We start from the raw sequence: 111,424 nt of genomic DNA on the forward strand, positions 1-111,424 counted from the left end.
CAGCGCGCAACATTCCGCGCCGTTTTCCAGGCCGTTTATCAGGGGGTCGGTCGCTATCTTTCCGCTTCAGCGGCGGCGACTCGAACTACTTTACACACCAACCCGACCCCATACAAATCGGCCCCCGCAAGCACCTCCCCGCGCCACAAACCCCGGAAATCCGCGCCAAAACGGCCCGCGGGGCGCGGGAAGTCGAGGTCCGGCATCCAAAGTCGTCGGTGTGGGCTCCGTCACCGGGCCACGCGTGGTGCCGACACCGTGGGCGGCGGTGGGCGGAGGCCGAGGGACGAGGAGCCGGCGTGCGCAACACCGGCTTAAACGCAAGAAGGGCCGGCAACCATTTGGTTGCCGGCCCTTCTTCAAGCCACTGGCTTCAGGAGTGCTGAATTACCAGGAAGACTTCGTGATGCCCGGGAGCTCACCGCGGTGAGCCATGTCGCGGAAGCGAACACGGGAGATACCGAACTTCTGGAACGTGCCGCGGGGGCGGCCGTCGATGATGTCGCGGTTACGCAGGCGGACCGGCGAGGCGTTGCGGGGCAGCTTCTGCAGGCCGAGGCGTGCAGCTTCGCGTGCTTCGTCGGTTGAGTTGGGGTCAACCAGAGCCTTCTTCAGTTCGAGGCGCTTTGCAGCGTAACGCTCGACGATGACTTTACGCTGTTCGTTCTTAGCGATCATTGACTTCTTAGCCATGTGTTTAGCGCTCCTCTCGGAATTCGACGTGCTGGCGGATTTTGGGATCGTACTTCCGCAGGACCATGCGGTCCGGGTCGTTACGACGGTTCTTGCGCGTCACGTAGGTGTAACCCGTGCCCGCGGTCGACTTGAGCTTGATGATCGGACGTACGTCCTTGTCCTTTGCCACTAGAGCTTCACTCCTCGTGCCAGGATGGCGGCGACGACTACGTCAATGCCGCGTACGTCGATGGTCTTGATGCCACGTGCAGAGACCTGCAGGGTGACATTACGGCGCAGGGACGGAACCCAGTAGCGCTTCTTCTGGATGTTCGGGTCGAACCGGCGCTTGTTGCGGCGGTGCGAGTGCGAAATGCTGTGTCCAAAGCCCGGCTCGGCTCCGGTCACCTGGCAGTGTGCTGCCATGACGACTCTCCTAATGAAAATAATATGAAACGGCTGGCGGAGTTCCGCATAGCCGTGCGATCGGCGGCGTCCGCAGCCAGCCCCACCCGCGTTCCGCAGCAGTCCGACAGCCGGCTGAACCGGCTGCAGTCCTCACTGAGGCGAAGATTGTGGGTCACAGGCACCGGGCGGCGATAACCAAAAGGAATCACTGCGAAGTGCCGGGATACTGGGCGAATACAGGAGTGCACGCAACTTGAGCCCCTAACTACCGGCCACCGGGAGTGCCTGATTCCTCAGCCATTTCCGCCAACCGGAGCAATTGCACACGCTCCGCGCCACCTAGCGCCTACCAAGTCTACGAGCTTGGCGAATTAAAGACCAATCCGGGCCCGCAGGGTGTATAAGCGGCGGCCGTCCCCGCGCAGGCAAGTCACATCAGCGGCGCAGTCCTTTCACAGCAAAATGAAAGGCAACGGGCAGATTCTGGATTCATGAACACACCAACCCAGACTGCCTTGCAGCCCGCGGCCCGACGGGCGCCTGCCGCCGGCAACCCCTTCAAGGGGCAGTACCGCAAACGGCTGTTCAAGGCAGACCTGCTCACCGTGATCGCATGGGCGTCGGTGGCCGGTGCCGTGGCGTTGTGGCTGGCCGACGGCGGCGTCGCCGGATTCTCAAGCGTCGCCGGAGCGTTCACGGCGATGGGGATCGTCGCGGGGCTCGCCGGGATGGACCTGGTGCTGCTCATGCTGCTCCTCGCCGCACGCCTCCCCGTCATCGACGGGGCTGTTGGCCATGACCGCGCCCTTGAATTCCACCGAAAACTCGGCAAGCCGTCCCTGTACCTACTGCTGGCGCACGGCGTTCTGATCGCGCTCGGCTACGGGCTGGCAGAGGGGCTTGACCCGATCAGCGAGTCAGTGGCCCTGTGGGTCAAGGTCCCCGACATGTGGCTGGCGTTCGTGTCCATGGCACTTTTTATCGCCGTCGTCGTCACCTCCCTGGTCGCCGTCCGCCGTCGGTTTCCCTATGAGTTCTGGTATGTCGTCCATCTGCTGACCTACGCCGCCGTGCTGACCTCACTGCCGCACCAGTTCAGCGTCGGTGGACTCTTCGCCGAAGGCACCTGGCAGCGCTGGTATTGGCTTGCGATCTGCATCGCGACGGGCGCCGCGCTGCTGCATTACCGGGTTCTCGAGCCCATTGTCGCCACGGTCCGGCATCAGCTGCGGGTAAGCCGGGTGGTGGCCGCCGGTCACGGCGTGGTCAGCATCGAAATGACGGGCCGGCATCTCGACGAGCTGGCCGGCAGCGGTGGACGGTTCTTCATCTGGCGCTTTCTCGCCCCGGGGCAGTGGTGGCACCCGCACCCGTTCAGCCTTTCCGCTGAGCCCTTGCAGTTCGACGCCGACGGCGGTGGCCGGCTGCGGATTACGGTCCGGAACCTTGGCAGGGGCTCCGCGAGCCTGGCCCGGCTGAAGCCCGGTACCCGGGTGGCGATCGAAGGCCCGTACGGGCTCTTCAGCACCGCCGCCCGCAGCCGGCAGCACGTTGTGATGATTGGTGCCGGCATCGGCATCACCCCCATCCGCGCCCTGCTGGAGAGCACTCCGTTCGCGCCGGGCGATGCGACCGTGATCCTCCGCGGCCACAGCCGGTCCGGTCTGTACCTCGGCGATGAAATCCTCGAGCTCTGCCAACGCCGTGGCGCGACCTTATTCCATCTGACCGGGCGCCGGCCGCGGGGCGTCCAAACCTGGCAACCGGAAACCGAAGCTCGCTCCGGTTACCGGCTGGCGAGCTACGCACCAAACCTCGCCGACGCAGACGTCTACGTCTGCGGCCCCGCGGACTGGGCAAGAAACGTCCTGGATGACGCGCGCCGGGCGGGCGTGCGGGAAGAGCAACTCCACTACGAAAGGTTCGACTGGTGAGAATTCGCGCAGTAGTTTCAGCGACCCTGGCCTCGGTCGGGATCCTTGTGGCCGGCTGGCAGTCGGGAGCGCATGTAGCGAACACGGCCAGCGCCGTCGGCACCACGGCGGGCACCACCGGGTCGGGCTCGAGCGGTTCGACCGGGAGTTCCGCGCCGTCCTCCGGAGCCACGGGAACCACGGGTTCCTCCAGCTCGACCGGCGCGGCAGCGAAGGCCGGAGGAACCTTTACCGGCGACGTCGTGCAGACCCGCTTCGGTCCGGTCCAGGTGCAAATCACCGTCAGCGGCGGCACCATCTCGGATGTCACCGCACTCCAACTCACCGACGACGGCGGCCGGTCGGTACAGATCAGCAACTACGCCGCACCCCTGCTGCGCGCTGAGGTGCTCCAGGCCCAGTCGGCCAACGTGCAGACCATCAGCGGAGCCACCGTCACCAGTGATGCTTACCTGACCTCGCTCCAAGCGGCCCTCGATGCAGCCCACGTCTGAGCTGGGCCGGCCGGAGCTGAAGGCCAAGACCTTCCGGTGCATGGGGACGGTCGTCAGCCTTACCGTTCCCCTCGGACCAGAGGACTGGACGGCGGACGCCGAAGCGGCGCTGGCGGAGGCCGCCGGCGTCGTCGAACGGCGTTTCGGGGAACTCGACGCCCGCTTCAGCCTTTACCGGCCCGGTTCCGAGGCCAGCAGGCTGGCGGCCGGGGAGCTCTCGCTGCGGGAGGCCTCGCAAGAACTCCGGGACTGCTACGCCGACGCGGCCGAATGGCGCCTCCAGACGGAGGGCGCGTTCACGCCGGAACGTCCGGACGGAGTGCCGGACCTTTCCGGGCTGGTGAAAGGGCTCGCGATCAAGGAAGCGGGGGCCCTCTTGCAGTCACGGGGGCTGGCCGACTGGTGCCTGAACGCCGGCGGTGACGTGTTGGTGGCCGGTTCACCCATCGTGGGCAGCCGGGCGGCGTGGCAGGCCGGCGTCGTGGATCCGCAGGACCGCACGACCCTGATCGCCGCTTACCCGTTGGGCGGCAGCACCGGCATCGGGGCCCTGGCCACCTCCGGCTCCGCCGAACGAGGTGACCACATCTGGACCCGCGGCTCCGGCGTCAGCGAGTTCAGCCAAGTCTCGGTCGCCGCGGCGGACATTCTCACCGCCGATGTGCTCGCGACCGCCATCGTGGCGGGCGGGGTCCGCATGCTCAACCGGGCGACGAGCGGCTGGGACGTTGAGGTGCTCGCCATTCGGACCGACGGGGGCATCCTCGCGACGCCGGGGTTCCGCGCCTGACTTGGGTTCGGCGCGGGCGCTCCCCCCACCCGTCGCTGTTGACCGGGCCGGCTACCCGCCCGCGGCTGGCAGCGCGTTCGACGCCGCAACACGCGAGTACCAAAGACCGCTCGCCTTGGGGATGCGGCGCTGCGTCTCGTAGTCCACCCGGACCAACCCGAAGCGCTGGTGATAGCCGAAGGCCCATTCGAAGTTGTCCAGCAGGGACCATGCGAAATATCCGCGGACGTCCACGCCGTCCGCCAGTGACTCGTGGACTGCCCGCAGATGTTGATCGAAGAACGCCAGCCGTGCCTGGTCATCCACGAAGCCATCTGCGTCCGGAACGTCTTCGAAGGCGGCGCCGTTTTCCGTGATGTAGATCGGGACCCCGGCCGGCCCGGTGTATTCACGCTGCAGCCGGTTCAGCAGCCGGCGGAGGCCCTCGGGCTGTATTTCCCAGCCCATTCCGGTGACGGGCAGTCCGCGGGGCACCTGCCGGACGCCGTCGGCCGCGACCAAGGGCGACGCGGGAGCTCCTCCGGCCGGTCCGGGGTGCGGCGCCGGATCCTTGGTGAATGCGTCCCCGTGGTAGTAGTTGACGCCCAGCAGATCGAGGGGCTGCGAAATGATGTCGAGATCCCCGGGCCGGACGACCTCGGCCATGCCGAGGTGGGCCACGTCGGCAAGCACATCGGCCGGGTATTCACCCCGGAACAGCGGGTCCAGGAACATCCGGTTCGACTGTCCGTCAACTCTCCGGGCGGCGTCGAGGTCCCCATCCCGGCCCGGGTCGGCCGGATCGGCCACCGTCAGGTTCAACGTGATTCCCAGGGTCGCCTCAGGATCCTGCCGGCGGAGCGCGCGGACGGCCAAGCCATGGCCCAGCAGCAGGTGGTGGACCGCCGCGAGCGCCGCGGCGGGGTCCTGCCGTCCGGGGGCGTGGATGCCCGCAGCATAGCCGAGGAAGGCCGAGACCCAGGGCTCGTTGAGCGTGGTCCAGATCCGGACCCGGTCACCGAGGGCCTCGTGCATCACCGCGGCATAGTCGGCAAAGCGCTCAGCCGTTTCCCGCGCGGCCCAGCCGCCCTTGTCCTCCAGCGCCTGCGGCAGGTCCCAGTGATACAGCGTGATCCAGGGTGTGATGCCCGCAGCGAGCAGTTGATCGACCAGCCGCGAGTAAAACGCGATGCCCTCGGGGTTCGGCGTCACACCGTCGGGCATGCAGCGGGCCCAGGAGATGGAGAAGCGGTAGGCGGCCAGGTTCAGGTCCCGCATGAGCCCGACGTCCTGGGCCGAACGGTGGTAGTGGTCGCAGGCGACATCGCCGTTGTGCGCATCCGCGACCGCCCCGGGCACGCGGCAGAAGACGTCCCAGATGGATTCCCCGCGGCCTCCCTCGTGGGCGGCTCCTTCGATTTGGTAGGCCGCGGTGGCAGCACCCCACAGGAAGCCGGCAGGAAAGGTGAGGGGGCTGCTGTTCATCCTGTTACTGCTCCTTGGGGCGGGAGTGCGTCGGGCCAGAGGGCGTCGTACTAGAGACGGGTGAGCTGAGGATACCGCGGCGAGAGGCCGTCGCCGGAGGACTTGCCGGTGACCCGGCGCACCACCCAGGGCCCGGCGAACTCGCGCACCCAGCGGGCATTCGCACGGAGCGCCTCGGAGCGGCTGAGCTCCGGGACCGGCGTCATCGGCGGCACATCGATCGAGTGGTCGTGCTCCAGCACGGTGAGGACGCGCCTGGCCATGTTGGCATGGCCGGCAGCGGACATGTGCATCCGGTCGGTCGCCCACATGCCCCAGTCGTAGTACTCGTTGAAGCGCCAGTAGTCCACCAGCAGGGCATCGTGGTCTCCGGCGATGCCGCGGACAAGTTCGTTGTAGATGGCGGTCCGCCCCCGCATGGTCCCGAAGACTTTGGAGCCGCGCGCGTCGAAACCGGTAAACATCACCACGGTGGCACCGGTGGCCTTCAGTTTCCGGATGCCGGCGTCGTATTCCACCAGCAGGTCATCGATGTCGATCTTGGGACGGAGGATGTCATTCGCGCCGGCGTAGATGCTCACCAAGGTGGGTTTGAGTGCGACTGCGGCGTCCACCTGTTCGGCCATGATCTGGCGGAGCTTCCTCCCGCGGATGGCGAGGTTGGCGTAGCCGAAGCCCGGGTCGGCCGCGCCCAGCTGCTCTGCCACCCTGTCGGCCCAGCCCCGCACGCCGTTGGGGCGGGCCGGGTGGTCGTCGCCGACGCCTTCGGTAAAGGAGTCTCCGAGTGCAACGTAGCGGGCTGTGAAATCCATGGATTCAGTCTGCCAGAGCCCCCTGGGTGGGTCACACCGGGGAATCGCCGCAGCTGCTACTCGCGGATCCGGACCGCCGTTTCTCGCAGGTACTGCTCCACCCGGGTGTAAGCATCCCGGGTCAGGGCTTTCCACAAGGCAATGGCCAGGTGAGGGTCGGCGGCTTCCAGCTCGGCGATCGCCTCCACACTGAGCACCATGACCTCTACCGGCCCCACTGCCCGGACGGTGGTTTCCTGCCGGTTGCCGCTGCCCAGCGCCAGTTCGCCAAAGGTCATCCCGGCGCTGAGGGTGTTCAGCTTGACCCGGTCCGCGGTGGGCCCGGGCGACGTGCTGCTGACTTTTCCGGAGGTGATGAAGTAGACCCCGCCGAACCGCAAACCTACACGCCGGATTACGTCGCCGTCGCCATAGGATTTCGGCGTCATCAGCGCTTCCAGCGCCGCCGCCTCCGCTTCCTCCAGGGGCGCCAGCGCGGGCGAGGCGGTGACGGGAACGTGGTCCGGGATCAGCAGATGGTCCCCGTGGCGCTCCAGCAGGCGGTTTTCGCAGTATTCGACGGCGGCGCTCCGTGTTGTGAAGGACGGAACCGGGCGCTCGCTTGACGTTGCCAGGGCTTCGGTGACCGACCCGTCCGCCTCAACCAGCACCAGGTCGCGCCCGGCGTCGGCCATCCCCTGCCTCATTCTGGCCAGCGTACGCACTGCAACCTCGCTGACTTGGTCCGTGCGCCGCATGTCCAGGATCACCAGCTCGACGTCGTCGGCCAGGCCGCTGACCTCACGCACCATGGATTCAGTCCCGGCGAAGAGAAGGTCGCCGTTGAGTTCGATCACCCGGGCCCGGTGGCCGTGGGCACGCAGGACATCGGCGGCCTCGTCGTTGCGGCGGATGCCCGAGGGTGTTTCGGTAACGTCGTAGGCGGCGAGGATGGCGGACCGGCCCGCCCGGGCCGCCCGGACGAAGTGGAGTTCCATGTCGCGGGAGAGTCGCTGCGCGGTGGCCAGCCCGCGGACGCTGCTGCCGTGCTCATCCAGCGGCGGTGAGTAGACCGCCAGGCCCACCTGGCCGGGCAGCACGGCGATGATGCCGCCCGCTACCCCGCTCTTGCCCGGCATCCCCACGCTGCTGATCCAGGCGCCGGCGTCGTCGTACATGCCAGAGGTCATCATGACGGACAGCACTCGCTCCACCGGCCCGATCTCAAGCACCTGTTTGCCGCTGAGCGGGTTCCGGCCGCCGTTGGCCAGCGTGGCCGCCATGATCGAGAGGTCGAAGCAGTTGACCAGGACCGAGCACTGCCGGAAGTAATCCTGCAGAACCGGTGTCGGGTCGTCTTCGATGATGTTGAAGGAGCGAAGCAGGTAGGCGAGGGCTGTATTGCGGTGGCCGTGTTTGAGCTCGGATTCGTAGACCTGCTCGTTGACCGAGAGCTGACGGCCTGCGAACCCGGAGTACGTGCTGAGTATCCGTTTGAACCCGGACTGCCCGCCTGATCCCCTAATCAGGGAGGTGGCAGTGAGGGCCCCGGCGTTGATCATCGCGTTGGCAGGCCGCCCCGTCCCTTCGGCGAGGGAGATCTCGTTGAAGGAATCACCTGACGGTTCCACGTCGACCTTGGCATCCACGGCCTCGGCGCCAAGGTCCTCGAGTGCCAGTCCGTAGGTGAAGGGCTTGGAGATGGACTGGATAGTGAATTCCTCGCGGGTGTCACCGATTTCGTACACCTTGCCGTCAACGGTAGCGAGGGCGATGCCGAAGTTGTCCGGATCCACGTTGGCCATGGCCGGAATGCTGCTGTAAGGCTTGCCGTCCTTGAGCAGCGAGATCTCGGCGTGGATCTGGCGGAGATAGCTGTCGATCGGCGATTCCATAATGCCAAGACTAGGGGACATCGGGCCGCTGGCCGCGCCGGGGTCTCAGGCCCGTTTGTTCTCCCGCAGGATCCAGTGGCCCGCGTCGAGCCGGGACACGATCTTTTCGCCGATACGGGCCAAGGCCGCGATGTCGTCCGGATCGAGTGCGTCCAGGAACAGCGCGCGGACCGCTTCGACATGACCCGGGGCGAGCCCCTCGATGGTGGCCATGCCGGCCTCGGTGAGGTGTGCCGTGGTCACGCGGGCGTCGCCGGGGTGCGGCCGCCGTTCCAGCCATCCGCGGTTCTGGAGTTTGGTGACCACGTGCGAGAGCCGGGACAGCGAGGCGCTGGTGCGCGCCGCGAGTTCGCTCATCGGCAGGTACCGGCCCTCGGCTTCGGAGAGCATGGCCAGGACGTTGTAGTCGAACAGGGAGAGTTTCCCGGCCGCATGCAGCTGCGTGTCCAGCGCGGCGGGCAACAGCGTGTTGATGCTCAGCTGGGCCAGCCAGGCGCGGCGTTCGTCGGCATTGAGCCAGCGCGGTTCGGTCATGGCTCCATTCTAGGAGCCTCGATGCTTGACGGTTCAACATCGGGCCGGTTTTGGTTCCTGCCTTCTTGCCGCCCGGCGGTAGGCTGGCGCTATGTACGTAGTCTCCCTGACCTACAAGGTGCCCGAAGAGATCGTCGACTTCCACCTGCCGGCGCACGTCGCCTGGCTGCAGGATGCGTTCGACCGCGGTGTCTTTATGGTGGCAGGCCGCAAGATCCCCCGCACCGGCGGCCTCCTGCTGTCCAACGCGGACCGCGCCGACTTGGACGCGGCACTGTCCAAGGACCCCTTCTACGTCAACGGCGTGGCCGACTTCGACGTCGAAGAGTTCCACGCCAGCCGTGTCGCCCCCGGGTACGAAAACCTGCTGGACAGCTAGCTCAGCCGGCCAGCAGCTTTTTCAGCCCGCCTTTGCGCGGGACTCTCACCGGGTCCGGCCAGCGCGGCTTGAGCTCATCCCCCAGCGTGACGCCGCGCAGCTTGCGGCCAAAGAGGGGAAGCACCCAGTCGTGCACCCAGCGGCGCTGCCGGCGTTCCCAGTCCCGGAGCCCGAGCCGGTCCGGCGGCCCCCATTCCTTGGGGCTGATGTTGTGCGGCACGCCGAGCTGGTCCAGGACCTGCGCGGCAAGGTATTTGTGGCCGGCCTTGGACATGTGGAGCCGGTCCGCATCCCACATCCGCGGGTCGTGGAAGGCATCAAAGCACCAGTAGTCCACCAACACCGCACCGTACCAGGCAGCCAGCTCCCGGACGCGCCGGTTGTATAGGGCGTTGCGCCGCTTCAGCGGCTCCAGCAGCACCGAGACCTTCACGTCAAAGCCCGTGAACAGCACCACCGTGGCTCCGCTGGCGGCCAGCTTCGCCACCAGGAATTCGTAATCATCCATCAGGTCTTCGATGTCCGTTCCGAAGTCCAGGATGTCGTTGCCGCCGGCGTACAGGGTCACCAGGGTCGGTTCCATGGCAAGCGCCGGTTCCAGCTGCTCGCCGATGATGTGGCGAAGCCGTTTGCTCCGGATGGCGAGATTGGCGTACTCCCAGCCCGGCTCCGCCTTCGCCAGCTTCTCCGCAACCCGGTCCGCCCAGCCGCGGACCCCGTTGGGCAGGCGCTTGCTGTGGTCCCCCACGCCCTCGGTGAACGAGTCCCCCAGGGCGACGAAGAGCCGCCGTCCATGAGTGCCCGGGGCTGGAAGGTTCTCGGCCATGGCGCCACGGTAGTCCCGCCGGACGACGTCGGGGTTAACGTGGGGGGCACAACGGGTGCGGCGGTCCGGGGAATCGGCCTAGAGTTCCGCTTTCCCCAGCCGCCAGTACCCCATAAACGCGACCTGCTTCCGGTCGATCCCCACGTCCCGCACCAGGTAGCGCCGCAACTCCCTGACGGTGCCCGCCTCACCGGCGATCCACGCGTAGAACGGCAGGGCACCGGCCGGCTTGTCCGGGTTCCGGCCGGTCCTGATGGCCGTCGCGTCCAGCCGTGCCGGGGTTTCCCAGAGGATGTCCCGGTCCACGTTGACGTCCTCGGGGTCCGGTCCGACAGAGCGGGGCTGCGCGGTGGCAGCCACCCAGCCCGGCGGCGGCACGGCCGCACGAACAGCCGCCTGGAGGCGCGCCCCGTGCGGCATGCGCCCGTGCGCACTCCCGCGGGCCAGCCAGGTGATGGCGACGTCGGCGGGCGAGACGAGGTCCTGGAAGTCGGCGGCGGAGGGCACCTCCAGCAGGGCCTGGCCGCTTAGGTACGGCGGGAGGCTTTCCAGGATGGCCCCGATCGCCGGAACCGCGGTTTCATCCCCCGCCAACAGCACCCGCTGGGCCAGTCCCGGACGCCATTCAATGCCGGCGTAACTTTCCGCCGTGACACAGTGCGCAGCCCGGTTGTTGGGTCCGATCAGGACCAAGCCGTCACCCGGCCTTGCCCGGGCTGCCCACTCGGCGGCGGGGCCGCCGTGGCCGGCCGCGTCGAGGTGCAGCACGAAGTCGACGTCGATCTCGGGGAAGACGGCATCCAGGCGTGCCTGCCGCACGGTGTAGGTGCGCATGGCGCCGCGGACAGCCGGGTCGAGGGCCAGCCATTCGCTGTACCAGGCGGGCTTCTCGGTCCGGAATTCGGGCAGCGGGATGTCGCGGCCATCGGCGGCCCGGGAGGGAATCATGAGCTTGATCCGCAGGTCCAGGGTGTTTCCGTGCACGCCGAAGTGCCGCAGCGAGTAGCCGCCGAAGGTGATCCGGCGGAAGTTCGGGCTGAGCTGTTCCACGGCGGTGACGCGGACGTCGAACGCCCTGGTCATGGGCTCGGCGGCGGGCAGAACTGTCACCGTCGCGGAGGCAGGGGACGGGGAAGGCGTTTCAGTCATGGGATCAGCTCCAGTTGCGGGTTCGGTGCTGCGGCGGAGGGGGCATGGGCGGACGTGGCGGGTGCGGTGTGGTGGCGGCCGAGGGGGACGACCAGCGGTGTGCCGGAGGCGGGGTCGGGCACCACCCGGGACTCCAGTCCAAAGACGTCGCGGACCAAGGCCTCCGTGATAACCGCCCCGGAGTCCCCTTCGGCCGCGATCCGGCCGCCCTTCATGGCGATGACGTGGTCCGCGTAGCGGGCTGCGAGGTTGAGGTCATGCAGCACGATCGCCACGGTGGTGCCGCGCCGGCGGTTCAGGTCCGTCAGCAGATCCAGGACTTCCACCTGGTGCGCGAGGTCAAGGTAGGTGGTGGGTTCATCGAGCAACAGAACCTCGGTCTCCTGGGCCAGCGCCATCGCGATCCAAGCACGCTGACGCTGGCCGCCGGAGAGCTGGTCCACGGAGCGGTCCGCCAGGTCCAGGGTGTCAGTGGCGGACATGGCGTTGAGCACCGCGCGCTGATCGTCCGGGGATGCCCCGCCGGACCAGCCGCGGAAGAAGCCCTGATGCGGGAAGCGGCCGCGGCCCACCAGGTCCCGGACCGTGATGCCGTCGGGCGCAGTCGGGTGCTGCGGGAGCAGGCCGAGTACGAGGGCAACCTCGCGGGCCGGCCTCGTGTGGATGTCCTTGCCGCCAAGAGTCACTGTGCCGGACGCGGGTTTGAGCAGCCGGGACAGTGCCCGGAGCAGCGTCGATTTTCCGCAGGCGTTGGCTCCGACGATCATGGTGACTTTGCCCTCGGGAATCTCGGTGCTCAGGTCCTCGATGACGGTCCGCTGATCGTATTTCAGCGTCAGGCCGGAGGCGTTCAGGGTTGCCATCTCAGGCGTCCTTTCGGTTGGCGGTGACCAGGAGCCACAGCAGGAACGGTGCACCCAGGGCGCCGGTAACGACGCCGACGGGCAGAACGGTCCCGCCGAGCACGAGCGGTGCGAGGTTCGCCGCAAGGAAGTCTGCGGCCAGGACGATCAGCGCCCCGGCCAGGGCCGAGGCCGGCAGGCTCGCCTTGCGCACAAAGCGGCGGGAAATGGGACCGGCGAGGAACGCCACGAAGGCGACGGGTCCGGCTGCTGCGGTCGCCACGGCGGACAGGCCAACGGCGGCGACGACGACGGCGAGCCGGGTGCGGCCGACGCGGACGCCCAGGCCCGCAGCGGTGTCCTCGCCGAGTTCCAGGATGCGCAGCGGCCGCGCGAGGACCGCAGCTGCGGGGACCAGCACGAGCAGGGCAAGGCCGAGGACCCCGGCCCGCCCCCAGCTGGCGGAGTTGAGCGATCCGTTGAGCCAGACGAGCGCGTCGGCCGCCGTCCGGATGTCCGCCCGGGTCATGAGGAAACTGACCACGGCCTGCAGTGCGGCGGCAATGCCCACTCCGGCCAGGATCAGCCGGTTGCCTGCCGCGTCCCCGCGGTCTGCCGCGGCGCCGAGTGCCCCGCGCCGGGCGATTGCGTAAATGATGCCGGCAACGGCGAGCGCCCCGGCGAGTGCCGCTCCCGAAACCATGGCCCCGGACGCACTGAAGAGAACGATCGCGGTAACCGCCGCGGCGCTGGCGCCGTAACTGATTCCGATCACGTCCGGACTGGCCAAGGGGTTGCGCAGCATCGTCTGGAAGAGTGCGCCGGATAGGCCAAACGCCGCACCGACCAGGCCGCCCACGACGGCGCGCGGCAGCTTGTGCTCCATCACGATGAAGCTCGCGCCCGGGATCTTGGCTCCGCCGGTGAGGTGGGCGGCCAGAATCCGGAAGAAGTCCGGGACGGTGACGGTGTAGCTGCCCAGCAGGACGGCTGCGGCGAAAATTCCTGCCACGGCGAGGGCCAGGAGGGCCGTGCGTGGTGCGGTCTTCACAGCCCGGCCCCCTTGCTTCGGCGGACCAGCCAGATGAAAACAGGCGCACCAACCAGGGCTGTCATGATCCCGGCTGGAACCTCGCCGGGTAGCAGGACCACCCGGCCGGCGATGTCGGCGGCGAGCAGCAGCACCGGGGCCACAACCAGGGAGAATGGCAGGATCCAGCGGTAGTCGGGTCCGGTCAGGAAGCGGACGGCATGCGGAACCACGAGCCCCACGAAGCCGATGGGCCCCGCCAGGGCCGTTGCCGAACCGCAGAGCAGCACAACACCCAGGGCCGTGATGCCCCGGGTCAGGCCCACCCGCTGGCCGAGGCCGCTCGCGAGGTCCTCGCCCAGGGCCAGCCCGTTGAGGTGCCGGCCAGTCCCCAGCACAATGGCCGTACCGAGCAGCAGGAAGGGCAATCCGGCGTGGATCGCGGACCAGTCACGCCCGGCGATGCTGCCCACCTGCCAGAACCGGAAACGGTCCAGCGTGTCCTGGCTGGAGACCAGGATGACGTTCATGAGCGAATACAGCCCCGCGCTCAGGGCGGCGCCCGCCAGGGCAAGCTTGACCGGCGTCGCACCGTCCCTGCCCAGCGAGGCGATCGCGTACACGAGGGCGGCGGCCGCGGCGGTGCCAAGAAACGCGAACCAGATGTATCCGGACAGCGCCGAAATCCCAAAGACGTAAATCCCGGTGACGACCGCCAGGGCCGCGCCGGCATTGACGCCGATGATCCCCGGGTCCGCGAGCGGGTTGCGGGCCACCCCCTGCATCGCCGCCCCGGAAAGCCCCAGAGCCCCGCCCGCGAGGAGGCCAAGGACGGTGCGCGGGATGCGGGCATGAACGACCGCGTGGTCGCCGTCCGCTGGATCAAACGCCGTCAGCGCCTCCCACACGGTCCCCAGGCTGAGGCCCCGGGCGCCAATGGCAAGCGATGCGGCGGCCACCAGCGCCAGCACGACGACGGCGGCCAGCAGCCCCGCGCCCCGGCGGGCACCGGAGCCACCGGACGATGCCGGTGTTTCCGCCCCGGCCGTCGCGGCAGGCGCGTCGGGACGCGCCGTCGTCGTGGGCATGGTCATCGAAGGGACCTATTTCCCCGCGCCGGCGGCTTTGTCCGCTGCGCCGGCCAGCTGCGGCAGGAAGGTGTCCAGCGCCCAGGGCAGGCTCAGTGGAGAGGACGCCGAGATGGACAGTGTGAGCGTGTTGTCCGAGTCGGCGACGAGCGCGCCGTTCTTGATGGCCGGGATCTGGCCCAGCAGGGCGTCGTTCTTGATGGAATCTGCGGTCTTCGCATCCGGGACCCAGCTCACGAAGACGTCCGAGCTGAGCTCGTTGGCCTTCTCGGCCGACCACGGGATGAAGAATTCCTTGGAGTTCCTGGACTTGTCCGCCACGATGGGCGCCAGCTTCATGCCGATCTCACTGAGGAAGCGCGGGCGGTTGTCATTGGCGGTGTAGACATTGATCCCGTCGCTCTTGGCCGGCTCGAGGTTGCCGTAGATAAAGGTCTTGCCGGCGAGCTGGGGGTACTGCGAGACCTTGTCCTTGATGGTTCCTTCGGTGTCGGCAATGAGCTTGGAGGCCTCCGTCTCCTTGCCGAGCGCCTTGCCGATGATGGCCGTGGAATCCTGCCACGACGTGCCGTAGGCGACCTCGGGCTGGGCCACGACGGGCGCGATCTCGCTGAGCTTCTTGTAGTCCTCCTCCGTCAGGCCCGAATAGGCGCCAAGGATGACGTCCGGGTTGAGCTTGGCGATCTCGGTGAAGTTGATGCCGTCCGCCTCGGAGTACTGGGCCGGGGCTTTCGCCGAGCCGAACCCGGCGCCCAGCCTTTCCAGCGCCGCGTCCTTCCACGGCGTGGACCCCTGGGCGTTGCCGCCCCATTCGTTCTTGGGCACCCCTGCCGGGACCACGCCAAGGGCCAGGGCGACGTCGTCATTGACCCAGGAAACCGTGACGACGCGCTGGGGCTGGTCCTTGATGGTTGTCTCGCCGAAGACGTGCTTGATGGTCACCGGGAACCCCGAGCCGGCGGCCGGAACGGGGGCGGTCGCCGTCGTCGACGCCGGTCCGGTGGAACAGGCCGCCAGGCCCAGCCCCACGGCGGCCAGGAGCGCCACGGCCCTGAGTGCTTGGCGGCTTAGGCGACGGAGGGTGGGGCGGCCCGAGGGGCGGGGGAAGTCGGCGGAAGCCACGGAACTCCTTAGGTAAGTGACGCGAACCTAAGTAAGGCTAGCCTATCCTTTGCATAATTACGCAAGACTTCAGTAACGTAATCACCCTGAGGGCTCGCTGCGTGGGTGTGGCTTGAAACTGGACAGGCGTCAGGGAGGTTTGCAAGGATTGGGCCGACCGGTGAATCCGAACCGGCCGTGGAATTGTGAACTTTGATGGATAGGGGAAGTGAGCATGCGCATCGCAATGATGACTGCTGCCACGGTCAGCGGGGTGGCCTCTTTGGCCTGCTACGCGGCCGCACAGTTGCCAGCCCTTCCCCGGCAATCCGGTCCCGGCGCGGACTGATTCCGCGGTAACGCCCGGTCCCAACCGGAGTCGAAGGCTGGCAGTCCCCTGCCCACTTACCGGCCCTGGCGCACTTCTTCCCCGCCTGGCTGGAACCATCCGATTCCGAAAGATTTCGTCATGCAAAAACTCACTGCCCAGCAGATCCGCACGTCATTCATCAATGCGAGCCGGTCAGAAGCCGCCAAACTCAACCTGCCCAAGAACTTCGACATCCTGGACTGGGAAAGCCTGGACTTCCTCGGCTGGCGAGACGGGAAGATGCCGCTGCGCGGCTACCTGGTGCTGCCCGGCGCGAACGGTCCCACCGGAATCATGCTCCGGGCCCCTGAAGGCGGCGCCAAGAAAAACCGCTCGGTCCTGTGCGAGCTGTGCCGCGACATCTTCTCCAAGGACGACGTCCTGCTCTGGGTGGCCAAGCGTGCCGGGCAGTCCGGCCGCAACGGCAACACGGTGGGCACCCTGATCTGCGCCGAATTCGGCTGCTGCCGCAATGTGCGGGTAGAACCTCCGGTGAACGAGATCAACCCGGATCCGGCCGCCGTCGTCCGCCGACAGATCGACGGCCTGGCGGGACGGACCGCGCAGTTCCTGGACCGCGTCCGGGGAACGTAGCGCCGGCAACCGCAGCGCCGGCTGCCCTAACAGGTCAGCGCAGGACGATGTCCACCGGGTTCGCCTCGGAGCGCCATGTGCCCTCCGAGGCGGACCCCGGGGCGATCACCGGGGCCGTCAGGACGCCGGAGCGGTTGGTGCGCTTGTCCCGGAGGATCTCGGTGACCGAGCCGAGGTGCCGGGACAGGTCGATCACGTTTTCCGGCGCGGCCAGGAGCAGCTGGAACCCGAACTCGTGCAGCGCCTTGATGCCGGCGCCGGCGAATTCCTCCGAGGCCAGCACGAAGGCCTCGTCCATCATCACCGTGCCGTACGTGGTGAAGCCCTGCTCCGCGATCCCCAGCTGGTAGCTCAGTGCCGCGGCCATGATGAAAGCCGTGAAGCGCTGCCGCTCGCCGCCGGACATCGAGCCGGTGTCCGCGTGCATGAAGACCTCGGTCTTCTTCTTCCCGCCCTTCGCCGCCGCCTTGGAACCGGACCCCTGCACCTCGCGATGCTCCTTGCACTGGATAAAGAGATGGCCGCGGACGTCCAGCACCTCGGCGCGCCAGCGCCGGTCCTCGGGAGTCTGCGAACCGAGCCGCTTCACGAGCGTTTCGAGTGACTTGTAGCGGCTGGTGAGCTCGGCGTCCTCGTCCGTCTCCGTCCCGGGCGCCCCGGCGGCAGGCACGGCAGCTTTCCCCGTCCGGGTGTGGCGGACCTTCAGCGCGTTTTGGATTGCGTCCTTGAACTGCTTCGCCGTGGCGGGGAGGGTCTGCTTGATGTCGAGTTCCAGGAAGCTGCCCTCGTGGAAGTTCACCTCGGAGAGGATGCCGTTCAGCGGCAGGATCCGGCTGGTGATGGAGCGGCGTTCCTCGTCCAGCAGGTGCAGCAGCGTGCTGAAGGATTCGTGCGTGCGCTGGTTGAAGAACTGCCGGAACTCGGCCTCCTGCGCGGGCAGTCCGTCGCTGACAATCGCGTGGTAGCGGGCCTCGAACTCCCCCGCGGCGCCGATCGAAGTGCCGTGGTCCGCGGAGATCGCCGTGCCCCATTCGCGGACGAAGCCCTCGAAGATGCGCGTGAGCCGTTCCGAGGTGGCCTGCCCGCGGGAGTCGGCCGCGTGCAGCTCGGCCAGCAGCCGGGTCCGGACCTGGTTGGCCAAGTTGTCCAGTTCGTGCATCTCCAGCACCTCGCCGAAGTCCGTGAAGTACGGCGCCAGCGCCTCGACCGTGGCGTCCGACGGCGGTTGCTGGGCCAGGCGCTGCCTTGCGGCGTCCAGCAGGGAGTCAGCCGAGGTGAGCTGCGCATCGAGGGCCTTGTATTCGCTTTGCAGCACGGCGGCGGCCTCGGTGCTGGACTGGTGCTTCTGCCGGGCGGCCTCGATGTTGGCACGCAGCGGTTCGAGATCGGCCTGCGCGGCCAGGGCGTCCTTGAGCCGCTGCTCGATCCGGGCGAGCTCGTCGGCCGCGACCGCTGCCGAAACCTGCTCCCAGGTCCGGTGGTCGTCCGCCACGCGGCGCAGCGCGTCGAGCTGTCGGGTCATGCCCTGGTGGGATTCTTCCCGGCTTTGGGCCAGTTCGGCCGCCTTGGCGAGTTCCTGCTGCAGGTCCTCGACCTGCGCCGCGACAAGTTCGAGCTTGGAGGCGTTGTCGAAGCCGAGGACGTAGTCCTGCCGGGAGGTGAAGCGGTCATCCTTTTCCACCGTGTGGCGGTTGCGCTTGACCACTCCGCCCAGGCTCAGTCCCTTGTCCAGCCGGGCCAGCTCGTCCGGGTCCTCGACGCAGGGGTAGGCGAAATCGAGGGCGATCCGCTCCCGGATCCATTCGCCCGGCTCGGCGGCCGGCCCGGCGGTAAGGATGTCCAGTTTGGTCAGCAGCTCGCCGTCGGCGGCGTCCTGCACGGCCAGCGCACCGCCGGCGAGCGGCTTCGAGACGTCCACGGCGCGCAGCGCGCCGCGGACCGGGTGGTCGTTGAGGTAGCGGGTGACGGCGGCGAAGTGCTCGCCCGGAACCAGCAGCGTGGTGGCCAGGCTGCGCAACGCGCGCTCGGCCGCCGGACGCCACTGCTCTTGGCCCTCGGCGAGGTCGATCAACTCGCCGCCGAAGGGCATCTGCTCCTCGGGAACACCGGTGGCGGCCGCGATGGCGCTGCGGTTTTCGATGCTCGACGGCGGCAGCAGGGACTTGCGCGTCTTGAGCGAGACCAGTTCCTGCTGGGCCGCGGCGAGTTCCCGCTTCCTGGTCGCGTGGCCGTCGAAGGCCTCGAAGCGCAGCTCCTTGAGCGCTTCCGAGTCGTCCTTGAGCTCGGCCGAGCGGGCGGCGGCGTGCTCGTGCGCCTGCTCCCAGCCGGCGGCGGTCCATTCGAGCTCCAGACCGGCGTCCGTCAGGGCCTTGCGGGCGGATTCCTCCACCTGCTGGCGGAGTTTGAGGCCCACCCGGGCGTTCTCCAGCGACTGCTCGATCGCGGAGATCGCGTTGCCGCCCTGGTTGTTGTAGTCCGCCTCGAGCTGGCGCAGTTCCTTGGCCAGGCCGTCGCGGACGCCGCGTTCAGCCCCGAGTTCCTTTGCTTTCGCCTGGGCCAGGTCCTTGAACCGGGCGAGCGTCTTCTCGTGCACGGTGACGGCGAGTTGCTGCTTATAGGCCTCGAATTCCTCGCCTGCGAGCTCCCGGAGCCGGTTCGCGTCGAGCAGCGACTGCGCATACTCCTTGTTCAGTCCGGGGACCGGAGCGAGCTGGTCGCGCTGCTGCCGGACGTCCTCGAGCCGCTGCCGGATGGACATCAGGTTGCTGAATTCCTCGACGACGTCGTCCGCGGCGGCCAGCGTGGCGGGCGCATCCAGGACCTGGTCGCGGAAGAAGGTGTTGACGCTGCCGCCAAGGCCCTTACCGGCCTGGATGACGCGCAGCAGCGGGAGCGCCTGGTCCGAGTTGATCCCCAGCAGGCGGCGGAAGCGCTCCGCGAAGGCCTTGTGGACGTCGAAGATCTGCGCCTCCGGGAAGAGCGCGTCCAGCGCCGACTTGGTGAACCGCTTCTCCGCGATGCCCTCAAGCGCGGCCAGGTCCAGCGGCCTGTTATCGATCAGGTAGTACCGGCCCACACTGGACTCGGTGCCGTTCTTCGGCAGGTCGAACAGCGCGGAAATGGTCACGCGGGTGCCCGCGGCATTGTCGAAGGTCAGTGCGACGGCGGACCAGGTGGCCCCGGGGCGCTGGAAGGCACTCGCCGAGCCCTCGCCGACGGCCTTGTCCCCCACCTTGCCGCGCATGTACGTGAACGTGGTCCGCTTGTCCTCGACCGCGCCGCCGGCACGCTGGGCGGCGGCCTCGTTGGAGCGCGGCCGGGCGTCGAAGACCCGCAGCATGGCGTCGAACAGCGTGGACTTGCCGACGCCGGAGTTGCCGGTCAGCAGGGTGCCGTTGCGGTCCACGTGCATCGTGTGGGCGCCATGGAACGTGCCCCAGTTGACGACCTGGACGAGGGCGAGGCGCATCTGGCCGGGGTTGGTGAGCTCACCCATTGGCAGCATGGTCGCGATGCTCACTTGGCTTCCTCCGCTTCTTCAGTGTGGTCGCCTTGCGCGGCCCCACCGGCGACATGCTCTGCATGCTCGCTCGTTCCTCGCTTAGACGCATGCTGCCGCATGTCCCCGGCGTCGCCGCTGCTGTCCGTCACGGAATCGTCGTCGTCCGAGCCGTCCTCGCCGTTCAGGTCACCCGGGGCGGCATCGCCGTCGTCGTCCACATCGTCCGCCGGGTTGTCGCCGTCGAGCTCGATCAGGGGTTCGGTGCCGGAGGGGTCGGTGGAGGCGGCGATCAGGGCCTCGATCTGGGCCGGGATGTCGCCGATGTTTTCGAAGGGGAGGGCGAGCGGGAGGGCGTTGGAGATGGTGTAGACCTCGTCCAGGCCGGTGGTGAGGAGGAGCTGGCGGGCCAGGAGCTTGGTGATGGCGCGATTGACGACGTCGGAATCGCGCAGGGCGTCCTGCTGGCCGGAGGGCTGGTAGTGGGCCACGAGGTCGGCGATTTCCTCCCGCGTGATCGTGGGGTCGGTCTGGGCCGTGACATGGCGGTCCAGCAGCAAGCGCAGGCGGAGCAGCACGATGGTTTCGACCCGGCTCAGGGCCCGCTGTTGGCGCAGGATGCTGGAACGGGTGCTGCCGCCGATCGCCTCGGGGTCCACCGGGCGCAGCACCGCGACCTTGCGTTCGTGGTCCAGCTGAAGCGTCAGGAAGAGCTCGGAGAGCCGGCTGCGCAGGATCAGCTGGTTGTCCAGCAAGGTGGTCCACAGCTTCTCGTCCCGGCCGCCGTCGATGTACGGGCCTTTGAGGAGCTTCACGAGGGCCTGGCGGACCTTCATCGGGAGCACGCCGGTGTCCCCCGGGAAGAGGGCGGCGCCGTCGACGAAGGTGTCCCGCGGGGTGACGGTGAAGGGGTCGGCGGGCGCGTGCTGCGGCTCCTGCTCCGGCTCCTGGTCCGGCTTCGTCTCGTGCACTTCCTGGGAAAGTTCGGTCATCTTCAATCCTTCTTGAGCGTGACGACGGGCAGGTAGGCGGTGCGGGTGGAGCCGTCGATTTGTTCGAAGTCCAGCGGCTCCCAGGCCTCGCGGTCGAAGCCCGCGCCCTGGTGCAGGGCGTGCGAGAGCAGGGCCCGGATGGAGTTGATGTGGCGTTCCCCCTCCGGCAGCTGCGCCCAGGCCTCGGCCAGCGTGGAGGCGCCGGCGGACGCGGCGCGGATCGCCTCGGGGCTGGCCTTGCCGGTCCGCGGGGAGCGCACCCGGTCCGAGTCGCTGAACGCGATCGGGTCGGCCAGCTTCGGCGGCGCGGCAAACTCGTCCGGGTCGAAGAGCTTGACCATGGCCAGGGATTCGAAGCCGGCGTTGAAGAGCACCGGGCCGCGGACCAGGCCGGGTCGTTCGCGCTCGTAGGGCAGCGATCGGATTGCCTGCTCGGCCTCCCGCAGAACTTTTCGGAGCCGGACGGACTGGCGGTAGTCGTCGCTCTGGACATAGGTGTTGAGGCTTTCGCTGAGCTTGCCGTAAATCCGCTGGATCTGGCTGTGCTGGCTGCGCAGTTCGGCCACCAGGTTCTTCAGCGTCTCGCGCTCGTCCTGGCTGAGTTCGTCCGCGAACTGCCGGCTCAGCACCTCCCCGATCGCGGAACGGAAGCGAAGCTGCTGCTGCGGGTCCTCGAGGAAGGCGGTGAAGGACCGGAACGTCCTGCCCTCCGGGCTCTGCCGGAGCCGCTTGTCAGCCTCCAGCACCTGCGCCATGGTGGCGCCCTTGCTGTGGGATTCTTCGATGATCTGGTTCCGGAGCTCGCCCACCAGCTCCTCGATCCGGTCACGCATCTTCTTGTAGTCCGCCGGCAGGCTCGCGGCGAGGTCCAGTATGTTGCCGGCCGCTTCGACGGCCTCCTCGTCGTCGAGCAGTCCGTCGAACTCGCCGGAACTGATCTCCTCGATCAGTTGGCGGCGTTCGCCGATCTCCTCCTCCAACGATTCCAGCCGGGCGCTCTGGTCCGGGTTGGTCTCGTTGGCGAGCTTCTCGACGTCGCCCAGCAGCGTGCCGAGCCGGGAGCCGTTGAGCGTGGAGCGTTCACTGGACAGGCTGTCCAGGAAGGCAAGGACGCGGGCGGCGGGCTCGGTGACTTCGTACACGATCTGGCCCGACTGGTTCCGCCGGGTCAGGAAGTTCTTGCGGGTCCACTCGTCGCCAAAGCCTTTGCCGTTGGCGGATCCGCCCAGACCCGGCTCCTGGCGCCGGAGCTGCTCAAGGAAAGCGTCGACGTCGGCGTGGAACTGTTCCAGCGGCAGCTGCGGCCGGGTGCGGGTGAAGGATGCCTGCAACACGGCGATCACCCACGGCGCCGACCGGGTCAGCGCCCAGGCCGGCCCCTTCGTAAGGAGTTCGAGGTCCCGGAGCCGGGCGCTGATGGCGTCGGCGGAGGACACAGCGGAACGGGACACGCAATTCTCCAATCGCTGCCGAGGGTGGGGTCGGGCAGCGGATCTAAGAAAACTGCCAACTACAAGGTTAACGCAGGGCCTCCCAATCCCTGATCCCTGCTGAACCGCTCGCGTAGCGGGTCAGCAGGCGCGAGGACCGGGCTGCGGGTGAGGTTTCCGCGACCACTCCGTGACCTACGCCCGGGTAGCATTTCGATCCCGTATCAAGGCCTCACGACGCGCCTCAAGACTCTGGCTGGGTTCCCCTCCGGCACCCTACGCTCGGGCTACTGGTTCAGCCGGAGCGTCGGTGCAGGAGGAAGAATGCAGTTCGATTTAAGCGCAGTGGAAACGGCCACCATGGTGTTCGTCGGGACGCTGGTTTTCGCCCTCGTGATAGCCCTCTTCATCATGGCCGCGGCCTTCGCGGCCCTGATGCTGGTGGGTGCAGCCCGGCTGTCCTGGTTCGTGGCTGCCAGTGTCCTGCTCGGCCTGGTCCATGGCATCAACGCCGGCTGGGACCGGCTGCTGCACCACGCCGCCACGGTGGAGCTCCCGGGAGAATTCCCCGGCGAACTGATAGGGCAGTCCTCCCCTAGTACGGGCACCTACCCGCGGGTAGTATTGCGGGACAGCTGAAGGGTCCTCCACCCGCGGCGGATCCAGGGCTCGAGCCGGACAACCCGGTTAGAGGAGATGCCCAATGAGCTCCGCCGTCGACAACCCAGCCACCGAAGATCCGGCCACCGACAGCCCCGCCGCCGAAGTTCCGGTGGCCGCGCAAAAGATCGGTCCCGAGGCCACCGCGGCGGATGCCCGGGCCATCGCCGAAGCCGCCCGCGAAACCAGTTGGGACCGCCCCAGCTTCGCCAAGGGTCTCTACCTCGGCAGCTTCGACCTCAGTCTCATCCACCCCTGGCCGCAGGCGCCGGCGGACGACGTCGAACGCGGCGAAGCGTTCATGGAGCGGCTCACCACATTCTGCCGGACCATGTCCGGCCGAACTATCGAGCGCGACGCCAAGATCCCCGACGAATACCTCTCCGGGCTGGCGGCCCTGGGCGTCTTTGGCATGAAGATCCCCCGCGAATACGGCGGCCTGGGCCTTTCCCTCGTGTACTACGGCCGGGCGCTGGCCCTGCTGGGTTCGGTCCACCCCAGCCTCGGTGCCCTCCTGTCCGCGCACCAGTCGATCGGTGTCCCGGAACCGGTCAAGGTGTTCGGCACGCCGGAGCAAAAGCGCGAGTACCTGCCGCGTTGCGCTTCCGGCGCTGTGACGGCGTTCCTGCTCACCGAGCCCGACGTCGGCAGCGATCCGGCCCGGATGGGCAGCACCGCCGTCCCCTCCGAGGACGGCCGGTCGTACACGCTGGACGGCGTGAAGCTCTGGACCACCAACGGCGTGATCGCCGAACTCGTGGTGGTGATGGCGCTCGTCCCCGCGCACACCGACGCGGACGGAACCGCGCACAAGGGCGGCATCAGCGCCTTCGTGGTGGAAATGGACTCCCCCGGCATCACGGTGGAGAACCGCAACGCGTTTATGGGCCTGCGCGGCATCGAAAACGGCGTTACCCGCTTCCACCAGGTCCAGGTGCCGGCCGCCAACCGGCTGGGGCGTGTTGGACAGGGCTTGAAAATCGCCCTCACCACGCTCAACACCGGACGCCTCTCCATTCCCGCACTCTGTGTTGCCTCCGGCCGCTGGAGCCTGAAAATCGCCAGGGAATGGTCCAACGCCCGCACCCAGTGGGGCCGCCCGGTGGGCGAGCACGAGGCGGTGGGCAAGAAGATCGCCTTCATCGCCGCCAGCGCCTTCGCGCTGGACGCCGTGTTCGAGCTGTCCGCGGAGCTGGCCGACGCCGGGCAGAAGGACGTCCGGATCGAAGCCGCCCTCGCCAAGCTGTGGTCCACCGAAATCAGCTGCCGGATCGCCGACGAACTGGTGCAGATACGCGGCGGTCGAGGCTTCGAAACCGCCGATTCGCTGGAGGCGCGCGGCGAGCGCGCCGTACCGGCCGAACAGCAGCTGCGGGACCTGCGGATCAACCGGATCTTCGAGGGCTCCTCGGAAATCATGCGGCTCCTGATCGCACGTGAGGCCGTGGACGCCCATCTGGCCGCCGCGGGTGCGCTCGCCTCCGAGGACGCCAGTCTGTCCGAAAAGGCGAAGGCCGCGGTGGGCGCCTCCGGCTTCTACGCCCGCTGGCTGCCGAAGCTGGTGGCCGGTACCGGGATGGATCCGCGCTCCTACGGCGACTTCGGCCGGCTCGCCAGGCAGCTGCGCTTCGTGGAACGCGCGTCGCGGCGGCTGGCGCGGCAGACCTTCTACGGAATGGGCCGCTGGCAGGCAAAGCTGGAACACAAGCAGGCGTTCCTGGGCCGGATCGTGGACATCGGAGCGGAGCTGTTCGCGATGGCCGCCTGCTGCTCGCGGGCGGAGATGCTGCTCCGGACCTCCCCGGAACGAGGCGCCTCGGCCTACGAGCTCGCCGACGCCTATTGCGAGCAGGCGCGGGTCCGCGTCGAGGAGTATTTCGACCAACTCTGGCGCAACACCGACGACGGCGACCGCGCCCTCACGCGCCAGGTCCTCGCCGGGGACTTCGAATGGCTTGAGGCGGGCGTGCTGGACCAGTCGGAGGGGACCGGCCCTTGGATTGCGGATGCCAGCCCGCGCGCCTCGGTGAAGGAGAACCTGCACCGAAAGTACCGCTGACGTGGGGCGATGCCGGTGCGGCCACGCTCTGGCATGAATAGTAAGCATCCTTGCTATTGGCGCGGCTGCCGTGGTTAGGTGGAATCAAGACCTGATGACGGTCGAAGCATTGCAGTGCCCGGTTCAAATTATGGGTTCGGGTCAACCAATGAAAGCGAGCAGCCATCATGAGCAGCACAGCAGGCCCCGAAGACCGCCTTCCCCGCCGCGCACGCGAGGAAGACGCAATCGTTGACCGGGATCCCCGGATCCACGACGCCCGCCAGGACGGCGTGACTGCGGAACAGCCCGTCACGGCCGACCAGCAGGCGGGACGCCGCGCCGAGGACCGGGCGGAGGCACGGGCCGAGCGCGCGAACGACACCCGCGCCTTCCCCGCCGCTCCGCTCGCGGGCACCGCTACTACCGGCGCCGCCGCAGCGGGCACAGCCAGCCGCGACGACCGGGTGGTCCACGGGACCCGCGATGACCGCCTCGCAGACGACACCGTCGTTGAAGAGGTGCCCACCCGCGAAACCGTGGTGGCCCGCGAGAAGGAGCAGTTCGGCGGCGTCAAGATCGGCTCCGCGTTCTTCGGCTGGCTTGCCGCCACCGGCATGGCCGTGCTGCTCACCGCCCTGGTCGCCGCCGCCGGCACCGCCGTCGGCCTGGCCACCAACACCAACGTCAACGAGGCGGTCAACCAGGCCTCGCAGAACCAGAGTGTGGGAATCGCAGGCATCATCGCCCTGCTCGTGATCCTCTTTGTGTCCTACTACTGCGGCGGCTACGTGGCCGGCCGGATGGCCCGCTTCAACGGCGCCCGCCAGGGCCTGATGGTGTGGATCTGGGCACTGATCGCGGCCATCGTCGTCGCCATCCTTGCTATGACCGCCGGACAGCAGTTCAACGTCCTCGCAAACCTGAACAGCTTCCCGCGCATCCCGGTCAACGAGGGCGACCTCACCGCCACGAGCATGATCGCCGCGGTCGTCATTGCCGTGGTGGCCCTCATCGGCGCGATGCTCGGCGGCCTTGCCGGCATGCGCTTCCACCGGAAGGTGGACCGCGCAGGCTTCGCCCCGATAGAAACCGTCGAGGAGCGCTAGGCGAGAGTGACCGCGCCGACGTAGTACCAGCGTCGGTCCTCGCGCAGGAAACGGCTCGTTTCGTGCTGGACCCCGCGTTCGCCGTCGTGCCGGTAATACGCTTTGAACTCGACGGTCCCCTCGGTGTCCAGCGGGCCGCCGCGGCCCGTCGACACGATGTCCAGGCGTCGCCACCCCACGGCCGGATCCAGCTCAAGCTGGGCCGGCCGTGTGTCCGGATGCCAGGTCCGCAGCAGGTAGGCCGCATCAAGCACCACGAACGCGCTGTAGCGGGAACGCATCAGCTGCTCCGCGGTGGGGGCCTCCGCGTCGCCGCGGTGGAACCGGCCGCAGCAGTCGCCATACTGCTCGCCGGATAGGCACGGGCAGTTGCCCTGGTACGGGGCGTCGTGGGGCTCCAAACTGGCGGCCTGGGCGTGCGTCAAAGGGATCCTTCCGGCGGGCCGGGCGGGTCCGGCGTGGTCTGTTTCCGACTATAGACGCCCGGCCGGATTTGAGATTCCGGCGGCGGCATTCGCAGCGGCGGGGACGCGGGAGTCCCCGTGCGGGTTGCCGAAGGTATCAGCTTGGACACATAGTGCCCGGTAAGGCCATTACCTGCGTGTCAGTTCGAAATTGTCCGTATGGTTAAGAAGGGCTGTTGCCCGGCGGAACGATTGCGGCACGGACCTCACTGCAGGCTGGATTGGAGAGGCGAAGTGGAAGACCCGACAACGATCGCCATGAACCTGACCTTCTTCGGCACCCTTGGTGTTGCCCTCGTCATGTTCTTCGGCCTCTTCCTTGCCCTCGTCATCACCTTGCTGCTTGCCGGAATCGGCCGGTTGCTGGCCATCGCCGTCGCGGCCCTCGCCAGCGGCCTGAAGTCAGCACGCGAACCGGCCGGCCAGACGATCGCCGTCGAACCCAGTGCCGGCGCCGGCAAGGCCGCGAGGCCGGCTAAGCCAGCCAAACCGGCCCGCAAGGAGCCCCAGCTGTCCCCGGAGTGGGCCGCCGCCGTCGAGCGTGCCGATGCCCGTGCCAGGGCGCGGGCCAAGGCCGAAGCCGCTCCGGAAATCAAGGTCTCAGTCCGCGAGCTCCCGAGCCCCAAGGCCCCGGCGCGCGACATCAAGGAAGTGGGGCCCCTGGTCGAGTCCGCGATGGACCGGAACGGCGTCCCGGCTGCCGCGCCACTGGCCCTTAAGAAGCCCCCGATTCCGGCCACGAGCCCAATCCTGGACACCGGCTCGCTCGCCATGCTCAAACACCAGCCGGCCGAGCCGGGCCAGCGGCAAAGCCCGCGGCCGGCCCAGGGGCAGAACACAGAACGCAAGGCCAGCTGAACCCTTACCCCTGGCAGGCATCTGGGCTACGTTGGAACCCATGGAATTCAGATACCTCGGGCACAGCGGCTTCAAGATTTCGGAAATCACCTTCGGCAACTGGCTCACCCACGGCTCGCAAGTGGAGAACGACGTCGCGACCCAGTGCGTGCGGGCAGCGCTCGACGCCGGGATCAGCACCTTTGACACGGCGGATGTCTACGCCAACACCGCAGCCGAGACGGTTCTGGGTGCGGCGCTCAAGGACGAGCGCCGGGAGTCGCTGGAAATCTTCACGAAGGTATTCGGTCCCACCGGGCCCAAGGGCCATAACGATCTTGGACTTTCCCGCAAGCACATCATGGAATCCATCAACGGCTCGCTGTCCCGGCTGCAGACGGACTACGTGGACCTCTACCAGGCCCACCGCTATGACTACGAGACGCCGCTGGAAGAAACCATGCAGGCCTTCGCCGACATCGTGCGGCAGGGCAAGGCGCTGTACATCGGCGTCAGTGAGTGGACGGCCAACCAGATCCGCGACGGCCATGCCCTCGCCAAGGACCTTGGCTTCCAGCTGATCTCCAACCAGCCGCAGTACTCCATGCTGTGGCGGGTCATCGAGGCCGAGGTGGTCCCGACGTCGGAGGAGCTGGGCCTGTCCCAGATCGTCTGGTCCCCCATGGCCCAGGGCGTGCTCAGTGGCAAGTACCACCCCGGCAAACCCGCGCCCGAGGGCAGCCGCGCCACGGACGCCAAGGGCGGCGCCCGGATGATCGAGCGCTGGATGTCCGACGAGGTGCTGACCGGAGTGCAGCAGCTCAAGCCGATCGCGGAGGAGGCCGGGCTGACCATGGCACAGCTGAGCATCGCGTGGGTGCTGCAGAACAAGAATGTGGCATCCGCCATCATGGGCGCGTCCCGCCCGGAGCAGATCGCCGGAAACGTGGCCGCCGCCGGCGTGAAACTGGACCCGGCCATCATGGACAAGATCGACGCCGCCATCGGTTCCCTCGCCGAACGGGACCCGGCGCAGACCAAGTCGCCGGCCTCCCGCGAGGCCTAGCCCGTGCAGACTCTGCCGGATCTCGCTGTCACCGGTGCCACCGGCCACCTCGGCGGCCAGGTGGCCCGGCTGCTGGCCGCCGCGGGAAGCGCCCAGCGGCTGCTCGTGCGCGACCTCGGCCGGGCACCGGAACTGGACGGCGCCGTTCCCGTCCTCGCCAGCTACGCGGACGCCGCACAGGCACGAACCGCCCTGGCCGGGGTGAAGACCCTCTTCATGGTCTCCGCGGCGGAGGCCGAGGACAGGCTCCAGCAGCACTACACCTTCGTCGACGCGGCGGCTGAGGCCGGCGTGCAGCACATCGTGTACACCTCGTTCTTCGGCGCCGCCCCGGACTGCACCTTCACGCTGGGACGGGACCACTATGCCACCGAGGAGCGGATCAAGGCCTCCGGAATGGACTACACGATCCTGCGGGACAACTTCTACCTGGACTTCCTGCCGCTGCTGGCCGGCGCGGACGGTGTGATCCGCGGCCCCGCCGGGGACGGCGTGATGGCAGCCGTGACTCGGGCGGACGTTGCCCGTTCCGCGCTGGCTGTGCTGCGGGACCCAGCGCTGCACGTGGGCCGGAGCTATGACCTGACCGGCCCGAAGGACCTTTCGCTGACCGCGGCAGCCGTCCTGCTGACCGCCGGCACCGGCCGCACCATCAGGTACCACAACGAGACCCTCGAAGAGGCGTACGCCTCCCGGGAACCCTATGGAGCGCCGCCCTGGCAAGTGGACGCCTGGGTCAGCACCTACACCGCCATCGCCGCCGGCGAGCTCGCGGGGCCGACGTCGGCCGTGCACGAACTGACCGGGCGGGAGCCGCTGGGACTGGCGGACTTCCTCGCCGAAGCGCACTCACTCTAGGCGGCAGGCCCTAGGCGGGCCGGCGCGCGGCCCGGTATTGACGCCTACCGGGCGGCGGCGTAGACCTGAAGGAACGCGAAGAGCACACAGAATCGCAGTCCCATGCCCAAACAACTGTCCAAGCACACTTCACCGGTCATGGCACGGCGCCGGCAAACGCAAAAGCTGGCGGCGCACTCCGGTGAGCCCAGCCATGGGCCGCTCACGGCCGAAGAGCTGCAGCTTGCAGTGCGGAACCACTCGATGCCGTTGGAGGCCCTCCGGAACGACGTGACACCGCCCGGGCTGCACTACCTGCTGGACCACTTCGACATCCCGGCCATCGACGCGGACAGCTGGCACCTGCGGATTGGCGGCGCGGTGCAGCGGTCGCTGGAACTGAACCTCCGGGCCCTGCGCCGCGCACCGAGCATCAGCGTCCCGGTCACGCTGGAGTGCGCCGGCAACGGCCGGGCCTTGCTCAAACCGCGGCCGCTGAGCCAGCCCTGGATGATGGAGGGCGTCGGCACCGCCGTCTGGACCGGGGTGCCGCTGGCCTACCTGCTGACCCAGGCCGGCGTGGACGAGGACGCCGTCGAGGTCGCGTTCACCGGGGCCGACGCCGGCATCCAGGGCGGCGTGCGCCAGCAGTACGCGCGCAGCCTGCCGGTCAGCGAAGCGCTGCGGCCCGACGTCGTGCTGGCGTACCGGATGAACGGCGCCGAGCTGCCGCCGCAGCACGGCTACCCGCTGCGGCTCGTCGTCCCCGGCTGGTACGGCATGGCCAGCGTCAAGTGGCTGTCTGCTATCAAGGTGCTGACCAAGCCCTTCGACGGGTTCCAGCAGTCCGTCGCGTACCGCTACCAGCAGGACGCGGACGACGCCGGCACTCCGGTCAGGTGGATCAAGGTGCGTTCGCTCATGGTTCCGCCGGGCATCCCGGACTTCTTCACCCGGCAGCGGTTCCTGCCCGCGGGCCCGGTGATGCTGACCGGACGGGCCTGGTCCGGCCACGGCGCCGTCCAGCGGGTGGAGGTGGGAATCGACGGCAAATGGGCCCCCGCGCAGCTGGAACATCCCGCGGCGCCATTCGCCTGGTCCGCATGGTCGATGCCGTGGGTGGCGGACCCCGGACAGCACGAACTTTCCTGCCGCGCGACGGACTCCAGCGGCGCCACCCAGCCGCTCGAGCCGGTCTGGAACTACCAGGGCATGGGCAACAATGTGGTCCAGCGGGTCAAAGTCACGGTGGAATAGCCGCCGGACGAATCCGCACCGATCCTGACGAGCGGGACGGGAACCGCTAGTAGTCCACGATCGCGCCGCTGGAGATGTTGATGGTGGCATCGGTGATGGCGCCGGCCTTGTCCGAGGCGATGAAGCTCGCCACGTTGCCGACGTCCACCAGGGTGGCGGTTCGGTTCAGGTGCGCGGCCTTGGCGATCTCCACCACGATCTCCTCGCGCTCCTCCACCTGCCAGGGAATGGTCTCGATGATTCCGCCGGTGACCATGGTGACGACGCGCACCCCTGACTTCCCCAGTTCCAAGGCCCACTGCCGCCGCTGGCCCTCCATCGCATCCAGGGCCACCTTGAAGCCGCCGAGGCCGGCAAGGGTCTGCGGGCCCGAGCCGCCGAACATCAGCACGACGCCAGACTTTTGCTTGATCATGTAGCTCGCTGCGGCCCTGGTGGTGAGGAAGTGGGTGCGGGTGGCCAGTGTGACGGGCTGGGCAAAGTCATTGACGTCGATTTCCATCAGGGGCTGCTGGATATCGCCGAAGGAAATGACGTTGAACGAGATGTCGATCCGTTTGGACTTTTTCGCCACGAAGTCCACAAAGGCGTCCACCTGCTCCTCGTCCAGGGCATCGACGACGGCGGTTTCCGCCGTTCCACCTTGCTCCCTGATGTCCCGCGCGACTTTCTCCAGCCTGGATTCCGTGCGGCCTGCGAGATACACCGTCGCGCCCTCGCCCGCAAAGGCCCGTGCCACCGCTCCGCCGATCGCACCGCCGGCGCCGTAAATCAGCGCGGTCTTGCCCTGCAGTAGGCCGCCAGCCGGCACTTGGTTAGTGAGCATCGTTCCCTGCCTCCCGCCGCGGAGTGGTGAATTCCCTCAACTATGTTCTCGCTGGGGTCAGGTGACAAGGGGTCAGGTGGCAACGGGACGAACGGCTCAGGACACGAGGGTTCCGCGCACGATGCTCACGCTGGAGTGCGCGGGATTGCCGTCGACCGGTTCGTCGGACACGTCCACGATCGGGTACTCGCTCAGGTTCAGGCCCGCCGGCACCGGGAAGGTGCCCGAATCCGAGGTCATGACCCCAAGGCTCACCAGCCGGGACAGGTCCGGCGCTATCAGCCAGACCTCCTGGTACCCGCGGGCCTCATTCTTGTTGACCTGAACTTCCAGGGTGCGCTGACCGTCCTTGGCCTCGACGACGCGGGCCGATCCGGTGGCAGAGTGCTGATCGACCGGGGCGAGCTCGGCGCGGGCCAACGGGGTCACCTGCGCCTGGTTCTGCTGTACGGACCAGAAGGCTCCCGCCGCCAGCAGGACTGTGGCGGCGGCGGCGGCCAGCCACACCCCGGGGCGGCGCATCCAGCCCGCGCCCCCGCCGGGCTTCCGTTTCCGGGCGGCGCGCTCTTCCCTGGAGGGCAGCGGCGCCGGTGACGGTGACACCGGCGACTCCGACGACGCCGACGGCGACGGCGCCGGCGAATCGGAGGCCGCGAGCGGGTTTGCGGCGACGGCGGGGGAAAGCCCCAGCGCGCTGTGAATTCCTGCCCACACCTGCGGTCCCGGCGCTTCGAGCGCGACAGCGTCCGGTCCCGGCTTGGCCGCGACCACGGCACGGCGGAGCCCCGCAAAGTCCGCTGCGCAGCCGGCGCAGGAGCGGAGGTGGTCCGCGGCGTCGTCCCCGAGCTCCTCGCCAAGTGCCAGCAGGCTCAGGGACTCCGGATCAAGATGTTGCACGGTCTACCTCCAATCGGCTTCTGAGCACGGACAGGCTGCGGCGGATGTGGCTCTTGACGGTACCAAGCGGCAGGTCCAGTTTCTGTGAGATCTGCGAGTGCGTCAGGTCGTCGTAAAAAGCGAGCTTGAGGATGGATCCTTGCGGTTCGCCCAGCCGCTCGAGTTCCCCATCCAGCAGCAGCCGGTCGGCGAGCAGCTCGGCCGCCGCGTGCCCGGCGGCCTGGCCCGGGTCCGGTGAGTGTTCGACGGCGGCCAGGACCTTCCGGGTTTCCCGCGTTGTAGCCGCCTGGGCGTCCGCAATGACATTCCGCGTGATGCCGACGATCCACGCCGGCAGCCGCGCCTTCGAGGGATCGAACGCGGACCGCGAGCGCCAGACCCGGATAAAGACTTCCTGGGTGGCATCGTCGGCCGCGGCGCTGTCGCGCAGCGAGCGCAAGGCCAGGGTGTGCACCAGGGGTGAGAATTGCCGGTACGCCTCTGCCAGCGCGGTTTCGTCCCCGGCAGCGAACGCCTCGTTCAGTCGCGCGTCCCAGGCGGAGGGGGACTCGAAAGGTGCCAAGCCCGGCTCCTTCCCCCTGCTGGCGGCGACAATGAGCGCTGCGTCCTGGATCACGCCGGCACCGCCGTGACAATCACATTGTCGCCGTAGTCCTGTTGTTCGTCCAGCCATCTGCCCCCGCAGGTCACGAGCTTCAGCTGCGGCGGCCCGTCGCGCCGAAACACGGAGGCGCCGTCGAACGCGTCCTTGGCCATCAGCTCCACCCGGATCACCCGATAGGCCAGGGGCGCGGCACCGTGCCGCTGGACTGTGACGATGGAGCCGGCAGGCAACGACTTGAGCTGGGAGAACGGCGCCGACTCGGAGGTGGTGTCGACGTGCGCCGCCACCACAGCAGTGCCGGCGGCGGCCCCGGGAGCAGGCCCGAAGCGGTACCAGCCGGCCTGGTTGAAGGGCTCCGGGATCTCCATGGCCCCGTCGGGGCTGACCCCCACCTCCACAATGGGCATGTTGATGGTGGTTCCAGCGACAGTCAGGAAGCGCGGGGCGGGGTCCTTGGCCGGGCTGGCCACCGGGGCCGCCGGCCGGACCGGGATGGGTGACTTCGGGACCGCTGACTTTGGGGCGGGAGCCGGCGCGACCTGCACAGGCCGCGTGGGCTGGGTTTGCGGCGGTATTTCGACGCCGGGTTGGCCGGCGCCGGGGGCTGCAGTCCCCAGGCCGGCTGCCTCCGTAGGCAGCGGAGCGGAGCTCAACCGCGGGGCGGCGCAACCGGCGATCAGCAGCGCCACCGTGGCGGCGGATGCCGCGATCCGCGCGGCGGAGCGCTGGGCGGACCTTTGCCGAACATCGGCGTGGAGACGCCAGGTGGCCTTCGCCGTCTTGCGCAGCATGTTCTTCCTCCTCCCGTAGTGAGCCCAAGGGCCGGCCGCCCGGGGTGTCCGGGCGGCCGGCGTGGGCGTTCGCGTCCTAGCGGGTGCGGCGGAACGCCGGCTGCCTGCGGGCCACAGCAACACCGCCGACAAGTAGCAGCATCACTGCGGCACCGATGCCTACAGTCGCGGCTGTCTGACCGAAGGGTGCGGTGCCGGCGTCGGCGGCGCCGGAGCGTCCGCCCGGAACGCCGCCGGGAGCGGAGTGCAGCCCCTCGATCTTCTGTACGGCCAGTTTCAGGTTCTTGTCCGCGAGGCTGCCCCATGCGTAGACCACGGTGTGGGTGCCTTCGGCGACAGTCACGTTGGCCGGGCCGATCACCGGAGCCGTGGTGCCGGCGGCGGCGACGGCAACGGACAGGGTCCCGGGGTCAAGGGTGAGCGTCTTCGCCTTGGGATTGGCCAGGTTTGAGATGACGGGGGCGCCGCCTGCAAGGATGTCCACGGCCGGCGCCGCTGCCGTATGGCGGACAGTGAGCTTGCCCTTGCCGGGACCGATTTGCGACACGTCGTTGGTGAAGAAGTTGGCCGTCGGTTTGCCCGCAGCGTCGAGGTTGGCAACGGCCGTGTAGTTGCCGCTGGCGGCGAGGTTGACCTTCACGGGACCGATTACGGGGGCAGAGGCGTCCTTGGCATTTGCGGCGGTGATGGCAAGTTCATAGGCCCCGGCAGGAAGGGCCAGCGGACCGGCCAGGGTCCCCGGGGCGAAGTCATCCAAGGTGCGTTCGCCGTTGACCCATACGTCAACGGTCAACCCCGGCACTCCGTGGAGGACGGAAAGCTGGGCGTCGGGCTCGGCTGCCTGGGCGGGGCCGGCAAGGGTGAGTGCTGCCGCGATTGCCACGGCGCCTGCACTGAAAAGGCTGGTACGCATTTACATCTCCTTCAACGGCCCGGGGAGCGGGCGATTATTTGCTTACACCCCTACTACCGGCGCGTGGGGCCGTTTGGATGCAGATGCATGTAGAAATGTTTTGCAGGAGGACTGTGCGTGCCCAGCGGACGTAGTCCAGCAGCCGGGTTCCTCAGTGAGGTGCCCGGCTGCCGCAGGAGACGATCTGGGGTGGCCTAGGGACGCGGAGGGACCTCCGGGCCGCCTCTCCCCTCGTGAACTTCCGGAGGAACAGCCGCGGACGGGCCGCCGATCCCATAGAAGCCCGGCGGCCCGGGTTGCTGCTCGGGCGTTCCGGCCTGGGCCGCAGTCTGGCCCGGGCCGGGTGCCGGCTCGCCGTACGCGGGGGCCGGCGGAGGGCCGGCGGTCGGCACCGGCTGGAGGTCGCCCGGATCGGTGGGCCCCATGTCCAGATGGAACGGCGGGTATTCGTCCCGCATGAGGGCCACGTAGGTGATGACGCGGTAGATCCAGCGGTTCAGGCCCATCAGCAGGTCGAACAGCCCGCGCCAGTACTGGCCGGTGAACAACAGGATGACGCCCGCGATGAGCACCAGCAGCCCGATCAGCGAGATGCCGGCGTTCTGCTGGACCCACTGCCCGTCGTCCCAGTAACCCTCGCGGCTGCCCCAGACTCTCGTGGTGCCGGTGAGGACCCCCACGATGAGCAGATGCGGGATGGCCAGCAGCCAGGACTTCACCAGCACTAAGCCGTGGGACAGTTTCTCCGGGTAGTCGACGTCGAAGTCCGCCGGATAGCCGGTGCGGGCCAGCGTGAATGGCGGGTACTGGTCCGTGCCGATCGCCGCGTAGGAGTAGAACGCCACCCGCCAGCTCCAGCGGATCACGCCCACGTTGAAGTTGAACAGCGAGCGCGGATAGCGGCCGGTGAAAAGGATCGCGAAGCCGGCCACGATTGTGGTGACGACGAAGGCGAACCAAAGGAAGAACAGCACGATGTAGTGCGGGATGGCCAGGAACCACTTGACCAGCCACAGCCAGCGGGACAGTTGCGGGTCCAGATAGCCACTGAGCCGGGCCGGATAGACATAACCCCCGGGAGGGGCGCCGGACGGCAGCGGTCCCGCCGAGTACGGGGCACCTGCGTAGGGAACGCCGGCGTAGGAAGCACCTGGGTAAGGAGCCGGGGCGTGTGGAGCGCCGGCGTAAGGAACCCCAGGCTGCTGCCCGGGACCCTGCGGCGGCCTGCCGCGTCCCAGCCCGGCTGCGCCGGCCACAATCAGGGGGACACCCACCGCCAGCAACACAATGCCGCCGATCAGTAGCCCGAGGAAGATTGGCCAGAGGAGGTCCGAGCGGGCACCGCCGCGGAGGTCGACAGAAACCGGGCTGCTCGCGTCGGCGTTCATGATCACGACCGCCCAGTTCCCGGAGCGCAGGTCCCACTTGAGTTCCTGGCTGCCGGCCCCGGTGGCGGACGCCGTCCAAAATTTCTGATCCGCAGGCCGGGCGGGAGGCTTGGTTCCGGACACATCACGGTACTCGGCCCGGAAAGGCGAGAAGCGGACCTCGGTCAGCTCGGAATGTTTGACGCCGCTCAAATAGGCGGCCACGTCTGCCTGCGGAGCAATGCCGATGAAGATCTGCTGCGCCGAGTCCGCAGCGGAGCCGCGCAGCATCACGCTGCCGGCCGCCGCGGCCGGGTCGCCTCCGGCGGGTCCGGCGTCGGTCATGACATTCAGCCGCGGCGAGGTCAACGCGTAAGAGTCCACCGTGTAGCGCTCGGACGGGGTGGTGAAATAGCCGCCGTCGCGCTGCTGGTAATTGGCCCAACCGGTGAAGCCGGCCCCGGCGAGAAGTCCCAGTCCCAGCAGCGCCGCAAGCGTGCCGAGCACCAGCATGACAATCCGGCCCGGTTTCATGGCCGTTCCAACGCCTCCAGCAGTGACTTGCCCCATCGTGCGGCCTTCTCGATTTCGCCGGGCCGCAACGGCCCCTCGCTGCCCTGGACGTAAAAGGGCATAGGCTCGGAAATGATGTCGGCGCCGTTGTCCCGGAGCGCGTGCGCCATCTTCTTCGCCGCGTCGCCGTGGACGAACATCCGGACGCGGGTGTCGAAAGCTGCCGCTTTGACCCCGTTAAGATGGCCGTCCCCAAGCGTCGAGAGCAACTCCGTGATCTTCGGCGTCGGACGCCAGCCGTTGATGGGGCTTCCAAGCACGAGCAGGTCCCCCGCAGCCAGGTCGTCGGGGGAAAACTCGTTGACCGGCACGGGTGTGGCGTGGAGTTCGCCGAGCGAGCCGGCGACGGCTTCCGCCACGGATTTGGTGTTGCCGAACGCCGAATCGTAGACAACGTGGGCTTTCATGCGGTGATCACCACTTTCAGGGCCTTCGTTTCCGCGGCTCTGGCGAAGGTGTCGTAGGCGTCCATGAACTGGTCGAAACTGAAGTGGTGGGTGGCGAACTTGTCTGCCGGCACCTTGTCCTGGGCTACCAGCTTGAGCAACATCGGGGTGGTGTTGGCATTGACCAGACCCATGCTGATGTTGATGTTCCGGATCCAAAGGTCCTCCACGTGAAGTTCCACGGATTTTCCGTGCACTCCCACGTTGGCCACGTTGCCGCCCGGACGGACAATGTCGATGCACATGCTGAAGGTTGCCGGGATACCGACAGCCTCGATCGCCACGTCCACGCCCTGCCCGTCGGTGAGCACCATGACCTGGTCCTTCCAGTCGGCGTCCCCGGAAAGCACGACGTCAGTGGCGCCAAACTCGCGTGATTTTTCCAGCCGGTTCGCGTCGAGGTCGATGGCGATGATGGTGGCGGCGCCATAGAGGCCCGCGGTGGCGATTGCTGCAAGCCCGACCGGGCCGGCACCCACCACGGCCACGGTGTCGCCGGGCTTGACCCGGCCGTACTGCACGCCGATCTCAAACCCGGTGGGCAGGATGTCGGACAGCATCACTGCCTGCTCGTCGCTCACACCCTCCGGCAGTAGATGGAGCGAGTTTTCGGCGTAGGGGACGCGGACGTATTCGGCCTGTGTGCCGTCAATCAGGTGTCCAAAGATCCAGCCGATCCCGGACTGCCCTTCCTCGCCCATGCAGTGCGAGTAAAGCCCGGTCTTGCAGTTGGCGCAGTGCCCGCAGGACTTGATGCAGGAAATAATGACGCGGTCGCCCACCTTCAGTCCGGTCACGGAGGACCCGGTCTCGGTGATGGTTCCTACGCCCTCGTGGCCGAGGATCCGGCCCTTGGTTACGGCGGGCACGTCGCCCTTGAGGATGTGGAGATCCGTGCCGCAGATGGTGGTGGTATCCACCTTGACGATCACGTCGCTGGGATTCTGGATCTTCGGATCCGGGACGTCCGTCCAGGACTTCTGGCCGGGGCCGCCGTACACGAGGGCTTTCATGCGAGCTCCTTGGTTCTGAGGATGACGTGCGGATCGACGATCCGCAGGCGGCAGGGGGTGACGGACGAGTCAATGCCGGAAGAAACGATGGACTGGCGGGCGTGCTCGCGGAGTTCCTCGAAAGCTGCCGCGGTGACCCGGGCGTGCGCCAGGTCCACGATGATCTCGTAGCCTGCGAGTCTGGAAGTCACTCGGCGGCACACCACGTAGAGAGCCCGGATGTTGGCGGTCGTGACGACGCCGCGCACCTCGACGCGCGCGGACTCCTCCGCGAGGTCGATCCGGATGACCACCTTAATCCGCGGATCGCCGTGGGAGGGGTGTGCGTGGAAAGACCGGGCGCGGCTGGCTTGGTTCAAGTGTCGCAGCGGGCTCATGCGTTCTCAGAGCTCCCCCGCTGCGCAGCCGTGGTGGCGGTCGTCGTGTGCGCATCGGCTGCGACAGAATATTGACTAGACATGTTGGATGGTCTCCTGCCTTTCCTGCCCAAGCTGGAAAGTGCAAATGCCATTTCCTCACCCCAGGGTCCTAGCGAGACCGAAAATGCTTGCAGGCGGTTCATCCCCCATGGCCGTGCAGGAACCGCCCCAATTCCAGAATGACCTCCGTGCTGTTCGCGGGCAAGGGGGCGAAAGTCCCTTGCACGCGCCGGGGCTCGGGCGACTGGGAGGCGTGTGTTGGCAGTGACCAGTGGTGCGCGAATTGTTGCCACCCCCAGGTGGCCCTAGCCTGTTCCTATGCCGAAAAATGCCGTTTCCGCCGCTCAGCCGGGTCTTGCCCTCACCTCGGTCCGGCAGCCGGGGGAAATGACGCTGTGTGACATTTTCATTACGGACGGCATTGTTGCTCGGATTGTGCCCGCGGGCTCGCGGGGTCCGTCGGCGGAGGCATCGGCGGGCGGTCTCGACGTGGTGGACCTGGACGGGCGCTTCGTGATTCCGGGCCTGTGGGACGAGCATGTCCACATGACCCAGTGGGCCCTCGCCGCGGGCCGGATCGATCTTTCCGGCGCAGGCTCCGCTCGGGAAGCGGCCGCCGTCGTGCAATCCCAGCTGAATGAAAAGGGTTCCGGGGCGGCCGAAGGTAGAGGCTACGGCGGCGCCGCGGCCGGCGGCCGGACGCTCGTCGGCGTCGGATTCCGCGACGCTGTCTGGGCGGACATGCCCAGTCTTGAACTGCTCGACGGCGCAACCGCCGGCGTCCCCACGGCGCTGATCAGCCACGATCTGCACTGCGTGTGGCTCAACACCGCGGCCGCCGGGCGCTACGGCGTGGCCGTGGGTGCGGACGGACTGCTCCGCGAGGATCCGGCCTTTGAACTCACCAGGGAGTTGGGCCGACTGCCCGACGCCGCGGTCGACGCCATGGTCCGCGACGCCGGGAAGGCAGCCGCTGCGCGAGGCATCGTGGGGATTGTCGACTTCGAGATGGTCTGGAACCGGGATACGTGGCTGCGGCGGATCGCGGCGGGGTTCGATTCCTTCCGCGTTGATGCGGGGGTCTATCCGCAGGATCTGGACCGAGCCGTCGGCGCGGGGATGCGGACCGGCCAGCAGGTTCCGGAGGGCGGCGGACTCCTTCGGGTGGGTCCGCTGAAGGTCTTGATCGACGGCTCACTGAACACGCGCACGGCGTACTGCGTGGACCCCTACCCGCACGGCGGCCGCGGACTGCTCACGGTCAGCGAGCCGGAGTTGCTGGAGCTGCTGGTGCGGGCCCGCGACACCGGGTTCGTTCCCGCGGTACACGCGATCGGCGACGGCGCCAACGAGGTGGCTTTGAACGCCTTCGCGGCAGCCGGGATACCGGGCCGGATAGAGCATGCGCAGTTTGTCCGGCAGCAGGACTTCGCACGGTTCGGCGAACTCGGCCTCACCGCCAGCGTGCAGCCTGCCCACGCCCTCGATGACCGCGACGCGGCCGACTCCAACTGGGCCGGCCGGACGGAGCGGGCGTTCCCGCTGCGCTCCCTGCTCGACGCCGGGGCCACGCTGGCACTTGGCTCCGACGCTCCGGTCGCGGCGCTGGAACCCTGGACGGCCATGTCTGCCGCCACCACCCGGGCCCGGCAGGACGGCCGCGGTCCGTGGCACCCGGAGCAGGCGCTGACCCGGCAGGAGGCGCTGGCTGCGTCGTCGCGCGGACGGCGCCGGATCAGCGTCGGCGACCCTGCCGACGTCGTCGTGCTCGACGCCGACCCGCTGGCCGCCTCCGACGCCGAGTTTGCCGCGATGCCGGTGGCCGCGACGCTGGTGGCGGGGCGGTTCACGCACCGCGTCGGGTTTTAGCTGGGTGCGCCTAGGCGCCCTTAACGACTAGGCGCCCTTGACGCGGGCCTGGACCATGTTGGCATAAGGCAGCCTGCCGTGGTCTGCGATGAACGCGGCGTGGTAGCCGGCTTCGGCCGCGGCGAGCTGGTCCACGGGTAGCTCCTTCCACGCGATGATCAGCTTGTTGGCGGCGGCGAGCTGCCAGATCAGCCGCCCATCCCAGTGGCCCGGCGGCTTGCCCTTCCCGAAGTCCACGAACTCCTGGATCTGCCGGCGCAGCCCCCGGTTGCCTTTGCTGCCCGGCCCGGCCTTGCCCACGTAGAGGACGTCGGCACCGTCGACCCATTCGACGTCGAGCGCCTCGGGCTTGAGGGTTGGATCCTTTTTCTTGAAGATGCCAGCCGTGCTCTTGGCGAGGAACTGAGGCCGGGCGCTACCCGGCCCGGGGCTCTCGGGCAGCAGCACGGCGAAGATGCCGGGTTTCTGGGGGATCCGGTTGATGTCCAACTCCGTTAGCGCCCGGAACCCGGTGAAGCCGTCCTGCTTCAGTGACTGTCTGTTGATCGGCATGGGTTCCTTGGCTTGGGCTTTTAGGCGTGGCGGTGCTCTTGGTGCCTACGGAGGCGGCGGTTTCTCGGCCGCCTTAATTGTCACAGGTGCCTGATTGACTGGATTCCATGGACGGCAAGCAAGGGCCCGACGTGGCTCCGGCGGACAGCGCAACGGTCGCGGACCTCGCGCGGATCCTGGCCGGAATCCCGGCCCCGGCCAGCGCAGCGGCCCTCATCGACGAAACACGCGAGCTGGAGGACCTGAAGTCCGCCCTGGCCGCCCGGCAGGCCCGGGACGCCGTCGCCTTCGACCTGGCCCAGCGCCGCGAACAATCCCTGGCCGGGGTTCCCGCCGACCAGCTCGGCACCGGCATTGCTGCGCAGCTCGCCCTCGCCCGCCGCGAATCCCCGGCCAAAGGCGGGAGACTCCTGGGCCTCGCCAAGGCACTCGTCACCGAAATGCCGCACACCCTCGCCGCCCTGGAAACCGGCCAGCTCAACGAATGGCGCGCCACCCTCCTGGCCCGCGAAACCGCCTGCCTGTCCCCCGCCGACCGGGCCGCCGTCGACGAAGAACTCGCCCCCGACGCCGGGACCTTCGACGGCGCGGGCGGCCGCGCCATCATCGCCGCGGCCCGTGCCGCCGCGTACCGGCGGGACCCGCGCTCCATCACCCAGCTCGCCGGCCACGCCGAAACCGAACGCCACGTCAGCCTCCGCCCGGCCCCCGACACCATGTGCTACCTGACGGCGTTGTTGCCGGTCGGCCAGGGCGTGGCCGTGCACGCCGCCCTCACCCGGCACGCAGACGCGGCCCGGGCCGCCGGGGATCCCCGTTCCCGGGGCCAGCTGATGGCCGACGCCCTGGTGCAACGCACCACCGGCAAAGCCGGCGGGATCAGCGGCATCGACATCCAGCTCATCATGACCGACCGCACCCTCTTCCAGGCCGACAGCGAACCCGCCCGCCTCCCCGGCTACGGCATCGTCCCCGCAGGCTGGGCCAGGGCCCTGCTGAGGGACGCGGGCACCGGCACGGCGGGCGGCTCCGGCGCCGAACGCGCCTTCGCCCTCTGGGTCCGCAGGCTCTTCACCGCGCCGGCCACCGGCGAACTCGTGGCCATGGACTCCCGCGCCAGGCTCTTCCCGCCCGGGCTGCGCCGGTTAATCCAGGCCCGGGACGACACCTGCCGGACCCCTTACTGCGACGCACCCATCCGCCACCTGGACCACATCATCCCCTGGCACACCGGCGGCGTAACCACAGCAGCCAACGGCGCCGGGCTCTGCGAAGCCTGCAACCACACCAAAGAAACCCCCGGCTGGAACGCACACCCACGCCCCGGACCCCGGCACACCCTCCAACTCACCACACCCACCGGCCACAGCTATCACTCCACCGCCCCGCCGCTGCCGGGAGGGGCATATGGATCGACTGCGACATTCGGCCAGCGTCGGGAAATTCGACACCTCGTCAAGGTGCTGAAGCTCGGGCGGGTCAGGACTGAGAGCGGCCTGAGACTTAGGGACGAGGTTGGCCGTCCGCGGCCTGCTGAGGGACTTCGGGGAGGGCGGCAGGCCGCCATGTATCCGCTAAACGCCAAAAATCCGTTAAACACAGGACCTGCAGGTACCTTCGCGATCTCGCTATGAGACGGCTCGGACATTTTCATGTCCAGAACGACCCGGCTTAATCAAGTGGTTACCTGCAGGCGCTTTAAGCGTACGCCTGCCCAGAAGCCGAGGCTAGGGGTCCGTCGCCTCTTCCGGGCCGCACGAAAACACCCTCCGGCACAGAAGCGTAGAGTGGAACAAGACGCCTGATTCTGGACGCCGAGTGCTGAGGGAGAAATCGTGACGATTGACTGGGACGAAAAGAAGACTCTGCTGCAGGAACCGAACATCGCGGCCGTGACCCAACTTTGCGACGAACTGATGGAGAAGAAGCCGGGATCTGTGGTCCCGTACATCGACCCCGTCCATGATGAGGACGAGTGCCGCATCGTGACCCTCCATATTGCGCCCGGCAAGGGCTGCGAATCGGGGTTCGTCTCGCATTTCAACGAGGACGAGGCAGCCCGCCGCGCCACCTCCATCTACGAAGCCGTCGAACTCGACCCGCGCTATGTGATGCCGTGGAACGCCTATCCCTGGGTCCGCGACCCGGAGCTCCCGTCAGCCCTGAACGTCCAGGAAAAGACCGACGGCTTGCGGCCCTTCCGCCAGTTCATGAAGATCAACAAGCGGACCTCCGCGATCATCGCCCACGGTGCCGACGCCCACGCCTTCCTGACACTGTTCGAAAAGACCTACCACTCCTCACTGAAGAACCGCGGCGTGAAAATCTACAAAGCCACCGCGCTGGGTGGCCGCGCCTTTGCCGTATCGCCGGCCAAGCAGGAAGAACTCCTGGCCAAGAACGTCGCGGTCTACAAGGACGCCATGCAGCGGGCGGGGATCCAGCACCTCTAGGCGCCACACGACGCCGGCTCGCCGCCGCCTGCCGACGTCGCCCTTGGGCCCAACGGCCCTGCCCAACCACGTCTCCCCCAGCCAAGCTGGGATAGCTGACCGCATCACGGCCGGCCCGTCGCAGACGGATGCAGCGCAGACGGATACAGCGCTGACTGGTGCAGCTCGAAGGGACAACGGTATGGGACGTTTGGACGGCAAAGTCGCACTGATCAGCGGCGGCGCCCGCGGCATTGGCGCCGCGATCGCGCAGCGCTTCCTTGACGAAGGGGCGACGGCCGTCGTCGGCGATGTGCTGGACGACGACGGCGCCCAGTTACTGGCTCAACTCGGCGACGGCGTCCGCTACGTTCACCTGGACGTGACCAGCCCGGCGGACTGGGACGCAGCAGTTAACGAGGCCGTGTCCGCTTTCGGCGGCCTGAGCATCCTGGTCAACAATGCCGGCATCGTGAACTTCGGGCGGATCGACGACTACCCGCACGAACAATGGGCCCGGATCATCGAGGTGAACCTCACCGGGGTCTTCAACGGCATCAAGGCCGCCGCCCCAGCGCTGGCCAGGGCGGGCTCCTCCTCCATCATCAACGTCTCCTCCATCGCCGGACTGCGCGGCTACGAGAACCTCGCCGGCTACACCGCGTCGAAATTCGGCGTGCGCGGCCTGACCAAGGCGGCCGCACTCGACCTTGGGCGGGACGGGACCCGGGTCAACTCCGTCCACCCCGGCGTCATCCAGACCCCCATGACCGAGGGCATGACCTTCGACACCGGCCATGTGCCCCTGCACCGGATCGGCCAACCCGCCGAGATCGCGCAGCTCGCCGTCTATCTGGCCAGCGAGGAATCCTCCTTCGTCACGGGTGCCGAATTCGTCATTGATGGCGGCGAAACCGCGGGCACCGTCGTGCCGCCCGGCAGCTGACCGCGCAAGATGGAGAGGCTTATGACCGCACGCTCCGGATCCAAACTGGCCGTCGTCGGCGCCGGCAGCGTCGGCACGTCGCTGGCCTACGCCGCCCTGATCCGCGGCTCGGCCAGCCACGTCGCGCTCTTTGACGTCAACGCGGCCAAGGCCGAGGCCGAGGTCCTGGACCTGGCGCACGGCACCCAGTTCACGGCGGCGGCGGCAACCGTCAACGGCGGCGGGGACATCAGCGTCACCGAAGGCGCCGACGTCGTCGTCATCACCGCGGGGGCCAAACAGGCGCCCGGCCAGACCCGCCTGGACCTGGCCGGCACCAACGTCCGCATCCTCGAGCAGCTCATGCCGCAACTGCTCGAACACGCCCCGGACGCGGTCTACGTGCTTGTCACCAACCCCTGTGATGTGCTGACCGTGGCCGCGCAAAAGATCACCGGGCTGCCGACCGCCCGGGTTTTCTCCTCCGGCACCGTATTGGACACCTCGCGGCTGCGCTGGCTGCTGGCGCACCGCGCGGGCGTGTCCGTGACCAGCGTGCACGCCAGCATGGTCGGCGAACACGGCGACACCGAATTCCCGGTCTGGTCCGGTGCGACCATCGGCCCGGTGCCGATCCGGGACTGGAAGGTCAACGGCGAGCGCATCTTCACCCCCGGGTACCTCACCGAAACCGCCCGCGAAGTCACGCAGGCCGCCTACAAAGTCATCGCCGGCAAGGGCGCCACGAATTACGCGATCGGCCTCTCCGGTGCCCGGATCGTGGAGGCGCTGCTGCGCTCGGAAAACGCGGTGCTCCCGGTCTCCACGGTGCTGGGCGGGCAGTACGGGATCGACGGAATCGCCCTCTCACTGCCCAGCATCGTGGGCAACGGCGGCGTGCGCGCGGTCCTGGAGACACCCATGGACGAGGGCGAACTCGCTTCCCTCCACCACTCGGCCGAGACCCTGCGGCAGAGCCTCGCTTCCCTGGGGATCTGACCCCGGCTAAGCGGACTGCGTTATGGACGGCACCACCGTCACCGAGCCGAGGTGCGGCAGCGCCGCCCTGGCGCCCTCTTCCAGGTCCGCGGCCACCCAGGAAAGATCGGCCAGCCGGGCGTCCGGACTGAGGGGGACCGTGATCTCGGCGTGCAGCCGGTGGCCGGACCAGCGCAGCCGGGAGGTCCCGCCCAGCGGCGAGCGCTCCCGGACGACGCCAGCGAGCGCATCGCTCAGTTGGGGGTCGACGCCGTCCATGAGTCGCCGCCCGACGTCGCGCACGGTGCCCCAGAGCAGCACCATGATCGCCACCGAGATCAGCAGCCCCACGATCGGATCCGCCAACGGGAAGCCGAGCCAGACGCCGATGACACCGGCCACCACGGCGAGCGACGTGAAGCCGTCAGTCCGGGCGTGCACGCCGTCGGCGATCAGCGCCGCGGACCCGATCCGCCGGCCGACCCGGATCCGGTAGATCGCCACCAGCTCATTGCCCGCGAAGCCGACGAGGCCTGCAGCGAGGACCCAGCCGAGGTTCTGCACGGGCTGCGGTTCGAAGAAGCGGCGAATGGATTCGACGGCGGCCACGACCGCGGAGAGGGCGATCATGGCGACGATGAAGAGTCCGGCCAGGTCCTCGGCGCGGCCGAAGCCGTACGGGTAGGTACGCGTCGGTTTGCGCCGGCCGAGCAGGAACGCAATCCACAATGGCACCGCGGTAAGCGCATCGGAGAAATTGTGCACGGTGTCCGCCAGCAGCGCCACCGATCCGCTGATCAGCACAATCGCCAGCTGGAACAGCGAGGTGGCGCCCAGGCCCAGCAGCGAGACTTTAACTGCGCGGATGCCCTGGGCGCTGGACTCGAGTGCCTCGTCGATGGAGTCCGCGGCGTCATGGGAATGCGGGACGAAGAGCTCGTGCAGCCAACCCTTCAGCCCGGGGGCGTGGGTGTGGTCGTGCGCGTGGTCGTGATCGTGCGCGTGGTCGTGCGCGTGGTCGTGCTCGTGCTCGTGCTCGTGCTCGTGCTCGTGCTCGTGATCATGATCATGATCATGCGGATGATCGTGGCCGTCGTGTTCCCCGTGGCGGTTGTGGCCCACAGCGTTCCCCGGCCCGCTCATGCGCCGTGTCCCGGGGCAGTGCCTAGCGCGTGCTCGGCCTGGTGGATCGCATCCATCACCAGCTGGCGGGCGTGATCATTCTGCAACCGGTAAAAGACCTTGGTGCCTTCCTGCCTGGTGGCGACCATACCGCCCAGCCGCATCTTGGCCAGGTGCTGCGAGACGGCAGAGGCCGGTTTCCCGACCTGCTCCGCCAAGGCGTTAACCGGCAGCTCACCGTTCCCCAGAGCGAGGATCAGCCGGACCCGCGTGGCGTCGGCCAGCATGGAAAATACTTCGACGGCCAGCTCCACGTGGGGGCTGTCGACATCAACCCGCATATCTGCATTCATACGCAGATACTTTCACACCCGCCGCGTCGGTCCAACTGTTAACCGGGCTCGCAGCGGGTGGCTGGAACACAATCAGCGGAGCCATCGTTGATCACCGGTAGCCTGAACTGCGGGACATCAGCCTGAAAGGAGGTGCGTCGTGACCGAAGCATCGAAGCATGATCCGGCCGCCGGCCTCCTCCGCTTCGCCCTGCTGGCCGGCATCCTCGCCGTGCTTGCCGGGCTTCTCGGCATGCACGTCCTCGCCGGCACCCAGGGAGCGCACGCCTCGGCTGAGCACGTCCAGACCGCCCCAGCGTCCGGCCATTCTGCATCCTTCCACGCAGCTGCCGGCCATACTGCACCCGCGCACACCGGCCAGGCGATCCATCACGAAACTCCGACGCCGCCGTCGTGCGTCTGCGGTGGAGGCTGCGGCGAACAGCACGCGGCACACACGTCGTGCACCCCGGCCCCCTCGGGCGCGTCCCTGAGCGCGCCCCTGCCCGGGACAACACTGCTCACGTTCCGGCCACGGAGCGCGGCGGAAGTGGACCAGCTCGCCGCCAACTCCTACCTCCCCTCCACGCCAACGCCGAACGAGCTGTCCATCAGCCGGACGTAAAGGGGATCCGTGCCGCGCTTCGCCGGCACCCACGCCCCCACACGGTGCGCACCCCTTAGGCTCGCATCGTCCGCCGCCGGCGCACGCCGGATTCCCAAAGGACAGAATTTTGATGAACAAAACACTGACAATCTCCGCCACCGCCCTCGCCGCGATCATCGCCCTGGCCGGCTGCTCCGCCAGCACCGGCTCCGGCAGCAGCATGCCCGGCATGGACCACGGCAGCGCGGGATCGAGTTCCGCGCCCGCAGCCGCGGACCACAACGGCACGGACACCATGTTCGCCCAGGGGATGATCCCGCACCACGCCCAGGCTGTCGAAATGAGCGAGATGATGCTCAAGGAGCAGGGCATCGACCCCAAGGTGACCGCCCTGGCCGGCCGCATCAAGGCTGCCCAGGGGCCGGAGATCGAACGGATGACCGGCTGGCTCCGGAGCTGGAACGAATCCACCCAAATGCCGGGAGGCCACGTCATGTCCGGCATGGTGAGCGATGACGGAATCCGCCAGCTCGACGCCGCCACGGGCACCGAGGCCGCGAAGCTGTTCCTCACCCAAATGATCGCCCACCACGAGGGCGCCGTCGAGATGGCCAACGCGGAGGTCCAAAGCGGCAAGAACCCGGACGCGATCAAACTGGCCAGGGACATCGCCGCCTCCCAGACGGACGAAATCAAGGAAATGAAGGGACTGCTGGCCGGCCTCTAGGCTCAGCTGCCGGGGCCGAGCGGACACTTGTAGCCCTGACCGGGCCCTCGGAGTGTGCCCAAGTGTCCGCTCGGCCGGCTCCCGGGCGTGGGAGCCGGTTGACACCCCAGTGTGACCTCTGCCATATTTGAGGGGTGAACCTGTCAGACAGCCGGACAGCCGGACAACCACTCGCCCGCCTCAGCGCGGCCGAGGCCGTCTTTAACGTCCTGCGCTCCGAGATCGAATCCGGCAAGCTCGGCATCGGCGCCAAACTGAGTTCCGAAGCCACGCTCGCCCAGCAGTACGGCGTGAGCCGCTCCGTGGTCCGCGAGGCCCTGCGTTCCTGCAACGCCTTGGGGCTTACCGTCACAAGGACCGGGCGGGGCACCTTCGTCGTCGCCGACCATGTGGCCAAAGACCTGGTCCTGGGCCAGTATTCCGCCCTGGACCTCACCGAGGCCCGCCCCCACATCGAAGTTCCGGCCGCCGGGCTCGCCGCGGAACGCCGTTCGGCGGAGGAACTGGACACCATGCGGGACATCGTCGCGGCCATGACCGCCGAGGACGACCCCGAGGTGTGGGTTGGCCTGGATTCGAATTTCCATGCCCTGATCGCGAAGGCCAGCCGGAACAAGGTCTTCGAGAACGTCGTCGCGGACATCCGCGAGGCCCTGGCACATCAGTCGGAGACCCTGAATATGGTGGCGGACCGCCAGCACGCCTCGGATGAAGAGCACCGGCGCATCCTGGCCGCCATCGAGGCCGGCGACGCAGCAACGGCGCGAATCGCCATGAGCCAGCACCTGCACGCCGTTGGTCTTGCCCTCGCCTCGATCCTGCATCCCCACGCCGGCGTGTGATCCGGCCCAGCGGGCAGACCCAGCAACAGCACCTTGACCAGCAACGAACACCTCCACTGCTAAGGACGCAATGATTTCCCCTGCCGTCGCGCACATTCCAACTCCAGCGGCCCCCGCGAGGCTCCCGCAGCATGTCCCACTTGCGGTCCAGACCCGCGACGGCGTGGCCGAGAGCGTCCACTACGGCTCGGCCATCGCCACCGCGGCGGACGGCCGCACCCTCCTGGCCGCCGGCGAGCCGCTCGCCCCGTTCTACCCGCGCTCCGCCCTTAAGCCCCTGCAGGCCGTCGCCATGGTCCGCGCCGGCCTCGACCTCCCGGAGGAGCTCCTCGCGCTAGCCGCCGCCAGCCACTCCGGAGCCACCGTCCACCGCGACGGCGCGCTGCGCATCCTGGACCTGTACGGCCTCAACCCCGCTGACCTTGAGAACAGCACCGACCTCCCCTACGGCGTCCGCGAACGCGAGGAATGGCTCGGCGGCGGCGGCCAGGCCACCCGGCTGGCGCAGAACTGCTCCGGAAAGCACGCCGCGATGGTTGCCACCTGCCTCGTCAACGGCTGGCCCGTCCGGGGATACCTGGACCCCGCGCACCCGTTGCAGCAACTCGTGGCCCGGACCGTGGCGGAGTTGACCGGCGAGCAGCCGGAGCGCGCCTCCACCGATGGCTGCGGCACCCCGCTGTTCGCCCTGACCCTGCGCGGCATGGCCCGCGCCTTCGGCCAGCTGGCCTCGGCAAAGGGATCCGACAGCGCGGAGGCTGCCGTGGCCCACGCGATGCGCTGCCACCCCGGGATGGTGGCGGGCGAGGACCGGGATGTCACCGCGCTGATGCGCCTGGTCCCCGGCCTCCTCGCGAAGGACGGCTTTGAGGGCGTCCAGCTCGTGGGCCTTCCGGACGGCCGCGCCGTCGCCGTCAAAATCTCCGACGGCGGGGACCGCGCCCGGATGCCTGTCACCGTGCGCCTGCTGGAGGCGCTCGACGTCGACACCTCGCCTCTGACGGGGCTCGCCACGTCAGCTGTGCTGGGCGGCGGCCGGCCCGTCGGACTGCTGCAGGTCACCGATTTCCTCGCCGCCCCCGTAACTTTCAACGACCCCCACGCCCTATAAGGACCGCCATGACCCCGCTCGACGAACCCGCCGACTTCCGCTCCGAACATGACCTCCTGGGCGACCGGGATGTTCCCGCTGACGCCTACTGGGGTGTCCACACCCTTCGGGCCGTAGAGAACTTCCCCATCACCGGCCAGCCGCTGTCCTCCAACATGTACCTGGTCCGGGGGCTGGCCGCCGTGAAGCTGGCTGCCGCCCGCACCAACCACGAGCTCGGGCTGCTCGACGCCGAGCGCGCCCGGGCCATCGAGGACGCCTGCACCGATGTCATGAGCGGCAAACTCAGCGAGCAGTTCGTGGTGGACGTCATCCAGGGCGGTGCCGGAACGTCGTCGAACATGAATGCCAACGAGGTAATCGCGAACCGGGCCCTGGAAATCCTTGGACACCCGAAGGGCGACTACGCACGGCTGCACCCCAACGACCACGTCAACCTCAGCCAGTCCACGAACGACGTCTACCCCACCGCGGTCAAACTCGGCACGATCTTCGCCGCCCGGGAACTGCTGGAAGCCCTCACCGAGCTGGAAGAGGCCTTCGCCGCCAAGGCCGTCGAATTCCGCACGGTGGTGAAGATGGGCCGCACCCAGCTGCAGGACGCCGTCCCCATGACGCTGGGGCAGGAGTTCGGCACCTACGCAGTCACGATCGGCGAGGACCGGCTCCGGCTGGCCGAAGCCGACCTGCTGATCCACGAGATCAACCTCGGCGCCACAGCGATCGGCACCGGCCTGAACGCCCCGGCGGGCTATGCAGAGGCCGCCTGTCGGCACCTTGCCGAGATCACCGGCCTGCCACTGGTCACGGCGGCGGACCTGATCGAGGCCACCCAGGACGTCGGCGCCTTCGTGCATCTCTCCGGGGTGCTGAAGCGGGTGGCCGTGAAACTGTCCAAGATCTGCAACGACCTCCGGCTGCTCTCCTCCGGCCCGCGCGCCGGCTTCGGCGAAATCAACCTTCCGGCCGTGCAGTCCGGCTCCTCCATCATGCCCGGCAAGATCAACCCGGTCATCCCGGAGGTGGTCAGCCAGGTGGCCTACGAGGTCATCGGCAACGATGTCACCATCACCATGGCCGCAGAAGCCGGCCAGCTCCAGCTCAACGCCTTCGAACCGATCATCGTCCACAGCCTCCACAAGAGCATCTCGCACCTGGAAGCGGCCTGCCGCACCCTCACGGCCCGCTGCGTCCGGGGTATCACCGCCAACACCGAACGGCTCCGCCTGACGGTGGAACAGTCAATCGGCCTCGTCACCGCCCTCAACCCGCAGCTGGGCTACGCGACCGCCACGGCGATCGCGCAGGAAGCCCTCGCCACCGGCAAGGGAGTCGCGGAACTCGTACTCGAACACGGGCTGCTCACCGCCGAGCAGCTCACCGAACTGCTCAGCCCGCAGCGACTGGCCAACCTGAGCAAGTAGCGCCCCCTCGAACCCCGAAGGACCCCCATGACCTATCCAGAAACTGCCCGCGCCCAAAAACCGCCGGCCCAGGAACAGCCAACCCCGCAGCAGGGCATCTCCGACCACACTATTCCGGCGCATGCCCACGCCTCCGAGGCCGCACTCCATGCCGAAGACCAGGGCTACCACAAAGGCCTGAAACCACGGCAGGTCCAGATGATCGCGATCGGCGGCGCCATCGGCACCGGCCTGTTCATGGGCGCCGGCGGCCGACTCGCCACCGCCGGACCGGCCCTGATCATCAGCTACGCCCTCTGCGGGTTCTTCGCGTTCATGATCCTGCGCGCACTCGGCGAACTCGTGATGCACCGGCCGTCATCAGGCTCCTTCGTCTCCTACGCCCGCGAATTCTTCGGCGAGAAGGCCGCGTTCGTCACCGGCTGGCTGTACTGGCTGAACTGGGCCATGACCGCGATCGTGGACATCACCGCCGTCGCGCTGTACATGAACTTCTTCAAGAAGTACTGGGCGCCGATCGCAGACGTACCGCAGTGGACGTGGGCCCTTGCCGCCCTGATCCTGGTGCTGGGCCTGAACCTCATCAGCGTGAAGGTGTTCGGCGAGCTCGAATTCTGGTTCGCGCTCATCAAGGTCGTGGCGCTCGTGTCCTTTTTGATAGTCGGCATCTACTTCGTCATCTTCGGCACCCCCGTCGCCGGCCAGGAGGTCGGCTTCACCCTGATCGCGGACAACGGCGGCCTGTTCCCCAACGGCCTGCTGCCGGCAATCGTGGTGATGCAGGGCGTTGTGTTCGCCTACGCATCGATCGAGCTGATCGGCACGGCGGCGGGCGAGACGGAAAACCCGGAAAAGATCATGCCGCGCGCCATCAACACCGTGATCGTACGCATCGCCGTGTTCTACGTCGGCTCTCTCGTGCTGCTCTCGCTGCTGCTCCCCTACAGCTCCTACAAGGCCGGTGAAAGCCCGTTCGTGACGTTCTTCGGTTCCATTGGTGTGGACGGCGTGGACGCCATCATGAACCTGGTGGTCCTGACCGCGGCCCTCTCCTCGCTCAACGCCGGCCTGTACTCCACCGGCCGGATTATGCGGTCCATGTCCGTTTCAGGGTCCGCGCCGAAGTTCGCCGCCCGGATGAACAAGGCAGGCGTGCCCTACGGCGGCATCGCCCTCACTGCCGGCGTGGCCGTGCTGGGCGTCATCCTGAACGCCGTGGTCCCGGCCGAGGCCTTCGAGATCGTCCTGAACGTGGCGTCGCTGGGCATCATCAGCACCTGGGCCATGATCGTCCTGTGCCAGATGCAGCTTGCCCGGCTGGCAGCCCGCGGGGAACTGCTCCGGCCCGCGTTCCGGATGCCCGGCGCACCCGTCACAGGCTGGATTACGCTCGCGTTCCTGCTCGCGGTACTGGTCCTGATGGCGTTCGACTCGCCGGTGGGGACCTGGACCATCGCGTCCCTTGTGGTCATCGTCCCGCTCCTGATGCTCGGGTGGCGCCTCTGCCGGCACCGCATCCTGGAGATCGCCGCGGTCCGCGACGGCTTCACCGGGCCGTACCCGCTGGTGGCCAACCGGCCTTCCGGGAACTCCGGGAACTCCGGGAACGAATAGAACCGGGCCGCCGCCGCCCAACTAGCTCGCACTTGTTGTCGTTTTCAGGGCTCAAAACGACAACAACTGCGAGCTAGTTGGGTGGACGGGCGGCGTAACGGAGAGTACCGGAGCGCTCCCGCCGGGTGCCTGTCGCCTAAGCTCGGAACAACAGTTCCACTTGGCTCAGCGACGAACCACCCGGGAGACACCTCATGACCAACTGGCGGATCAGGGATTTCCATTCGGCCGACCTGGACGGGATCCTGCACCTCTGGGAATCCCTCAAGGCCACGAATGTCGAGCCGGTCTACGCACTCTCCGAGGTCTTGGCCTCGTGCGAGAAGGACCACGCCGTCGTCGCGGTGCAGGGCGAGCAGGTGGTGGGTGCCGCCGTCGGCCGCGCCGCGCACGACCAGGGCTGGATCGTCTTCCTGGCCACCCTGCCCGAGTTCCGCGGCCGCGGAATCGGCACCTCGCTGCTGGCCTCCGTGGAAAACCGGATGGCCCCGCACGGGCTGAACAAGCTCTCCGCCCTCATGCCGGAGTCCGAAACCCGCGTCGAGGCCTTCCTGAGCCGCGGCTTCGTGCTGAAGAAGAACCTGCGCTATTTTGAACGCAAGATCCCAGTGCAGCGCCAGGAACTCGAGCCGCTGAGCCAGCTGGGCGGGCGGATCCTGGCCCGCGACCTCTGGGAAAACGTCGCCGGCATGCGCAACGAGAAGGAACTCCTGGAGCGCCGCCTCGTCCTGCCGCTGGCCGAAGCCGACCTGGCCGACGAGTATGGCGTGGTCCCGCCGCGCGCGGTCGTGCTGTTCGGCCCTCCGGGCACCGGCAAGACGACCTTCGCCAAGGCGATTGCGTCCCGGCTGGAGTGGCCCTTTGTGGAGGTTTTCCCCTCCCGGCTCGCCGCCGACCCGTTGGGCTTGGCCGGGGCCCTGCGCGAGACCTTCCTGGAGATTGCCGAGCTGGAGCATGCCGTCGTGTTCATCGACGAGGTGGAGGAGATCGCCTCGCAGCGCTCCGGCGAGCCGCCGTCGCCGCTGCAGGGCGTCACCAACGAGCTGCTGAAGATCATTCCGGCCTTCCGCGAACAGCCCGGCCGGCTGCTGGTCTGCGCCACCAACTTCATCCGCGCCCTGGATTCCGCGTTCCTGCGCCACGGCCGCTTCGACTACGTCATCCCGATCGGCCTGCCGGACCGCCTGGCCCGCGAGGCCATGTGGCAGCGCTTCATCCCCGCCACCGTCGTGGACGATGTGGACGTGGAGCTGCTGGTGGATCGCACTGAGGGCTTCTCTCCCGCCGACATCGAATACGCCGCCCGGAGCGCCTCCCAGCGTGCGCTTGAGAAAGCCGTGTACGACGACGGCGGCGCGTCCGTCCGCGAGGCGGTCCGGAAGGGCCCGGCGACGCAGGACTACCTCGACGCGATCGCGGACACCCGGACCACCGTCAGCGCGGAAGTGCAGCAGGAGTTCCTCGAGGACATCGACCTGCTGGGCCGGGTCTAGCCCTCCGGGTTGCCGTCGTAGGAGAGGTTCTCGTAGTCGGTGTCGTCGGCCTCGTCGAGCATGTCATCGAGCTCCTCGAGCAACCACGGGTTGATCCGGGCCAGGATCTTGCGGGTTTCCTCCACCGGAACCGCGGCGTACAGCACCGGCCGGGCCTCGTCGTAGCGGGTGACCGGCGGCTTGTCCGGCCACTTCTCCGCCAGCGCCTTGACCCGTTCGGGCAGGGAGTTGTGCGCATTGTCGGCGATCTTGACCAGGGTGGCATCGTGGTCCTCGGCGATGTAGCGGATGCCGGCCTGGTAGTCGTCCGGGTTCTCGTGCAGCCGCTTCGTGACCCGTTCGATGATGTCCACGGCCCGTTCGGGGACCCCCATCTCCAGCAGCGCCTGCCGCGTCATCGGGGTGTCCTCGGCGATGTCGTGCAGGTATCCGGCGATCCGGATGTCGTCATCGAAGTCGGCCAGCGCATCGCCGACGGCGATCACATGCTCGCGGTAGGGCCGCTTGAGCTTGTCTTTCTGCCGGTTGTGGGCCACCTCGGCGAGGACCCTGGCCGTTTCGACGGTAAACCCGGTCTTCGGCGCGGCCGCTTCCATGAACTCTGGTTCTGACATGCTTCCAGCCTACGCGTCGGGGCCGCGCATCCCCGGCCACACCCATGGCTCCCGCGGCAGGCCCGCGGGATCGAACACGGCCAGCGCCTGCCGCAGGGATCCCGCAGGCAAACCCAGGGATTCCAGCAGCGCGTCCCGCACCTCATCGACGGCGACCCCCACGGCAGCAAGATCCGCGAGCGTCACCGCACCGTCACGCTTGGCCAGCCGGGCGCCGTCGGCGTTCAACACCAGCGGCACGTGAGCATATTCCGGAACGGGAATATTCAAGAGGGAGGCCAGGTAGGCCTGCCGCGGAGTGGATGGCAACAGATCATCGCCGCGGACCACCTGGTCGACCCCCTGCGCGGCATCATCCACCACCACGGCCAGGTTGTAGGCGGTGACCCCGTCATTTCGGCGGAGCACGAAGTCATCCACCACGCCGGTGAAGCTGCCGTGCAGCACGTCCCGAACAGTCGCCTCGGCGACGGCCGCGCGGAGCCGGACCGCCGCAGGCCGGACCGCCCGTTTGCTCGCACGCTCGGCCTCGCCCAGGTTCCGGCAGGTGCCCGGATACGCGCCCTGCGGGGCGTGCGGGGCGGACGGCGCCTCCTGGATTTCGCGGCGGGTACAGAAGCATTCGTAGGTCAGCCCGGCCGCGGTCAGCCGGTTGATCGCGGCGGCGTAGAGGTGCTCCCGGTCCGTCTGACGGACGACGCCGCCGTCCCAGTTCACGCCGATCGCCGCCAGATCACGGAGTTGCCCGGCCTCGGCACCCGCGCGGGCGCGGTCCAGGTCCTCGACCCGCATCAGGAAGCGTCGGCCGGTAGACCGGGCAAAGAGCCACGCGAGGATGGCCGTACGGAGGTTGCCCACGTGCAGCTCGCCGGAGGGGCTGGGGGCGAAGCGTCCGGCTGATGTCATGGGACAAGCCTATGCGGCGCAACACAAGAGCCCCTCAGCCACCGATGACTTCGGACATCCGACGTCGGGGGCTCAGGGGCTCTTGCCGTTAAGTGTGTGCGGAAAGACGATGCGTGAACAAGAGTCAATCAGCGGCGGGCTCCTTGCGGGATGCCTCATCCAGGGTCCGGGAGGTGTGCCGGGGGATCTGTAGCCTTCGGGTGCCGGCGGTGGCCCGCATCCCTTGTTGCCACTATTTGAGCAGTAGCCATACAGTTGGTGCAACGGGCGCCGCGCTCGTTGGTCAGATTGACCATTGAGAGCTTCGACTATTGGCAGGAAGTGGTCAGATTGCAGCAGCTCGACTCGACGGATCGCCGGATCCTCCTGGCCCTGGATGCTGACCCGCGGGTCCCCATCATGGTGCTGGCCCAGAAACTGGGCCTGGCCCGCGGAACTGTCCAGTCCCGGCTCGAGCGGATGACGGCGTCGGGCGCGCTCCGCCCGAACAGCAGCCGGGTACTGCCCTCCGCACTGGGTCGCGGAGTGGCAGCGGCGGTGAGCGCCGAACTGGACCAGAGCCACCTGGATGAGGCGATCGCCGCGTTACGGAACATCCCGGAGGTGCTCGAATGCCATGCGCCCGCAGGCGACACCGACCTGCTGATCCGGGTGGTCGCCACGAGCCCCGACGATCTCTACCGGGTTTCCGAGGAAATCCGGCTGTGTCCGGGGATTGTGCGGACGTCCACCAGCATGTTCCTGCGCGAGGTCATCCCCTACCGGACCACAGGGCTGCTGGAAGGCTAACCGCCCGGATCAGACGGGCGGGCCGGTATTCGCTTTCAGGTTCTTCATGACCAGCGTCGAGGTTAGACGCTCGACGCCGGGCAGCGAGGTCAGCTCGGCGTCGTAAAAGCGCTGGTACGCCGGGAGGTCCTCTGCAATGACCTTGAGCAGATAGTCCGGCTCGCCGAAGAGCCGCTGGGCCTCGACGATGTTGGGGTTCTCCGCCACGCGGTTCTCGAAGATCTCCATGGTGGCGCGGTCCACCTGACGCAGCGTGACAAACACAATCGCTTCGAAGCCCAGCCCGACGGCGGCCGGATCGATGTCGGCGCGGTAACCGCGGATGACGCCGGACGTCTCCAGCTCGCGAAGCCTCCGGTGGCACGGCGCCACGGTCAGCCCGACCTTCGCCGCGAGCGCCGTGGCAGTCATCCGGCCGTCTTCACGGAGGTTGCGCAAAATACTTCTGTCAATATGGTCAATCACGCAATAACCTTACCGTCGGCACGGCTTTACGGGCGAAATCAGTAAGCACTTTTGGCCCGAAAATTCCTAGGCTTACTCCTAGAGCCCACCGTCAGGAGTCCGCCGTGAACCCCCAGCTGTTCCTCGCCTTCATCGGCGTCGCCGTGGCCCTCGCCTGCACCCCGGGCGTCGACTGGGCCTACTCCATCGCCGCCGGGCTCAAGGACCGCAGTTTCGTGCCCGCAGTGGCCGGCCTCTGCGGCGGCTACGTCGTACACACCGCACTCCTGGCCGCCGGGCTGGCCGCCGTGATCACGGGCATGCCCGGGCTCCTGGGCTGGCTTACGGTGGCGGGCGCGGGCTACCTGCTCTGGCTCGGCGTCAGCACGGTACGCTCCTGGCGGGGCGCCAGCTTCGGCGGCCAAGCCGCCACCGCGCCGGCCCAGGCCAACCAGTTCCGGGTCTTCCTGCAGGGCATGGGCACCAGCGGCATCAACCCTAAGGGGCTGCTCTTCTTCGTTGCCCTGGTCCCGCAGTTCGTCAGCACCGACGCCGCCTTGTCCGTGCCGCTGCAGTCCGGCCTGCTGGGGCTCACCTTTGTCCTGTTGGTGGCCGTGGTCTACAGCTGCGTGGCGCTCTTGGCCCGGAAGCTCCTGCACACCCGGCCCGGCGCTGCCCGCCGGGTGACGCTGGCCAGCGGAATCATCATGGTGGCGCTGGGCCTGGTGCTGCTGGGCGAACAGCTGGTGCCGCTGGCTGCGCAGACCATCTGGCAGTAGCCCTCCGGCAACCGCCAGGACGGCATCATTCCCCGTTCAACTGCTTCCATTCCTGTTCCCAGAGCCTGCGTTCCTCCACGTCCTTGCGGATGACCTCGAAAGTTTCCAGCTGGGCGGGCCGGCCGCGCAGCCAGTCGCGGGGATTCAGTGATTTGCGGCCGTTGTCCAGGAGCAGCAAGGCGCGGTCGGTCAGGGCATCATTTCGGAGTGCCAGGTGGGTCTTCCGCCGCCGGAGAACTTCCTTCACCGCCGCTTGGGAGGCCGTCGCGGCACCAAGGCGGCGCAGTGACCGGGCGCGGATCAGCAGCAGCGCGGCCGAGAGGTCGTCGGCATTCAGCAGCCCCTCCGTCCAGACCATCACTTCCTTGTCCCGGCCCATCGAGAACGCCACCGAGCACCGGGCCAGGGCCGCGGGCAGCGACGGCGGAAGCGAGGCCACGGTTTGCAGCGCTGCCTCCAGGTGGCCTGTCTCCCGCAGGGAGTGCGAAAGCGCGAGGAACACCGCTTCCTCGCTGAAGAGAACCGGAACCTCGATGCGCTCGGCTACTTCGACCCGGGTGACCACACGGGTCAGATAGCCGGACGCGAACCGGTTGGCGTCGTCGTCGTTCCCGGTGGTGAGTCCGCGCTGGAGGAGCTCCGAGGCCCGCAGGTAGCCGCCCTGCTTGTGCGCCAGGAGACCAGCCAGCACGTAGCAAAGCCCGGCCCAGCCCGGGTAGGCGCGGCCCAAGGCGATCAGCCGGTTGGGGTCGGTGTTGTGGAAGGTCGCCTCGTACACCGCCTTCGCCGCTTTTCCGGGCATCCGCTTGAGCCGGGGGGTGGCGCCGTCCACGCTGAGCAGCGCCCCGTTCCGGCCGCCCAGGGCGGTATGCAGGATGCCGCCGACGCCGTCTGCGATGTCCAGCACCGGCGTGCGGACCTGCGGGACGCCGAACGGGGTGAGGTCACGGGTGTCGCGATAGATGGGTCCTGGGGACTGTCCGGCGCTCATTCTTCCATGCTAGTAGTGCACCCTTGGCAGCCGGTGGAAGGGCTAACTGGCGGCAGCCACCCAGACGCCGATCACCCAGGTGCTCGCGGCAAGGCAAGCCAGACCGAACTCCACCAGCATGCCCACACCGGTGGCCTTCAAGGCCGCCCAGCTGGTGGTCATGGCGGTCCGGAAATCCCGGGTGCGGTGGGATTCGCTGAGCAGCAGGCCGGCGGCGAACCCCACGAAGAGTCCTACCACCGGGATGAGGAACATGCCCGCCACCCCAAAGACCAGGCCTGTCACCACGCTGCGGCTGGGAATGCGGTGTTCCTTGAGTTTGCGGCCGGTCAGCACGGCGCTGGCCGCCATTCCCGCCAGAACCAAGGCCAGGCCAACGCCAAAGACCACCCAGCCGGTGGTTCCCGCACCGCCCCACAGCGCCCAGGCCAGCAGGCTGAGGCCGATCAGGATGCTGCCGGGGAGCACAGGGATGACGATGCCCGCCACGCCCACCAGAATAGCGAGCCCGCAGAGGACGGTCACGATGATCTCGGGGTTCATGCCCCCAGTTTAGGGTTGGCCACGGCGGCGGCTGGTTATTCCGCCTCCACCGCCGCGGCTACGGCCGCCGACACGGCCGGGGCCACACGCGGGTCCAGCGGGCTCGGCACGATGTAGTCGGCAGAGAGATCGTCCTCGGCCAGGTCCGCGATGGCGCGCGCCGCGGCGAGTTTCATCGCCGGAGTGATGCGGCGGGCACCGGCGTCGAGGGCGCCGCGGAAGATGCCTGGGAACGCAAGCACATTGTTGATCTGGTTGGGGAAGTCGCTGCGGCCCGTGGCGACGACGGCCGCATACTTGGACGCGACCTCCGGCAGCACTTCGGGATCCGGGTTGGAAAGAGCAAAAACGATCGAACTGTGGTTCATCAGCTTCAAGTGCTCCTCGTCCAGCCGGGAGGAGGAGACGCCGATGAACACGTCCGCACCGAGGAGCGCCTCGCCGGGGCCGCCGGAGACGCCGCGGGGGTTGCTGCGGACGGCCAGCTGGGCCTTCTTGCTGGCCGGGTCCGCGGCGATGTCCGCGCGGTCCCGGTTGATCACGCCGCGGGAGTCCAGCAGCACGACGTCGTCGATGCCGGCGGTCAGCAGGATTTCGGCGACGGCAATCCCGGCCGCGCCGGCACCGGAAACCACCACGCGGAGTCCCTTGAGCTCGCGGGCCGTCACCTTCGCTGCACCGGTCAGCGCGGCGAGGACGACGACGGCGGTGCCGTGCTGGTCATCGTGCATGACAGGGCAGTCGAGGGCTTCGATCAGCTTTTCCTCGAGTTCGAAGCAGCGCGGCGCCGAAACGTCCTCAAGATTAACCGCGCCGAAGCTGGGACGCAGCCGGACCAGAGTCTCGACGATCTCGTCGACGTCGGTCGTGTTGAGGACAAGCGGGATGGAGTCGAGGTCGCCGAACGCCTTGAAGAGGGCGGACTTGCCTTCCATGACGGGCAGCGAGGCGCTGGCGCCGATGTTGCCAAGTCCGAGCACTGCGGTGCCGTCGCTGACCACGACCACGAGGCGCTGGGCCCAGGTGAGGGTCTTGGCCAGTTCCGGGTTGGCTGCGATGGCGCGGCTGACCTGGGCGACACCGGGCGTATAGGCGATGGACAGATCGCGCTTGCTGGCGAGCGGGACGGTGCTGGAAATCGAGAGCTTGCCGCCCTGGTGGGAGGCGAAGATCTCCTCGTCGCTGAGCGCCGCTACCGGCGCTTCTGCGGCCCCTTCGGGGGCAGTGGGATCGGCGGGAATGGTCGTTTCAATGGACACGTCGTTGTCTCCTGGGGCTCACCGTGGGCATACGGCACTTGGCTGCTGGGGCACAGGGTGCCCGAGATGGTCTGGCGGAACTCCGGCGGCGGCCCCGGGGTGGCGGGCCTGCGGGTGAAGCTCCGGAAGTGCTGGCGCTCGCGCCGCTCCGGTTCTGCCATGGTAAGCAACGCGGTCGCCGGCCGGAGATTCGGCCGGACACATTCCGGTAACTGGTCTAGACCGGCTGGGCGGCCTGGCGCCCCCGGGACAGCAGGGAGCAGGCCTTCTTCAGGTCCTCTTCGGCCTCGAAGAGCGAGAGCCGGCGGCAGCGGACGGACTGCACCAGGCCGGTGACGGTGAGCAGCAGGACCCGCGAGACGGCGGGGTCGCCGCTGACCGCGGTCACTGCTTTCTCCGCCGTCGCGTCAATGTCCCGCAGCAGGCGGGTGGTGTCCGTGTCCTTCGCGTAGACCGCGCGGGTCAGGCATTGCTCCACTGCGGGCTGCATGAGGCGCATGTGGAAGATTTCCATCACCGCGCCCACCAGGGCGTGCACCGGCACCCTGGTCCCCGCCGGCCATTCGCCAAGGTGCAGCTCGCCGAGCTGCTTGCGGTACAGGGCCAGCATCAGCTGCGCCGAGGAGGGGAAATAGCGGTACAGGGTGCCCAGCGGTACGTCCGCCCTGGCTGCCACCTCGGAGAGAACCACGGAGTCGAGTCCCTTGCGGGCAAAGCCGGCTGCGACGTCGAGGATCCGCGCATAGCGCAGGCGCTGCCGGGGCAGGGTGGGCGGCGGGGCCATTGGTGGAAGATCTGAAGGAAATTCAGGCATCAGCAGCGTTCCGGGGTCGTTTTTCTCGGCAGCCGGGAGGGTTAGTCCACAGCACTGCCGCGGCGATCCCGTCCACTATACGGCACGGTATGGGGCCGTTTGCCAGTCACACGGACCCCCGGAACGCCTAGTCCACGCCCTTGATCTTGACCACGAAGACAGCGCCGAGCAGGCCGATCACCGCGGCCGCGACGTACAGCGAAACGTACCCTCCCCAGAGCGCCACGAAGGGGTAGGCGATAAGCGGCGCGATCACCTGCGGCAGCGAATTGGCGATGTTGATGACCCCCAGGTCCTTGCCTCGGTTCAGCGCCGTCGGCAGCACCTCGGTAATCAGGGCGAAGTCCACGGCGAGGTAGGAGCCGAAGCCGATGCCCAGCACCGAGGCGCCGATCAGCGCCCCCGGCCAGGTCGGTGCGAAGGCGAGGATCAGCGCGGCCGCCGCGATGACGGCCGAGGAGAGGATAACGAGCGGCTTGCGCCGGCCCATCCGGTCACTGAGCCGGCCGCCGATCACACTCGTGATGATCACCATGACCGCGTACAGGCCGGTGAGGATCAGGACGCCGAACTCCGCCTCGATGCCCTGCGTCTGGGGCAGGCGCACGGCGTCGGTGAGGAAGAACAGCAGGTACAGCGTCACCATGTGGTTGCCGATGTTCACGAGCAGGCGGGTGAGCCAGGCCCAGGCGAAATCCGGGTATCGGGCCGGGGAGATCCAGAAACTCCTGGCAAATTCGCCCAGCTTGAACGGCGGGCGGCCGTGCCGCGGCAACGCGACGTCGTCGTTCTGGAAGAAATACAGTCCGACGCCGGCCAGCAGCGCCACGGCGCAGAACGCGTAGCCGAGCGCGAAGTTACCGGAGACGACGGCGGCGATCACGGCGCCGATCAGGATGCCCACGGTCTGGCCCATCGCGGCGAGCCCGCCCACGGTGCCGCGCTGCGGTACCGGCACCCGGTCCGGGATGGCGGCGGTGATGGCGGCGTAGGCTCCGTTGCAGCCGGCCTGCACGAGGCACCAGAGAATGGTCATGACGGCGACATTCGGGGCGCCGGCGAGCGCCGTGAGGGCGGCCGCGCCAAGAATGGCACCGAAGAGGACCCACGGCACCCGGCGGCCGCGGCGCGCAACCGTCCGGTCGCTCAAGGCGCCGAACAACGGGTTGGCCACGAGCGAGACGGCCGCCCCCGCCCCGGTCACGAGGGCCAGGATTGCCTCCTTTTCGCCCTCGTTGAAGGCCGCCGCCTGCTGGCCGAGCAGCACCTGCAGCGGGCCGAAGAAGGCCGCATTAATGCCCACGTTGACCAAGACCACACCCGCCGTCCAGACCGGGCGGACACGGCGTTCCGGCTCGGCAAGGGCCGGTGCCGCGGCATTGGACAGGCTCATGTGGTTCCCCCCGGAACTGGTGACTGAAGCTGATGATCAGTGTGGGCCCAGACTATCGTGGGCAGCAACGCCCACCGCTTATTCACGCAGCCAAGGAGAACCAGTGCCAGACCAGCCCTCAAATCCCGTCAACACCGCCGACCTCTACGACGAGCGTGGCGAGGAGCTGGACTCCATCTCCTTGCAGTTCCAGTCGCTCGGCGGCCACACCCACTTCAGCGGACCGGTCCGGACCATCCGCTGCTTCGAGGACAACGCCCTGGTCAAGGCCATGCTGGGCACGCCGGGCAACGGCGCCGTGCTGGTGGTCGACGGCGGCGGCTCGCTGCGCACCGCGCTGATGGGGGATTTGATCGCGGCGAGCGCCGTGGAGAACGGCTGGGCCGGCGTCGTGATCAACGGTGCCATCCGGGACCGGGTGGCGGTCGCCGGCCTGCCGCTCGGGGTTAAGGCGCTCGGCAGCAACCCGCGCAAGAGCGCCAAGGCAGGCGCCGGGGAGGCCGACGTCGAGCTGGACATCGACGGCGTCGCCGTCCGGCCCGGCCAGCTGATCTGGTGCGACCCGGACGGCATCCTGCTGGAACGCTGAGCGGGTGGGCGGGAACTGGACGGCAACGCCCAAGGAGCCGGTGCGGGCGGGAACAAAGCAGGCCCTAAGATAGTTACTGAAAGCAACCTTCCTGCTTGACCCCAAAAAACTTCCCCTTGGAGCGGTTATGTCCAAAACCACGTCCTCACGCCTGCCCGGAGAGGTCTTGACGCACCGTCAGACCATCACCGTCATGGTGGGCCTCATGCTCGGCATGTTCCTGTCCTCCCTGGACCAGACGATCGTGTCCACGTCGATCTACACCATCGCCAACGACCTGGACGGCCTCTCGCTGCAGGCCTGGGCAACGACGGCGTACCTGATCACCTCCACCGTCAGCACGCCGCTTTACGGCAAGCTCAGCGACATCTTCGGACGGCGGCCGCTCTACCTCGCCGCGATCCTGATCTTCCTGGCCGGCTCGCTCTACGCCGGCTCGGTCCACTCGATGACCGAGCTCGCGATCGCCCGCGGCATCCAGGGCATGGGCGCCGGCGGCCTGCTGGCCCTCGCGCTGACCATCATCGGCGACATCGTGGCGCTGAAGGACCGCGCCAAGTTCCAGGGCTACTTCATGTCCGTCTTCGGCATCTCCTCCGTGCTGGGCCCGGTGATCGGCGGCGCCTTTGCCGGTTCCGCCAACATCCTGGGCTTTGACGGCTGGCGCTGGGTCTTCTTCATCAACATCCCGATCGGCCTGGCCGCCCTCGCCGTCGTCTTCCTTTACCTGCACCTGCCGGCCAAGCACCTGAAGCAGAAGATCGACTACTGGGGCGCCGCCGCCATCACCCTGGCGATTGTGCCGTTGCTGCTCGTCGCCGAACAGGGCCGGACCTGGGGCTGGAGCTCCACCGGGGCCTTCCTCTGCTACGGACTCGGCATCATCGGCATCGTCGCGTTCCTGCTGGCCGAGAAGCGCGCCGGCGACTACGCCCTGATCCCCCTCCGGCTGTTCCAGAACATCACCTTCGGACTCTCCTCGCTGCTGAACTTCATCATCGGCGTCGGCATGTTCGGTGCGATCGCGATGCTGCCGATGTACCTCCAGCTGGTCAAGGGCCTCACCCCCACCGAGGCCGGGCTCATGATGATCACCTTCACGGTGGGCATCCTCACCGGGTCCATCACGGCCGGCCGGACCATTTCGGCGTCCGGCACCTACCGGATCTTCCCGATCCTGGGCACCGCCGTGTTGACCGCGGCCGCCGTCGTTATGGGACTCTCGCTGGGCGTGGATACGCCGCTCTGGGTCCCCGGCGCGATTGCTGTGTTCTTTGGCCTGGGCCTGGGCTTCTGCATGCAGCCGCTCACCCTCGCCATGCAGGTCTCCGTTCCGGCCAAGGACATGGGCGTGGGCACCTCCTCCGCCGCGTTCTTCCGCTCCATGGGCGGTGCCGTGGGGACCGCGGTGTTCATTTCGATGCTGTTCAGCCTCGCGGCGGACAAGATCGCCACCGGCATGAAAGCCGCCGCGCAGAACGCGGACTACCTCAAAGTGCTCAAGGACCCGGCCGTTGCCGCCGACCCCGCGAACGCCAAGCTTTACGAGTTCTTCAAGAACGGCGCCAGCAACGACTCGCTGAACGACACAAGCTGGCTGCACACCGCGAACGCCAGCCTGACACGGCCGATCACCGAAGGATTCGCCCAGTCGATCGACGCCGTCATGCTCACCGCCGCCGTGCTCACCGGCGTCGCCTTCCTGATCAGCTTCGCGCTGCCGAACAAGAAGCTCACGGACCCGAAGGCCGCCGCCAAGGAGGCCGTCCCCGCGCACTAGGGCACACGCCGCAGCACGTCAGGGCAGGCAGTCTTTTGGACTGCCTGCCCACGCTTTTGGCCGCCGGGACGCGGCCTTCCAGGGCCGCCGACGTCGAAAGTGGGTCCGGCGTGACGCCGCCGGTGGGCCGCGCGGCGCATCTCCTCAGGAATTGTAAGCTTGCTCTCATTTTCCCGTCCTGTGACGTGCATCGCGGCATCCCCGGTGTCAGACTGGGTAGCTGCGGCGTGAGCCGCTGACCACGAATTGCCGAGGGAGCCACATGACCACCACCCAAGACCAGACCGTCGCCAAGATCCCCAAGCGGGTCATTTGGCTGGCCGTGGCGGGCGCCGTTGGCGGCTTCCTCTTCGGCTTCGATTCCTCGGTTGTCAACGGCGCAGTCGACGCCATCAAGGAAGAATTCGCGCTCAGCGAGGCCGTGACCGGGTTCGCCGTCGCCGTCGCCCTGCTTGGCTGCGCGGCCGGCGCCTACCTGGCCGGCAAGGTCGCGGACCGTTACGGCCGCATCCCCGCCATGAAGCTCGGCGCGCTGCTGTTCCTGGTCAGCGCTTTCGGCACCGGCTTCGCGTTCGGCGTCTGGGACCTGATCTTCTGGCGCCTCGTCGGGGGCCTGGGAATCGGCCTCGCCTCGGTGATCGCCCCGGCCTACATCTCCGAGATTTCACCCCGCCACGTGCGCGGCCGGCTGGCGTCGCTGCAGCAGCTCGCCATCACCACCGGTATCTTCGCGGCGCTGCTCTCCGACGCCGTGTTCGCCAACTTCGCCGGCGGCGCCGACCAGAACCTGTGGTTCGGCATCGAGGCCTGGCGCTGGATGTTCATTGCCGGCGCCGTCCCGGCCGTCGTCTACGGCTGGATCGCCTTCACGCTTCCCGAATCGCCGCGGTTCCTCGTGTTCAAGGGCAAGGACGAGGACGCCCTCAAGGTCTTCGAATCCATCGCGCCGGACGAGGACACCGACCGCCACCTGCGTGACATCAAGAAGGCCATCGAGGAGGACAAGCTCGCCGGCCAGAAGGGCTCCCTGCGCGGCAAGGCGCTTGGCCTGCAGCCGGTGGTGTGGATCGGCATCATCCTGTCGGTGCTGCAGCAGTTCGTCGGCATCAACGTGATCTTCTACTACTCCACGACGCTCTGGAAAGCTGTGGGCTTCCAGGAGAAGGACTCGCTCACGATTTCCGTGGCGACCGCGATCACCAACATCCTGGTCACCCTGGTCGCCATCGCACTGGTGGACCGGATCGGCCGCCGCCCCATCATGCTGGCGGGTTCCATCGGCATGGCCGTCTCGCTGGCGACCATGGCCTTCGCCTTCGGATCCGCCACCGGATCCGGCGATGCGATCACGCTCCCGGGCGCCTGGGGCCCCGCCGCCCTGGTGGCCGCCAACGTCTTCGTGATCAGCTTCGGCGCCTCCTGGGGCCCGCTGGTCTGGGTGCTGCTGGGTGAAATCTTCCCGTCCCGGATCCGCGCCCGCGCCCTGGGCCTGGCCGCGGCCGCCCAGTGGATCGCGAACTTCGCCATCACGCTGAGCTTCCCCGTGATGGCGGCAGCCTCGCTGCCGCTGACCTACGCCATGTACGCCTTGTTCGCGGCGGCGTCGTTCTTCTTCGTGATGTTCAAGGTGCCGGAAACCAACGGCATGGCGCTGGAGCACGCGGAGACGCTGTTCGTGCCGAAGGGTTCCGCCAAGAAGTAGCCCCCGCGGCATTGCACGAACAAAAAGTTGAGGCCCATGTTCCGCGGAACATGGGCCTCAACTGTAGGTCCGGCGGGTTAGACCAGGTGCGGCTCGTGCGTGCTCAGGTACCGCCGCCCGCCGAGGACCACCGCGATCGCCAGCGCCATGGCGACCGCCGCGGCGAAGAACGGAACCTGGGGCCCGAAGTGTTCACCCAGCTGCGCCGCGGCGAACGGCGCCAGTGCGCCGCCCATCCAGCGCACGAAGTTGTACCCGGCCGAGGCCACGGGCCGCGGCGAGTCGGAGACGCCCATGGCCAGCTCGGTGTAGATCGTGTTGTTGATCCCCAGCAGGGCGCCGGAGGCCACCACGAGGACGACGACGGCGGGCACCGAGTGCCCCGCGGCCAGGCCGAGGCCGGCCAGGTCCAGGAGCAGCAGCGCCAGCGTGCCGCTCAGCACGCGGACAGCCCCGAAGCGCCGCTGCAGCGCGGGGGCGACAAACACCGAGAAGACGGCGACGGCGACACCCCAGCCGAAGAACACGCCGCCGATCCCGTAGGCGTCCATCCCCAGGATGAACGGGGTGAAGGCGAGGATGGTGAAGAAGCCGTAGTTGTAGAACAGCCCGCTGGCCGCCGTCGTCCGCAGGCCCTTGTGGCCCAGCGCCAGCAGCGGGTCCCGGAGCCGGACCTTCCGTTCCGGCAGCGGGGTCTTGGGCAGCAGGGCGATCAGGGCGATGAAGGCCGAGGCCATCAGGACGGCGGTGCCGAAGAACGGGGCACGCCACTGCCACCCCCCGAGCAAGGCGCCCAGCAGCGGGCCGAGTGAAATGCCCAGGCCCAGCGCCGCCTCGTAGAGGATGATGGCGGTCCCGGCGCCGCCGCTGGCGACGCCGACGATCACGGCCAGGGCGGTGGCGACGAAGAGGGCATTGCCCAGCCCCCAGCCGGCACGGAAGCCGACAAGTTCGGTCACGCTGCCGGAGAGGCCGGACAGCGAGGCGAACACCACGATGATGGCGAGGCCGGCCAGCAGCGTGCGCTTGCCGCCGATCCGGGAGGAGACGAAGCCGGTGATCAGCATGGCGATGGCGGTGACCATGAAGTAGCTGGTGAACAGCAGGGACACCTGGCTGGGGGTGGCGTCAAGGTTCTTGGCGATGGCGGGCAGGATGGGATCCACCAGCCCGATGCCCATGAACGCGAACACCGCCGCCAGGGCCGTGGCCCAGACCGCCTTGGGCTGCTTGAGTAGCGAGGCTTTTTCGGCCTCAAGGGTTGATGTTGCTTCCGGCGCGGGGGCCGTGAGCTGGCCGTCCATGGAGGGCGCTCCTAAGGTTGTGGGTTCTTGCTGTCGTTGTTCCTGGCAGGCAGTGGCCTGGCTGTCAGGGCTGCAGGCTCTCGTTGATCTTGCCGATCACCGGGATGGCGGCCGCGAGGGCCTGCCGTTCCGCATCGGTGAGTGAGCCGAGGATCCCTGCCATGACCGCGTTGCGGCGGGTGTTGGCCGATTCGACGGCGGCGTGGCCCTCGGCGGTGAGCTTGACGCGGACGGCCCGGGAGTCGGCCGGATCCGCCTCACGCCGGACCAGCCCGGCCCGTTCGAGCTTGATGATCTGCTCGGTGGCGCTGGGAACCTTGACCCCGAGGTTGCGGGCAATCTCACCCACCCGCACGCCGTTGGCCCCGGCGCTGTCTTCGGAGCTGTCCAGCAGCATCTTGAGAGTGCTGAGCTGGGCGGCGCTGAGTTCGCCGTCGGCGTCCAAGCGCCGGACCAGGTAGATGCTGTGGCGCAGGGCTTCCCGGAAATCCCGGGAGAGGGCGAGCAGTACGGGATCCGGCAGCGGGTGTTCACTCATACTTAGGGAGCCTAACAGTTAGGCGGCCTAAGAGTCAACGGTGCGGCTGCCGCCGGCGCGGCCGCTAGAGCAGCAGCTTCATGCCCTCATGGCTGGTCGCGAACCCCAGCCGCTCGTAGAATCGGTGCGCCGCTGTCCGCGACTTATCCGTGGTGAGCTGCACCAGGGAACAGCCACGCCGCCGCGACTCCCCGAGCGCCCACTGCACCATCGCGGCGCCGACGCCCTGGCCCCGCAGTTCGCCGGCGACCCGCACGGCCTCGAGCTGGGCACGCCACGACCCGCGCCGGGACAGCCCGGGCAAGAAGCTGAGCTGGAAGGTCGCCACCACCCGGGGCCCGGCGCCGCGCTCCGGTGTCAGTTCCCCCACCAGCAGCAGGTGGGCCGGATCGGCGTCGATCGCGTCGAAGGCCGTCTGGTACGGCGCCAGATCCGCAGCATCCTCGCGCGAGGAGCCCAGCTGGTCGTCGGCGAGCAGCCGGAGAATGGCGGGCAGGTCCGCGCGGGCGGCGGGGCGCAGCCGGAACGTCCCGCCGTCGACGCCGAATGTTAGCAGGGCGGCCTGGTCCGCCGAATTTGTAGTCACCCGCCCAGCTTGCCATGACGCAACGATGAAACGTTCGGCAGGGGGCCCGGCCTTCGAAGCTGTACCTTAGAAAGGCTGATTTGTAACCGCCGTCACCAATGCGGCGGACCACACGAAGGATTGTTGACATGCCCGAACAGACAACCGCGGAGCAGAGAACTGCCTCCAGCCGGGACACCGAGCCCCACCTTGCACGCTCGTTGAGCAACCGGCACATCCAGCTCCTGGCCATCGGCGGCGCCATTGGCACCGGCCTCTTCATGGGCTCCGGCAAGACCATTTCCGTGGCCGGACCGTCCGTGATCTTCGTGTACATGATCATCGGCTTCATGCTGTTCTTCGTCATGCGCGCCATGGGCCAGCTGCTGCTGTCCAACCTGAACTACAAGTCCTTCAGCGACTTCGCCGGCGACCTGCTGGGCCCCTGGGCCGGGTTCTTCACCGGCTGGACCTACTGGTTCTGCTGGGTGGTCACGGGGGTGGCGGACGTGATCGCGATTGCCGGCTACGCCGAGCAGCTCTGGCCCGGCATCCAGCTGTGGGTCCCGGGGATCGCGACCATCATCATCCTGCTCCTGCTGAACCTTCCGACCGTCAAGGCCTTCGGTGAGACGGAATTCTGGTTCGCCCTGATCAAGATCGTGGCCATCGTGGCGCTGATCGCTGTGGGCTTGGTTATGATCTTCACCGGCTTCCATTCCAACGCCGGCACCGCGGGCTTCAGTAACCTGTGGAGCCATGGCGGCCTGTTCCCCAAGGAGTTCATGGGCTTCGTGGCCGGTTTCCAGATCGCTGTTTTCGCCTTCGTGGGCATCGAGCTGGTGGGTACCGCCGCGGCCGAAACCAAGAACCCGGAGCACAACCTGCCCCGCGCCATCAACGCGATCCCGCTGCGCGTCATGCTGTTCTACGTCGGCGCCCTCATCATCTTGATGTCCGTCACCCCGTGGACCGGCTTCAAGGCGGGCCAGAGCCCGTTCATCGCCATGTTCTCCCTCGCCGGGCTCGGCATGGCCGCCACGGTGGTGAACCTCGTGGTGCTGACTTCCGCGATGTCCTCGGCCAACTCCGGCATCTACTCCACCTCCCGGATGGTCTACGGCCTGGCCAACGACGGCGACGCCCCCAGGCTCTTCGGCCGCCTCTCCAGCCGCAAGGTCCCGCAGAACGCGCTGTTCCTGTCCTGCGTGCTGCTGCTGGCCGGCGTCGCGCTGCTGTATGCGGGCAAGGACGTGGGCGTGGCCTTCGACATGGTCACCACCGTGTCCGCCGTCTGCTTCATGTTTGTCTGGAGCATCATCCTGGCCAGCTACCTCGTGTTCCGGAAGCGCCGGCCGGAACTCCACGCGGCCTCGACGTTCAAGATGCCCGGCGGCATTCCCATGGTGTGGGTCGTGTTTGCGTTCTTCGCGTTCCTGGTCTGGGCGCTGACCACGCAGCCGGACACCCTTGTGGCCCTGCTGGTCACTCCGCTCTGGTTCGCGGTCCTGGGTGCCGCGTTCGCCGTCGTCCGCCGCTCGCCGCTGCACCAGGCGCGCGTGGCCGAATGGAAGGCGATGGCCGACGGCGAAACCGCCGCCGCCAGCCGCGTCTGACGCTTCCGCAGCTCCTGCCGGTCCTGCCGGGCCTGCCGGTCCTGGGGCGACGCCCGCGCAGATCCACGGCCTAAACGACGGGCCCTCCCTCACCTGGTGTGAGGGAGGGCCCGTTGTTTTTCCGCGAAAGGTGAGGAAGCGTCCGGCTAGACGGCGGCCTTGGCTTCCTCGACGAGGGCACAGACGGCCGGGAACAGCGGATGCCCCGAGTCCAGGCCGGTGATCTTCGTCGTGGCGTCCTCCGGGGTGGAGGAGTTCAGGATCTGCGCCAGCTCCACGGCCTCGGCGTCGGCCGGGTCGTTGAAGCGCAGCGCGGCGGCGATCGCACCGAGCAGTGCCTCGGGGACAATCCCGCGCTCGGCCAACTCCGCAGCGGGACCGATGAAGCGCTCGTGCCGGCTGAGCTTGCGCAGCGGTGCCCGCCCCACCCGGTTCACGGTGTCCGGAAGGTGCGGGTTGGAGAACCGGCCGAGGATCTTCTGCACGTAGGCTTCCTGCTCCTCGCGGTTGAAGCCGTGCTTGGCCACCAGCAGTTCCTTGGTCTCGTCGAGCACTGCGCGCACATCGGCGGCGACGTCCTGGTCCGCCATGGCCTCGGAGATCTTGGACAGCCCGGCTTCGAAGCCGAAGTACGCGGCCGAGGCGTGCCCGGTGTTCACGGTGAAGAGCTTCCGCTCGATGTAGGGCGCCAGGTCGTCCACGAAGGTCGCCCCCGGAATGGCTGGTTCCTTCCCCGCGAACGGGGTCCGGTCGATGACCCACTCATAGAACGTCTCCACTGTGACGTCCAGGCCCTGCCCGGCCTCCTGGTTGGGCACGATCCGGTCCACCGCCGTGTTGGCGAACACGGCGGCGGCATCCAGCGAACCGGCGGCCGGATCCCATTGGGCGGAAATTTCGGACTTCAGGATGTCGGTCGCGTTGATCGCGTTCTCGCACGCCATCACCTGCAGCGGCGCCAGCCCGGCCGGCCGGGCCGCGATCCCCTTGGCGATCACGGGTGCCACGAACTTGAGGATGTGCGGGCCCACCGCGGTGGTGACGATGTCCGCCGTCGCGATTTCCGCGACGACGTCGGCTTCCTGGGTGCCGGAGTTCAGCGCGCGGAAGTTGTCCACCGTGCGCACGGCCGGGCTGTCCCCCACCTCGTGGACCTGGTAGCTGTCCGCCGCGGCGAGCTGGGTGATGAGGGCATCCGCGACATCCGCGAACACCACCTCATACCCGGCCTCGTGCAGCAGCAGTCCGACGAATCCACGGCCGATGTTTCCGGCTCCGAAATGAACAGCCTTCACTAGGAATTTACCTTTCCGAACAGGTCGAGCACTTCGTCGACGGTGGTGGCCGCCTCCAGCTGCGCGACCTGTGCCTTGTTGGTGAAGACCTTGGCGATCGAGGAGAGGATCTGGAGGTGCTCGTTGTTGATGCCGGCGACGCCGACGACGAACTTGACCTCTTTGCCGTTCCAGTCGATGCCGTTCGGGTAGCGGATCACCGAGACCGCGGACTTCATGATGTGGTCCTTGGCGGCGTTGGTGCCGTGCGGGATCGCGAGGTAGCTGCCCATGTAGGTCGAGACGGATTCCTCGCGCTCATGCATGGCGTCCAGGTAGCCGGCGTCGACGGCGCCGCGGTCCAGCAGCAGCCGGCCCGCCTCGTCGATCGCAGCGTCACGGGTGGTTGCCGTTCCGCTGAGGATCACGCTGTCGGCCACCAGGATGCCGGACGGCCCGGCTTCGGGCTCCGCTTCCGGAGCGGATGCCGTTGCCACGGCCGCACCCGTTCCCGCACCCGCCACCGCACCGGAGGCGTCGGCCGGCGCGTTGCTGGTCCGGACCAGCTCCACGATCTCGTCGTACCGCGGCGAGTTCATAAAGTTGTCCACCGAGACGTGGACGGCACTGGACGTTGCGGGCTTGGCCCGTTCGGTCAGGTCCTGGTGCGTGATGACGACATCGTAGGTGTCGCTGAGGTTCGCGATCGCGGAGTTGGTGACCTTGACGTCCGGGTAGCCGGCGGCCTTGATCTTGTTCCGGAGCACCGAGGCGCCCATGGCGCTCGAGCCCATGCCGGCGTCGCAGGCGAAGACGATGTTCTTGACCGGACCGGCCAGCACCGCGACGCCGCCGGCGCCCGCACCGCCGCCCACGAGGGCGGAGGAGACGGAGCTCTTCTTGCCCTTCATGGCTTCCATCCGGGTGGTCGCGGCGCCAAGTTCGTCACCCTCGACGTCCTTGCTGGACTTGAGGATGACGGAGGCAATCAGGAAGGACACGGTCGCGGCCAGCAGCACGGACAAGGCCACGCCGAAGTAGCTGTCCGGCGGGGTCGCGGCGAAGACCGCGAGGATGCTTCCCGGGGCGGCCGGGGAGCGCAGGCCCGCACCGGTCAGGACGAGGGTGAAGATGCCGGTCATGCCGCCGCCGATCGCGGCGAGGATGATGATCGGCTTCATCAGCACGTACGGGAAGTAGATTTCGTGGATGCCGCCGACAAACTGGATCAGGGCGGCGCCGGGGGCCGAAGCCTTGGCCATGCCCTTGCCGAAGATCATGTAAGCGAGCAGGACGCCCACGCCCGGGCCGGGATTGGCCTCAAGCAGGAACAGGATGGACTTGCCCTGGGCGAGCGCCTGTTCGGTGCCCAGCGGGGTCAGGATCCCGTGGTTCACGGCGTTGTTCAGGAACAATACCTTCGCGGGCTCGATGAAGATGCTCGTGAAGGGCAGCAGGCCGTTGTTGACCAGGAACTCGACGACGGCGCTGGCGCCGTTGCTGAAGGCCTTCACCACCGGGCCGATCACCAGCATGCCGAAGATGGCCATGACGGCGGCGACGATGCCCGCGGTGAAGTTGTCGATCAGCATCTCGAAGCCGGGCTTGACCTTGTTCTCCCAGAGGCTTTCGATCTTCTCCATGATCCACGCCGTCAGCGGCCCCATGATCATGGCGCCGATGAACATCGGGATGTCCGTTCCGACGATCACGCCCATGGTGGCCGCCGCGCCGACCACGCCGCCGCGCACGCCGTAGACCATGCGGCCGCCGGTGTAGCCGATCAGGAGCGGCAGCAGGTAGGTGATCATCGGGCCGACCAGCTTGGCCAGGTCGGCGTTGGGGGTGAAGCCCGCCGGGATGAAGAAGGCGGTAATGATGCCCCAGGCGATGAAGGCGCCGATGTTGGGCATGATCATTCCGGACAGGAAGGTGCCAAATTTCTGCACACCGACCCTGATACTGGTCCGGGGTTTCGCAACGGTCTCTGTTGCCATGTGATTTCCTAACCGTGATTCCTGCTGCACCGCAGGATTGTCCGATATTTTCGACGAGCTAGCTGGTGGAACTGGTGGAGATCCGGTGGAGCCATTCGAGAAAGAGCTTGAGTTCAGAGCTGGACAGCTGGTCCGAGTGCGAGGCCTGCAGCGCCGCATTCAGGGCGATGGCCGCTACCACTACCGGGGACTTCCCGGAGTCTTCCGGCCCGGCTTGCCGGGCCTGTTCCGTGGAGACCGCGAAGATCATCGCGTCGCGGGTCATGGCGGAGAGCTCGAGGTTGCGCTCCGGTGCCTTCTCCGTGATCAGCATGAGGGTCACGCCCACGTTCGCAGCCAGGATGCTCCTCGCCGCCTCCCGGGGCGGGACGTTGAGCTGGCCGGCGACCGCGGCCTTGTTCAGCATTTCCTCCATGAGCGCCTCGGCGTCGGCCACAACGGCGGGACGGCTCTCGGGGCGGATGTTGCCGAACATGACGAGGTACAGTTCCGGCTGCTTCAGCCCGAATTGCACGTGCTGGTCCCACATCCGCCGGATGTCCTCCAGCGGCTGCCCGGACGGAGCGAAGTCTCGCTCGCCGGCCACGTACTCCTCGAATCCTGCCGCCACAACGGCGTCGAACAGCCCCTCCTTGTCACCGAAGTGGTGATACAGGGTGGGGGCAGTCACCCCCGCCAGCTGCGTGATCTGGCGCGTGGAAACCGCGGCTCCCCCGGACTTGGCCAGCAATCCCGCAGCTGCACGCAGCAGCCGGATTTTGGGCGGTAGCTGGCCTTCGATACTCATAACCGCTACCCTAGCACCTATAGCAACGCTATATGAAGTGCATCACATACACTTTTTTCAGGTACCGCAAGTTGCCGGTTGACGTAGTGGACAGCCGCAGGAAATCTAGGATCTAGCGGTTCAGTGGCGGCACCTGGACTGACTTACTGGCTCACGGCAGAGAATGAGGACTTTCAGTGCAGAACTTCCAAGGAGTAGGCGTCAGCCCCGGCCGGATCATCGGCACCATCCGGCAGATGCCGAAGCCGGTCAGTGAGCCGCCGGCGGGCGAACAGCTTCCGGCCGGCGTCTCCCCCGAGGAGGCCACGGCGGCCCTGAAGGCGGCGGCGAAGGCCGTGCACGACGAGCTCAAGGCGCGGTCCGAGACGGTCAGCGGCGACGGCAAGGCCGTGCTGGAGGCCACCGCGCTGATGGCGACCGACACCATGCTGCTGAAGTCCGCCGCCAAGCTGATTGGCCGCGGGACCTCCAACCAGCGCGCCATCTGGGAAGCCGGCGCGTCCGTCTCGGAGATGCTGCACAACCTCGGCGGCTACATGGCTGAGCGGGCCACCGACGTCCTGGACGTGCGGGCGCGGATCGTGGCCGAGCTGCGTGGCGTGCCCGCCCCGGGCATCCCCTCCGCCGCCACCCCGTTCATCCTGATTGCGGAGGACCTGGCGCCGGCGGACACGGCCACGCTCGATCCCGAAAAGGTGCTCGCACTGCTGACCGCCGGCGGCGGCCCGCAGTCGCACACCGCGATCATCGCCCGCTCCCTCGGCCTGCCCGCAGTCGTCGCTGCCGCCGGCGTCGACGCCTTGCCGGACGGCACGGAGGTCTACGTCGACGGGGCCGCCGGGACCATCACGGCTGAACCGGACGACGCCCAGCGCGCCGCCGCGGAGCATTGGGCCGCGACCGCGTCGCTATTGGCGGACTTTGACGGTACCGGTGCGACGGCGGACGGCCACCTCGTGCCGCTCTTGGCCAACGTGGGCGGGGCGAAGGATGCCGTGGCCGCGGCCGGGCTCAACGCCCAGGGCGTGGGCCTGTTCCGGACCGAGTTCTGCTTCCTCGAACGGGATACCGAACCCACCGTGGAGGAGCAGGCCGCCGCCTACAAGGGCGTCTTCGACGCCTTCCCCGGCAAGAAAGTGGTACTCCGCACCCTCGACGCCGGCGCGGACAAGCCGCTCCCGTTCCTGACCGACGCCACCGAGCCCAACCCGGCCCTTGGCGTCCGCGGTTACCGGACCGACTTCACCACCCCGGGAGTGCTGGAACGCCAGTTGCAGGCCATCGCCCTGGCGGAGCAGGAATCCGAGGCGGACGTCTGGGTGATGGCACCGATGATTTCGACGGCGGAGGAAGCCGCACGATTCGCGTCCCTGTGCGCTGCCGCCGGGATCAAGACCCCCGGCGTCATGGTGGAGGTGCCGTCCGCGGCGCTGACCGCGGAGGCCATCCTGCGGGAAGTGTCTTTCGCGAGCCTGGGCACCAACGACCTGACCCAGTACGCCATGGCCGCGGACCGGCAGCTGGGCCCGCTCGCCGCGCTGAACACCCCGTGGCAGCCGGCCGTGCTCCGGCTCGTGGGCCTGACGGTCGAAGGTTCCGCCGCCGAAGGCCACGGCAAACCGGTGGGCGTCTGCGGTGAGGCCGCGGCGGATCCTGCCCTCGCCGTCGTGCTGACCGGGCTGGGCGTCACGACCCTGTCGATGACGGCGCGTTCCATCGCGGCCGTGGCAGCGGTGCTGAAGACCGTGACCCTGGCCGAGGCGCAGGAGCTGGCCAAGCTGGCACTTTCCGCCCCGAGCGCCACAGAGGCGCGCGCCTGGGTCCGGGCCAAGCTGCCGGTGCTGGAAGAACTGGGTCTGTAACCGGAGCGTGAGCCCGCACCCGGGGCGCTAGGATGCACTCCATGACACTGATTGCTCCCCGGGTGACCGCCGGGCTCCCGGCCGAGGACGCACAAAAACTCCAGTACGCGCTCAACGGCAGCAACGACATCACGGTCTTCGTCGACGGCACCGTGCACCGCCTGCCGCCCGCGGCAAGGGACGCCGTCGTCGACCTGCTGGGCCGCTTCAGCCGGGGCGAGTCGGTCACCGTCAGCAGCGTGGAGGAAATGCTGACCACGTCGAAGGCGGCGGAGCTGGCGGGCATCTCGCACACGTACCTGCGGAACATGACGGACCGCGGCGAGATCCCGGTCGAGTACCGCGGCACGCACCGGCGGATCCGGCTGGCCGACATCATGGCGTGGCTGGAGACGCAAAAGAAGAAAACCGCCGCGGAAAATGCGGCACCCGAGGCCGTCGGCGACTCAGCTGACAGCAATGACAGCGGCGGCGCGGATGCTTCGTGACGGCGTGATAAGGATCAAACAACGATCCCGTCCCGGCGCGGAAACGCGGCAGAGGCCGGGGTTACGCTTGAATTGTGGGTAAGTTCAGAGGGTGGCACATCCTGGCCGGCATCGCCGCCATGGTGCTTACCGGCATCCTCGGAACGGTGATGGGGCTGAACAACACCGCGGCGTTCATGGCCAGCTGCGTCGCGTTCGTGGCCGTCGCCCTGTGGATGGACAGCCGGATATCGCGCCGGAGGCGCACAGCGCGGGAGACTGCGCCCGATGCGCTTCGGGAGGCGGCGCGGCCGCTGGCCTCCCGCCCCGACAGCGAGCAGGACTCCGCCCTCCGCGACGACCGCTAGCCGGGGCAGCCTAGATCCTTGGCCTTTGGGCCCAGCGCCGCGCCTTCAGCGCCGCGTGCAGTTCCAGCCGGACCATTCCCTTGAGCGGGTCGACGCCCAGCACCTGGCGGATCCTGCCGAGCCGGTTGTAGATGCTGCTCCGGTGCAGGTGCAGCTTGGCCGCCACCTCCTGGACCGAACTGTCGTTATCGTAGAAAAGCTCCAGCACCGGCAGCAGTTCACCGTTCCGGTCGTGGTCCTCCAGCATCCGGAAGTACACCGAGCCCGCATCCGCCCAGGCTCCGGCCCCGCCGCCGGCCGAGGCCAGCAACTGGTAGAGACCGGTGGCACGGCAGTCCACCAGCTCGCCCAGCTGGGGGTCCACGGCCGCGGCCTGCGCCGCCTGCCGGGACTGCCGGTACGCCTCGGCCAGTTCCCGCGGCCGGGAGAAGCCCTCGGAGGTGCCGAGGATGATCCGGCGGACCGGTCGGCCCGCGCGCTTGGCCAGTTCCAGCTGGTAGTGGACCAGCACCTGGGCGTGGTTGGCCCGTCCGGTGGATTCCTTGAATAGCACGACGGCGTGTGTCTCGGTCCCCGCGCTGAACAGTGCCGCGTCCACACCGATGGTGGCCTGCAGCGCGGCGGACCTGTGGATCAGTGTGGAGGCGATCGGGTCCGAACCCTCCGCCCAGCCGTCGGCGTCGAGGACGGTCACCAGCTGCCACGGCCCGCGGCCCTGCACTTCCTTCCAGCCCGCGACGGCGGCGACGGCGTTCGCCTCGCCCCGGCAGGCGGCGAGGAACTCCTGTTCGCGCCGGCGGCGGAACTCGGATTCGGCAGTGTTCGAGTCCAGCAGCAGGGCGGAGAGCTCCTCCAGCTCGCGCGCCACCTCCGGCAACTGGGCCAGGACGGTGCCCGCGGTGGGCTCCGCGGCGTCGAGCTGGACCCAGAGGTAGCCCACCCGGAATCCGCGGACCAGCAACGGGACACAGACGCGCCCCAGCATGCCCAGTTCCTCGTTGGCCGGCACGACGACGGGCCGCACCGCCGTCGCGATGCCGTGCGAGAGCTGCCAGGCGCTGACGTCCGCCGCGACGCGCTTGCTGAGCAGGAAGTTCACCCGGACCCGGTCCGCGTGCGACTGGTTGGAGCTGTAGGCGAGCAGGACGCCGTCGAGGTCTTCGAGCGAGAGCCCGCGCCCGAGCCGCTGGGCCACCCGCTCCACGAGCTGCTCTACGTCCTGCTGCTGCATGCTGCCACATTACTGCCCCGCGGGTCCCGGAGCCGAACGGAACGGCGACGAACAAGAGGCGACACCTGACGTTTCCTGACTCGACAGTTGTCGAGCCGAGCTTTTGGAAATTCCCGGAAACACGCGGTTGCGGCGTGGGGCGGGACCGGCGGCCCTGTCGCCTGCCTCACAGCCGGTTCTATTCTGGAATCACGACTTCCCCCGCACACCCGGCCCGCGCGGCCACCACCACTGGAGCCCAAAAATGATCATCGGCGTCCCCAAAGAGATCAAGAACAACGAATTCCGCGTCGCCATCACGGCCGCCGGCGTGCACGAATTCCGCCACCACGGCCACACCGTCCTGGTCGAGCGCGGCGCAGGCCTGGGCTCCGGCATCACGGACGAGGAATACGCCATTGCCGGTGCCGAGATCGTCGCCGAAGCGGACGACGTGTGGTCCCGCGCCGACATGGTCATGAAGGTCAAGGAGCCGGTCAAGGCCGAATACCACCGGTTCCGCAAGGGCCTGATCCTCTTCACCTACCTGCACCTGGCCGCCGAGCCGGAACTGACGCAGGAGCTCATCAACTCCGGCGTCACCGCCATCGCCTACGAGACCGTGCAGGAAGGCCGTACGCTGCCGCTGCTGGCCCCGATGTCCGAGGTTGCCGGCCGCCTGTCCGTGCAGGTCGGCGCCACCTCGCTGATGGCTCCGGCCGGCGGCAAGGGCGTGCTGCTCGGCGGCGTCCCGGGCGTCCGCCCGGCCAAGGTCGTAGTCCTGGGCGCCGGCGTGGCCGGCACCAACGCCGCCGCCATGGCCCTGGGCCTCGGCGCCGACGTCACCATCCTGGATATCAACATCAACCGGCTGCGCGAACTCGACGCCCAGTACCAGGGCCGCCTGAAGACGGTCGCCTCCAACGCCTACGAGATCGAGAAGTCCGTGGTCGACGCCGACCTCGTGATCGGTTCCGTGCTGATCCCCGGCGCCAAGGCCCCGAAGCTGGTCACCAACGAGCTCGTCTCCCGGATGAAGCCCGGCTCGGTGCTGGTGGACATCGCCGTGGACCAGGGCGGCTGCTTCGAGGACACGCACCCCACCACGCACCAGGAACCGACGTACAAGGTCCACAACACGATCTTCTACTGCGTCGCCAACATGCCCGGCGCCGTGCCGAACACCTCCACCTACGCCCTGACCAACGTCACGCTGCGCTACGCGGTTTCGCTGGCCAACCTGGGCGTCAAGGCCGCATTTGAGCGCGACGCCGCCCTCGCTGCCGGCCTCAACATCGCCGCCGGCCAGGTTGCGCACCGCTCGGTCTCCGAGGCGCACAACCTGCCCCTGGTCGCGGACTGGCACGAGCTGGTCTCCGCGTAAGTTCCACCGGCATCGGCTGCTCCGTGAACGCCCTTTTGGACCCCCCAAACGGCGTTATCGGAGCAGTCGATGGGTGTTTAAACGAGCTCCCGGGCCTGTTCGATCAGCCGCAGCACTTCGACGGCGTCGGCGGGATCCACCGGGAGCGGCAGAGCCGAGGACGTGCCGCCGTCGATGATTTTCTCGGCGAGGATCCGGTAAAACTCCGGGTACGCGCCGCGTTCGGTGGGCAGGCGGTCCAGGTGGCCGTCGCGGCCCAACAGGCCGGCCCACTCGCGGTCCTCCACGCCGTAGGCTGCGTCGAGCGGACTCCCGCCGGCGGCGAGATAAGGCTCCTGCGGGTCCACGCCGTGTTTGGTGAAGCCGCCGTCGCTGCCCAACAGGCGGTAGCGCGGCCCCTGCTGGGCGCACAGCAGGTTCATCGAGAGGTGGCTCGTCACCCCGGAATCATGCCGCAGGGCCACGAAAACGTCGTCGTCCGCCCGTTCCCCGGGCCGCCGGGCCGCCAGTTCCGCGTGGATCACGGCGGCAGGGCCGAAGAGCGCGAGCGCCTGGTCCAGCAGGTGCGTGCCGAGGTCGAACAGCACCCCGCCGCCGTCGTCGGGGGTGGCCGCCGCCTTCCACGCTTTGGTGACCTTCGGCGCCCAGCGCTCGAAGCGTGATTCGAAGCGAGTGACCGTGCCCAGGACGCCGCTCTCCAGCAGGGCGCGCACGGTCAGGAAATCGCCGTCCCAGCGCCGGTTCTGGAAGGCGGTGAGTACGCGGCCCAGCCGTGCGGCCAGGTCCATCAGCTCCCGGCCCTCGGCGCTGCGCACCGTGAAGGGCTTGTCAACGACGACGTCGAGGCCCGCCTCCAGCGCGGCTTTGGCCAGCGGGTAGTGGGTGGCCGGCGGAGTCCCCAGCACCAGCAGGTCCAGCCCGCCGGCGAGTTCGAGGACGGCGGCCGGGGTATCGACGACCCTGGCCGCCGGGTAGGCCGCGGCGGCCGTCGCCTTCCGGCCCGCGTCGGAGGTGGCAATGACGTCGAGGGAAAAAGCCGGGTTGGCCGCGATCAGCGGCGCGTGGAACACGCTGCCGGAGAGGCCGAAGCCGGCGACTGCGGTGCGGACGGGCGGGGAGGAAGGTGCCATGCGTCCACGTTACCCGCCCGCCCGGGGCTCCCTCAGGCCCGGCAACAACGCAGGCGACCCTCCCCCGCAGAGTGGGGAGGGTCGCCTGGATTGCTGCCCTAGGTGAGGGAGCGTCGGAAGGGAAGGCTTACTTCTGCCAGCCGACGAGGCTCCAGTCCGGGGTCTGGAACAGGGACGCGCCATAGTTGGCAAGGCCCGTGCGTGCGAAGTAGATCTGCGGGCCGTTCATGATGACGCCCATGGAGAAGTACTTCGCCATGTGCTTCTTCTCGACCTCCATGGCGGCCTTGTTGCGCTGGGCATCGTCCTGGATGGAAGCGAGGTCCTTGATTTCCTTGTCCAGTTCGGCGTCGCCGAGCTGGTTTTCGTTGGTCTTGGAATCGTAGAACTGCTTCACACCTGAGGTTGCGTCCGAGCCCACGGTGTAGCCGCTGATGGTGAGCTGGAAGTCGCGGCTGCCCACAACCTTGCCGAAGTCGGCGTCGCCGCGCTGGTCGATGCCGACGTCCATGCCGGCGGCCTGGAGCTGCTTCTGCAGGGTCTGCACGGTGGCGAGCGAGGTGGGGTCGTCACCGAAGTTGGTGATCTTGAAGGAGACGGGCTTTCCGGCCTTCTCCATGATGCCCTTGGCGTTGGGGGCGTAGCCGGCCTCGGTCAGGGCCTTCTTCGCCGCGTCGGCGCCAACATCCTTGACCGGGTAGTTGTCCTGGTAGTACTTGGAGAACGGCATCAGCATCATCGATCCTGAGCTTTCCTCTTCCCAGTTCAAGCCACCGAAGCGCACGGCGCGGATGGCCGGGCGGTCGACGGCGGTGAAGATCGCCTTGCGGACGGCGACGTCGGTCAGCGGGGCCTTCAGGGCGTTGAGGTTCAGGCCGCCGGCGAACAGACGCTGGCCGCGGCGGACCTCGGAGTTCTTGGAGCCTTCGAGCTGCTTGTACTTGGTCAGCGTGCGGCCGTCAGCCATGTCGATCTCGCCGTTCTTGAACGCTGCAATCTCGGCGCTGGCCTCGAGCTGGCGGAAGACCACCTTTTCCAGAACCGGCTTTTCGCCCCACCACTTGTCGTTCGGGACCATGGTGACGGTCTTCGCCGCGGAGTCGAACTTGTCGACCTTGAACGGGCCGGCCATCCACTCGGGGTGCATCTGGCCGGAGAACCCGGTGTTGAAGAGCTCCGGCGTGTTGACGGTCTGCGGGATGAAGCCGCCGAAGATGTCGCTCAGCGGGTAGACCGGCTGGGTGGTGGTGGCAATGACTTCCTTGTCGCTGCTGCCGGCCTTGACGGAGTCGATGAACTCGTAGGCACCGGACGAGACAATGTCGATGTCCTTGTTCTTGCCGTTGAGCATCTTCCAGGTGTTGACGAAGGTAGCGGCGTTGATGGGGGTGCCATCGTTGTACACGGCCTTCGGGTTGATCTTGATGGTGATGGTCTGCTTGCCATCCTTGACCTCACTCTTGAAGTCTTCGCAGAAGTTTTTGTTCAGGTTCGCGGTGCCGTCGAAGTCGAGCTTCCAGCAGCCCACGTAACCGGCTTCGTCGATCGGGTAGTGCAGCTCGGTGTTGTCCGCGGAGTTACCCGCATTGGAGAAGCCGTTGAAGTCCGGGCCGATGTTGCCGACCGGCAGGGTCACGGTGCCGCCCTGCTTCAGTTCGTCGGCCTTCTTGGCGTTGACGCTGACGAGCTTGTTGAGGTCGCCGTTGGCGTCCTGGGCCTTGGCGCTCTCGGCGGTCGTGGTGGCGCCGCCTCCGCCGCATCCGGTCAGCGCGAGGGCTGCCACTACGGCGGCCACCCCGCCGATCTTGGTCAGATTCTTCATAATGATCCCCTTCATTTTTGGTGCGAGTTGTGGTTCAGGTGCGGTTTGGTGCGTCAGAGGGACTCGTGGACAACCAACATGTCCGCGTCCAGTTCGCCGTCCGGGTAGAAACAGGCGAATTGCTGGTCTGTGGAGGCCGACGGCGAGGCGTCGGTCCGGGGGCCGGTGGCCGGGGCAGGCGCCGTCGCGGTTTCCAGCGGCGGCTCCAGGGTCAGGCACTTTTCCTGCTTGGCGGCCGGGAGTGCGGCGAAGACCGGGCAGCGGGTGGCGAAGTTGCAGCCCTTCGGCGCATCGAGCGGCGACGGCAGGTCGCCCTGCAGGATAATGCGTTCGCGGGTGCGCTCCAGCTGCGGGTCCGGCACCGGGATGGCGGAGAGCAGGGCGCGGGTGTAGGGGTGGCGCGGGTTGTCGAAGACGCTGTCGACGTCCCCGATTTCCACGATTTTGCCCAGGTACATCACGGCCACACGGTTGGAGATGTGGCGCACCACGGACAGGTCGTGGGCCACCATCAGGTAGCTCAGCCCGAGTTCGGCGCGGAGTTGGTCGAGCAGGTTGATGACGCCGGCCTGGACGGAGACATCCAGCGCGGACACCGGTTCGTCCAGGACCACGAGTTTGGGGTTCACCGCCAGGGCGCGGGCGATGCCGATGCGCTGGCGCTGGCCGCCGGAGAACTGGTTCGGGAAGCGGTTGACGTGGTCCGGCTGGAGGCCCACGAGCTCCATCAGCTCCATGATCCGCTTCCGGATCGCAGGCTTGGCCATCCCGGAGTTCTCCAGCGGCTCGGCCAGCACCTCGTAGACGGTGAAGCGCGGATCCAGGGCGCCGGTGGGGTCCTGGAACACCATCTGGAGTTCCTTGCGCATGGCGGCCTTGGTCTTGGCGTCCGAGGCGGCTTTGTTGCTCAGGCCGCCGATCGTCACCTCGCCGTCCTGGTCGCGGTGGAATTCCATGATTTCCAGCAGCGTGGTGGTCTTGCCGCAGCCGGACTCGCCCACGATCGAGAAGCATTCGCCCTCGCGGATGTCGAAGCTCAGGCCGTCCACGGCCTTGACCGTGCCGATCCGGCGCTTGAGCAGGGCGCCCTTCATCAGCGGGAAGTGCTTCTTGACGTCCTTGAGCTCCAGGACAGCCTTGCGCTCGGCCCGGGGCACCGCGTCGAACCGGGAGACGGGCACCGCGGGGGCGTGGAAGATTTCGTGGACGTCCACCTCGGTGGCAAGGGAATCGGTTTTGATGCAGGCGGCCTTGTGCTCCAGGGTGCCGTCGCCGGTGCCGCTGACCGGCCAGAGCTCGGGTTCGCCCTGCAGGCAGGCCTCGCTGACCAGCGGGCAGCGCGGGGCGAAGGAGCAGCCGGTGGGCGCGTGGATGAGGTTCGGCGGGATGCCCTCGATCGGCACCAGCGAGGTCTTCTCGGCCACGTCGACGCGGGGAACGGCGCCCAGCAGCCCCATGGTGTAGGGCATCCTGGGGTTGTAGTAGATGTCGTCGACGCTGCCGGTCTCCACCGGCTTGCCGGCGTACATCACCATGATGTCGTCGGCCATTCCGGCCACGACGCCCAGGTCGTGCGTGATCATCACGACGGCGGCGCCGGTTTCCTCCTGCGCGGTGTGCAGCACCTCGAGCACCTGCGCCTGGATGGTGACGTCGAGCGCCGTCGTCGGCTCATCCGCGATCAGAACGCGCGGGTTGTTGGCAATCGCGATGGCGATCATCACCCGCTGGCGCATACCGCCGGAGAATTCGTGCGGGAAGGCCTTGAGCCGGTCCTTGGGGCTGGGAATGCCCACCATGCCCAGGAGTTCGACGGCGCGGGCCTCCTTGGCCTGCTTGCTCATGGTCGGGTTGTGCACCGTGAGCGCCTCGATGATCTGGTTGCCTACGGTGTAGACCGGGGTCAGCGAGGACAACGGGTCCTGGAAGACCATGGCCAGCTCGTTGCCGCGGTAGCGGCACATGGCCTTGTCGCTGAGCCCCAACAGTTCCTGGCCCTTGAGCCGGACGGAGCCGGTGACCTCGGCGGTATCCGGCAGCAGGCCCATGATGGCCATCGAGGTGACGGACTTGCCCGAGCCGGATTCGCCGACGATCCCGAGGGTCTTTCCCGGCATCAGGTCGAAGTCGATGCCGCGCACAGCGTGCACCACGCCGTTCTCGGTGTTGAAGCGGACGTTGAGGTCGCGGACGGAGAGCACGGCACCCGCCGGCGCATCTGCGTAGTGCCCGCCGGCGGTGTGCAGGCCGGCCACGTGCAGCCGTTCGGCGGTGCTGAGGTCGGTGGCGGTGGTATCGCTGCTCATGAGGTCTTCTTCTTTTCCTTGGCGCTGCCAATGGAGCTGGAGCTGGGATCGAACGCGTCACGGAGACCGTCGTTCATCATGGCGAGCGAACCGGTCAGCAGGAACATCACGGTCAGCGGCACCCAGAACATCCACGGGAAGGTGGAGACCTGGGAGGTCGCCTGGCCGATCAGCACGCCCAGGCTCACATCCGGGACCTTGATGCCGATGCCGATGAAGGAGAACGCGACCTCGGCGAGGATGGCGCCGGTCACGCCGCGGGTGATGTCCAGGACCAGCAGCGAACCGATATTCGGCACGAGGTGGCGCCAGACGATGCGGCGCGCGGGGATGCCCATGTACTGGGCGGCTTTGACGAAGTCGCGCTGCATGAGCGACATCGAGAGCGAGCGGATCAGGCGGGCGGTGCCCATCCAGTTGAAGATCAGCAGGACGATGATCAGCAGCAGCCAGCTGGGGAGGTTCTGCTGCAGCCCGTTGCCGCCGCCGCTCGTGGCCACGGCCACGACCAGGAGGGCCGGCATCATGATCAGGGCTTCCAGGATGAACAGCATCACCTTGTCGACCTTGCCGCCGAAGTAGGCCATGGTGCAGCCGTACACCGCGGCGATCAGCACTGACACGAGGCCGACGACCAGGCCGATCAGGATCGAGACCCGGGTCCCTTCCACGGTCAGGGCGTACAGGTCGATGCCGGCCTGGGAGGTGCCCAGCAGGTGCTCCGAGGAAGGGCCCATGCCGATGTTGAAGGGGTCGATCGTCTCCTTGTCCCAGCTGGAGAAAATCCCGCCGATCAGGGACAGCACGGTGAGCAGGACGAAGATCGCCAGGCCGGTCACGGCGGTCTTGTTGCGCAGGAAGCGCCGCACGATGATCCGCGACTTCGCGATCACGACGTCGTTGTTCTCGATCTTGGCTTCTTCCGCGACGGCGGCCGGATCGATGGCGTTCAAGTTCGTCATGGCTACTGCACCCGCACTCTCGGGTCGACAAGGGTGGTGGCGAAGTCGGCGAGGATCGCCCCGATCGCGAAGATCACGGAGCCGTAGGCGAGTGTCGCCGTGGCCGCGTTGACATCCTGCAGCGCGATCGCGTCGATGCTCCAGGAGCCGACGCCGTGCCAGGCGAAGATCTTCTCGGCGAAGAAGCCGCCGGCGAAGATGGCCGGGATGGTGAAGGCGATGCTCTGCGCCACCGGGATGAACGAGACCCGCAGGGCGTGCCGGCTGATGGCCTGGTTGCGGGTGAGGCCCTTGGCCCGGGCGGTGCGGACGAAGTCGGCGTTGACGTTGTCCAGCAGGTACTGGCGCTGGGCGATCTGGTAGGCGCCCCAGCCCACGATCGTGATCGCGAAGGTCGGCACGGCGTAGTGGGCCATCATGTCGACGAACTGCACCCAGCCGTCACCGTCCAGCCCGGGTGTGGAGATGCCGGTGACGAAAAAGATCCGGTCGCCCACGGTTTCGTTGATGTTGATGGCGCCGAGCTGTACCAGGAAGTAGGCGATCGGGGCCGGCACGATGTACACGAGGTAGCTGTACGAGGTGATCGCGCGGTCGGAGAACTTGTACTGCCGGGCCGCGGTGTAGACGCCGAGGGCGACGCCGATGATCAGGGTGAGGATGATCGAAGCCAGGAACAGCCGGGTGGAGATCCAGACCCGGTCGCCGAACTCGGCGTTCACGAAGGCGCCGTTGGGGCTGCGTCCCCAGTCCCAGCGCGTGACGATTCCGGTGAGCCAGTCCACGTAGCGTTCCCAAGGGCTCAGGGCCGGGTCCAGTCCTTTGAGCCGGAAGGAGTTGGCAACCTGTTCCGGCGTGGGGCGCGGAATTTTTTCCTGCTCCAGCAGCGCCGGCTGCAGGCTGGTGACCGCCAGGAAATACCCGGCGCTGGTGGTCAGGAAAATCATGAATGCATACGTGACGGCACGTTTGGCAAGGTATCGGAGCATGGGGCTAGTTCAGGATCGCCGTGGTCTGCGCGGTTCCGGAGGCCACCGCACGGGCTGGGCCAGCCTGTCCGCAGGCCGGGGTCGTTACAACATTCACAGCGTGGATCCTTCCGTCGTCCCCCCATAAGGCAGCGGGGTGTCCGCTGCCGATCCGGGATCTCGGCCAGCGGGTGCCTGGCCCCCCGCAGGCCTTGCGGCCAGCCCAGCCGGGCTATGTTGCGGGTCACATTCCAGAGGAAACTACCACATAGAAATTGCGGGGAGGCGCGCGAAAGGGGGCGAAACGGTATGCCCACTACCAGATCGTTATGAATAACTCATTTGAATTGATTTGACTTGGCAGTCTCCGCGCGGGTCGGCTAGCCTACGCGCCGCGCACCACCCGGGTGGCCAGCTCCCGCCAGGACTCAACCAGCCGGTCCGGGGCGACCCCGTGGACCCGCACCGCATGCAGGATGCGCTCCGGCTCGAGGGTCACGCTCAGGGCGCCCGCCATCAGCCAGGGATCCGCGCTGACCCCGGCTTCGCGCAGCAGCAGTTCCAGATGCCGGTGCCAGAGCACGGCGGCGGGCACATCGAACCGGTTGTGGGCGGACGCATCCGCGGCGCGGGCGAGTTCACCAAATTCCAGCACCCAGGCAATCCGTTCCGCGCCACAGGCAATCAGCCGTTCCAGGGGCGGCGCACCGGGCCCCAGCGGCGGCGGCCCGAACATGAACCGGCCCTGGAACTGCGCCTCGGCATCACTGAGCAGGCTCATCATGAGTCCCGCCCGACTGCCGAAGCGCCGGAAGACGGTCCCCTTGCCCACGCCGGCGCGCCCGGCCAGGGACGCCATGGTGAGGCCGTCCGCCCCGCACTCCTCAATCAATTCCCGGGCGGCCCGGAGCAACAATTCACGGTTGCGGGCGGCATCCCGGCGTTCAGACTCGGCCGCGCCCCGGACGCCGGGACGATTACCGGAGTGGGCCGGGGGGTCGTCTGCTTGCCCGCCGGGCCGAATTGGGATGAGGCTCACAACGCCCATTCTAGCCCCGGGGGAATAATAAGCGGACCGCAGTCCGTTTAGCTTTGGTGAAGGCCATCAAAGCCTCCGCGACCATCCAGCCGCCGGAATCTCCGCGGCGCGTTTCAAGGAGTTCACATGACTACCAACACCGTTCTCACCCTGGTCGGCAGCCTGCGCGCCGGCTCCACGAATGCCCAGCTGGCTGAAGCCATCCAGCTCAACGCTCCCGAGCAGGTCGACGTCGTCATCCACGAGAGCCTCGGCAACATTCCGTTCTACAACGAGGACATCGACGTCGAGGGCCAGGTTCCCGCCGCCGCCGCAGCGCTGCGTGCCGCCGCAAACGACGCCGACACCCTGCTCCTGGTCACCCCGGAATACAACGGCACCGTTCCCGCACCGCTGAAGAACGCCATCGACTGGCTCTCCCGGCCCTTCGGCGCCGGCGCCCTGAGCGGCAAGCCCACCGCCGTCGTCGGCACCGCGTTCGGCCAGTACGGCGGCGTCTGGGCCCAGGACGAGGCCCGAAAGGCCGTCGGCATCGCCGGCGCCAAGGTGCTCGAAGACGTCAAGCTTGCCGTCCCCGGTTCAATGGTCCGCTTCGCCGAGGTCCACCCGAAGGACGACGCCGAGGTCGTGGAGCAGATCAAGGGCGTGTTCGAAGCCTTGGCCGAAGCCCGTACCGCCGACGCCGCCTAAGCAGGCTCATCACAGACCGACACCCCCGGCAGCGCCCCCCACTGCCGGGGGTGTCCTGTGTCCGGGATCCCCTGGCCGTTCTTGTGAACAAAAGTTTTCCCCGTGACAACGCGGGCCTGTATCCTAGGACTGTGACCCACGAAACACTTGATGCCGCCGCAGAGCTCCTTCCGGCCGAGGCAATTGACGCAATCGAACGGGCGGCTACGTCCGCCCACCGCCACGAGAGGCTTTTCTCGGAGCGCGCAGCAAATATCAAGCAGTCGGCCGTCCGGGACGTCTTCGACATCTCCCTGCGTCCGGGCCTGGTCTCCCTCGCCGGCGGCAGCCCCTACCTCCAGTCCCTTCCACTGGAGCGGCTGGGCCAGTCCGCCGCGAAAATCATCGCCGAACACGGCCTGACGGCGCTGCAGTACGGCGGCGGGCAGGGTACCGAAGAGCTCCGCGCGCAGATCTGCGAGGTCATGGCCGCCGAGGGGATCCTCGACGCGAAGCCCGAAAACGTCGTCATCACCGCAGGCTCGCAGTCCGCCCAGGACGTCGCGACCAAGGTCTTCTGCAACCCGGGCGACGTCGTCCTCGTGGAGGATCCCACCTACGTCGGTGCACTGAACACCTTCGAGGCCTACCAGGTCGAGGTGGGCACGGTGCCGATGGACGAGCACGGGATCATCCCGGACCTCCTCGAGGCCAGGATCGCGGCCCTGCAGACCGCGGGCAAGAACGTCAAATTCCTCTACACGATCCCTAGCTTCAACAATCCGTCCGGTATCACGCTCGCCGCCGAACGCCGGCAGCAGGTAGTCGATATATGCCGCAACGCGAATATTCTGGTCCTGGAGGACAATCCGTACGGCCTGCTGCGCTTCGACGGCCAACCGCTGACCCCGCTGCGGGCCGGCAACCCGGACGATGTGATCTACATGGGCTCCTTCTCCAAGATCTTCGCCCCGGGACTGCGGATCGGCTGGGCCCTGGTCCCGGCGCACCTGCAGCGCCGCTACTACCTCGCCTCGGAAGCCGTCACCCTGTGCCCGCCGACGCTCAACCAGATGCTGGTCTCCGCGTACCTGCGCGACTACGACTGGCGCGGCCAGATTGCCACCTACCGCGGGCTGTACCAGGAGCGGTGCGAGGCCATGCTCGCAGCCCTCGAGAAGTACATGCCCGAGGGGCTGAACTGGACACGCCCGCAGGGCGGCTTCTTCATTTGGGTCACGCTGCCCGAGGGCATCGACACCTACCCGCTGTTGCAGAAGGCCATCGAAGCCGGAGTGGTGTTCATTCCCGGTGCAGCATTTACCCACTCGGACGAGCCCTCCAACAAGTTGCGGCTCGCTTTCAGTGCGGTGCCGCCGGACGCAATCGAGGAAGGCGTCCGGCGTCTGGCGCCGGTACTGCGGGAAGCAGTCGCGGCGTTGTAGCCTGAACTATTACTGTTGACTGAACGGCGCCTGACGTATTCATGCCTGACCAGAGGAGTCCCCTATGACCGGAATCATCGTTGTCGGCGTCGATGGCAGCGAGACTGCCCTGAAGGCGGCCCAAACGGCCCGGGACCTGGCTGTCTCGCTCGGCGCGACGCTGCACGTGGTCAGCGCGTTCGATAGCGACCGGACCGAGGTGTTCGGCAGCGGCAGCGACCGGTGGATTGTTTCCGACGCCGACGACGCCGAGAAGGTGGCCAAGGGTGTAGCCGACAGTCTCCGGACGGCCGGGATCAACGTCACCTACGCGGCAGCCCGGGGCAAGCCCGCGGAAGCGCTGATCCACGAGGCGGAACGTTCCGACGCGCAGATGATCGTGGTCGGCAACCGCCGCATGCGCGGCCTGGGGCGCGTCCTCGGCAGCGTTGCCAACAGCGTGGCCCACGGCGCCCCCTGCGACGTCTACATCGCCAAGACCGACAGCCCCGAGTAGCGGCGCAACTGCAGATGCCGGCGCAGCAGCCCTAGGGCTGCTGCGCCGGCTTTGCTGTCCTAGGCATCCACTGCCTTCAGCATCCGGCGCAGGATCTTGCCGGACGAGGACTTCGGCACCGCCTCGATGAATTCCACGCGCCGGATCTTCTTGAACGGCGCCACCCGGGCGGCTACGAATTCCTGCACCCCGGCTTCGTCCAGCAGCTCGCCCTCGGCGTTCGGCTGGCGCACCACGAAAGCCATCGGCACCTCCTGGCCGTCGGCGTCGGCGGTTCCGACCACGGCGGCGTCGGCGATGCCGGGGTGGGTAAGCAGCAGCGCCTCAAGCTCGGCCGGCGCAATCTGGTACCCCTTGTACTTGATCAATTCCTTGAGCCGGTCCACGATCGACACCACGCCATCCGCCCGCACCGTGGCGATGTCCCCGGTGTGCAGGAAGCCGTCCGCGTCGAGGGTGTCAGCCGTCTCATCCGGCCGGTTCAGGTAACCGAGCATCACGTTGGGCCCCCGGCACAGCAGGTGGCCCGGGGCGCTTGTTCCCTCCGCGGGGACCTCGATTTCCTCGCCCGTGGCCGGATCCACCAGCCGGCAGTCCATGTTGGGGACGGTGTAGCCCACCGAGCTGACCGGAACGTCCGTCGCGTCGACCGGGATCAGGTGGGAAACGGGACTCATCTCGGTCATGCCGTAACCCTGGAGCACCCGGCAGCCCAGCCGCTCGGCCAGCCGCGCCCCCAGTTCGCCGTCCAGCGGCGCCGCGCCGGACAACGCGGTGTGCACGGAGCTGAGGTCGTATTCCGCCACCAGCGGGTGCTTGGACAGTGCCACGGCAACCGGCGGGGCAATGAAGAGATAGCTGCACTTGTGGTCCTGGACCATCCGCAGGAATTCCGCGAGGTCGAACTTCGGGATGGTGACCAGCCTTGCGCGTTCCCGGAGGGCCAGGTTCAGCAGCACCGTGAGTCCGTAGATGTGGAAGAACGGCAGCAGTGCCAGCAGCCGGTCGTCCGGCAGGACCTTGAGCAGCCCGCGCGACTGTTCCACGTTCGCCACGAGGTTGCGGTGGCTCAGCATCACGCCCTTGGGCCGTCCGGTGGTGCCCGAGGAGTACGGCAGCACGGCGAGGTGGGTGGCAGGGTCGAAGCTGACATCCGGGGCGGGTGCGCCGCTGGCGAGCAGCTCCGTCAGCGAGGGGTGACCCTCGGCGCCGTCGAGCACCACCAGCCGCTCCGCGGGGATGCCCACCTGGCCGGCCGCTTCCCGGGCGGCGGGCAGCAGGGCCGAGATCGTAAAGAGCCAGCTGGCTCCGGCGTCGGTGAGTTGTTTCGCGATCTCATCGGCCGTGTACAGCGAATTGACGGGAGTGACGGTGGCGCCGGCCCGCAGCAGGCCGTGGAACACGACAGTGAACGCCGGGATGTTCGGGCATAGGATGGCGGCGACGCCGTGGATGCCCAGCCCCTGGGCGGCGACGGCGCCCGCGAGGGCGTTGATCCGGTCGCGCAGCTCGCGGTAGCTGGTTTCGGCTCCGCTGCTGCCGTCGACGACGGCGACCCGGTCCAGGTCCGCCTCCTCCAGGCCGCCGAAGAGGTACTCGTAAAGGCTGACGTCGGGAATTTCTACAGCGGGGAACGGGCTCGAGAACACGCAAAATCTCCTTTGATCGGCGTTCGCCGGCTCGGCGGCGGCTGGTGCCACTCTAGTGCCGCCGCGCGGTTCCGGGACAGGATTCGCCTGGATTTGACCGCGGTCACCCTCTGTCGTGGGCAGCCTCACCCGGAATTACCGGCGACGGCGCGGCGCGCGGCGGTAAAATTGGAGGTGCCCCCGATGGTGCGGACAGACCTATCCGCCACCTCCCGGGGAGAAACCATGCCTGTTCTTCAGCGCCGCCAGCTCGTCGGCCACGACATTCTGCTGGCCCGCCACGGAAACCACATCAGCACGATGCGGGTCGACCGTGCCGCCGGCCGGGTGGTCGCGTACCTCGACGACGGCTCGGTGGACAGCGCCCCCAATTTGATCTCCCCGGCGCTGCGGATGCCCGATACGGTCCGGAGCATCCTGCGCGAGGACTGGAAGTTCCTGGGCGCGGTCACGGCCGGCAGTTTCGGTTTCGCCGGCGTGGTGTTTGCCGCAGCGGCCGCCGTTGCCGGCTGGGGCAGCGACCCGGGCATGACCGAGCTGCTCTCGACCTTCGCCGCCTACGGGTCGAACTAGGCGCAACACGCCCGGACCCCGCGTTCCCGCCCGGTTTTTGGGCATCTCTACTGCAGCGGGGTCCGCGCCGGCGCCGGAGAACCGCGGGATCCCGCCGCCCGGCCGGGTACTGGCCAGGAACTGGCCGGGAACAACTGGGCAGGAGCGTCGGCGGCCAGCGCCCCGGAGCGGGGGCCGGACCGGCGGCCGCCCGGCTCAGTCCAGCAGCAGTGCGGGCTCTTCGAGGATGGCTGCGACGTCGGCCATGAAGCGGGCCGACAGGTCTCCATCCACCACCCGGTGGTCGAACGAACCGCCGAGCGTGGTGATCCAGCGCGGGATCACCTCGCCGTCGAGCACCCAGGGCTTCTGCTTGATGGTGCCGAAAGCCACGATCGCCACCTCGCCGGGATTGATGATCGGCGTTCCGGTGTCGATGCCCAGGGCGCCGATATTGGTGACCGTGAGGGTGCCGCCCTGCATCTGCGCCGGCTGGGTCTTGCCCGCCCGGGCGGTGGTGGCCAGCTCATTGAGGGCCAGCGCCAGTTCCTTCAGCGAGAGATCCTGGGCGTTCTTGATGTTGGGCACCATCAGCCCGCGCGGGGTCGCGGCCGCGATGCCGAGGTTCATGAAGTGCTTGACGTGGATCTCGGCTGAGTCGCTGCCGTCCTCGGCATCCACCCAGCTCGCGTTGACGCTGGGGTTCCGCGCGGCGGCCCAGATGACGGCTTTGGCGAGGATCAGCAGCGGCGAAACCTTGATGCCCTCGAAATCGCGGGAAGCCTTGAGCCGCTTGACGAACTCCATGGTGCGGCTGGCGTCCACGTCCACGAAGATGCTCACATGCGGGGCCGCGAAGGCGGACTCGACCATCGCCCGTGCGGTGGCCTTGCGGACGCCCTTGACCGGAATGCGCTCGATCCGCTGCTCCTGGGGGCGGCCGGTCTTGCCCCAGAACGAATCCGCCTGGTCCAGCTCGGCGTCGCGCTGGGCCTGATAGCTGACGAGGTCCTCACGGGTCACTTCGCCGCGCGCGCCGGTGGGAACGACGTCGGCCAGGTCGATGCCGAGGTCGCGGGCAATCTTCCGGACCGGGGGTTTGGCCAGGACACGGTTGACGAGGCCGGTGATGGCCCCGCCCAGCGTCGGGCGCTGGTCGACAGCTTCGGCTTCCGCCGCGACGGGCGGTTCAGCCTGGGTGGCCGCGGACGGGCTGATCCAGATGTCGTGCGCCTCGATCCCGGCCCGTTCGACGGCGGGGGCGGAGGCCGCCGCAACCGGCGCGGAGATCCGGCGGCGCCGTTTGACGGCGTCGGCCTTCGGACCGGAACCGACCAGCGGGCCGCCGGCCGGGGGCCCGGCCGGCTCGGCGGTGTCGTACGCGTCGTGCTCCAGCTTTCCGTACATCGGCGCCTCGGGCGCCGGCGCAGCGGCAGCGGCCGGGGTTGCGGCCGGCGCGGCGGGTTCGGCGGCGGCGTCGGAAACGCTGATGATCGGCGTTCCGACGTCGACCGTCACGCCCTCCGGGACTAACAGCTCGGTGACAGTTCCGGCGTAGGGGGAAGGAAGCTCCACGAGGGACTTGGCGGTCTCGATTTCGCACAGCACGTCGTTGACGGCCACGGTGTCACCGGCCTTGACCTTCCAGGACACGATTTCGGCCTCGGTCAGGCCCTCGCCCACGTCAGGAAGGTTGAACTTGTTCACGGTCATGGAGGTCCCCGTCAGTAGGCGAGGGCGCGTTCCAGCGCCTCAAGGATGCGGTCGATGTCCGGGAGGTAGTCTTCTTCCACCTTGGCGACCGGGTAGGGCATGTGGAAGCCGCCGACGCGGATGACCGGGGCTTCGAGGGAATGGAAGGCCCGCTCGCTGACCCGCGCCGCGATCTCGCCGCCGATACCGCCGAAGGTCGGCGCCTCATGCGCCACGATCAGCCGGCCCGTTTTCCGGACCGAGGCCGTGACGGTGTCGAAATCGATCGGCGAAATGGAGCGCAGGTCGATCACCTCGACGCTGTGGCCGTCCTCGGCCGCCGCGGAGGCGGCCGCGAGGGCCACGGGAACCAGCGGGCCATAGGCCACGACGGTAGCGTCCGACCCCTCACGCAGCACATGGGCCCTGAAGGGGTCCGCGGACTGGCCCGGGGAGTCGGTGTCGACCTCGCCTTTGAGCCAGTAGCGCCGCTTCGGCTCGAAGACGATCACGGGGTCCAGGCAGTCGACCGCCTGCTGGATCATCCAGTAGGCGTCGTGCGGGTTGGACGGGGTGATGATGCGCAGCCCGGCGGTATGGGCGAACAGCGCCTCGGGGGACTCGGAATGGTGTTCAATCGAGCCGATGCCGCCGCCGTAGGGGATCCGGATGACGACGGGGACGGTGAGGTTGCCGTTGCTGCGCGAATGCATCTTCGCCAGCTGCGTGGTGATCTGGTTGAAGCCGGGAAAGACGAAGCCGTCGAACTGGATCTCGCAGACCGGCAGGTAGCCGCTGAGCGCCAGGCCGATCGCGGTGCCGATGATGCCGGACTCGGCGAGCGGGGTGTCCACGACGCGGTCGGCGCCGAACTCCCCGATCAGGCCGTCGGTGACGCGGTAGACGCCGCCGAGCGGGCCGACGTCCTCGCCCATCAGCAGGGTCCGGGGGTTGCTGCTCAGCGTCGCGCGCAGGCCCTCGTTGATGGCCTTGGCAATGGTCATGGTGGTCATCGGCGCACCGCCCCCTCTGTGTGTGCCGCGGCCGTTTCGGACCCGGCAGCGCCTGCCTCGGCTCCGTCTGCCTCGTCGGCGAAGCCCGCACTGTATTCCTCGAACCACGCCAGCTCCTCGGCCACCAGGGGGTGTGCCTCGGCGTAGGTGTTGGCGAAGGCTGTCCGGATGTCCGGGGTTCCCAGGTCGTGGATGGTGCTGCGGACGTACGCCGCCAGCTCGTCGCCGTCGGCCTTGACCTGCTCGAAGAAGGCGTCGTCGGCGAGGCCTTCGGCGCGCAGGTACTTCTCGAGCCGCTCCAGCGGATCCTTCGCCCGCCATTGCGCCTCTTCATCCGAGCCGCGGTACTTCGTCGGATCGTCGGCGGTGGTGTGCGCGCCGACGCGGTAGGTGAAGGCCTCGATCAGCACCGGGCTCTTGCCTTCGCGGGCGCGTTCGAGGGCCCACTCGGTGACGGCGTGGACCGCGATCACGTCGTTGCCGTCCACCCGGATGCCCGGGAAGCCGTAGCCCTTGGCGCGGTTGGAGAGCGGAATGCGGGTCTGGACGGCGGTGGGAACCGAGATGGCCCAGTGGTTGTTCTGGCAGAAGAACACCACGGGGGCGTTGTAGGAGGCGGCGAAGACCATGGACTCGTGGACATCGCCCTCGGAGCTGGCACCGTCGCCGAAATAGACCATAACGGCGGCCTTGGGCGCCTGTGAACCGGCCGGCGCCTCCCCGGCTGCCGTTTGGGCCGCGGCGAGCTTCTGGTCGCGCTGGATGCCCATTGCGTAACCGACCGCGTGCGGCGTCTGGGCGGCGAGGACCAGCGTGTAGAGGTGGAAGTTGGTGTCCTTGGGGTTCCAGCCGCCGTTGGACACCCCGCGGAACTGCCGCAGCAGCTCGGCCAGGTCGACGTTGCGGGTCAGCGCGACGCCGTGCTCCCGGTAGGTCGGGAAGATGTAATCCTGCGGCTGGCTCGCCCGGCCGGACCCGATTTGCGCCGCTTCCTGGCCGGTGAGCGGGACCCACAGGGCCAGCTGGCCCTGCCGCTGCAGCGCGGTGGCCTCGACGTCGAAACGGCGGATCTTTGCCATGTCCGCGTAGAAACCGCGGAGCTTCCCGGCGTCGAGCCGCGCGGCGTACTCGGAAAACACCGGATCCGAGCTCAGGGTGCCGTCCGGACCCAGCAGCTGGACCATCGGGACAGCGGGGTCGCCCAGCACCGCCTCGGCCTGCGCCTCGAGCTGGTCATCCACGTCGGTTCCGTCGAACTCGGTAGAGGGCAGATGTGTGGCGCCCATACCGTCTCCTTGCCTGCCGCATCCGAATGCGCCGCAATCGCTGGGATATATGCCGGACCGGGCATGCATTCCAGGTCCGGCATATATTTTGGCTTACTCGTCCCTACTTTATCCGCAGCGTACCTTCGGCGGACTTCGTGTTAAGCGCTAGGAACGCTGTGGGGGTTTTGTATAGATCGCACACAATTCGAGGAAACGGGTGTTGGCTTCGGCCTCGCCGATGCTCACCCGCACCCCCTCGTTGCCGAAGGCCCGGACCGACAGTGCCCGCTCCCCCGCCAGTGCGGCAAATTCCGCACTGTTGGTACCCAGATTAAGCCAGACGAAGTTGCCCTGGGCGTCCGGTACGAACCAGCCGAGCTCACGCAGGCCCTCGGTCACGCGGTCCCGCTCATCGACCAGGCTTTGTACCCTTTCTACAACCTCGCCAAAGTGCTGCAGCGAGGCGACAGCCGCCGCCTCCGCGATTTGGGAAACCGCGAAGGGCGTCGCGGTGACGCGCAGGTGCTGGGTGAGGTCCGGCTGGGACACGCTGTAACCCACGCGCAGTCCGGCCAGGCCGTGCGCCTTGGAGAAGGTCCTCAGGACGACGACGTTCGGGTACTTGCGGTACATCTCGATGCCGTCGACGGCATCCTCGGCCCGGACGAACTCCTGGTAGGCCTCGTCGATGACCACCACGATGTCCGAGGGGACGATCTTGAGGAACCGCTCGGTCTCCTCGGTCGTGAGAATGGGGCCGGTGGGGTTGTTCGGGGTGCACAGCAGGATCATCCGGGTGCGGGCCGACACCGCGGCAGCCATCGCGTCCAGGTCGTGCCGGCCGTCGGCCGTCAGCGGGATCTGCACGCTCTCGGCGCCGGCCTGGCCCACGCTGATGGGATACGCCTCGAAGGAACGCCACGCGTAGATGACCTCGTCGGCCTTGCCGTCGTCGTTCTGGCCGGCAAAGGTGGCCAGCAGCTGGTTGAGCGCACCGAGGCTGCCGGCGCCGGTCACGATGTCCTCGGCGGGGACGTCCAGGAAGCCCGCGAGCGCACCGCGCAGCTTGCTGCTCAACGGGTCCGGGTAGCGGTTGAAGTCGGTCTGCGCCGCGATGGCCTGCTGCACTGCAGGGATCGGAGCCAGCGGGTTCTCGTTGGAGGAAAGCTTGTAGCTCACGAGCCCCTCGACCGGGACCGGCGGTTTTCCGGCTGCGTAACGGGGAAGGAGGTCTACTACCGGCCGCGGGCGGATCCCTCCGGCCTGGTTGTCTGATGAAGTCATGCGTCTTAGCCTACTTCGCCCTCCTGCCGGTACGACCGGTGATGTGACAGCATGGGGCCATGCGCTCACTCTTCGTGCGGGTCATCGTCAATGCTCTGGCCCTCTGGATCGCCAGCTGGATCCTCCCCGGTCTGGATATTTCCACGTCCGCCACCACCGGGGCCGTGGCCAATAGCGGCGTCACGCAGGGCACGGACACGATCGGGATCATCCTGGCGTACCTGTTTATCGGGCTGATCTTCGGCCTCGTCAACGCCCTCGTCAAGCCGCTGGTCAGCCTGCTGTCGCTGCCACTGACCATCCTCACGCTGGGGCTGTTCACGATCGTCATCAACGCCGCGATGCTGTACCTCACCTCCTGGCTGAGCGCTTACACGCCGGTGCACTTCACCATCGACTCCTTCTTCTGGACCGCGGTCTTCGCCGCCATCATCATCACCGTGGTGTCCCTCGTCGCCGGGCGGCTCCCGGGCGGCCGGCGGCGCTAGCCGGCCCTCCGCGGACACTCCCGCCGGCACTCCCGGCCCAGTCCCTAGCCGGACATCCCCGCCGCAGCCGGTGCCGCAGCCGGGGCCGCAGCGGGTCGTGCGTCCGTCGCGACGCGGGCTGAGGGCAATACGCCGGTCGAGCGGTTGGGCCCCGGAGCCGTGACCACGCCCTGCGCCGGCTGCGGTTCGCGCCGCAGGGAAAATCGGGTCACCGTTGCGATGCCGCGGGCACCGACCACGGCGGCCAGTGCGGCGGTGGATGCCCGCAGCGAGGGATCCCGGCTCGCCGCGACCGCCTCCGCGCCGGCCGTGTAGTTTTCCAGCCGATGGCCGGGACCGAGACCGAAATCCTGCGGCGGCGGCATGACCAGGTCATTGGTCAAGGTCACGGTCACGCGGTCCCTGGTGTCCGCATTGGCCAGTCCGTCGGCTCCCGGCACCCAGTCGTGCTGGTGCTCCAGGTGCAGGCTGCCGATGCCCGGCTCAGGGGTGATGCCGCCCACCGGGGAACCGGCGGTCAGTACGAACTTCAGGTCGAATTCGGCCAGGAAGGCTTTGTCCCTGCTGAGGTTCATGGCGTGGATGCCGCCCTGGCTGTAGCCGACGACGGCGAGCTGCTCGCCCGCCTCCACACCGGCCTCGCGCAGTGCCTGCCTGATGGCCGCTGTGGTTGCCTGCGAATCGTAGCCGAGCCCCTCGGCGATGCCTGCCGTATCGAAGGGGTTGGTTCCCGCGGGCAGCCCGCCGAGCTGGGTTCCCGGGATGATGACCACCCAAGCGCGCCGGCTGCCACCCTCGACCCGGATGACTTCAATGTCGCCGCTGTTCCGGCCCACCGTGTCCGCCCGCCGCAACAGGCCCGCCGGGGAGAGGTCCACGTCCGCGGCGGCTGTTTCGCTGCCGACCACTGTGACCGGCCGCGGTTTCAGGAACCCCAGTCCCGGCGCGGCCGCCAGGTCCCGGATTGCGCGCCGGACGTCAGTGGGCCCGCTGAGCGCGCCGACGGCCCCGGCCAGGGGAACGGGCAGGCCCAACAGGAGCGCCAGGCTGCGCGGAGCCATGGCCACGCCGTGTTCGACCTGGTCGCGGATCCCGGGAAGCGCGAAGAGACTTTGCGGGGAGCCGTACCCGGGGGCGGAGAGCCCCATCCGAAGCAGCAAGGCGTTCCGGGCTTCGGTGAATTCGTACTCCCGGTGGCTGGCCCGGACCTGGGCGGCGATGTGTTCCAATTCGGCCCTGACGCGGCTGACGTCACGGCCGGCCTCCCCCACCGCGATGATGGCGTCGCTGCCGCTGCGGTAAGAGTCGGGCTGGTAGTCGAACAGAGCGCGGCGGACGCCGTCGGCCTCCGCCTCCAGGGCGTAGAGCTGGCGCACCACCCCATCCAGGGCCGCCGCGCCCGCCAGCAGTTCCTCGAACTGGAAGCTGAGGCCGCCGATCCCGCCACGGATCCGGAGCATCCCGTCCGGGGGCGGCGCGGAGGGGCGGGGGACGCCTCCGGAGCCCGCCGGGGTCGCCTCCGCCATCAGTACCCCGGCCGTCCCGACGAAAGCGTCACGTTCTGGGCGTGCCGCAGGACCACCGCTGCCGCGTCCTGCAGCCCGTCCCGGCCCCGCCGCAAGGCTGCGGACTGAAGCGACAGCGTAGAGCGGTAGGCGCGGCCGGCCGGGGACTGCCAGCCGTGGAGTTCCAGCCGGCTCAGTGCGGCCAAGGCGGCACCGCCCTGGTCCGCACATGATGCGACCCTGGCAGCCAGCTGCTGGACCTCGTAGCTGCGTGAGGCGCACGCCGCCGCCTCCGCCGCTGTCAACGTGCCGCTCATGGTCCGGGCCCCTTTCATTCGCAGTTCAGTCCCGGGTTCGACGCTAGGGGCCGGCCAGCGGCGCCGGAAGCGGCCGGGACAGCTATGTGGAAAAAAAGCAGCCGCCCGCGCAGGGGGCGGAACGGTCCCGTCCGCGGGGGGGAAATGTCATAAGGAACTGCCCGCTTAAGGCCCGGCGGCACTTCGTGAAAGAATCGGACCATGCCTGAAACTGCCGCCACAGCTGAGACCCGCACGCCGTCCGGACGCCTGACCCTCGCCGCGTCCGACCACCAGATCGCGCTCGGCCCGCTCGACGGCCGCTACCAGTCGGCGGTCGCGCCGCTGGTGGACTACCTCTCCGAGGCCGCGCTCAACCGTGACCGGGTCGCCGTCGAGGTTGAGTGGTTGATCCACCTGACCAACAACAACGTCCTGCCGGGGGCCGGACCGCTGAGCGCGGGGCAGCAGGAGCAGCTGCGGGCCATCGTCACCGAGTTCGACGCCGCGTCGGTCGCCGAACTGGCCGAAATCGAGGCCGTCACCGTGCACGATGTCAAGGCCGTGGAGTACTACATCGGCCGCCGGCTGCCGGGCATCGGAATCGAGCACCTGACCGCCATGGTGCACTTCGGCTGCACCTCGGAAGACATCAACAACCTCTCTTACGCGCTCGGCGTCAAGGGCGCCGTGGAGGACGTCTGGCTGCCCGCGGCCCGCAAGCTGGTCGCGCAGATCAGCGCGATGGCCGAGGCCAACCGCGCGGTCCCGATGCTGTCCCGCACGCACGGCCAGCCCGCCACCCCCACCACGCTCGGCAAGGAACTGGCCGTGATCGCCCACCGGCTGACCCGCCAGTTGGACCGCATTGCCCGGACCGAGTACCTCGGCAAGATCAACGGCGCGACCGGCACCTACGCCGCCCACGTCGCCTCCGTGCCGGGGGCGGACTGGGAGCAGGTCGCCAAGAGCTTCGTAGAAGGCCTGGACCTGGGCTGGAACCCGCTGACCACGCAGATCGAAAGCCACGACTGGCAGGCCGAGCTGTACGCCGACGTCGCGCGCTTCAACCGGATCCTGCACAACGTGTGCACCGATATCTGGAGCTACATCTCGATCGGCTACTTCGCGCAGGTCCCGGTTGCCGGAGCCACCGGATCCTCCACGATGCCGCACAAGGTCAACCCGATCCGCTTCGAGAACGCCGAGGCCAACCTGGAAATCTCCTCGGGCCTGCTGGACGTACTGGGCTCCACGCTGGTCACCTCCCGCTGGCAGCGCGACCTCACCGACTCCTCCTCGCAGCGAAACATCGGCGTGGCCTTCGGCCACTCCCTGCTGGCCATCTCCAACGTGGCCAAGGGCCTGGACCGCCTGGACGTGGCCGAGGACGTGCTCGCCAGGGACCTAGACACCAACTGGGAGGTCCTCGGCGAGGCGATCCAGATGGTCATGCGGGCCGAGGCGATCGCCGGCGTCGCGGGCATGGAAAACCCGTACGAGCGGCTCAAGGACCTGACCCGCGGCCAGCGGGTGGACGCCGCCCGGATGCGGGAATTCGTCCAGGGCCTGGGCCTGTCAGCCGATGCCGAAGCCCGGCTCCTGGCGCTCACCCCGGGCAAGTACACCGGCATCGCGGACAAGCTGGTCGACCACCTGGCCTAGCCGTGCTCGCCCCGAATTCACCTTCCGGCAGGCCGCCGTTTACGCGGCCGTCGAGGACTGGCCAGCTTCAGAAAGGAAGCTGGGGCTGTTACCGACCCGAGGAGACCCCTTGCCGAGCGACGCACCGTCGACAGCACGGACCGTTCTGACCGACCCCGGCCCAGCGGCCGGTCCCGACGCCGACCCCGGCCCAGGAGCCGGCGCGGCTGCTGACGCCGCGGCCGACCCGGCTGCCTTGAGCCTGATGAGCTTCAACATCCGCTGCGACATCGCGGCGACGTTGCCGGGCCAGGCCGACTACTGGCCGGAGCGCGTTCCGGCGTTGCAGGCCGTACTGGCCGAGGAGCTGCCCGAGGTGCTGGGCATCCAGGAGGGCCTGGAGCACCAGCTGGCCGTGATCGGCGAGGCCCTTCCGGACCATTACCGGATGATCGGCCACGGCCGCGAAGGTGGCCGCCGGGGCGAGCACTCCTGCATCTTCTACGACGCCCGCCGCCTGAAGCTGCGGACGTGGGACCAGTTCTGGCTCTCTGACACGCCCACGGTGGCCGGCTCGGCGACGTGGGGCAACCACGTCACCCGGATCGCCACCTGGGGCCGGTTCGAAGACAACCACACCGGACGTGAGCTGATGGTGGTCAACACCCACTTCGACCACGAGTCCGAGAACGCGCAGCTGCGCAGCGCCGAGGCCATCGTGGAGCACGCAACACGCTTCGAGCCGGGGCTGCCGACCGTGCTGATGGGCGACTTCAACGCCGACGCCGGTGCCTCCGGCGCGTACAGCACCCTGGTGGGGAGCGGCACCTTCCGGGACTCCTGGACCGCGGCCAAGCAGCGGCTGACTCCGGAGTACGGGACGTTCCCGAACTACAAGGACCCGGTCATCGGCGAAAGCCGCATCGACTGGATCGCCGTCACGCCGGAGATCCAGGTCGCGGAGGCCGCGGTCAACACCTTCCGGCTGGACGACCGGTACCCCAGCGACCACGCCCCGATCCAGGCCACGGTCCGGATCCCTTGACCGCCGGAATCACGGACGGCAAGCGGGGCCGCGCCGGGCCCCGGCCCAGCCGGTAAAATCGCTGCCATGAGGCTTCTGCTGATCCGTCACGGCCAGACCCCGGGCAACGTCCTGGGACAGCTGGACACCGCCCATCCGGGCCCCGGACTGACCGAACTGGGCGAACGCCAGGCGGCCGCGCTGGCCCGCTCCCTGGCGAACGAAAAGATCGGACTGCTCTACGCGTCCACCCTGGTCCGCACCCAGCTCACGGCCGCACCGCTCGCCACCACCCGCGGGCTGGAGATTGAGGTGCTGGGAGGGCTGCGGGAAATCGAAGCCGGGGCGCTGGAGAAGCTCACCGACCGCGAATCCCACCTGCGCTACCTCGGCACAGTGTTCGCCTGGACGGCGGGCGAACTGGACCGGCGGATGCCCTCCGGCCCCAGCGGCCACGACTTCTTCGAACGCTACGACGACTCGATCGCGAGGATCGCCGCCGCTGCCTCCGCCGCCGGGGACGCCGCCGTCGCCGTCGTCAGCCACGGCGCCGCGATCCGGGTCTGGACCGGCCTGCGTGCCGCCAATGTCGAGGCGGAGTTCGCCGCGCGGCACGTGCTCGCCAACACCGGCATCGTGGCGCTGGAAGGCGATCCCGACGCCGGCTGGCGGCTGATCCACTGGGACGACAGCCCGGTGGGCGGACTGGCCCTGGCGGACCCGACGGCGGAGGACCCCACCGGCCGCCCCGCCGAACCGTCCGCTTAGACGTTTCCCTGCCGGACGGGCGTTTCCGGACGCCGAATGTGCGCCGACTCGTCGAAATCGCGGAAACCGAGTTCTCGAAGCCCTTACGTGGCCGAAACACCACGGAAACCGCCGCTCCATAGCCTTGGTCTGCATAACCCTTCGGCGAATCGAGGCAGCGATGCAGACCAACCCGCGGCTCAACATCCGGCAGGTCCCCTGGTCCAACCCGGTGGGAGCCGACCTGCGGGCAGCCCAGCAGGCGGAACTGGACGCCCGCTTCGGCCACCGCGGGCACGAGTCCGGGCCACCGCCGTCGGAGGTCGACACCGCGGTGTTCCTGGTGGCGCACGACAAGGCGTCGGGCCAGCCGGTGGGCTGCGGCGGGTTGCGCCTGCTGGACGAGCACACCGCCGAGATCAAGCGGCTCTACGTGCTGCCGTACACGCGAGGTTCGGGCGTGGCCAGTTCCATCCTGGCGGCGCTGGAGGGGCACGCCCATGCCCTCGGCGTCACCACCCTGACCGCTGAGGCGGGGTCGGCGCAGACCGACGGGCGGCAGTTCTACCAGAACTCGGGCTTCGTGGCCGTGCCCAACTTCGGCCCATACGTCGGCGTGGAGCACTCGTACTGCTACGCGAAGCCGATCGATTCGCACAGCGCCGCGCACACCGCCATGGCGTGAGGCCGCGCGTCGCTGCGTGCCGCCTGCGCTGTCAGTGCCTGCGTTGCCAGTGCCGCCGGGCCCGGACCGTCAGGTCCAGAAATCGTCTGACTTGGCCGTGTCCTCGAAGTACTCCCGGCCCTCGGCGATCTTGCCGTCGCGGACCACGAAAGTGATGACGGTGCCCATGTCCAGGGTCTTGCCGTTGCCCTCCCCGTGGGTTTGCTGGATCGCGACCGTATGGCTTTCCCCGCCCACGATGTCCTGGACCTTGGCTTGGAAATTTCCCTGCGTGCGCGCTCCCAGTTCGCCGAAATACGCCAGGATGGCGTCGCGGCCCTGTTTCGTCCCCGATAGCACGCCGCTTCCGGCCACGTGCCAGACTGCGTCCTCCGCGAACAGCTCGCTGAGGGTCGCCATATCCCCTGCGTTGAAGGCCTCGTACCCCCGCCGGACCAGTTCAACATTCTCTGCGTTTCCCATGATCGGACACCTCTCCGTCGTCCTTGTCGGGTCATGCTGGGACGGTTAAAGGCTAGTCCTGGCCCGGGGTGCTGTCGATGGAAAGATGCGGGGCTGCCGGAGTCCCGGAGGACGTCCTAGTTCCCTGCCGGCCAGCCCGTGTAGGCCTCGGCAAGGTAAGCGCGGCCGTGCCGCGAGGACACCACCGAATTGAGTTCGCCGAGCTGGCGGGCGCGGGCGAAGTCGTCGGCTCCGGTCGGGGTGTGCAGCATGGAGGTCATCCAGTAGGAGAAGTGCTGCGCTTTCCAGACCCGGTCCAGGGCGCGGTCGCTGTACAGGTCAAGGAGCTTCGTGGAGCCGGTCTTGTAGAAGCTGTCCAGGCCTTCGAACAGCACCTTGACGTCGTGGATGGCCAGGTTCAGGCCCTTGGCTCCGGTGGGCGGGACGGTGTGGGCGGCGTCCCCGGCCAGGAACAGCTTGCCGTGCCGCATCGGGGCGTGCACGAAGCTGCGGAACTTCAGGACCGTCTTGTCGATGACCGGGCCCTCCTTGAGCTCGAAGCCGTTGCCGTTCACGCGGCTGCGGAACGCCTCCCAGATCCGCTCGTCGTCCCAGTTGTTGACGTCCTCCCCGGGGTCGCACTGGAAGTACATCCGCTGCACCGTCTCGGTCCGCTGGCTGATCAGGGCGAAGCCGTTCTCCGAGTTGGCATAGATCAGCTCGTCGGAGCTGCGCGGCGCCTCGGCCAGGATGCCGAACCAGGCAAAGGGGTACTCGTGGAAGTACCACTTACGGTCAGCCTCGGGAATCTGGACACGGCAGTGGCTGCGCGAGCCGTCCGCGCCCGCAATGAAGTCGGCCTGAAGCTCGAACTCGGTGCCGTCCGCGTCCGTGAACCACACCTTCGGCGAACCCTCGATGTCATGGACGCTGGTGTCCGTGACGCTGTACCGGACGTCGCCGCCGTCGGCCTCCCGGCGCGCGGCGAGGTCCATGAAGACGTCGGTTTGCGGGTAGAGCCAGACCGACTCGCCAACCAGGTCCTGGAAGTCGATGCGGTGGCTTTCCCCGTTGAACCGCAGCTCGATCCCGTCGTGCCGGTCGCCGTCGCGCAGCACGCGGTCGGAGACGTCGGTGTCCACGAGGAGGTTGACGGTGCCGTGCTCGAGGATGCCGGCACGGACGGTTTCCGAGATTTCGCGCCGGCTGCGCAGTTCGACCACGGTGGACTCGATGCCCTCTTTGGCCAGCAGGTGGGAGAGCATGAGCCCGGCGGGGCCCCCGCCCACGATGGCCACCTGGGTGGTGATGACTTTTCGGGCTGCCATGTTGTCCTCGCTTCGTTGCGGGGCCCGGAGCGGCGCGCCAAGCTGTCGGCCGCACGCCGCGGCTCCGGACCGGATCGGTCTTCTGGCTAACAGTGTGCGCCCGGAGCAGTGATCTGCGTTACAGATCTTCCATTGAACGGAATTCAGCCGCCGTGCGGGAGTCCCCGAGCCGGCGTCCGATGCCCCGCGCCGCGGTCTGCAGCGCGGGCACCAATGCCTGCAGCCGCATCTCCCGCAGCGGAACCACGACGCCGAGGGCAGCGACGGTCCGCTTCCTGGCGTCCCGCACCGGGACGGCGATCCCCCAGGTGTCGGGGTCCACGACGCCGGCCAGCTGGGCGTAGCCTTCCTCGGCGGCCTCGGCCAGGAGCGAGCGGAGGTCCCCGGCGCGGAGCCTGCCTGCGGGGTCGTTGAACTGGCGCAGGTATGCCGCCTGCACCGAGGCCGGCTGGTGGGCCATCAACACCAGCCCGGCCGAGGACAGGTGCACCGGCATCCGCCCGGCGACTTTCGCCCGGTTGGCGACCGAGCCGCGGCGCGACAGACGCTCCACGAACAAGGCGTCCCAGCCGTCCAGGACAGCCAGGTTCACGTTCTGGTTGAGCACCTGCTGGATGTCCTCCATGAACGGCATGGCCGCCTGCCGCAGGGCCAGGGTCGGCGAATTGCGGTTGACCAGCTCCCACAGCCGCAGCCCCAGCCGGACCGACCCCCCGCTGCCGAGCTCCAGGAGCCCGTGCCCGGCCAACTGCCGGACCAATCGGTGGGCGGTGGTCAGGGGCAGGCCGGCCCGGTCCGCGAGTTCGGAGAGCTGCAGGGCGGCAGAGCCCTCGGGGAAGGCCTCGATCAGGCGCACCACGCGGTCCACCACGGAGTCCCCCGACCCGGAATTGGCCACGCTTCCCGCTTCCCCGAATTGTTGACTGCCTGGGATCAGTCTTCCATTGAACGGTGGTCGGCGGCCACCCGGCGCCAGAGGGCCGGCGCCAGCACGACGGCGACGCCGACGGCGGCTCCGATGACCGTCTCCAGGAACCGGTCGCGCAGCAGGGTCCCCGCGGGCACCGGCGCCACTAGCAGGGTCGAGATCAGCGCCAGCGGGGTGACGAAGACCTGGGCCAGCATGTACTGGCGGGCGATGAACATCTCGGCGCCGAACTGGCAGGCGGCAATCACCAGCACGGTCTGCCAGGGGGCCGGCTGCAGCAGCAGGATGGCGGCCAGCAGCACCAGCCCGAGCGCGGTGCCGATGATGCGCTGAACGCCGCGGCTGACGCGGTGACGCGTGCTGTGCCCCACGAGCGGCACGACGGCGGCCACCATGGCCCAGTAGTTGTGGCCGAAGCCGAGCCATTCGCCGGCCAGGGTCGCGAGGGTGCCGGCCAGGCCGGCCGCCACGAGGTAGCCCACGGCTTCGAGCTTGGCAACGCGGCGCTCCGCTGTGGTCAGCCGGACCGGCCGGGGCCACGACCACGGCTTCCGGCGGCTCGGGGCGACCCGGGCGGACAAGCCGATCAGGAGCGAGAGCGCGACGGTCAGGACGGCCACCAGCATGCCCTGCCAGAGCGGTGGCTGGCTGGGGATGGAGGCGATGGCAGCGAAGGCGAAAATGTGGAAAAGCGATCCTGCCGGGCGGAGCCGCCACCAGGCGACGATCAGGGAGCAGCCGCCGGCCACCACTGTGGTCGCGAGGACCTGCAGCCAGACGGTGCCCGACGGCGTGAGCGCCAACGCCGCCCCGGCGCGGGCCGCCAAGGCGCCGAGCAGGATCACCGCGAGCATGAGGGTGCCGGCGCGCAACTGCAGCACGAAGCGGCGGCCGTGGGGCTCGTTCCGGCCGTAGATCCCGGCGAAGGCCCCAAAGGAGGCGAAGATGGCCAGATCCAGCCGGCCCAGCAGCACGAGGGTGATCAGCGGGACGAAGACGCCGACGGCGCAACGGACCGCGGCTTGGTGGTCCTTGTTGGCTGGAGCCATGGTGAACATCTCGCCGAACAATGTCGCGGGTTTCACAGGTGGAATGGGTCTTCCTTTGCAGTCGGTTGAGAACGACGGCGGCACTGGCATCCAGCTGAATCGTACGCCGGCAACCGCGGCCGGCAGGCTTCGAATTCCATTCAACGGAACAAGCGGGGGATCGGCATGGTGGTAGCGTCTATCGGTTGAACCACCCACACGGCATCTTCCGGAGGACCCATGCTCAAAGGATTCAAGGACTTCATCCTGCACGGCAACGTGATCGAACTGTCCATCGCCGTCGTCGTCGGTACGGCGTTCACCGCCCTGGTCACGGCGTTCACCACGAACATCGTGAACCCGATCATCGCGGCAGCCGGCGGCGTCGAAACCCAGGGGCTCGGTTTTTACGTCTGGCCCGGAAATGCGAAGACCTTCGTCAATATCGGTGCCGTCCTCACGGCATTCGTGACTTTCCTCATCACCGCGGCGGTGGTGTACTTCATCTTTGTGGCTCCGATGAACCGGATCAACAGGATGGTCAAGCACCGGCTGGCCGCCGCGGAGCCGGAGGAGAACCCGGTCCCGGCCGACACCGCACTGCTGGCGGAGATCCGCGACCTGCTGGCCGGGCTGGCCGGCACCGGCGGGACCGCCGGGCATCCCGACGCCGACGGCGGGACCGCCGGGCATCCCGACCGCGGCGAGGACACATCCGGGCTCCCCGGCGGTCGCACGGTCGAGCTCTCGGGGAAACACAGCCGCTAATTCGGGCGGCCGCACCGGCCGAGGCCTTCACCCCAATGGCCTGGCACGGCCCGGATACTACCTGGCGGTAGCTCCGGGTCCCGGGCCCGGAACGGTTAGGCCGCCTTCGTCATCCGGATGGTGAGCGCCTCGTGCTCCACCGCGACCTTGAGGTGCTTGGCCTTGCCAATGTGGTCGCCGTCGAGCTGGAATTCCTGCTCATGCTCGAGGGTGATTTCCGCGGATTTGCCGGCGAAATACTCGACCGACTTGTTCTTGGCGTTCTTGCGGCCGAACATGCCGGCGAGCACGCTGAACCAGCCGAGCTTGCCTTTCGGGGCCAGAACTACGACGTCGAGAATGTTGTCATCGATTTTGGCGTCGGGGAAAACTTCCACTCCTCCCGTGATCTGGCCGCAGTTTCCCACCATCACGCTGCGGATCCGGCGCCGGACCGGGTGCTGCCCGTCGATGCTGATCTGCGCCTTCACCGGCTTGCCGGGCAGGTGCCGGATGCCGGCCTCGACGTAGGCGAGCCAGCCCACCCGGTCCTTGAGTTCGTCCACGGTGTTCGCCATGATCGCCGCGTCGTAGCCAAGGCCGGCCATGACCAGGAAAAGCTGTTCGTCCCGGGCGTGGTCCAGGCTTGCCTTCACCACGTCGACCTTGATGTCTGAGCCGTTCAGGATGTCGTAGCTGGCGGCCACCGGGTCAGTGATGTCGACGCCGATATTGCGGGCCAGCAGGTTGCCGGTGCCCATCGGGATCAGGCCCATCGGCGTACCGGTGCCGGCGAGGACCTCGGCCACGCAGCGGACGGTTCCGTCACCTCCGGCGGCAATCACGACGTCGACCCCCGCTTCGAGCGCTTCACGCGCCTGGCCCAGTCCGGTGTCCTCGGCCGTGGTTTCGAGCCAGAGGGGCTCCTTCCAGCCCTGCGTCTCGCAGAGCCGGTAGAACGCAGCCTTGAAATCCTCGCCGGAGGACTTCATGGGGTTGATGATCACGGCGGCGCGCTTGGGCTGCACGGAACTGTCCTGGGCGGCATTGTCTTGGGCGGCATTGGTCTGGGGCATGGCGTCCTTCGGGCATGTGGCGGGATAGGCCCCGCAAGGAAATCTTATCGGGGTGGGGCGGCATAACTTGCGCGCCATGGCAGCGAATCATGGACGCGCTGTCCGGCGGGTCACTACACTGGCCATGTTTAGGAACTGAAGCGTGCCGGCCTGGCCGGATGCCGTCCCGGAACCGCCGGGGTGGCCGCGTTCCAGGCGCGGAAGGCGGCCACATGACCGAACCAGAGGAAAACTACTCAGCCGAAGCCGAAGCCTCGAGCAGGGACCCGCACGACTGGGGCCGGGCGATGGCGCTGGCCCTGACCCGGCTGGCGGAGCAACTTGCCCCGGAAGACAGCGAAGACATGCACGCCAGCCTCGTGGACCGGCCGCTGCACCTCAGAATCCGTGACGACGCGGCGGGGGTCACGATCACGGTGTCGACGACGGCCGAGTCCGCCGGCTGACGCCCGGGCGGAAATAAAGCCGCTCAAATCATCAATTCCCTCCCTTTGTGTGCCAGACTAAGCGGGATTTACCGGCATACAGTGGGCCGGGACACTCATCTCATTTGGGGGAATGATGACAGAGCGCGCAAATTCTGACGCCAGAAAAGAATCCGAATCCTTCGGCAGGGCCGAGCCGTCTTACAGTCAGCGCTGGCCGGACGGGGCCCCTTGGCCGGATTCCTCCGAACGCCGGCAGGCGCAGCTGCCACCGCTGCCCCTTCCCCGGATCCGGACGGAGTCCCTGGAACACTCGGTGCGGGGCGCAGTCTTTGCCCTGGCCGTGATCCCGGTCGGCGTCG

108 protein-coding genes (1 of these 108 cut by a window edge) are annotated in these 111,424 nt (G+C 68.0%); 46 read left to right on the plus strand and 62 right to left on the minus strand.

All coding sequences use genetic code 11. The features are described from left to right. Positions 1-387: 387 nt before the first annotated feature. From rpsN to rpmB, 3 genes are read right to left on the minus strand one after another with little or no spacing between them, the layout of a single operon-like run. Positions 388-693, minus strand: coding sequence for a 30S ribosomal protein S14 (rpsN, locus tag AC1DH3_RS14625; protein WP_043485315.1), 306 nt, complete (start codon positions 691-693; stop codon positions 388-390). A gap of 4 nt (positions 694-697) precedes the next feature. Beyond that, positions 698-865 (minus strand): 50S ribosomal protein L33, encoded by a 168-nt coding sequence (gene rpmG, locus AC1DH3_RS14630; RefSeq protein WP_056737121.1) that lies wholly within the window; start codon positions 863-865, stop codon positions 698-700. Next, on the minus strand, positions 865-1,101 hold the full coding sequence (gene rpmB / locus AC1DH3_RS14635; RefSeq protein ID WP_011693744.1) for a 50S ribosomal protein L28: 237 nt from the start codon (positions 1,099-1,101) through the stop codon (positions 865-867). Before rpmB ends, rpmG begins: the two co-directional genes overlap by 1 nt. A 473-nt stretch (positions 1,102-1,574) precedes the next feature. Between rpmB and AC1DH3_RS14640 the strand changes: the two genes are divergently transcribed. The 3 genes from AC1DH3_RS14640 to AC1DH3_RS14650 are packed head-to-tail and all read left to right on the plus strand — an operon-like array spanning position 1,575 to position 4,301. Further along, entirely contained in the window at positions 1,575-3,017 is a 1,443-nt protein-coding gene (locus AC1DH3_RS14640) for a ferredoxin reductase family protein (protein ID WP_441419303.1), read from the plus strand. Then, positions 3,014-3,511 carry an FMN-binding protein gene (locus tag AC1DH3_RS14645; protein ID WP_441419302.1) on the plus strand — a complete coding sequence of 166 codons (498 nt, stop codon included), beginning with the start codon at positions 3,014-3,016 and terminating at the stop codon, positions 3,509-3,511. The genes AC1DH3_RS14640 and AC1DH3_RS14645 overlap by 4 nt, the downstream gene beginning before the upstream one ends. Beyond that, positions 3,495-4,301, plus strand: a complete 807-nt coding sequence (locus tag AC1DH3_RS14650) for an FAD:protein FMN transferase (protein ID WP_476909630.1) — start codon at positions 3,495-3,497, stop codon at positions 4,299-4,301. The genes AC1DH3_RS14645 and AC1DH3_RS14650 overlap by 17 nt, the downstream gene beginning before the upstream one ends. Before the next feature lie 51 nt (positions 4,302-4,352). Here AC1DH3_RS14650 and AC1DH3_RS14655 read toward each other — a convergent pair whose 3' ends face one another. Genes AC1DH3_RS14655 through AC1DH3_RS14670 form a run of 4 tightly spaced genes read right to left on the minus strand, consistent with a single transcriptional unit; the run spans position 4,353 to position 8,985 of the window. After that, entirely contained in the window at positions 4,353-5,765 is a 1,413-nt protein-coding gene (locus AC1DH3_RS14655; protein ID WP_441419300.1) for a GH1 family beta-glucosidase, read from the minus strand. Positions 5,766-5,815: 50 nt separating this feature from the next. Further along, on the minus strand, positions 5,816-6,577 hold the full coding sequence (locus AC1DH3_RS14660; protein WP_441419299.1) for an SGNH/GDSL hydrolase family protein: 762 nt from the start codon (positions 6,575-6,577) through the stop codon (positions 5,816-5,818). 56 nt (positions 6,578-6,633) lie between these two features. After that, positions 6,634-8,451 (minus strand): glutaminase A, encoded by a 1,818-nt coding sequence (gene glsA / locus AC1DH3_RS14665; protein WP_476909631.1) that lies wholly within the window; start codon positions 8,449-8,451, stop codon positions 6,634-6,636. A gap of 45 nt (positions 8,452-8,496) precedes the next feature. Beyond that, a complete protein-coding gene (locus tag AC1DH3_RS14670) occupies positions 8,497-8,985 on the minus strand; it encodes a MarR family winged helix-turn-helix transcriptional regulator (protein ID WP_441419297.1) in 489 nt (162 codons plus the stop codon). Between the two features lie 91 nt (positions 8,986-9,076). Here AC1DH3_RS14670 and AC1DH3_RS14675 point away from each other — a divergent pair, with 91 nt between their 5' ends. Beyond that, a complete protein-coding gene (locus tag AC1DH3_RS14675) occupies positions 9,077-9,364 on the plus strand; it encodes a YciI family protein (RefSeq protein ID WP_441419296.1) in 288 nt (95 codons plus the stop codon). Between the two features lies 1 nt (position 9,365). On the opposite strand, the gene AC1DH3_RS14680 is transcribed toward AC1DH3_RS14675, so the two are convergent. From AC1DH3_RS14680 to AC1DH3_RS14705, 6 genes are all read right to left on the minus strand, one after another. Further along, complete coding sequence (locus AC1DH3_RS14680; protein ID WP_441419295.1) at positions 9,366-10,190, minus strand: SGNH/GDSL hydrolase family protein; 825 nt, start codon at positions 10,188-10,190, stop codon at positions 9,366-9,368. Positions 10,191-10,268: 78 nt separating this feature from the next. Then, entirely contained in the window at positions 10,269-11,339 is a 1,071-nt protein-coding gene (locus tag AC1DH3_RS14685) for a siderophore-interacting protein (protein WP_476909632.1), read from the minus strand. Further along, positions 11,336-12,202 carry an ABC transporter ATP-binding protein gene (locus AC1DH3_RS14690; protein ID WP_476909633.1) on the minus strand — a complete coding sequence of 289 codons (867 nt, stop codon included), beginning with the start codon at positions 12,200-12,202 and terminating at the stop codon, positions 11,336-11,338. Before AC1DH3_RS14690 ends, AC1DH3_RS14685 begins: the two co-directional genes overlap by 4 nt. A 1-nt stretch (position 12,203) precedes the next feature. After that, a complete protein-coding gene (locus tag AC1DH3_RS14695; protein WP_476893426.1) occupies positions 12,204-13,232 on the minus strand; it encodes a FecCD family ABC transporter permease in 1,029 nt (342 codons plus the stop codon). Further along, on the minus strand, positions 13,229-14,305 hold the full coding sequence (locus tag AC1DH3_RS14700; RefSeq protein ID WP_476909634.1) for a FecCD family ABC transporter permease: 1,077 nt from the start codon (positions 14,303-14,305) through the stop codon (positions 13,229-13,231). The genes AC1DH3_RS14695 and AC1DH3_RS14700 overlap by 4 nt, the downstream gene beginning before the upstream one ends. A gap of 9 nt (positions 14,306-14,314) precedes the next feature. Next, on the minus strand, positions 14,315-15,346 hold the full coding sequence (locus AC1DH3_RS14705; protein WP_476909683.1) for an iron-siderophore ABC transporter substrate-binding protein: 1,032 nt from the start codon (positions 15,344-15,346) through the stop codon (positions 14,315-14,317). A 523-nt stretch (positions 15,347-15,869) separates the two neighbouring features. Here AC1DH3_RS14705 and AC1DH3_RS14710 point away from each other — a divergent pair. Beyond that, the gene (locus tag AC1DH3_RS14710; RefSeq protein WP_441419290.1) at positions 15,870-16,364 is read left to right on the plus strand and encodes an FBP domain-containing protein; all 495 of its coding nucleotides are present in this window, start codon (positions 15,870-15,872) and stop codon (positions 16,362-16,364) included. Between the two features lie 34 nt (positions 16,365-16,398). On the opposite strand, the gene AC1DH3_RS14715 is transcribed toward AC1DH3_RS14710, so the two are convergent. From AC1DH3_RS14715 to AC1DH3_RS14725, 3 genes are read right to left on the minus strand one after another with little or no spacing between them, the layout of a single operon-like run. Next, positions 16,399-19,884: an ATP-binding protein gene (locus AC1DH3_RS14715; protein WP_476909635.1), complete on the minus strand. Its 3,486-nt coding sequence runs from the start codon at positions 19,882-19,884 to the stop codon at positions 16,399-16,401. Continuing rightward, entirely contained in the window at positions 19,881-20,855 is a 975-nt protein-coding gene (locus AC1DH3_RS14720; protein WP_476909636.1) for a DUF4194 domain-containing protein, read from the minus strand. The genes AC1DH3_RS14715 and AC1DH3_RS14720 overlap by 4 nt, the downstream gene beginning before the upstream one ends. A 2-nt stretch (positions 20,856-20,857) precedes the next feature. Next, positions 20,858-22,306: a DUF3375 family protein gene (locus AC1DH3_RS14725; RefSeq protein WP_476909637.1), complete on the minus strand. Its 1,449-nt coding sequence runs from the start codon at positions 22,304-22,306 to the stop codon at positions 20,858-20,860. Positions 22,307-22,609: 303 nt separating this feature from the next. On the opposite strand from AC1DH3_RS14725, the gene AC1DH3_RS14730 reads away from it, so the two are divergent. The 3 genes from AC1DH3_RS14730 (at position 22,610) to AC1DH3_RS14740 (ending at position 26,092) form a co-directional block, all read left to right on the plus strand. Beyond that, positions 22,610-22,924: a hypothetical protein gene (locus tag AC1DH3_RS14730; RefSeq protein WP_441419286.1), complete on the plus strand. Its 315-nt coding sequence runs from the start codon at positions 22,610-22,612 to the stop codon at positions 22,922-22,924. A 64-nt stretch (positions 22,925-22,988) separates the two neighbouring features. Further along, positions 22,989-25,004, plus strand: a complete 2,016-nt coding sequence (locus tag AC1DH3_RS14735) for an acyl-CoA dehydrogenase family protein (RefSeq protein ID WP_441419285.1) — start codon at positions 22,989-22,991, stop codon at positions 25,002-25,004. Positions 25,005-25,171: 167 nt separating this feature from the next. Then, positions 25,172-26,092, plus strand: coding sequence for a YrzE family protein (locus tag AC1DH3_RS14740; RefSeq protein WP_476909638.1), 921 nt, complete (start codon positions 25,172-25,174; stop codon positions 26,090-26,092). Here the strand turns inward: AC1DH3_RS14740 and AC1DH3_RS14745 are convergent. Continuing rightward, the gene (locus AC1DH3_RS14745; protein ID WP_476909639.1) at positions 26,089-26,517 is read right to left on the minus strand and encodes a YchJ family protein; all 429 of its coding nucleotides are present in this window, start codon (positions 26,515-26,517) and stop codon (positions 26,089-26,091) included. The two genes, AC1DH3_RS14740 and AC1DH3_RS14745, sit on opposite strands and share 4 nt — an antisense overlap. Positions 26,518-26,790: 273 nt before the next feature. Between AC1DH3_RS14745 and AC1DH3_RS14750 the strand changes: the two genes are divergently transcribed. From AC1DH3_RS14750 to AC1DH3_RS14765, 4 genes are all read left to right on the plus strand, one after another. Further along, positions 26,791-27,414: a hypothetical protein gene (locus AC1DH3_RS14750; RefSeq protein WP_476909640.1), complete on the plus strand. Its 624-nt coding sequence runs from the start codon at positions 26,791-26,793 to the stop codon at positions 27,412-27,414. A 40-nt stretch (positions 27,415-27,454) separates the two neighbouring features. Continuing rightward, positions 27,455-28,459, plus strand: a complete 1,005-nt coding sequence (locus tag AC1DH3_RS14755) for an aldo/keto reductase family protein (protein WP_441419281.1) — start codon at positions 27,455-27,457, stop codon at positions 28,457-28,459. A gap of 3 nt (positions 28,460-28,462) precedes the next feature. Beyond that, a complete protein-coding gene (locus AC1DH3_RS14760) occupies positions 28,463-29,317 on the plus strand; it encodes an SDR family oxidoreductase (protein WP_476909641.1) in 855 nt (284 codons plus the stop codon). 138 nt (positions 29,318-29,455) lie between these two features. Then, positions 29,456-30,553, plus strand: a complete 1,098-nt coding sequence (locus tag AC1DH3_RS14765) for a sulfite oxidase (protein ID WP_476909684.1) — start codon at positions 29,456-29,458, stop codon at positions 30,551-30,553. 46 nt (positions 30,554-30,599) lie between these two features. Here the strand turns inward: AC1DH3_RS14765 and AC1DH3_RS14770 are convergent, their stop codons facing one another. The 9 genes from AC1DH3_RS14770 to AC1DH3_RS14810 form a co-directional block, all read right to left on the minus strand. Beyond that, on the minus strand, positions 30,600-31,379 hold the full coding sequence (locus tag AC1DH3_RS14770; protein WP_476909642.1) for an SDR family NAD(P)-dependent oxidoreductase: 780 nt from the start codon (positions 31,377-31,379) through the stop codon (positions 30,600-30,602). Between the two features lie 96 nt (positions 31,380-31,475). Then, positions 31,476-32,276, minus strand: a complete 801-nt coding sequence (locus AC1DH3_RS14775; RefSeq protein ID WP_476909643.1) for an anti-sigma factor domain-containing protein — start codon at positions 32,274-32,276, stop codon at positions 31,476-31,478. Next, a complete protein-coding gene (locus AC1DH3_RS14780; protein ID WP_441419277.1) occupies positions 32,263-32,838 on the minus strand; it encodes an RNA polymerase sigma factor in 576 nt (191 codons plus the stop codon). The genes AC1DH3_RS14775 and AC1DH3_RS14780 overlap by 14 nt, the downstream gene beginning before the upstream one ends. Positions 32,839-32,888: 50 nt before the next feature. Next, positions 32,889-33,671 (minus strand): class F sortase, encoded by a 783-nt coding sequence (locus AC1DH3_RS14785; protein ID WP_476909644.1) that lies wholly within the window; start codon positions 33,669-33,671, stop codon positions 32,889-32,891. Positions 33,672-33,747: 76 nt separating this feature from the next. Continuing rightward, positions 33,748-34,584: a DUF4397 domain-containing protein gene (locus AC1DH3_RS14790; protein WP_476909645.1), complete on the minus strand. Its 837-nt coding sequence runs from the start codon at positions 34,582-34,584 to the stop codon at positions 33,748-33,750. Between the two features lie 194 nt (positions 34,585-34,778). Further along, entirely contained in the window at positions 34,779-36,485 is a 1,707-nt protein-coding gene (locus AC1DH3_RS14795) for a DUF4389 domain-containing protein (protein ID WP_476909646.1), read from the minus strand. Beyond that, positions 36,482-36,931, minus strand: coding sequence for a flavodoxin family protein (locus AC1DH3_RS14800; protein ID WP_441419273.1), 450 nt, complete (start codon positions 36,929-36,931; stop codon positions 36,482-36,484). Before AC1DH3_RS14800 ends, AC1DH3_RS14795 begins: the two co-directional genes overlap by 4 nt. Continuing rightward, the gene (locus AC1DH3_RS14805) at positions 36,928-37,983 is read right to left on the minus strand and encodes a zinc-dependent alcohol dehydrogenase family protein (protein ID WP_476909647.1); all 1,056 of its coding nucleotides are present in this window, start codon (positions 37,981-37,983) and stop codon (positions 36,928-36,930) included. Before AC1DH3_RS14805 ends, AC1DH3_RS14800 begins: the two co-directional genes overlap by 4 nt. After that, positions 37,980-38,360 (minus strand): hypothetical protein, encoded by a 381-nt coding sequence (locus tag AC1DH3_RS14810; protein WP_476909648.1) that lies wholly within the window; start codon positions 38,358-38,360, stop codon positions 37,980-37,982. Before AC1DH3_RS14810 ends, AC1DH3_RS14805 begins: the two co-directional genes overlap by 4 nt. 360 nt (positions 38,361-38,720) lie before the next feature. Between AC1DH3_RS14810 and AC1DH3_RS14815 the strand changes: the two genes are divergently transcribed. Continuing rightward, positions 38,721-40,271 (plus strand): amidohydrolase, encoded by a 1,551-nt coding sequence (locus AC1DH3_RS14815; RefSeq protein ID WP_476893417.1) that lies wholly within the window; start codon positions 38,721-38,723, stop codon positions 40,269-40,271. Between the two features lie 27 nt (positions 40,272-40,298). On the opposite strand, the gene AC1DH3_RS14820 is transcribed toward AC1DH3_RS14815, so the two are convergent. Continuing rightward, a complete protein-coding gene (locus AC1DH3_RS14820) occupies positions 40,299-40,823 on the minus strand; it encodes a hypothetical protein (RefSeq protein ID WP_441419269.1) in 525 nt (174 codons plus the stop codon). Positions 40,824-40,930: 107 nt separating this feature from the next. Between AC1DH3_RS14820 and AC1DH3_RS14825 the strand changes: the two genes are divergently transcribed. The 4 genes from AC1DH3_RS14825 to AC1DH3_RS14840 all read left to right on the plus strand — a co-directional run bounded on the left by AC1DH3_RS14825 (position 40,931) and on the right by AC1DH3_RS14840 (position 45,179). Beyond that, entirely contained in the window at positions 40,931-42,457 is a 1,527-nt protein-coding gene (locus AC1DH3_RS14825; protein ID WP_476909649.1) for an HNH endonuclease, read from the plus strand. A gap of 201 nt (positions 42,458-42,658) precedes the next feature. Beyond that, positions 42,659-43,276, plus strand: coding sequence for a uracil-DNA glycosylase family protein (locus AC1DH3_RS14830; protein ID WP_441419267.1), 618 nt, complete (start codon positions 42,659-42,661; stop codon positions 43,274-43,276). 181 nt (positions 43,277-43,457) lie between these two features. After that, complete coding sequence (locus AC1DH3_RS14835) at positions 43,458-44,201, plus strand: glucose 1-dehydrogenase (RefSeq protein WP_441419266.1); 744 nt, start codon at positions 43,458-43,460, stop codon at positions 44,199-44,201. A gap of 21 nt (positions 44,202-44,222) precedes the next feature. Then, positions 44,223-45,179: an L-lactate dehydrogenase gene (locus tag AC1DH3_RS14840; RefSeq protein WP_476909650.1), complete on the plus strand. Its 957-nt coding sequence runs from the start codon at positions 44,223-44,225 to the stop codon at positions 45,177-45,179. Between the two features lie 6 nt (positions 45,180-45,185). On the opposite strand, the gene AC1DH3_RS14845 is transcribed toward AC1DH3_RS14840, so the two are convergent. Both AC1DH3_RS14845 and AC1DH3_RS14850 read right to left on the minus strand, forming a co-directional pair. Then, complete coding sequence (locus AC1DH3_RS14845; RefSeq protein ID WP_476909651.1) at positions 45,186-46,301, minus strand: cation diffusion facilitator family transporter; 1,116 nt, start codon at positions 46,299-46,301, stop codon at positions 45,186-45,188. Then, positions 46,298-46,633: an ArsR/SmtB family transcription factor gene (locus tag AC1DH3_RS14850; protein ID WP_441419263.1), complete on the minus strand. Its 336-nt coding sequence runs from the start codon at positions 46,631-46,633 to the stop codon at positions 46,298-46,300. Before AC1DH3_RS14850 ends, AC1DH3_RS14845 begins: the two co-directional genes overlap by 4 nt. A gap of 139 nt (positions 46,634-46,772) precedes the next feature. On the opposite strand from AC1DH3_RS14850, the gene AC1DH3_RS14855 reads away from it, so the two are divergent. The 7 genes from AC1DH3_RS14855 (at position 46,773) to AC1DH3_RS14885 (ending at position 54,430) form a co-directional block, all read left to right on the plus strand. Beyond that, positions 46,773-47,237, plus strand: a complete 465-nt coding sequence (locus tag AC1DH3_RS14855; protein WP_476909652.1) for a hypothetical protein — start codon at positions 46,773-46,775, stop codon at positions 47,235-47,237. A gap of 112 nt (positions 47,238-47,349) precedes the next feature. Further along, positions 47,350-47,946 carry a DUF305 domain-containing protein gene (locus tag AC1DH3_RS14860; protein ID WP_476909653.1) on the plus strand — a complete coding sequence of 199 codons (597 nt, stop codon included), beginning with the start codon at positions 47,350-47,352 and terminating at the stop codon, positions 47,944-47,946. 134 nt (positions 47,947-48,080) lie between these two features. Further along, a complete protein-coding gene (locus tag AC1DH3_RS14865) occupies positions 48,081-48,788 on the plus strand; it encodes a FadR/GntR family transcriptional regulator (RefSeq protein ID WP_476909654.1) in 708 nt (235 codons plus the stop codon). Positions 48,789-48,858: 70 nt separating this feature from the next. After that, positions 48,859-49,899, plus strand: coding sequence for an asparaginase (locus tag AC1DH3_RS14870; RefSeq protein ID WP_476909655.1), 1,041 nt, complete (start codon positions 48,859-48,861; stop codon positions 49,897-49,899). Between the two features lie 8 nt (positions 49,900-49,907). Further along, positions 49,908-51,323, plus strand: a complete 1,416-nt coding sequence (locus AC1DH3_RS14875) for an aspartate ammonia-lyase (RefSeq protein ID WP_441419258.1) — start codon at positions 49,908-49,910, stop codon at positions 51,321-51,323. A gap of 27 nt (positions 51,324-51,350) precedes the next feature. Further along, a complete protein-coding gene (locus AC1DH3_RS14880; RefSeq protein ID WP_441419257.1) occupies positions 51,351-52,937 on the plus strand; it encodes an amino acid permease in 1,587 nt (528 codons plus the stop codon). Between the two features lie 194 nt (positions 52,938-53,131). Next, positions 53,132-54,430: an ATP-binding protein gene (locus AC1DH3_RS14885; protein WP_441419256.1), complete on the plus strand. Its 1,299-nt coding sequence runs from the start codon at positions 53,132-53,134 to the stop codon at positions 54,428-54,430. Here the strand turns inward: AC1DH3_RS14885 and AC1DH3_RS14890 are convergent. Together AC1DH3_RS14890 and gluQRS are read right to left on the minus strand one after the other, a co-directional pair. Beyond that, the gene (locus AC1DH3_RS14890; protein ID WP_441419255.1) at positions 54,427-55,044 is read right to left on the minus strand and encodes an HD domain-containing protein; all 618 of its coding nucleotides are present in this window, start codon (positions 55,042-55,044) and stop codon (positions 54,427-54,429) included. The genes AC1DH3_RS14885 and AC1DH3_RS14890 overlap by 4 nt on opposite strands. Before the next feature lie 9 nt (positions 55,045-55,053). Continuing rightward, entirely contained in the window at positions 55,054-55,950 is an 897-nt protein-coding gene (gene gluQRS, locus AC1DH3_RS14895; protein ID WP_476909656.1) for a tRNA glutamyl-Q(34) synthetase GluQRS, read from the minus strand. A 330-nt stretch (positions 55,951-56,280) separates the two neighbouring features. On the opposite strand from gluQRS, the gene AC1DH3_RS14900 reads away from it, so the two are divergent. Next, positions 56,281-56,739: an Lrp/AsnC family transcriptional regulator gene (locus tag AC1DH3_RS14900; protein ID WP_476893436.1), complete on the plus strand. Its 459-nt coding sequence runs from the start codon at positions 56,281-56,283 to the stop codon at positions 56,737-56,739. 9 nt (positions 56,740-56,748) lie between these two features. Here AC1DH3_RS14900 and AC1DH3_RS14905 read toward each other — a convergent pair whose 3' ends face one another. Continuing rightward, complete coding sequence (locus AC1DH3_RS14905) at positions 56,749-57,204, minus strand: Lrp/AsnC family transcriptional regulator (RefSeq protein ID WP_175323527.1); 456 nt, start codon at positions 57,202-57,204, stop codon at positions 56,749-56,751. A 104-nt stretch (positions 57,205-57,308) separates the two neighbouring features. On the opposite strand from AC1DH3_RS14905, the gene AC1DH3_RS14910 reads away from it, so the two are divergent. Further along, positions 57,309-57,962, plus strand: coding sequence for a LysE family translocator (locus AC1DH3_RS14910; RefSeq protein ID WP_441419253.1), 654 nt, complete (start codon positions 57,309-57,311; stop codon positions 57,960-57,962). A gap of 25 nt (positions 57,963-57,987) precedes the next feature. Here AC1DH3_RS14910 and AC1DH3_RS14915 read toward each other — a convergent pair whose 3' ends face one another. The 5 genes from AC1DH3_RS14915 to AC1DH3_RS14935 all read right to left on the minus strand — a co-directional run bounded on the left by AC1DH3_RS14915 (position 57,988) and on the right by AC1DH3_RS14935 (position 62,962). Then, positions 57,988-58,953 (minus strand): hypothetical protein, encoded by a 966-nt coding sequence (locus AC1DH3_RS14915; protein ID WP_476909657.1) that lies wholly within the window; start codon positions 58,951-58,953, stop codon positions 57,988-57,990. Positions 58,954-58,995: 42 nt separating this feature from the next. Continuing rightward, positions 58,996-59,496 carry a DUF456 domain-containing protein gene (locus tag AC1DH3_RS14920; protein WP_476909658.1) on the minus strand — a complete coding sequence of 167 codons (501 nt, stop codon included), beginning with the start codon at positions 59,494-59,496 and terminating at the stop codon, positions 58,996-58,998. Positions 59,497-59,531: 35 nt separating this feature from the next. After that, the gene (locus AC1DH3_RS14925; protein ID WP_476909685.1) at positions 59,532-60,737 is read right to left on the minus strand and encodes an NAD(P)-dependent malic enzyme; all 1,206 of its coding nucleotides are present in this window, start codon (positions 60,735-60,737) and stop codon (positions 59,532-59,534) included. Between the two features lie 235 nt (positions 60,738-60,972). Beyond that, entirely contained in the window at positions 60,973-61,569 is a 597-nt protein-coding gene (locus tag AC1DH3_RS14930; RefSeq protein WP_441419250.1) for a TetR/AcrR family transcriptional regulator, read from the minus strand. A gap of 127 nt (positions 61,570-61,696) precedes the next feature. After that, positions 61,697-62,962: an MFS transporter gene (locus AC1DH3_RS14935; protein WP_441419249.1), complete on the minus strand. Its 1,266-nt coding sequence runs from the start codon at positions 62,960-62,962 to the stop codon at positions 61,697-61,699. A 103-nt stretch (positions 62,963-63,065) separates the two neighbouring features. On the opposite strand from AC1DH3_RS14935, the gene rraA reads away from it, so the two are divergent. The 3 genes from rraA (at position 63,066) to AC1DH3_RS14950 (ending at position 67,033) form a co-directional block, all read left to right on the plus strand. After that, positions 63,066-63,551: a ribonuclease E activity regulator RraA gene (rraA, locus tag AC1DH3_RS14940; protein WP_441419248.1), complete on the plus strand. Its 486-nt coding sequence runs from the start codon at positions 63,066-63,068 to the stop codon at positions 63,549-63,551. Between the two features lie 127 nt (positions 63,552-63,678). After that, on the plus strand, positions 63,679-65,331 hold the full coding sequence (locus AC1DH3_RS14945) for an MDR family MFS transporter (RefSeq protein ID WP_441419247.1): 1,653 nt from the start codon (positions 63,679-63,681) through the stop codon (positions 65,329-65,331). 262 nt (positions 65,332-65,593) lie between these two features. Then, positions 65,594-67,033 (plus strand): sugar porter family MFS transporter, encoded by a 1,440-nt coding sequence (locus AC1DH3_RS14950; protein WP_441419246.1) that lies wholly within the window; start codon positions 65,594-65,596, stop codon positions 67,031-67,033. A gap of 77 nt (positions 67,034-67,110) precedes the next feature. Here AC1DH3_RS14950 and AC1DH3_RS14955 read toward each other — a convergent pair whose 3' ends face one another. The 3 genes from AC1DH3_RS14955 to AC1DH3_RS14965 all read right to left on the minus strand — a co-directional run bounded on the left by AC1DH3_RS14955 (position 67,111) and on the right by AC1DH3_RS14965 (position 69,461). Continuing rightward, on the minus strand, positions 67,111-68,337 hold the full coding sequence (locus AC1DH3_RS14955; protein WP_476893407.1) for an MFS transporter: 1,227 nt from the start codon (positions 68,335-68,337) through the stop codon (positions 67,111-67,113). A 64-nt stretch (positions 68,338-68,401) separates the two neighbouring features. Beyond that, positions 68,402-68,875, minus strand: a complete 474-nt coding sequence (locus AC1DH3_RS14960; protein WP_441419244.1) for a MarR family winged helix-turn-helix transcriptional regulator — start codon at positions 68,873-68,875, stop codon at positions 68,402-68,404. 64 nt (positions 68,876-68,939) lie between these two features. Next, entirely contained in the window at positions 68,940-69,461 is a 522-nt protein-coding gene (locus tag AC1DH3_RS14965) for a GNAT family N-acetyltransferase (protein WP_441419243.1), read from the minus strand. A gap of 128 nt (positions 69,462-69,589) precedes the next feature. Here AC1DH3_RS14965 and AC1DH3_RS14970 point away from each other — a divergent pair, with 128 nt between their 5' ends. Next, entirely contained in the window at positions 69,590-71,056 is a 1,467-nt protein-coding gene (locus AC1DH3_RS14970) for an amino acid permease (protein WP_441419242.1), read from the plus strand. A 146-nt stretch (positions 71,057-71,202) separates the two neighbouring features. Here AC1DH3_RS14970 and AC1DH3_RS14975 read toward each other — a convergent pair whose 3' ends face one another. Genes AC1DH3_RS14975 through AC1DH3_RS14985 form a run of 3 tightly spaced genes read right to left on the minus strand, consistent with a single transcriptional unit; the run spans position 71,203 to position 75,114 of the window. Continuing rightward, entirely contained in the window at positions 71,203-72,351 is a 1,149-nt protein-coding gene (locus tag AC1DH3_RS14975) for a mannitol-1-phosphate 5-dehydrogenase (RefSeq protein WP_441419241.1), read from the minus strand. Beyond that, the gene (locus tag AC1DH3_RS14980; protein ID WP_476909659.1) at positions 72,351-74,327 is read right to left on the minus strand and encodes a PTS mannitol transporter subunit IICBA; all 1,977 of its coding nucleotides are present in this window, start codon (positions 74,325-74,327) and stop codon (positions 72,351-72,353) included. The genes AC1DH3_RS14975 and AC1DH3_RS14980 overlap by 1 nt, the downstream gene beginning before the upstream one ends. Before the next feature lie 58 nt (positions 74,328-74,385). After that, on the minus strand, positions 74,386-75,114 hold the full coding sequence (locus AC1DH3_RS14985; protein ID WP_441419239.1) for a TetR/AcrR family transcriptional regulator: 729 nt from the start codon (positions 75,112-75,114) through the stop codon (positions 74,386-74,388). 176 nt (positions 75,115-75,290) lie between these two features. Here AC1DH3_RS14985 and ptsP point away from each other — a divergent pair, with 176 nt between their 5' ends. The 3 genes from ptsP (at position 75,291) to AC1DH3_RS15000 (ending at position 77,811) form a co-directional block, all read left to right on the plus strand. Next, positions 75,291-76,976 carry a phosphoenolpyruvate--protein phosphotransferase gene (ptsP, locus tag AC1DH3_RS14990; protein WP_476909660.1) on the plus strand — a complete coding sequence of 562 codons (1,686 nt, stop codon included), beginning with the start codon at positions 75,291-75,293 and terminating at the stop codon, positions 76,974-76,976. A gap of 41 nt (positions 76,977-77,017) precedes the next feature. Next, positions 77,018-77,464 (plus strand): helix-turn-helix domain-containing protein, encoded by a 447-nt coding sequence (locus AC1DH3_RS14995; RefSeq protein ID WP_476893402.1) that lies wholly within the window; start codon positions 77,018-77,020, stop codon positions 77,462-77,464. Positions 77,465-77,538: 74 nt separating this feature from the next. Continuing rightward, positions 77,539-77,811, plus strand: a complete 273-nt coding sequence (locus tag AC1DH3_RS15000; protein ID WP_441419236.1) for a hypothetical protein — start codon at positions 77,539-77,541, stop codon at positions 77,809-77,811. 10 nt (positions 77,812-77,821) lie between these two features. On the opposite strand, the gene AC1DH3_RS15005 is transcribed toward AC1DH3_RS15000, so the two are convergent. Continuing rightward, on the minus strand, positions 77,822-79,042 hold the full coding sequence (locus tag AC1DH3_RS15005; protein ID WP_441419235.1) for a PucR family transcriptional regulator: 1,221 nt from the start codon (positions 79,040-79,042) through the stop codon (positions 77,822-77,824). Between the two features lie 244 nt (positions 79,043-79,286). On the opposite strand from AC1DH3_RS15005, the gene ald reads away from it, so the two are divergent. After that, positions 79,287-80,405 (plus strand): alanine dehydrogenase, encoded by a 1,119-nt coding sequence (gene ald, locus AC1DH3_RS15010; protein WP_441419234.1) that lies wholly within the window; start codon positions 79,287-79,289, stop codon positions 80,403-80,405. A 77-nt stretch (positions 80,406-80,482) separates the two neighbouring features. Here ald and AC1DH3_RS15015 read toward each other — a convergent pair whose 3' ends face one another. The 6 genes from AC1DH3_RS15015 to AC1DH3_RS15040 all read right to left on the minus strand — a co-directional run bounded on the left by AC1DH3_RS15015 (position 80,483) and on the right by AC1DH3_RS15040 (position 88,632). After that, entirely contained in the window at positions 80,483-81,535 is a 1,053-nt protein-coding gene (locus tag AC1DH3_RS15015) for a Gfo/Idh/MocA family protein (RefSeq protein ID WP_476893401.1), read from the minus strand. 127 nt (positions 81,536-81,662) lie between these two features. Next, entirely contained in the window at positions 81,663-83,357 is a 1,695-nt protein-coding gene (locus tag AC1DH3_RS15020) for an ABC transporter family substrate-binding protein (RefSeq protein WP_476909661.1), read from the minus strand. A gap of 53 nt (positions 83,358-83,410) precedes the next feature. Further along, entirely contained in the window at positions 83,411-85,663 is a 2,253-nt protein-coding gene (locus AC1DH3_RS15025; protein WP_441419231.1) for an ABC transporter ATP-binding protein, read from the minus strand. Then, positions 85,660-86,625 (minus strand): ABC transporter permease, encoded by a 966-nt coding sequence (locus AC1DH3_RS15030; RefSeq protein WP_476893399.1) that lies wholly within the window; start codon positions 86,623-86,625, stop codon positions 85,660-85,662. Before AC1DH3_RS15030 ends, AC1DH3_RS15025 begins: the two co-directional genes overlap by 4 nt. 2 nt (positions 86,626-86,627) lie before the next feature. After that, positions 86,628-87,614 carry an ABC transporter permease gene (locus AC1DH3_RS15035; protein WP_441419229.1) on the minus strand — a complete coding sequence of 329 codons (987 nt, stop codon included), beginning with the start codon at positions 87,612-87,614 and terminating at the stop codon, positions 86,628-86,630. A 364-nt stretch (positions 87,615-87,978) separates the two neighbouring features. Beyond that, positions 87,979-88,632: a TetR/AcrR family transcriptional regulator gene (locus tag AC1DH3_RS15040; protein ID WP_476893398.1), complete on the minus strand. Its 654-nt coding sequence runs from the start codon at positions 88,630-88,632 to the stop codon at positions 87,979-87,981. Between the two features lie 126 nt (positions 88,633-88,758). On the opposite strand from AC1DH3_RS15040, the gene AC1DH3_RS15045 reads away from it, so the two are divergent. The 3 genes from AC1DH3_RS15045 to AC1DH3_RS15055 all read left to right on the plus strand — a co-directional run bounded on the left by AC1DH3_RS15045 (position 88,759) and on the right by AC1DH3_RS15055 (position 91,242). Next, entirely contained in the window at positions 88,759-89,322 is a 564-nt protein-coding gene (locus AC1DH3_RS15045) for an NAD(P)H-dependent oxidoreductase (RefSeq protein WP_175323502.1), read from the plus strand. Between the two features lie 131 nt (positions 89,323-89,453). Beyond that, entirely contained in the window at positions 89,454-90,746 is a 1,293-nt protein-coding gene (locus AC1DH3_RS15050) for an aminotransferase-like domain-containing protein (RefSeq protein WP_476893397.1), read from the plus strand. A gap of 64 nt (positions 90,747-90,810) precedes the next feature. Beyond that, entirely contained in the window at positions 90,811-91,242 is a 432-nt protein-coding gene (locus tag AC1DH3_RS15055) for a universal stress protein (RefSeq protein ID WP_175323500.1), read from the plus strand. A gap of 59 nt (positions 91,243-91,301) precedes the next feature. On the opposite strand, the gene AC1DH3_RS15060 is transcribed toward AC1DH3_RS15055, so the two are convergent. After that, positions 91,302-92,891, minus strand: coding sequence for an AMP-binding protein (locus AC1DH3_RS15060; protein ID WP_476893396.1), 1,590 nt, complete (start codon positions 92,889-92,891; stop codon positions 91,302-91,304). A gap of 225 nt (positions 92,892-93,116) precedes the next feature. Between AC1DH3_RS15060 and AC1DH3_RS15065 the strand changes: the two genes are divergently transcribed. Continuing rightward, entirely contained in the window at positions 93,117-93,464 is a 348-nt protein-coding gene (locus AC1DH3_RS15065; RefSeq protein ID WP_441419224.1) for a hypothetical protein, read from the plus strand. Between the two features lie 195 nt (positions 93,465-93,659). On the opposite strand, the gene AC1DH3_RS15070 is transcribed toward AC1DH3_RS15065, so the two are convergent. From AC1DH3_RS15070 to AC1DH3_RS15085, 4 genes are all read right to left on the minus strand, one after another. Continuing rightward, on the minus strand, positions 93,660-95,156 hold the full coding sequence (locus tag AC1DH3_RS15070) for a dihydrolipoamide acetyltransferase family protein (RefSeq protein ID WP_476893395.1): 1,497 nt from the start codon (positions 95,154-95,156) through the stop codon (positions 93,660-93,662). Positions 95,157-95,167: 11 nt separating this feature from the next. Further along, on the minus strand, positions 95,168-96,148 hold the full coding sequence (locus AC1DH3_RS15075; protein ID WP_476909662.1) for an alpha-ketoacid dehydrogenase subunit beta: 981 nt from the start codon (positions 96,146-96,148) through the stop codon (positions 95,168-95,170). Continuing rightward, entirely contained in the window at positions 96,145-97,434 is a 1,290-nt protein-coding gene (locus AC1DH3_RS15080) for a thiamine pyrophosphate-dependent dehydrogenase E1 component subunit alpha (RefSeq protein ID WP_476909663.1), read from the minus strand. The genes AC1DH3_RS15075 and AC1DH3_RS15080 overlap by 4 nt, the downstream gene beginning before the upstream one ends. Positions 97,435-97,581: 147 nt before the next feature. Beyond that, positions 97,582-98,700: a histidinol-phosphate transaminase gene (locus AC1DH3_RS15085; protein WP_476909664.1), complete on the minus strand. Its 1,119-nt coding sequence runs from the start codon at positions 98,698-98,700 to the stop codon at positions 97,582-97,584. A 59-nt stretch (positions 98,701-98,759) separates the two neighbouring features. Here AC1DH3_RS15085 and AC1DH3_RS15090 point away from each other — a divergent pair, with 59 nt between their 5' ends. Continuing rightward, positions 98,760-99,188 (plus strand): phage holin family protein, encoded by a 429-nt coding sequence (locus AC1DH3_RS15090; protein ID WP_175323493.1) that lies wholly within the window; start codon positions 98,760-98,762, stop codon positions 99,186-99,188. A gap of 44 nt (positions 99,189-99,232) precedes the next feature. Here AC1DH3_RS15090 and AC1DH3_RS15095 read toward each other — a convergent pair whose 3' ends face one another. Together AC1DH3_RS15095 and AC1DH3_RS15100 are read right to left on the minus strand one after the other, a co-directional pair. Beyond that, on the minus strand, positions 99,233-100,714 hold the full coding sequence (locus AC1DH3_RS15095) for a hypothetical protein (RefSeq protein WP_476909665.1): 1,482 nt from the start codon (positions 100,712-100,714) through the stop codon (positions 99,233-99,235). Next, a complete protein-coding gene (locus AC1DH3_RS15100) occupies positions 100,714-101,010 on the minus strand; it encodes a hypothetical protein (RefSeq protein ID WP_441419217.1) in 297 nt (98 codons plus the stop codon). The genes AC1DH3_RS15095 and AC1DH3_RS15100 overlap by 1 nt, the downstream gene beginning before the upstream one ends. A gap of 201 nt (positions 101,011-101,211) precedes the next feature. Between AC1DH3_RS15100 and purB the strand changes: the two genes are divergently transcribed. The 4 genes from purB (at position 101,212) to AC1DH3_RS15120 (ending at position 105,089) form a co-directional block, all read left to right on the plus strand. Further along, a complete protein-coding gene (gene purB, locus AC1DH3_RS15105) occupies positions 101,212-102,654 on the plus strand; it encodes an adenylosuccinate lyase (RefSeq protein WP_476909666.1) in 1,443 nt (480 codons plus the stop codon). A gap of 109 nt (positions 102,655-102,763) precedes the next feature. Continuing rightward, complete coding sequence (locus AC1DH3_RS15110) at positions 102,764-103,678, plus strand: endonuclease/exonuclease/phosphatase family protein (RefSeq protein ID WP_441419215.1); 915 nt, start codon at positions 102,764-102,766, stop codon at positions 103,676-103,678. A 66-nt stretch (positions 103,679-103,744) separates the two neighbouring features. Beyond that, positions 103,745-104,425, plus strand: a complete 681-nt coding sequence (locus tag AC1DH3_RS15115) for a histidine phosphatase family protein (RefSeq protein WP_441419214.1) — start codon at positions 103,745-103,747, stop codon at positions 104,423-104,425. A gap of 160 nt (positions 104,426-104,585) precedes the next feature. After that, positions 104,586-105,089 carry a GNAT family N-acetyltransferase gene (locus AC1DH3_RS15120; RefSeq protein WP_476909667.1) on the plus strand — a complete coding sequence of 168 codons (504 nt, stop codon included), beginning with the start codon at positions 104,586-104,588 and terminating at the stop codon, positions 105,087-105,089. A gap of 69 nt (positions 105,090-105,158) precedes the next feature. Here the strand turns inward: AC1DH3_RS15120 and AC1DH3_RS15125 are convergent, their stop codons facing one another. The 4 genes from AC1DH3_RS15125 to AC1DH3_RS15140 form a co-directional block, all read right to left on the minus strand. Then, the gene (locus AC1DH3_RS15125; RefSeq protein ID WP_441419212.1) at positions 105,159-105,551 is read right to left on the minus strand and encodes a nuclear transport factor 2 family protein; all 393 of its coding nucleotides are present in this window, start codon (positions 105,549-105,551) and stop codon (positions 105,159-105,161) included. A gap of 116 nt (positions 105,552-105,667) precedes the next feature. Next, a complete protein-coding gene (locus AC1DH3_RS15130; RefSeq protein ID WP_476909668.1) occupies positions 105,668-106,858 on the minus strand; it encodes a 4-hydroxybenzoate 3-monooxygenase in 1,191 nt (396 codons plus the stop codon). A gap of 118 nt (positions 106,859-106,976) precedes the next feature. After that, on the minus strand, positions 106,977-107,756 hold the full coding sequence (locus tag AC1DH3_RS15135; RefSeq protein WP_476909669.1) for an IclR family transcriptional regulator: 780 nt from the start codon (positions 107,754-107,756) through the stop codon (positions 106,977-106,979). Positions 107,757-107,791: 35 nt separating this feature from the next. Next, entirely contained in the window at positions 107,792-108,844 is a 1,053-nt protein-coding gene (locus AC1DH3_RS15140) for an FUSC family protein (protein ID WP_476909686.1), read from the minus strand. A gap of 210 nt (positions 108,845-109,054) precedes the next feature. On the opposite strand from AC1DH3_RS15140, the gene mscL reads away from it, so the two are divergent. Further along, positions 109,055-109,582: a large conductance mechanosensitive channel protein MscL gene (gene mscL, locus AC1DH3_RS15145; RefSeq protein WP_476909670.1), complete on the plus strand. Its 528-nt coding sequence runs from the start codon at positions 109,055-109,057 to the stop codon at positions 109,580-109,582. A gap of 95 nt (positions 109,583-109,677) precedes the next feature. Here mscL and AC1DH3_RS15150 read toward each other — a convergent pair whose 3' ends face one another. Further along, on the minus strand, positions 109,678-110,637 hold the full coding sequence (locus AC1DH3_RS15150) for a diacylglycerol/lipid kinase family protein (RefSeq protein WP_476909671.1): 960 nt from the start codon (positions 110,635-110,637) through the stop codon (positions 109,678-109,680). Positions 110,638-110,849: 212 nt separating this feature from the next. Between AC1DH3_RS15150 and AC1DH3_RS15155 the strand changes: the two genes are divergently transcribed. Together AC1DH3_RS15155 and AC1DH3_RS15160 are read left to right on the plus strand one after the other, a co-directional pair. Then, positions 110,850-111,083 carry a hypothetical protein gene (locus tag AC1DH3_RS15155; protein WP_441419207.1) on the plus strand — a complete coding sequence of 78 codons (234 nt, stop codon included), beginning with the start codon at positions 110,850-110,852 and terminating at the stop codon, positions 111,081-111,083. A gap of 295 nt (positions 111,084-111,378) precedes the next feature. Beyond that, positions 111,379-111,424, plus strand: the 5' portion of a protein-coding gene (locus tag AC1DH3_RS15160) for a hypothetical protein (protein WP_476909672.1). 398 nt of this gene lie beyond the right edge of the window; the window shows 46 of its 444 coding nt (coding positions 1-46); it begins with the start codon at positions 111,379-111,381; its stop codon lies beyond the right edge, outside the window.

This window comes from Arthrobacter sp. 05L428 (genome assembly GCF_056397665.1).

What these genes read in the sequence shown, in the direction of transcription:
- AC1DH3_RS14675 (WP_441419296.1), top strand. Translation starts at nt 9,077, where the DNA reads ATGTACGTAGTCTCCCTGACCTACAAGGTGCCCGAAGAGATCGTCGAC.
- AC1DH3_RS15100 (WP_441419217.1), bottom strand. Translation starts at nt 101,010, where the DNA reads ATGAGCGGCACGTTGACAGCGGCGGAGGCGGCGGCGTGCGCCTCACGC.
- AC1DH3_RS15085 (WP_476909664.1), bottom strand. Translation starts at nt 98,700, where the DNA reads ATGACTTCATCAGACAACCAGGCCGGAGGGATCCGCCCGCGGCCGGTA.
- AC1DH3_RS14765 (WP_476909684.1), top strand. Translation starts at nt 29,456, where the DNA reads ATGGCACGGCGCCGGCAAACGCAAAAGCTGGCGGCGCACTCCGGTGAG.
- glsA (WP_476909631.1), bottom strand. Translation starts at nt 8,451, where the DNA reads ATGGAATCGCCGATCGACAGCTATCTCCGCCAGATCCACGCCGAGATC.
- AC1DH3_RS14930 (WP_441419250.1), bottom strand. Translation starts at nt 61,569, where the DNA reads ATGCCTGAATTTCCTTCAGATCTTCCACCAATGGCCCCGCCGCCCACC.
- AC1DH3_RS14680 (WP_441419295.1), bottom strand. Translation starts at nt 10,190, where the DNA reads ATGGCCGAGAACCTTCCAGCCCCGGGCACTCATGGACGGCGGCTCTTC.
- AC1DH3_RS14790 (WP_476909645.1), bottom strand. Translation starts at nt 34,584, where the DNA reads ATGCGTACCAGCCTTTTCAGTGCAGGCGCCGTGGCAATCGCGGCAGCA.
- AC1DH3_RS15025 (WP_441419231.1), bottom strand. Translation starts at nt 85,663, where the DNA reads ATGAGCAGCGATACCACCGCCACCGACCTCAGCACCGCCGAACGGCTG.
- purB (WP_476909666.1), top strand. Translation starts at nt 101,212, where the DNA reads ATGCCTGAAACTGCCGCCACAGCTGAGACCCGCACGCCGTCCGGACGC.
- AC1DH3_RS14870 (WP_476909655.1), top strand. Translation starts at nt 48,859, where the DNA reads ATGATTTCCCCTGCCGTCGCGCACATTCCAACTCCAGCGGCCCCCGCG.
- AC1DH3_RS14785 (WP_476909644.1), bottom strand. Translation starts at nt 33,671, where the DNA reads ATGCTGCGCAAGACGGCGAAGGCCACCTGGCGTCTCCACGCCGATGTT.
- AC1DH3_RS14655 (WP_441419300.1), bottom strand. Translation starts at nt 5,765, where the DNA reads ATGAACAGCAGCCCCCTCACCTTTCCTGCCGGCTTCCTGTGGGGTGCT.
- AC1DH3_RS15015 (WP_476893401.1), bottom strand. Translation starts at nt 81,535, where the DNA reads ATGGCACCTTCCTCCCCGCCCGTCCGCACCGCAGTCGCCGGCTTCGGC.
- AC1DH3_RS15075 (WP_476909662.1), bottom strand. Translation starts at nt 96,148, where the DNA reads ATGACCACCATGACCATTGCCAAGGCCATCAACGAGGGCCTGCGCGCG.
- AC1DH3_RS14860 (WP_476909653.1), top strand. Translation starts at nt 47,350, where the DNA reads ATGAACAAAACACTGACAATCTCCGCCACCGCCCTCGCCGCGATCATC.
- AC1DH3_RS15155 (WP_441419207.1), top strand. Translation starts at nt 110,850, where the DNA reads ATGACCGAACCAGAGGAAAACTACTCAGCCGAAGCCGAAGCCTCGAGC.
- AC1DH3_RS14660 (WP_441419299.1), bottom strand. Translation starts at nt 6,577, where the DNA reads ATGGATTTCACAGCCCGCTACGTTGCACTCGGAGACTCCTTTACCGAA.
- AC1DH3_RS15150 (WP_476909671.1), bottom strand. Translation starts at nt 110,637, where the DNA reads ATGCCCCAGACCAATGCCGCCCAAGACAATGCCGCCCAGGACAGTTCC.
- AC1DH3_RS14820 (WP_441419269.1), bottom strand. Translation starts at nt 40,823, where the DNA reads ATGCCGATCAACAGACAGTCACTGAAGCAGGACGGCTTCACCGGGTTC.
- AC1DH3_RS14825 (WP_476909649.1), top strand. Translation starts at nt 40,931, where the DNA reads ATGGACGGCAAGCAAGGGCCCGACGTGGCTCCGGCGGACAGCGCAACG.
- AC1DH3_RS14815 (WP_476893417.1), top strand. Translation starts at nt 38,721, where the DNA reads ATGCCGAAAAATGCCGTTTCCGCCGCTCAGCCGGGTCTTGCCCTCACC.
- AC1DH3_RS15045 (WP_175323502.1), top strand. Translation starts at nt 88,759, where the DNA reads ATGACTACCAACACCGTTCTCACCCTGGTCGGCAGCCTGCGCGCCGGC.
- AC1DH3_RS14980 (WP_476909659.1), bottom strand. Translation starts at nt 74,327, where the DNA reads ATGGCAACAGAGACCGTTGCGAAACCCCGGACCAGTATCAGGGTCGGT.
- AC1DH3_RS15140 (WP_476909686.1), bottom strand. Translation starts at nt 108,844, where the DNA reads ATGTTCACCATGGCTCCAGCCAACAAGGACCACCAAGCCGCGGTCCGT.
- AC1DH3_RS15130 (WP_476909668.1), bottom strand. Translation starts at nt 106,858, where the DNA reads ATGGCAGCCCGAAAAGTCATCACCACCCAGGTGGCCATCGTGGGCGGG.
- AC1DH3_RS15095 (WP_476909665.1), bottom strand. Translation starts at nt 100,714, where the DNA reads ATGGCGGAGGCGACCCCGGCGGGCTCCGGAGGCGTCCCCCGCCCCTCC.
- AC1DH3_RS14800 (WP_441419273.1), bottom strand. Translation starts at nt 36,931, where the DNA reads ATGAAAGCCCACGTTGTCTACGATTCGGCGTTCGGCAACACCAAATCC.
- AC1DH3_RS14740 (WP_476909638.1), top strand. Translation starts at nt 25,172, where the DNA reads ATGAGCAGCACAGCAGGCCCCGAAGACCGCCTTCCCCGCCGCGCACGC.
- AC1DH3_RS14730 (WP_441419286.1), top strand. Translation starts at nt 22,610, where the DNA reads ATGCAGTTCGATTTAAGCGCAGTGGAAACGGCCACCATGGTGTTCGTC.
- AC1DH3_RS14890 (WP_441419255.1), bottom strand. Translation starts at nt 55,044, where the DNA reads ATGTCAGAACCAGAGTTCATGGAAGCGGCCGCGCCGAAGACCGGGTTT.
- rpmB (WP_011693744.1), bottom strand. Translation starts at nt 1,101, where the DNA reads ATGGCAGCACACTGCCAGGTGACCGGAGCCGAGCCGGGCTTTGGACAC.
- AC1DH3_RS15120 (WP_476909667.1), top strand. Translation starts at nt 104,586, where the DNA reads ATGCAGACCAACCCGCGGCTCAACATCCGGCAGGTCCCCTGGTCCAAC.
- AC1DH3_RS14885 (WP_441419256.1), top strand. Translation starts at nt 53,132, where the DNA reads ATGACCAACTGGCGGATCAGGGATTTCCATTCGGCCGACCTGGACGGG.
- AC1DH3_RS14880 (WP_441419257.1), top strand. Translation starts at nt 51,351, where the DNA reads ATGACCTATCCAGAAACTGCCCGCGCCCAAAAACCGCCGGCCCAGGAA.
- AC1DH3_RS14650 (WP_476909630.1), top strand. Translation starts at nt 3,495, where the DNA reads ATGCAGCCCACGTCTGAGCTGGGCCGGCCGGAGCTGAAGGCCAAGACC.
- AC1DH3_RS15070 (WP_476893395.1), bottom strand. Translation starts at nt 95,156, where the DNA reads ATGACCGTGAACAAGTTCAACCTTCCTGACGTGGGCGAGGGCCTGACC.
- AC1DH3_RS14710 (WP_441419290.1), top strand. Translation starts at nt 15,870, where the DNA reads ATGCAAAAACTCACTGCCCAGCAGATCCGCACGTCATTCATCAATGCG.
- AC1DH3_RS14950 (WP_441419246.1), top strand. Translation starts at nt 65,594, where the DNA reads ATGACCACCACCCAAGACCAGACCGTCGCCAAGATCCCCAAGCGGGTC.
- AC1DH3_RS14915 (WP_476909657.1), bottom strand. Translation starts at nt 58,953, where the DNA reads ATGAGCGCCGGACAGTCCCCAGGACCCATCTATCGCGACACCCGTGAC.
- AC1DH3_RS14995 (WP_476893402.1), top strand. Translation starts at nt 77,018, where the DNA reads ATGACACTGATTGCTCCCCGGGTGACCGCCGGGCTCCCGGCCGAGGAC.
- AC1DH3_RS14810 (WP_476909648.1), bottom strand. Translation starts at nt 38,360, where the DNA reads ATGAGCCCGCTGCGACACTTGAACCAAGCCAGCCGCGCCCGGTCTTTC.
- AC1DH3_RS15005 (WP_441419235.1), bottom strand. Translation starts at nt 79,042, where the DNA reads ATGCAGCAGCAGGACGTAGAGCAGCTCGTGGAGCGGGTGGCCCAGCGG.
- AC1DH3_RS14720 (WP_476909636.1), bottom strand. Translation starts at nt 20,855, where the DNA reads ATGACCGAACTTTCCCAGGAAGTGCACGAGACGAAGCCGGACCAGGAG.
- AC1DH3_RS14970 (WP_441419242.1), top strand. Translation starts at nt 69,590, where the DNA reads ATGCCCGAACAGACAACCGCGGAGCAGAGAACTGCCTCCAGCCGGGAC.
- AC1DH3_RS14770 (WP_476909642.1), bottom strand. Translation starts at nt 31,379, where the DNA reads ATGCTCACTAACCAAGTGCCGGCTGGCGGCCTACTGCAGGGCAAGACC.
- AC1DH3_RS15080 (WP_476909663.1), bottom strand. Translation starts at nt 97,434, where the DNA reads ATGGGCGCCACACATCTGCCCTCTACCGAGTTCGACGGAACCGACGTG.
- AC1DH3_RS15030 (WP_476893399.1), bottom strand. Translation starts at nt 86,625, where the DNA reads ATGACGAACTTGAACGCCATCGATCCGGCCGCCGTCGCGGAAGAAGCC.
- AC1DH3_RS14920 (WP_476909658.1), bottom strand. Translation starts at nt 59,496, where the DNA reads ATGAACCCCGAGATCATCGTGACCGTCCTCTGCGGGCTCGCTATTCTG.
- gluQRS (WP_476909656.1), bottom strand. Translation starts at nt 55,950, where the DNA reads ATGACATCAGCCGGACGCTTCGCCCCCAGCCCCTCCGGCGAGCTGCAC.
- AC1DH3_RS14960 (WP_441419244.1), bottom strand. Translation starts at nt 68,875, where the DNA reads ATGAGTGAACACCCGCTGCCGGATCCCGTACTGCTCGCCCTCTCCCGG.
- AC1DH3_RS15125 (WP_441419212.1), bottom strand. Translation starts at nt 105,551, where the DNA reads ATGGGAAACGCAGAGAATGTTGAACTGGTCCGGCGGGGGTACGAGGCC.
- AC1DH3_RS14955 (WP_476893407.1), bottom strand. Translation starts at nt 68,337, where the DNA reads ATGGACGGCCAGCTCACGGCCCCCGCGCCGGAAGCAACATCAACCCTT.
- mscL (WP_476909670.1), top strand. Translation starts at nt 109,055, where the DNA reads ATGCTCAAAGGATTCAAGGACTTCATCCTGCACGGCAACGTGATCGAA.
- AC1DH3_RS15115 (WP_441419214.1), top strand. Translation starts at nt 103,745, where the DNA reads ATGAGGCTTCTGCTGATCCGTCACGGCCAGACCCCGGGCAACGTCCTG.
- AC1DH3_RS14670 (WP_441419297.1), bottom strand. Translation starts at nt 8,985, where the DNA reads ATGACCGAACCGCGCTGGCTCAATGCCGACGAACGCCGCGCCTGGCTG.
- AC1DH3_RS14845 (WP_476909651.1), bottom strand. Translation starts at nt 46,301, where the DNA reads ATGAGCGGGCCGGGGAACGCTGTGGGCCACAACCGCCACGGGGAACAC.
- AC1DH3_RS14850 (WP_441419263.1), bottom strand. Translation starts at nt 46,633, where the DNA reads ATGAATGCAGATATGCGGGTTGATGTCGACAGCCCCCACGTGGAGCTG.
- AC1DH3_RS14805 (WP_476909647.1), bottom strand. Translation starts at nt 37,983, where the DNA reads ATGAAAGCCCTCGTGTACGGCGGCCCCGGCCAGAAGTCCTGGACGGAC.
- AC1DH3_RS14795 (WP_476909646.1), bottom strand. Translation starts at nt 36,485, where the DNA reads ATGAAACCGGGCCGGATTGTCATGCTGGTGCTCGGCACGCTTGCGGCG.
- AC1DH3_RS14935 (WP_441419249.1), bottom strand. Translation starts at nt 62,962, where the DNA reads ATGAGCCTGTCCAATGCCGCGGCACCGGCCCTTGCCGAGCCGGAACGC.
- rpsN (WP_043485315.1), bottom strand. Translation starts at nt 693, where the DNA reads ATGGCTAAGAAGTCAATGATCGCTAAGAACGAACAGCGTAAAGTCATC.
- AC1DH3_RS14735 (WP_441419285.1), top strand. Translation starts at nt 22,989, where the DNA reads ATGAGCTCCGCCGTCGACAACCCAGCCACCGAAGATCCGGCCACCGAC.
- AC1DH3_RS15035 (WP_441419229.1), bottom strand. Translation starts at nt 87,614, where the DNA reads ATGCTCCGATACCTTGCCAAACGTGCCGTCACGTATGCATTCATGATT.
- AC1DH3_RS15090 (WP_175323493.1), top strand. Translation starts at nt 98,760, where the DNA reads ATGCGCTCACTCTTCGTGCGGGTCATCGTCAATGCTCTGGCCCTCTGG.
- ald (WP_441419234.1), top strand. Translation starts at nt 79,287, where the DNA reads ATGATCATCGGCGTCCCCAAAGAGATCAAGAACAACGAATTCCGCGTC.
- AC1DH3_RS14690 (WP_476909633.1), bottom strand. Translation starts at nt 12,202, where the DNA reads ATGGCAACCCTGAACGCCTCCGGCCTGACGCTGAAATACGATCAGCGG.
- AC1DH3_RS14875 (WP_441419258.1), top strand. Translation starts at nt 49,908, where the DNA reads ATGACCCCGCTCGACGAACCCGCCGACTTCCGCTCCGAACATGACCTC.
- AC1DH3_RS14840 (WP_476909650.1), top strand. Translation starts at nt 44,223, where the DNA reads ATGACCGCACGCTCCGGATCCAAACTGGCCGTCGTCGGCGCCGGCAGC.
- AC1DH3_RS15055 (WP_175323500.1), top strand. Translation starts at nt 90,811, where the DNA reads ATGACCGGAATCATCGTTGTCGGCGTCGATGGCAGCGAGACTGCCCTG.
- AC1DH3_RS15065 (WP_441419224.1), top strand. Translation starts at nt 93,117, where the DNA reads ATGCCTGTTCTTCAGCGCCGCCAGCTCGTCGGCCACGACATTCTGCTG.
- AC1DH3_RS14640 (WP_441419303.1), top strand. Translation starts at nt 1,575, where the DNA reads ATGAACACACCAACCCAGACTGCCTTGCAGCCCGCGGCCCGACGGGCG.
- AC1DH3_RS14685 (WP_476909632.1), bottom strand. Translation starts at nt 11,339, where the DNA reads ATGACTGAAACGCCTTCCCCGTCCCCTGCCTCCGCGACGGTGACAGTT.
- AC1DH3_RS15020 (WP_476909661.1), bottom strand. Translation starts at nt 83,357, where the DNA reads ATGAAGAATCTGACCAAGATCGGCGGGGTGGCCGCCGTAGTGGCAGCC.
- AC1DH3_RS14700 (WP_476909634.1), bottom strand. Translation starts at nt 14,305, where the DNA reads ATGACCATGCCCACGACGACGGCGCGTCCCGACGCGCCTGCCGCGACG.
- AC1DH3_RS14835 (WP_441419266.1), top strand. Translation starts at nt 43,458, where the DNA reads ATGGGACGTTTGGACGGCAAAGTCGCACTGATCAGCGGCGGCGCCCGC.
- AC1DH3_RS14985 (WP_441419239.1), bottom strand. Translation starts at nt 75,114, where the DNA reads ATGAGTATCGAAGGCCAGCTACCGCCCAAAATCCGGCTGCTGCGTGCA.
- AC1DH3_RS14755 (WP_441419281.1), top strand. Translation starts at nt 27,455, where the DNA reads ATGGAATTCAGATACCTCGGGCACAGCGGCTTCAAGATTTCGGAAATC.
- AC1DH3_RS14945 (WP_441419247.1), top strand. Translation starts at nt 63,679, where the DNA reads ATGTCCAAAACCACGTCCTCACGCCTGCCCGGAGAGGTCTTGACGCAC.